Annotated in this window: 112 protein-coding genes, 4 tRNA genes, 2 rRNA genes, 1 pseudogene and 1 riboswitch; of the genes and pseudogenes, 92 read left to right on the top strand and 27 right to left on the bottom strand. The window is 60.9% G+C overall.

Translation table 11 applies throughout. From position 1 onward, the window contains the following. From BM116_RS15100 to BM116_RS15075, 6 genes are all read left to right on the top strand, one after another. Positions 1-75: ribosomal RNA gene (locus BM116_RS15100) — 23S ribosomal RNA — on the top strand; the annotation flags it as partial. Positions 76-212: 137 nt separating this feature from the next. Further along, positions 213-328 (top strand): 5S ribosomal RNA (gene rrf / locus BM116_RS15095). Positions 329-561: 233 nt separating this feature from the next. Next, positions 562-1,581 (top strand): thiosulfate ABC transporter substrate-binding protein CysP, encoded by a 1,020-nt coding sequence (cysP, locus tag BM116_RS15090; protein ID WP_083729356.1) that lies wholly within the window; start codon positions 562-564, stop codon positions 1,579-1,581. Positions 1,582-1,591: 10 nt separating this feature from the next. Next, positions 1,592-2,458: a sulfate/thiosulfate ABC transporter permease CysT gene (gene cysT, locus BM116_RS15085; RefSeq protein WP_083729354.1), complete on the top strand. Its 867-nt coding sequence runs from the start codon at positions 1,592-1,594 to the stop codon at positions 2,456-2,458. A gap of 9 nt (positions 2,459-2,467) precedes the next feature. Next, entirely contained in the window at positions 2,468-3,334 is an 867-nt protein-coding gene (cysW, locus tag BM116_RS15080) for a sulfate/thiosulfate ABC transporter permease CysW (RefSeq protein ID WP_083729352.1), read from the top strand. Continuing rightward, positions 3,331-4,425, top strand: coding sequence for a sulfate/molybdate ABC transporter ATP-binding protein (locus BM116_RS15075; RefSeq protein ID WP_083729350.1), 1,095 nt, complete (start codon positions 3,331-3,333; stop codon positions 4,423-4,425). Before cysW ends, BM116_RS15075 begins: the two co-directional genes overlap by 4 nt. A gap of 25 nt (positions 4,426-4,450) precedes the next feature. Here the strand turns inward: BM116_RS15075 and BM116_RS15070 are convergent, their stop codons facing one another. Beyond that, a complete protein-coding gene (locus BM116_RS15070) occupies positions 4,451-5,305 on the bottom strand; it encodes a LysR substrate-binding domain-containing protein (RefSeq protein WP_083729348.1) in 855 nt (284 codons plus the stop codon). 85 nt (positions 5,306-5,390) lie between these two features. On the opposite strand from BM116_RS15070, the gene BM116_RS19335 reads away from it, so the two are divergent. The 49 genes from BM116_RS19335 to rplQ all read left to right on the top strand — a co-directional run bounded on the left by BM116_RS19335 (position 5,391) and on the right by rplQ (position 39,931). Continuing rightward, the gene (locus BM116_RS19335; RefSeq protein ID WP_083729346.1) at positions 5,391-5,582 is read left to right on the top strand and encodes a DUF1127 domain-containing protein; all 192 of its coding nucleotides are present in this window, start codon (positions 5,391-5,393) and stop codon (positions 5,580-5,582) included. A gap of 57 nt (positions 5,583-5,639) precedes the next feature. Then, the gene (gene birA, locus BM116_RS15060) at positions 5,640-6,611 is read left to right on the top strand and encodes a bifunctional biotin--[acetyl-CoA-carboxylase] ligase/biotin operon repressor BirA (protein ID WP_083729344.1); all 972 of its coding nucleotides are present in this window, start codon (positions 5,640-5,642) and stop codon (positions 6,609-6,611) included. Continuing rightward, complete coding sequence (locus tag BM116_RS15055) at positions 6,601-7,350, top strand: type III pantothenate kinase (protein ID WP_083729342.1); 750 nt, start codon at positions 6,601-6,603, stop codon at positions 7,348-7,350. Before birA ends, BM116_RS15055 begins: the two co-directional genes overlap by 11 nt. Continuing rightward, a complete protein-coding gene (locus BM116_RS15050) occupies positions 7,350-8,051 on the top strand; it encodes an SPOR domain-containing protein (protein ID WP_083729340.1) in 702 nt (233 codons plus the stop codon). The genes BM116_RS15055 and BM116_RS15050 overlap by 1 nt, the downstream gene beginning before the upstream one ends. Before the next feature lie 134 nt (positions 8,052-8,185). Further along, positions 8,186-8,270: transfer RNA gene (locus BM116_RS15045), tRNA-Tyr, on the top strand. A 24-nt stretch (positions 8,271-8,294) separates the two neighbouring features. Beyond that, positions 8,295-8,368, top strand: a tRNA-Gly gene (locus BM116_RS15040). Positions 8,369-8,392: 24 nt separating this feature from the next. Then, positions 8,393-8,468 (top strand) — tRNA-Thr (locus BM116_RS15035). A gap of 85 nt (positions 8,469-8,553) precedes the next feature. After that, a complete protein-coding gene (tuf, locus tag BM116_RS15030) occupies positions 8,554-9,747 on the top strand; it encodes an elongation factor Tu (RefSeq protein WP_090475242.1) in 1,194 nt (397 codons plus the stop codon). Positions 9,748-9,801: 54 nt separating this feature from the next. After that, positions 9,802-9,877: transfer RNA gene (locus BM116_RS15025), tRNA-Trp, on the top strand. Between the two features lie 37 nt (positions 9,878-9,914). Continuing rightward, positions 9,915-10,283, top strand: a complete 369-nt coding sequence (gene secE / locus BM116_RS15020) for a preprotein translocase subunit SecE (RefSeq protein ID WP_083728999.1) — start codon at positions 9,915-9,917, stop codon at positions 10,281-10,283. 9 nt (positions 10,284-10,292) lie between these two features. Then, on the top strand, positions 10,293-10,826 hold the full coding sequence (nusG, locus tag BM116_RS15015) for a transcription termination/antitermination protein NusG (protein WP_083729001.1): 534 nt from the start codon (positions 10,293-10,295) through the stop codon (positions 10,824-10,826). Positions 10,827-10,941: 115 nt separating this feature from the next. Next, the gene (gene rplK / locus BM116_RS15010) at positions 10,942-11,373 is read left to right on the top strand and encodes a 50S ribosomal protein L11 (protein ID WP_083729004.1); all 432 of its coding nucleotides are present in this window, start codon (positions 10,942-10,944) and stop codon (positions 11,371-11,373) included. Further along, positions 11,373-12,068, top strand: a complete 696-nt coding sequence (rplA, locus tag BM116_RS15005) for a 50S ribosomal protein L1 (RefSeq protein WP_083729006.1) — start codon at positions 11,373-11,375, stop codon at positions 12,066-12,068. The genes rplK and rplA overlap by 1 nt, the downstream gene beginning before the upstream one ends. A 213-nt stretch (positions 12,069-12,281) precedes the next feature. Continuing rightward, a complete protein-coding gene (gene rplJ, locus BM116_RS15000; RefSeq protein ID WP_083729008.1) occupies positions 12,282-12,782 on the top strand; it encodes a 50S ribosomal protein L10 in 501 nt (166 codons plus the stop codon). A gap of 76 nt (positions 12,783-12,858) precedes the next feature. Next, positions 12,859-13,230 carry a 50S ribosomal protein L7/L12 gene (gene rplL / locus BM116_RS14995; RefSeq protein WP_083729010.1) on the top strand — a complete coding sequence of 124 codons (372 nt, stop codon included), beginning with the start codon at positions 12,859-12,861 and terminating at the stop codon, positions 13,228-13,230. Positions 13,231-13,446: 216 nt separating this feature from the next. Then, positions 13,447-17,517, top strand: a complete 4,071-nt coding sequence (rpoB, locus tag BM116_RS14990) for a DNA-directed RNA polymerase subunit beta (RefSeq protein WP_083729012.1) — start codon at positions 13,447-13,449, stop codon at positions 17,515-17,517. Between the two features lie 64 nt (positions 17,518-17,581). Further along, entirely contained in the window at positions 17,582-21,781 is a 4,200-nt protein-coding gene (gene rpoC, locus BM116_RS14985) for a DNA-directed RNA polymerase subunit beta' (RefSeq protein ID WP_083729014.1), read from the top strand. A gap of 145 nt (positions 21,782-21,926) precedes the next feature. Beyond that, positions 21,927-22,298, top strand: a complete 372-nt coding sequence (gene rpsL / locus BM116_RS14980; protein ID WP_080048726.1) for a 30S ribosomal protein S12 — start codon at positions 21,927-21,929, stop codon at positions 22,296-22,298. A gap of 97 nt (positions 22,299-22,395) precedes the next feature. Further along, a complete protein-coding gene (gene rpsG / locus BM116_RS14975) occupies positions 22,396-22,869 on the top strand; it encodes a 30S ribosomal protein S7 (RefSeq protein WP_083729016.1) in 474 nt (157 codons plus the stop codon). A gap of 18 nt (positions 22,870-22,887) precedes the next feature. Further along, the gene (fusA, locus tag BM116_RS14970) at positions 22,888-24,990 is read left to right on the top strand and encodes an elongation factor G (RefSeq protein WP_083729018.1); all 2,103 of its coding nucleotides are present in this window, start codon (positions 22,888-22,890) and stop codon (positions 24,988-24,990) included. A 34-nt stretch (positions 24,991-25,024) separates the two neighbouring features. After that, positions 25,025-26,218, top strand: a complete 1,194-nt coding sequence (gene tuf, locus BM116_RS14965; protein WP_090475240.1) for an elongation factor Tu — start codon at positions 25,025-25,027, stop codon at positions 26,216-26,218. A gap of 155 nt (positions 26,219-26,373) precedes the next feature. Further along, positions 26,374-26,685 (top strand): 30S ribosomal protein S10, encoded by a 312-nt coding sequence (rpsJ, locus tag BM116_RS14960; protein WP_044501102.1) that lies wholly within the window; start codon positions 26,374-26,376, stop codon positions 26,683-26,685. A gap of 91 nt (positions 26,686-26,776) precedes the next feature. Next, entirely contained in the window at positions 26,777-27,415 is a 639-nt protein-coding gene (gene rplC, locus BM116_RS14955; protein ID WP_083728642.1) for a 50S ribosomal protein L3, read from the top strand. A gap of 12 nt (positions 27,416-27,427) precedes the next feature. Continuing rightward, the gene (rplD, locus tag BM116_RS14950) at positions 27,428-28,030 is read left to right on the top strand and encodes a 50S ribosomal protein L4 (protein WP_083728641.1); all 603 of its coding nucleotides are present in this window, start codon (positions 27,428-27,430) and stop codon (positions 28,028-28,030) included. Continuing rightward, entirely contained in the window at positions 28,027-28,323 is a 297-nt protein-coding gene (rplW, locus tag BM116_RS14945) for a 50S ribosomal protein L23 (protein WP_083728640.1), read from the top strand. The genes rplD and rplW overlap by 4 nt, the downstream gene beginning before the upstream one ends. A gap of 14 nt (positions 28,324-28,337) precedes the next feature. Beyond that, positions 28,338-29,162, top strand: coding sequence for a 50S ribosomal protein L2 (gene rplB, locus BM116_RS14940; protein ID WP_083728639.1), 825 nt, complete (start codon positions 28,338-28,340; stop codon positions 29,160-29,162). Positions 29,163-29,179: 17 nt separating this feature from the next. Beyond that, entirely contained in the window at positions 29,180-29,455 is a 276-nt protein-coding gene (rpsS, locus tag BM116_RS14935) for a 30S ribosomal protein S19 (protein ID WP_083728638.1), read from the top strand. 11 nt (positions 29,456-29,466) lie between these two features. Beyond that, complete coding sequence (gene rplV, locus BM116_RS14930; RefSeq protein ID WP_065335991.1) at positions 29,467-29,799, top strand: 50S ribosomal protein L22; 333 nt, start codon at positions 29,467-29,469, stop codon at positions 29,797-29,799. Between the two features lie 11 nt (positions 29,800-29,810). Further along, positions 29,811-30,491 (top strand): 30S ribosomal protein S3, encoded by a 681-nt coding sequence (gene rpsC / locus BM116_RS14925; protein ID WP_083728637.1) that lies wholly within the window; start codon positions 29,811-29,813, stop codon positions 30,489-30,491. Between the two features lie 11 nt (positions 30,492-30,502). Further along, positions 30,503-30,916, top strand: a complete 414-nt coding sequence (gene rplP / locus BM116_RS14920) for a 50S ribosomal protein L16 (RefSeq protein WP_083728636.1) — start codon at positions 30,503-30,505, stop codon at positions 30,914-30,916. Beyond that, positions 30,916-31,107 (top strand): 50S ribosomal protein L29, encoded by a 192-nt coding sequence (rpmC, locus tag BM116_RS14915; protein ID WP_083728635.1) that lies wholly within the window; start codon positions 30,916-30,918, stop codon positions 31,105-31,107. Before rplP ends, rpmC begins: the two co-directional genes overlap by 1 nt. A gap of 2 nt (positions 31,108-31,109) precedes the next feature. Further along, positions 31,110-31,373 (top strand): 30S ribosomal protein S17, encoded by a 264-nt coding sequence (gene rpsQ, locus BM116_RS14910; RefSeq protein WP_083728634.1) that lies wholly within the window; start codon positions 31,110-31,112, stop codon positions 31,371-31,373. A gap of 42 nt (positions 31,374-31,415) precedes the next feature. Then, complete coding sequence (gene rplN, locus BM116_RS14905) at positions 31,416-31,784, top strand: 50S ribosomal protein L14 (RefSeq protein ID WP_083728633.1); 369 nt, start codon at positions 31,416-31,418, stop codon at positions 31,782-31,784. 11 nt (positions 31,785-31,795) lie between these two features. Further along, complete coding sequence (gene rplX, locus BM116_RS14900) at positions 31,796-32,110, top strand: 50S ribosomal protein L24 (protein ID WP_083728632.1); 315 nt, start codon at positions 31,796-31,798, stop codon at positions 32,108-32,110. 17 nt (positions 32,111-32,127) lie between these two features. Then, positions 32,128-32,667 (top strand): 50S ribosomal protein L5, encoded by a 540-nt coding sequence (gene rplE, locus BM116_RS14895; protein ID WP_083728631.1) that lies wholly within the window; start codon positions 32,128-32,130, stop codon positions 32,665-32,667. An 11-nt stretch (positions 32,668-32,678) separates the two neighbouring features. Then, positions 32,679-32,984, top strand: coding sequence for a 30S ribosomal protein S14 (gene rpsN, locus BM116_RS14890; RefSeq protein WP_083728630.1), 306 nt, complete (start codon positions 32,679-32,681; stop codon positions 32,982-32,984). A gap of 39 nt (positions 32,985-33,023) precedes the next feature. Further along, entirely contained in the window at positions 33,024-33,416 is a 393-nt protein-coding gene (rpsH, locus tag BM116_RS14885) for a 30S ribosomal protein S8 (RefSeq protein ID WP_083728629.1), read from the top strand. A 13-nt stretch (positions 33,417-33,429) separates the two neighbouring features. Beyond that, positions 33,430-33,960, top strand: coding sequence for a 50S ribosomal protein L6 (gene rplF / locus BM116_RS14880; protein WP_083728628.1), 531 nt, complete (start codon positions 33,430-33,432; stop codon positions 33,958-33,960). 10 nt (positions 33,961-33,970) lie between these two features. Continuing rightward, a complete protein-coding gene (rplR, locus tag BM116_RS14875; RefSeq protein ID WP_083728627.1) occupies positions 33,971-34,321 on the top strand; it encodes a 50S ribosomal protein L18 in 351 nt (116 codons plus the stop codon). Between the two features lie 10 nt (positions 34,322-34,331). Continuing rightward, positions 34,332-34,835, top strand: a complete 504-nt coding sequence (gene rpsE / locus BM116_RS14870) for a 30S ribosomal protein S5 (protein WP_083728626.1) — start codon at positions 34,332-34,334, stop codon at positions 34,833-34,835. Between the two features lie 6 nt (positions 34,836-34,841). Continuing rightward, the gene (gene rpmD, locus BM116_RS14865) at positions 34,842-35,024 is read left to right on the top strand and encodes a 50S ribosomal protein L30 (protein ID WP_065335992.1); all 183 of its coding nucleotides are present in this window, start codon (positions 34,842-34,844) and stop codon (positions 35,022-35,024) included. Positions 35,025-35,027: 3 nt separating this feature from the next. Continuing rightward, positions 35,028-35,462, top strand: a complete 435-nt coding sequence (gene rplO / locus BM116_RS14860) for a 50S ribosomal protein L15 (protein WP_083728625.1) — start codon at positions 35,028-35,030, stop codon at positions 35,460-35,462. After that, the gene (gene secY / locus BM116_RS14855; protein ID WP_083728624.1) at positions 35,463-36,791 is read left to right on the top strand and encodes a preprotein translocase subunit SecY; all 1,329 of its coding nucleotides are present in this window, start codon (positions 35,463-35,465) and stop codon (positions 36,789-36,791) included. It abuts the gene before it with no gap. Between the two features lie 24 nt (positions 36,792-36,815). Then, positions 36,816-36,932, top strand: a complete 117-nt coding sequence (gene rpmJ, locus BM116_RS14850) for a 50S ribosomal protein L36 (RefSeq protein ID WP_074781302.1) — start codon at positions 36,816-36,818, stop codon at positions 36,930-36,932. A 160-nt stretch (positions 36,933-37,092) separates the two neighbouring features. Beyond that, positions 37,093-37,449 (top strand): 30S ribosomal protein S13, encoded by a 357-nt coding sequence (rpsM, locus tag BM116_RS14845; RefSeq protein ID WP_083728623.1) that lies wholly within the window; start codon positions 37,093-37,095, stop codon positions 37,447-37,449. A 20-nt stretch (positions 37,450-37,469) separates the two neighbouring features. Continuing rightward, positions 37,470-37,859, top strand: coding sequence for a 30S ribosomal protein S11 (gene rpsK / locus BM116_RS14840; RefSeq protein ID WP_083728622.1), 390 nt, complete (start codon positions 37,470-37,472; stop codon positions 37,857-37,859). Positions 37,860-37,874: 15 nt separating this feature from the next. Beyond that, positions 37,875-38,495, top strand: a complete 621-nt coding sequence (gene rpsD / locus BM116_RS14835; protein WP_083728621.1) for a 30S ribosomal protein S4 — start codon at positions 37,875-37,877, stop codon at positions 38,493-38,495. Positions 38,496-38,522: 27 nt separating this feature from the next. After that, the gene (locus BM116_RS14830; protein ID WP_083728620.1) at positions 38,523-39,524 is read left to right on the top strand and encodes a DNA-directed RNA polymerase subunit alpha; all 1,002 of its coding nucleotides are present in this window, start codon (positions 38,523-38,525) and stop codon (positions 39,522-39,524) included. A 26-nt stretch (positions 39,525-39,550) separates the two neighbouring features. Next, the gene (gene rplQ, locus BM116_RS14825; protein WP_083728619.1) at positions 39,551-39,931 is read left to right on the top strand and encodes a 50S ribosomal protein L17; all 381 of its coding nucleotides are present in this window, start codon (positions 39,551-39,553) and stop codon (positions 39,929-39,931) included. 115 nt (positions 39,932-40,046) lie between these two features. Here rplQ and uvrA read toward each other — a convergent pair whose 3' ends face one another. Beyond that, complete coding sequence (gene uvrA, locus BM116_RS14820) at positions 40,047-42,881, bottom strand: excinuclease ABC subunit UvrA (RefSeq protein WP_083728618.1); 2,835 nt, start codon at positions 42,879-42,881, stop codon at positions 40,047-40,049. A 139-nt stretch (positions 42,882-43,020) separates the two neighbouring features. On the opposite strand from uvrA, the gene BM116_RS14815 reads away from it, so the two are divergent. The 4 genes from BM116_RS14815 to BM116_RS14800 all read left to right on the top strand — a co-directional run bounded on the left by BM116_RS14815 (position 43,021) and on the right by BM116_RS14800 (position 46,681). Next, entirely contained in the window at positions 43,021-44,391 is a 1,371-nt protein-coding gene (locus tag BM116_RS14815; protein WP_083728617.1) for an MFS transporter, read from the top strand. Between the two features lie 25 nt (positions 44,392-44,416). Next, a complete protein-coding gene (ssb, locus tag BM116_RS14810; RefSeq protein WP_083728616.1) occupies positions 44,417-44,905 on the top strand; it encodes a single-stranded DNA-binding protein in 489 nt (162 codons plus the stop codon). Between the two features lie 132 nt (positions 44,906-45,037). After that, entirely contained in the window at positions 45,038-45,715 is a 678-nt protein-coding gene (locus BM116_RS14805) for a histidine phosphatase family protein (protein WP_083728615.1), read from the top strand. A gap of 90 nt (positions 45,716-45,805) precedes the next feature. Next, the gene (locus BM116_RS14800) at positions 45,806-46,681 is read left to right on the top strand and encodes a sugar nucleotide-binding protein (protein ID WP_083728614.1); all 876 of its coding nucleotides are present in this window, start codon (positions 45,806-45,808) and stop codon (positions 46,679-46,681) included. 103 nt (positions 46,682-46,784) lie between these two features. On the opposite strand, the gene BM116_RS14795 is transcribed toward BM116_RS14800, so the two are convergent. Then, positions 46,785-47,477: an OmpW/AlkL family protein gene (locus BM116_RS14795; protein ID WP_083728645.1), complete on the bottom strand. Its 693-nt coding sequence runs from the start codon at positions 47,475-47,477 to the stop codon at positions 46,785-46,787. Positions 47,478-47,671: 194 nt separating this feature from the next. On the opposite strand from BM116_RS14795, the gene BM116_RS14790 reads away from it, so the two are divergent. The 6 genes from BM116_RS14790 to BM116_RS14765 are packed head-to-tail and all read left to right on the top strand — an operon-like array spanning position 47,672 to position 52,471. Continuing rightward, entirely contained in the window at positions 47,672-48,433 is a 762-nt protein-coding gene (locus BM116_RS14790) for a DUF3450 domain-containing protein (RefSeq protein WP_083728613.1), read from the top strand. After that, a complete protein-coding gene (locus BM116_RS14785) occupies positions 48,430-49,773 on the top strand; it encodes a MotA/TolQ/ExbB proton channel family protein (protein WP_083728612.1) in 1,344 nt (447 codons plus the stop codon). Before BM116_RS14790 ends, BM116_RS14785 begins: the two co-directional genes overlap by 4 nt. After that, on the top strand, positions 49,766-50,281 hold the full coding sequence (locus tag BM116_RS14780) for a MotA/TolQ/ExbB proton channel family protein (protein WP_235846773.1): 516 nt from the start codon (positions 49,766-49,768) through the stop codon (positions 50,279-50,281). The genes BM116_RS14785 and BM116_RS14780 overlap by 8 nt, the downstream gene beginning before the upstream one ends. Positions 50,282-50,292: 11 nt before the next feature. Next, positions 50,293-50,703 carry an ExbD/TolR family protein gene (locus BM116_RS14775; protein ID WP_083728611.1) on the top strand — a complete coding sequence of 137 codons (411 nt, stop codon included), beginning with the start codon at positions 50,293-50,295 and terminating at the stop codon, positions 50,701-50,703. After that, complete coding sequence (locus tag BM116_RS14770; protein WP_083728610.1) at positions 50,703-51,386, top strand: energy transducer TonB; 684 nt, start codon at positions 50,703-50,705, stop codon at positions 51,384-51,386. The genes BM116_RS14775 and BM116_RS14770 overlap by 1 nt, the downstream gene beginning before the upstream one ends. After that, a complete protein-coding gene (locus BM116_RS14765) occupies positions 51,386-52,471 on the top strand; it encodes a tetratricopeptide repeat protein (RefSeq protein ID WP_083728609.1) in 1,086 nt (361 codons plus the stop codon). Before BM116_RS14770 ends, BM116_RS14765 begins: the two co-directional genes overlap by 1 nt. On the opposite strand, the gene BM116_RS14760 is transcribed toward BM116_RS14765, so the two are convergent. The 7 genes from BM116_RS14760 to BM116_RS14730 form a co-directional block, all read right to left on the bottom strand. Then, on the bottom strand, positions 52,461-52,967 hold the full coding sequence (locus tag BM116_RS14760) for a DUF3299 domain-containing protein (protein WP_090475238.1): 507 nt from the start codon (positions 52,965-52,967) through the stop codon (positions 52,461-52,463). The two genes, BM116_RS14765 and BM116_RS14760, sit on opposite strands and share 11 nt — an antisense overlap. A 19-nt stretch (positions 52,968-52,986) precedes the next feature. Beyond that, on the bottom strand, positions 52,987-54,249 hold the full coding sequence (locus BM116_RS14755; protein WP_083728116.1) for an ABC transporter permease: 1,263 nt from the start codon (positions 54,247-54,249) through the stop codon (positions 52,987-52,989). Then, positions 54,249-54,959 (bottom strand): ABC transporter ATP-binding protein, encoded by a 711-nt coding sequence (locus BM116_RS14750; RefSeq protein ID WP_083728115.1) that lies wholly within the window; start codon positions 54,957-54,959, stop codon positions 54,249-54,251. The genes BM116_RS14755 and BM116_RS14750 overlap by 1 nt, the downstream gene beginning before the upstream one ends. Positions 54,960-54,967: 8 nt before the next feature. Then, on the bottom strand, positions 54,968-55,609 hold the full coding sequence (locus tag BM116_RS14745) for a DUF2796 domain-containing protein (protein ID WP_083728114.1): 642 nt from the start codon (positions 55,607-55,609) through the stop codon (positions 54,968-54,970). A gap of 112 nt (positions 55,610-55,721) precedes the next feature. Beyond that, complete coding sequence (gene trxA, locus BM116_RS14740; RefSeq protein WP_083728113.1) at positions 55,722-56,603, bottom strand: thioredoxin; 882 nt, start codon at positions 56,601-56,603, stop codon at positions 55,722-55,724. A 33-nt stretch (positions 56,604-56,636) separates the two neighbouring features. Then, the gene (locus tag BM116_RS14735) at positions 56,637-57,308 is read right to left on the bottom strand and encodes a class I SAM-dependent methyltransferase (protein ID WP_083728112.1); all 672 of its coding nucleotides are present in this window, start codon (positions 57,306-57,308) and stop codon (positions 56,637-56,639) included. A gap of 14 nt (positions 57,309-57,322) precedes the next feature. Further along, on the bottom strand, positions 57,323-58,261 hold the full coding sequence (locus BM116_RS14730) for a LysR family transcriptional regulator (protein WP_083728111.1): 939 nt from the start codon (positions 58,259-58,261) through the stop codon (positions 57,323-57,325). 104 nt (positions 58,262-58,365) lie between these two features. Here BM116_RS14730 and BM116_RS14725 point away from each other — a divergent pair, with 104 nt between their 5' ends. The 16 genes from BM116_RS14725 (at position 58,366) to BM116_RS14650 (ending at position 71,613) form a co-directional block, all read left to right on the top strand. Then, the gene (locus BM116_RS14725; protein ID WP_083728110.1) at positions 58,366-59,352 is read left to right on the top strand and encodes an NAD(P)H-dependent flavin oxidoreductase; all 987 of its coding nucleotides are present in this window, start codon (positions 58,366-58,368) and stop codon (positions 59,350-59,352) included. Next, positions 59,352-60,833 (top strand): AMP-binding protein, encoded by a 1,482-nt coding sequence (locus BM116_RS14720; protein ID WP_083728109.1) that lies wholly within the window; start codon positions 59,352-59,354, stop codon positions 60,831-60,833. The genes BM116_RS14725 and BM116_RS14720 overlap by 1 nt, the downstream gene beginning before the upstream one ends. Before the next feature lie 113 nt (positions 60,834-60,946). Further along, on the top strand, positions 60,947-61,420 hold the full coding sequence (gene nrdR, locus BM116_RS14715) for a transcriptional regulator NrdR (RefSeq protein ID WP_083728108.1): 474 nt from the start codon (positions 60,947-60,949) through the stop codon (positions 61,418-61,420). After that, positions 61,413-62,543, top strand: coding sequence for a bifunctional diaminohydroxyphosphoribosylaminopyrimidine deaminase/5-amino-6-(5-phosphoribosylamino)uracil reductase RibD (ribD, locus tag BM116_RS14710; RefSeq protein ID WP_083728107.1), 1,131 nt, complete (start codon positions 61,413-61,415; stop codon positions 62,541-62,543). Before nrdR ends, ribD begins: the two co-directional genes overlap by 8 nt. A gap of 12 nt (positions 62,544-62,555) precedes the next feature. Further along, positions 62,556-63,812, top strand: a complete 1,257-nt coding sequence (gene nhaD / locus BM116_RS14705; protein ID WP_083728106.1) for a sodium:proton antiporter NhaD — start codon at positions 62,556-62,558, stop codon at positions 63,810-63,812. 27 nt (positions 63,813-63,839) lie between these two features. Then, a complete protein-coding gene (locus tag BM116_RS14700; RefSeq protein ID WP_083728105.1) occupies positions 63,840-64,502 on the top strand; it encodes a riboflavin synthase in 663 nt (220 codons plus the stop codon). A gap of 23 nt (positions 64,503-64,525) precedes the next feature. After that, on the top strand, positions 64,526-65,620 hold the full coding sequence (ribBA, locus tag BM116_RS14695) for a bifunctional 3,4-dihydroxy-2-butanone-4-phosphate synthase/GTP cyclohydrolase II (RefSeq protein ID WP_083728104.1): 1,095 nt from the start codon (positions 64,526-64,528) through the stop codon (positions 65,618-65,620). Positions 65,621-65,681: 61 nt separating this feature from the next. Then, positions 65,682-66,158: a 6,7-dimethyl-8-ribityllumazine synthase gene (ribH, locus tag BM116_RS14690; RefSeq protein WP_083728103.1), complete on the top strand. Its 477-nt coding sequence runs from the start codon at positions 65,682-65,684 to the stop codon at positions 66,156-66,158. Then, positions 66,158-66,634, top strand: a complete 477-nt coding sequence (gene nusB, locus BM116_RS14685) for a transcription antitermination factor NusB (RefSeq protein WP_083728102.1) — start codon at positions 66,158-66,160, stop codon at positions 66,632-66,634. The genes ribH and nusB overlap by 1 nt, the downstream gene beginning before the upstream one ends. A 16-nt stretch (positions 66,635-66,650) precedes the next feature. Further along, positions 66,651-67,640 carry a thiamine-phosphate kinase gene (gene thiL / locus BM116_RS14680; RefSeq protein WP_083728117.1) on the top strand — a complete coding sequence of 330 codons (990 nt, stop codon included), beginning with the start codon at positions 66,651-66,653 and terminating at the stop codon, positions 67,638-67,640. After that, positions 67,633-68,127, top strand: a complete 495-nt coding sequence (locus BM116_RS14675; protein WP_083728101.1) for a phosphatidylglycerophosphatase A family protein — start codon at positions 67,633-67,635, stop codon at positions 68,125-68,127. Before thiL ends, BM116_RS14675 begins: the two co-directional genes overlap by 8 nt. Before the next feature lie 32 nt (positions 68,128-68,159). Next, a complete protein-coding gene (locus tag BM116_RS14670; protein ID WP_083728100.1) occupies positions 68,160-68,825 on the top strand; it encodes a retropepsin-like aspartic protease family protein in 666 nt (221 codons plus the stop codon). Between the two features lie 134 nt (positions 68,826-68,959). After that, on the top strand, positions 68,960-69,583 hold the full coding sequence (ribA, locus tag BM116_RS14665) for a GTP cyclohydrolase II (protein ID WP_083728099.1): 624 nt from the start codon (positions 68,960-68,962) through the stop codon (positions 69,581-69,583). After that, on the top strand, positions 69,576-70,001 hold the full coding sequence (locus tag BM116_RS14660; RefSeq protein WP_083728098.1) for a hypothetical protein: 426 nt from the start codon (positions 69,576-69,578) through the stop codon (positions 69,999-70,001). The genes ribA and BM116_RS14660 overlap by 8 nt, the downstream gene beginning before the upstream one ends. Continuing rightward, positions 70,002-70,811, top strand: a complete 810-nt coding sequence (locus BM116_RS14655; protein WP_083728097.1) for a helical backbone metal receptor — start codon at positions 70,002-70,004, stop codon at positions 70,809-70,811. 64 nt (positions 70,812-70,875) lie between these two features. Then, complete coding sequence (locus BM116_RS14650; RefSeq protein ID WP_083728096.1) at positions 70,876-71,613, top strand: NYN domain-containing protein; 738 nt, start codon at positions 70,876-70,878, stop codon at positions 71,611-71,613. Between the two features lie 6 nt (positions 71,614-71,619). On the opposite strand, the gene BM116_RS14645 is transcribed toward BM116_RS14650, so the two are convergent. The 9 genes from BM116_RS14645 to BM116_RS14605 form a co-directional block, all read right to left on the bottom strand. After that, a complete protein-coding gene (locus BM116_RS14645) occupies positions 71,620-72,294 on the bottom strand; it encodes a DUF2931 family protein (protein WP_083728095.1) in 675 nt (224 codons plus the stop codon). After that, on the bottom strand, positions 72,291-74,174 hold the full coding sequence (locus tag BM116_RS14640; protein ID WP_083728094.1) for a PAAR domain-containing protein: 1,884 nt from the start codon (positions 74,172-74,174) through the stop codon (positions 72,291-72,293). The genes BM116_RS14645 and BM116_RS14640 overlap by 4 nt, the downstream gene beginning before the upstream one ends. Before the next feature lie 146 nt (positions 74,175-74,320). Further along, positions 74,321-77,956, bottom strand: a complete 3,636-nt coding sequence (locus BM116_RS14635) for an ATP-binding protein (RefSeq protein ID WP_083728093.1) — start codon at positions 77,954-77,956, stop codon at positions 74,321-74,323. After that, positions 77,956-78,630 (bottom strand): DUF4194 domain-containing protein, encoded by a 675-nt coding sequence (locus BM116_RS14630; RefSeq protein ID WP_211276292.1) that lies wholly within the window; start codon positions 78,628-78,630, stop codon positions 77,956-77,958. Before BM116_RS14630 ends, BM116_RS14635 begins: the two co-directional genes overlap by 1 nt. Continuing rightward, positions 78,614-80,053 (bottom strand): Wadjet anti-phage system protein JetA family protein, encoded by a 1,440-nt coding sequence (locus BM116_RS14625; protein WP_083728091.1) that lies wholly within the window; start codon positions 80,051-80,053, stop codon positions 78,614-78,616. Before BM116_RS14625 ends, BM116_RS14630 begins: the two co-directional genes overlap by 17 nt. Before the next feature lie 180 nt (positions 80,054-80,233). Beyond that, entirely contained in the window at positions 80,234-82,087 is a 1,854-nt protein-coding gene (locus BM116_RS14620; RefSeq protein WP_083728090.1) for a TonB-dependent receptor domain-containing protein, read from the bottom strand. Positions 82,088-82,213: 126 nt separating this feature from the next. Further along, positions 82,214-82,410: riboswitch (cobalamin riboswitch) on the bottom strand. Between the two features lie 36 nt (positions 82,411-82,446). After that, positions 82,447-84,333: a 1-deoxy-D-xylulose-5-phosphate synthase gene (dxs, locus tag BM116_RS14615; RefSeq protein WP_083728089.1), complete on the bottom strand. Its 1,887-nt coding sequence runs from the start codon at positions 84,331-84,333 to the stop codon at positions 82,447-82,449. Positions 84,334-84,426: 93 nt separating this feature from the next. Next, on the bottom strand, positions 84,427-85,314 hold the full coding sequence (locus BM116_RS14610) for a polyprenyl synthetase family protein (protein ID WP_083728088.1): 888 nt from the start codon (positions 85,312-85,314) through the stop codon (positions 84,427-84,429). Then, positions 85,311-85,550, bottom strand: coding sequence for an exodeoxyribonuclease VII small subunit (locus tag BM116_RS14605; RefSeq protein ID WP_083728087.1), 240 nt, complete (start codon positions 85,548-85,550; stop codon positions 85,311-85,313). The genes BM116_RS14610 and BM116_RS14605 overlap by 4 nt, the downstream gene beginning before the upstream one ends. Positions 85,551-85,748: 198 nt before the next feature. On the opposite strand from BM116_RS14605, the gene BM116_RS14600 reads away from it, so the two are divergent. The 3 genes and pseudogenes from BM116_RS14600 to BM116_RS14590 form a co-directional block, all read left to right on the top strand. After that, positions 85,749-86,054, top strand: a complete 306-nt coding sequence (locus BM116_RS14600; RefSeq protein ID WP_083728086.1) for a hypothetical protein — start codon at positions 85,749-85,751, stop codon at positions 86,052-86,054. A gap of 186 nt (positions 86,055-86,240) precedes the next feature. After that, the gene (locus BM116_RS14595) at positions 86,241-88,427 is read left to right on the top strand and encodes a putative bifunctional diguanylate cyclase/phosphodiesterase (protein WP_083728085.1); all 2,187 of its coding nucleotides are present in this window, start codon (positions 86,241-86,243) and stop codon (positions 88,425-88,427) included. Positions 88,428-88,454: 27 nt separating this feature from the next. Further along, positions 88,455-89,900: pseudogene (locus tag BM116_RS14590) on the top strand (methyl-accepting chemotaxis protein); the annotation flags it as partial. A gap of 138 nt (positions 89,901-90,038) precedes the next feature. Here the strand turns inward: BM116_RS14590 and BM116_RS14585 are convergent. The 3 genes from BM116_RS14585 to crp form a co-directional block, all read right to left on the bottom strand. After that, positions 90,039-90,761, bottom strand: a complete 723-nt coding sequence (locus tag BM116_RS14585) for a 16S rRNA (uracil(1498)-N(3))-methyltransferase (RefSeq protein ID WP_083728084.1) — start codon at positions 90,759-90,761, stop codon at positions 90,039-90,041. Between the two features lie 4 nt (positions 90,762-90,765). Further along, the gene (locus BM116_RS14580) at positions 90,766-92,118 is read right to left on the bottom strand and encodes an adenosylmethionine--8-amino-7-oxononanoate transaminase (RefSeq protein ID WP_083728083.1); all 1,353 of its coding nucleotides are present in this window, start codon (positions 92,116-92,118) and stop codon (positions 90,766-90,768) included. 135 nt (positions 92,119-92,253) lie between these two features. After that, positions 92,254-92,898 carry a cAMP-activated global transcriptional regulator CRP gene (crp, locus tag BM116_RS14575; protein WP_083728082.1) on the bottom strand — a complete coding sequence of 215 codons (645 nt, stop codon included), beginning with the start codon at positions 92,896-92,898 and terminating at the stop codon, positions 92,254-92,256. A gap of 179 nt (positions 92,899-93,077) precedes the next feature. Between crp and BM116_RS14570 the strand changes: the two genes are divergently transcribed. Further along, entirely contained in the window at positions 93,078-93,500 is a 423-nt protein-coding gene (locus tag BM116_RS14570) for an OsmC family protein (RefSeq protein ID WP_083728081.1), read from the top strand. Between the two features lie 108 nt (positions 93,501-93,608). Continuing rightward, positions 93,609-93,884: a DUF1145 domain-containing protein gene (locus BM116_RS14565; protein ID WP_083728080.1), complete on the top strand. Its 276-nt coding sequence runs from the start codon at positions 93,609-93,611 to the stop codon at positions 93,882-93,884. Here the strand turns inward: BM116_RS14565 and coq7 are convergent. Both coq7 and BM116_RS14555 read right to left on the bottom strand, forming a co-directional pair. Then, positions 93,872-94,516, bottom strand: coding sequence for a 2-polyprenyl-3-methyl-6-methoxy-1,4-benzoquinone monooxygenase (gene coq7, locus BM116_RS14560; protein WP_083728079.1), 645 nt, complete (start codon positions 94,514-94,516; stop codon positions 93,872-93,874). The genes BM116_RS14565 and coq7 overlap by 13 nt on opposite strands. Positions 94,517-94,552: 36 nt before the next feature. After that, entirely contained in the window at positions 94,553-94,891 is a 339-nt protein-coding gene (locus BM116_RS14555; RefSeq protein WP_083728078.1) for a histidine triad nucleotide-binding protein, read from the bottom strand. Positions 94,892-95,019: 128 nt separating this feature from the next. Between BM116_RS14555 and BM116_RS14550 the strand changes: the two genes are divergently transcribed. Next, a complete protein-coding gene (locus BM116_RS14550) occupies positions 95,020-96,501 on the top strand; it encodes an AAA family ATPase (protein ID WP_083728077.1) in 1,482 nt (493 codons plus the stop codon). Here the strand turns inward: BM116_RS14550 and hemJ are convergent. Continuing rightward, positions 96,498-96,920: a protoporphyrinogen oxidase HemJ gene (gene hemJ / locus BM116_RS14545; protein ID WP_268874575.1), complete on the bottom strand. Its 423-nt coding sequence runs from the start codon at positions 96,918-96,920 to the stop codon at positions 96,498-96,500. The genes BM116_RS14550 and hemJ overlap by 4 nt on opposite strands. A 142-nt stretch (positions 96,921-97,062) precedes the next feature. Here hemJ and argC point away from each other — a divergent pair, with 142 nt between their 5' ends. The 4 genes from argC (at position 97,063) to erpA (ending at position 99,716) form a co-directional block, all read left to right on the top strand. Next, on the top strand, positions 97,063-98,097 hold the full coding sequence (gene argC / locus BM116_RS14540; protein WP_083728075.1) for an N-acetyl-gamma-glutamyl-phosphate reductase: 1,035 nt from the start codon (positions 97,063-97,065) through the stop codon (positions 98,095-98,097). Continuing rightward, complete coding sequence (locus tag BM116_RS14535; protein ID WP_083728074.1) at positions 98,097-98,867, top strand: DUF6776 family protein; 771 nt, start codon at positions 98,097-98,099, stop codon at positions 98,865-98,867. The genes argC and BM116_RS14535 overlap by 1 nt, the downstream gene beginning before the upstream one ends. Further along, a complete protein-coding gene (locus tag BM116_RS14530; protein ID WP_083728073.1) occupies positions 98,867-99,295 on the top strand; it encodes a bactofilin family protein in 429 nt (142 codons plus the stop codon). Before BM116_RS14535 ends, BM116_RS14530 begins: the two co-directional genes overlap by 1 nt. A gap of 67 nt (positions 99,296-99,362) precedes the next feature. Then, the gene (gene erpA / locus BM116_RS14525; RefSeq protein WP_083728072.1) at positions 99,363-99,716 is read left to right on the top strand and encodes an iron-sulfur cluster insertion protein ErpA; all 354 of its coding nucleotides are present in this window, start codon (positions 99,363-99,365) and stop codon (positions 99,714-99,716) included. Here the strand turns inward: erpA and BM116_RS14520 are convergent, their stop codons facing one another. Then, positions 99,717-100,817, bottom strand: coding sequence for an anhydro-N-acetylmuramic acid kinase (locus BM116_RS14520; RefSeq protein WP_083728071.1), 1,101 nt, complete (start codon positions 100,815-100,817; stop codon positions 99,717-99,719). It lies immediately after the preceding gene. Beyond that, complete coding sequence (locus tag BM116_RS14515; protein ID WP_083728070.1) at positions 100,817-102,247, bottom strand: peptidoglycan DD-metalloendopeptidase family protein; 1,431 nt, start codon at positions 102,245-102,247, stop codon at positions 100,817-100,819. Before BM116_RS14515 ends, BM116_RS14520 begins: the two co-directional genes overlap by 1 nt. Before the next feature lie 223 nt (positions 102,248-102,470). Between BM116_RS14515 and tyrS the strand changes: the two genes are divergently transcribed. After that, entirely contained in the window at positions 102,471-103,670 is a 1,200-nt protein-coding gene (tyrS, locus tag BM116_RS14510) for a tyrosine--tRNA ligase (RefSeq protein WP_083728069.1), read from the top strand. Positions 103,671-104,154 lie beyond the last annotated feature (484 nt).

Genomic DNA, 104,154 nt, shown 5'->3' with positions numbered 1-104,154 from the left:
CGTTGATAGGTTGGGTGTGTAAGCGCTGTGAGGCGTTGAGCTAACCAATACTAATTGCCCGTGTGGCTTGACCATATAACACCCAAGCAATCTGGTGTTATCGAGCCAACAGAATCAAACAACTTCGCGAACTTGCGAGATTGCAAATACCTTAGCTTCTGTCACACATCCAAGCTTTTTAAGCTGCACGCCTAGCGGGCAGCAACAAATTGCTTGACGACTATAGAGCATTGGAACCACCTGATCCCATCCCGAACTCAGAAGTGAAACGATGCATCGCCGATGGTAGTGTGGGGCTTCCCCATGTGAGAGTAGGTCATCGTCAAGCGCCTATACCGAACACCCTGATCAGAAATGGTCAGGGTGTTTTTCTTTGCGCGCGGGAAAAGTCCGATCAGGTGGACTGGTTTGCGTCTTTGCTTGCGCTCTTATGCTTTAGCGTTAGAAGTAATAAGCAAATCCGTCTAACCTGCTTGTTGTTCTAACTGATGGCGGGCGGTAATCTGGGCGCCCATTGAGAAAGGTGTTCGCCCAAGCGGCCCTGTGCAGTTGGAGTCAGACATGTTGCAATCCCCGCGTAAACTGATCAAACAGCTGGTCGTGGCCCTGACGGTCACCGGCAGCCTTGGCGTTGCTTCGGCACAAGCCGCTGACCAGGAGCTCTTGAATTCCTCCTACGATATCGCCCGTGAACTCTTTGCCTCGTATAACGAACTCTTTGCCGAGCATTGGCAGCAGGAGACCGGCAAGACCGTCGAGATCAACCAGTCTCACGGTGGTTCCTCCAAGCAGGCGCAGGCGATCATTCAGGGGTTGCGGGCGGACGTGGTCACCTACAACCAGGTGACCGACGTAGACATTCTGCATGAGCGTGGCAACCTGATCCCGGCCGACTGGCGTGAGCGTCTGCCTAATGCCAGCTCTCCTTACTATTCCACCATGGCTTTTTTGGTGCGAGAGGGTAACCCGAAGAATATCCAGAACTGGGACGACCTGGTCCGCGATGACGTGAGTTCTGTGCTGCCCAACCCGAAAACCTCGGGCAACGGCCGTTACACCTATCTGGCTGCACTGGGCTATGCACAGAAAACCTTTGGTGATGACCAGGAAGCCATCGACAACTACCTGCGTGAATTCCTTGGCAACGTTGCGGTGTTTGACACCGGCGGGCGTGGTGCCACCACCACCTTCGTTGAGCGTGGCATTGGTGATGTACTGCTGACCTTTGAGTCCGAGGTTAACAATATTGCGGCCCAGTACGACGGCGAGTATCAGGTTGTGGTGCCCAAGGTCAGCTTCCTGGCTGAGTTCCCGGTGACCTGGATTGATCGTAGCGTTGAGCGCAACGAAACAGCTGATCTGGCCAAGGCCTATCTGGAGTACCTGTATAGCGAGGACGCCCAGCGCTTGATCGCTGGATTCAACTATCGCGTGCACAACGATACCGTCAAAGCCGAATTCGCTGACCGTTTCCCTGAGCTGGAGCTGCTGCCGATTGAAGCCATTACCGGTGACTGGAAAACCGCGATGAGCGAACACTTTGGCAGTGGCGGCAAGCTGGATCAGCTGCAGCGTCGCTGAGAGGATCGGCATGAGTGAGCTGTCAGGCGGCCGTTGGTCGCCGTTTCAACGCAATCCCGGCAAACGCGTGTTGCCGGGATTTGCGTTGAGTATGGGTGTATCGCTTCTATTTATCAGTTTGATCCTGCTCTTGCCGGTGACCGGCCTGCTGGTGCAAACCGCGGGCATGAGTTGGGAGCAATACTGGGGTGTTATCACTGATGAGCGCGTGGTTGCCTCCTACAAGGTGACGCTGTGGGCGGCGGGTATTGCCTCGCTGTTCAACGGTCTTGCTGGTCTGCTGCTGGCATGGGTGCTCGTGCGCTACGAGTTTCCGGGCAAGCGTCTGATCGATGCCCTGATCGACTTGCCCTTCGCGCTGCCCACCGCCGTAGCTGGTATTACCCTGGCGGCGCTGTTTGCCGAGAATGGCTGGTATGGCCAACTGCTGGCTGAGCTGGGCATCAAGGTCGCCTTCACGCCGCTCGGCATTGTTGTGGCCATGTCCTTCACCAGTCTGCCCTTTGTTGTGCGGACCGTGCAGCCGGTGCTGGAAGATCTGCCGCCAGAAGATGAAGAGGCTGCTGTCAGTATGGGCGCATCCGACCTCACGGTGTTCCGGCGTATTTTATTCCCCAGCCTGTGGCCGGCTCTTATGACTGGCGTCGCGCTGTCGTTTACCCGCAGCCTGGGCGAGTTCGGCGCAGTGATCTTTATCGCCGGCAACATGCCTTATGTCAGCGAGATCACCAGTCTGATGATTTTTATTCGTTTGCAGGAGTTTGATTACGGTGCGGCGAGCGCTATCGCTTCTGTCGTGCTCATCGCCTCGCTGGTGTTGCTGCTGGCGATCAACCTCTGGCAGGCGCGCTATCTGCGTCGGCTGCACGGTCGCTGAGGAGGCTGTATGAAATCTCAAGGCCGTCTGCGTATTGGTGATCAGCCGTGGATCAAGTGGTCGCTGATCGGTTTTGCTCTGCTGCTGGTGCTGGTGTTGCTGGTGGTGCCTCTAGTGATGATCTTCAGCCAGGCGTTGTCGGCTGGTGCCGGCACCTTTTGGGATAACCTGACTGATGAGTACACGCTGCACGCGATCGGGCTGACGCTGTTTGTGGCGGCACTGACGGTGCCGATCAACCTGGTGTTTGGTATTTTCCTCGCCTGGCTGGTGACGCGGTTCGAGTTTCCCGGTCGCAAGGCGTTGATCACCCTGATCGATATTCCCTTTGCGGTGTCTCCGGTGGTGGCCGGTCTCCTCTATCTATTGTTGTATGGCAGCAATGGTTGGCTGGGTGGCTGGCTGATGGATCGCGACGTTCAGCTGATGTTCTCCTGGCCGGGCATCGTCATGGTGACGGTCTTTGTTACCTGCCCCTTTGTCGCCCGCGAGCTCATTCCGCTTATGCAGCAACAGGGTCGCGAGGAAGAGGAGGCCGGCGTTGTGCTCGGCGCCTCCGGCTGGCAGCTGTTTCGCAAGATCACGCTACCGAACATTCAGTGGGCCCTGCTCTACGGAGTGGTGCTGACCAACGCGCGCGCGGTCGGTGAGTTTGGTGCGGTGTCTGTTGTCTCGGGCAACATCCGTGGCCAGACCAATACCCTGCCGCTACACGTTGAACTGCTGTATCAGGATTACAACGCGGTTGGCGCTTTCGCCAGCGCGTCGCTGCTGGCTGGCATCGCCCTGCTGACCCTGTTGATCAAGAGCGCAGTGGAATGGCGGCAGGCTCGCCAGATGCAGGCGGCGAGCACTCAATCGGATCGAACGACATGAGCATTACCCTAGAACACATCGATAAGTCCTTTGGCGCCTTCCAGGCGTTGCATGGTATCGACCTGGATATCCCTGACGGTGAGTTGATTGGTCTGCTGGGCCCTTCTGGTTCAGGCAAAACGACCTTGCTACGGATCATCGCCGGGCTTGAAAGTGCCGACGGCGGCCGAATTTTGTTCCACGGTGAGGATGTGACCCGGCGTCATGTGCGCGAGCGTCGTGTGGGCTTTGTGTTTCAGCACTACGCTTTGTTCCGGCATATGACTGTGGCGCAGAACATCGCCTTCGGTCTGGATGTGCTGCCGCGCAAGCAGCGCCCCTCGGCTGCTGAGATTCGCAAGCGGGTAGGCAATCTGCTGGAGATGGTGCAGCTATCGCATTTGGCCGACCGCTTTCCGGCTCAGCTTTCCGGTGGTCAGAAGCAGCGCATCGCGCTGGCCCGCGCGCTGGCCATGCAGCCCCAGGTCCTGTTGCTGGATGAGCCCTTCGGTGCGCTGGATGCGCGCGTGCGCAAGGATCTGCGTCGCTGGCTGCGCAGCCTGCACGATGAGCTTAACTTCACCAGTGTGTTTGTTACCCATGATCAGGAAGAGGCGCTTGAGCTGTCGGATCGGGTGGTGGTGATGAGTGCGGGGCGCATCGAGCAGGTGGATACACCCGAGGCGCTGTATGCCAAACCGGGCTCACGCTTTGTGTTCGACTTTCTTGGCCACGTCAATGTGCTGCACGGCGAGCTGGCTGGTGATCGGCTGGCCAGCGGTGACGCCTGGGTTCGCTTGCCTGAGGCGGCGACCGCGTCGGGTGAGGCGCAACTGTACTTGCGCCCGCATGAGGTACGTCTGCAATTGAGTGCGGTGGACCATGCCCAGTTGCCGTTGCAGGTTGAGGCCATCAATCTGATTGGCGCCGAGGTGCGGCTGGAGCTGCGCCCCTGCGGCTGGCAGTGCGACACCCTCTGGGAGATCGGCATTACTCACGCTGAGTACCACAGCTGGCAACCGCGTCGCGGCGACCGCTGCTTTGCTGTGCCGGATGTCGGACACCTCTTTATTGCCGATCAGGCGCAGCCGCAGACCCTGTATTGGGGGTGATACCGGCCTGGCGCAAGCGATGCGCTCAGTGACGGAAACCTTCTATGACATGCGCCGCCAGTGATTCGCTGGCAGCCGAGCTGCGCCGGGTATCGCGCAGCAGCACAATGCTGGCCTGAGGCATCTCCGGCAAGCCGTGCTCCGGGCCCAGCACCTGCATGCTGTCCGGGATCAGGCTGCGCGGCTGGGCGGTGATGGCCAGACCGGCGCCCACCACGGCAAAGATCGCGGACAGGCTTGGGCTGGTGTAGGCCACGCGGTAGTTACGTTGCTGGGCTTCGAGAGCATTGCAGGCCCAGTGACGACAAAAGCAATCACCATTGAACATCGCCAGCGGCAGCTGCTCCAGGTGCTGCAGTTCTGCGCCACAGGCCTGGGCCCATACCAGCTGCTCCTGGCGCAGCAGTTCGCCGATCTCTTTGCCCGGCTCGCGGGTAACAATAGTCAAATCCAGGTCATGTCGTTGCAGTAGTTGCGCCGAGGGTTCGCAGTGCATCTCGACCTGCACCAGCGGAAAGCTGCGGGCGAAGCGTGCCAGAACACCCGGCAGAAAGCGTGCAACGTAGTCATCCGGCGTGCCAATGCGCACCAGTCCGACCATGTCGGGCGTGCGCAGGCTGTTCAGAGCTTCGCCCTGCAGGCGAAGAATGCGCCGTGCATAGCCCAGCAGCATCTCCCCCTCGGCAGTCAAGTGCACGTGCCGTCCTTCGCGGCTGAACAGCGGGCGCTGTATGACGTCCTCCTCCAGTCGTTTCATTTGCATGCTGACGGCGGACTGGGTCCGGTTGAGCTGATCGCCTGCACGGGTGAACCCGCCCTGGTCGGCGATCACGGTAAAGGTGCGCAGCAGCTCGCTGTCGATCGTAGGGAAGTGTGGCAATGATCAATTCTCCGGATGGTTTGCATAAGAAACATTCGTTGGATTGATATTAATCCGCCCGCCATGCTTTCGCCATGGTCTTTGGATGGGTGGAGGTGTGCAGATGAAAGGGTTGGCGTGGTTGATGAGGGTGTGGCGTGACTGGCGCAGGCGGCGTTACGAGCACGGGCTGCTGGCTGGTATGAGCGCCGCGCAGTTACAGGATGTCGGTATCACTCGAGCCGATGCCATGGAGGAGTTGGCGAAGCCCTGGTGGCGTCGCAACACGCGAGGATAGCCGCTCGCGCGCCCCGGCGTTATCATGTGCCGTTCATTTCAAAAGGTAACAGCATAGATGCTCGGCGCGATACTTACACGGCTGGCTGACGGGCGCTTTCATTCCGGCGAAGCGCTGGGCGAAGCGCTGGGCGTTAGTCGTGCAGCTATCTGGAAGGCGCTCAAGCGCCTCGAAGAGCAGGGTTATCCGCTGCAGCGGGTAAGAGGCAAGGGGTATCGTGTGCCGCGGGGCGCCTGCCTGCTTGATCCTGAGGCAATTCGCGCTCAGCTACCGGCCACGCTCGCCGCGCGCTGGGAGTGGCATCTGCATCAGCAGATTGATTCGACCAATGCCGAGGCCCAGCGCAGCCTGGTACCGGGCGCACCCAGGCCGCTGATCGTGCTGGCCGAGCAGCAAACGGCTGGTCGCGGTCGACGTGGTCGTCCGTGGAGCAGCCCCTACGCGCAGAACATCTACCTGTCTATTGTTGAGCCGGTCTCGGGCGGCGCCCATGGTCTGGAGGGGCTAAGCCTATTGGTTGGCTTGTGCCTGGTGCAGGCCCTGGAGGATCTGGGCTATCGCGGCAGCCAACTGAAGTGGCCCAACGACGTGCTGCTGGGTGGCGCCAAGCTGGCAGGTATTCTGCTGGAGATCAGTGGTGATCTCACCGGCGAAGCGCTGGTCGTGATCGGTGTCGGCATCAATGTCTTGATGGATTCGGCCGAGGCGGTCGATCAGGCCTGGACGTCGCTTTATCGCACTGGGCAGTCGGCGACGCTGGACCGCAACCTGCTGGTGGCTGCATTTTTGCAGCGCCTGGCGCCGGCCATGGAGGTGTTTCGCGCCGAGGGTTTTGCACCTTTCCGTGACGCCTGGCAGCAGCGTGATGCCTGGGCCGGGCAGCCGGTGCGCGTCGTTTCCGGTGATCAGCAGCAGCTGGGTCGCGCTGCCGGCGTCAGTGCGCGCGGCGCCCTGTTGCTGCAGCAAGAGCAGGGTGTGCAGGAGATCAGTGGTGGTGAGGTCAGTCTGAGGTTGAACGATGCTACTTGAGCTGGACTGTGGGAACACCTTGATCAAGTGGCGTTTGCTTGATCGGGAAGGGCGGGTACGCGATCGCGATATGGCGCCGGATCTGGTCGAGTTGCAGCGCCTGCTGGGCGGGCAGGAGCGAGAAATTCACGGTTGCCGCCTGGTCTCCGTTCGGTCTGCTGAAGAGAATCAGGTCGTGCTCGACCAGTTGACCAGTTGGCTCAAGCTGCACCCTGTTCTGGCGCGCAGCACCCCCGAGCTGGCGGGCGTGCGCAACGGTTATGCCGATTACACCAAGCTGGGTATGGATCGCTGGTTGGCTCTGGTGGCGGGTTACCACTTGTGCCGGCGTGCCTGCGTGGTCATCGATCTCGGTACGGCCGTCACGGTCGACTTCGTCAATGCCGGTGGGCAGCACCTGGGTGGCTATATTGCGCCTGGCAGCAAATTGCTGCGCGGCAGCCTCAAGCGCCATACGCGACTGATCCGCTATGAGCAATCGTTGCGTGGTGATCTGGCAACGCCTCGGCCTGGCGATAGCACCGCCGAGGCGGTTGAATTTGGCTGCGACCTCATGCTGGTTGGCTTCGTGCGGGAGCAGTTGCGAGTGGCGCGCCAGGCGCTGGGTGATGAGATGGTGGTGATTCTGACCGGGGGCGATGCCGAGCGCATGGCCGAGGCGTTACCCCAAAGCTGCCACATCATCAGCGACCTGGTGTTTGATGGTTTGGCTCTGGCGTGTCCCATGGAGATTGATTGATGCGTTCGCTGTTCCTGTTCCTGCTGCTGCTCAACATTCTTTACGCGCTGTGGCAGTTGCAGGCCGGTGATGTGCAGCCCGATAGTGTGCTGCCGGTCGCGGAGCGCAGTGATGGCGATCATGCACCGGTGTCTGCGGCGATAGAGGGCGAGGGTGCGAGCGAGCCTGAGCGGCCTGCTCGCAGCGAGGTGGCGGAAGAGGCTCCGCCGGCCGCGCTCTGTATCACGCTGGGCGCCTTTGCCGAGCGCCGGGAGGCGGAGCAGTTGCTGCAGCGCCTGCTGGCTCTTGATGTGCAGGCCGGATTGGTAGAAGACGATGTGGTGGGCAGCACCGATTACTGGCTGGTCATGCCGGTGTCGGGTGGTAGCGTCGATGCCGTGGCGCGGCTGTCGTTGCTGCAGGAGCAGGGTATAGAGAGCTTTGTTATCACGCGCGGCCCGCTGGCCGGCAATATCTCCCTTGGGGTGTTCTCTCGGCTCGACTATGCCGAGGCGCGGCAGGCGCAGTTGCTTGCAGACGGAAACGACGTTCGCGTCGAGTCGGTAGATAAATTACGCACTCAGTATCTGGTTCAGGTGCAGCCGGCCGCGCGCCGTCTGGTCGATCAGGCGCTGCTCGGCAGGCTGCGAAATGACTTTCCCAGCCTGCAACATCAATATCAGGCCTGTTCACCCGTTGCCAAGTTGGACTCATTGCCCTAGAATTGCGCCCGCTTCACGACGGCCTGTCCTGGTGACTAGGCCTGCGTTGACAGAAACACGGTTCAAGTAAGTGTTTTTGCTAACAAAAGTGTTGACAGAGGGTCGCCAAGTGATGAAAATGGCGCCTCTTTTACGGAGGGGTTCCCGAGCGGTCAAAGGGATCAGACTGTAAATCTGACGGCTTAGCCTTCGAAGGTTCGAATCCTTCCCCCTCCACCAGATTTCGCGTAGTCAGGCTACTTGGCGGGTATAGTTCAATGGTAGAACCTCAGCCTTCCAAGCTGATGGTGCGGGTTCGATTCCCGCTACCCGCTCCAGTCTGACAATGCAATGGTGTGTAAGCTCATGTAGCTCAGTTGGTAGAGCACACCCTTGGTAAGGGTGAGGTCAGCGGTTCAAATCCGCTCATGAGCTCCAATATCAAGGCAGATATGCGAATATCTGCCTTTTATTTAATGGTCGCGTGACACGCGCATTGCTCTCACGAATAGGGGATCTCTCGATGGCTAAAGAGAAGTTCGAACGTAGCAAACCGCACCTGAACGTAGGCACCATCGGTCACGTTGACCATGGTAAAACTACTCTGACCGCCGCACTGACCCGTGTGTGCGCAGAGGTTTATGGCGGTTCTGCCCGCGCTTTCGACCAGATCGACAACGCGCCGGAAGAAAAGGCTCGTGGTATCACCATCAACACCTCGCACGTAGAGTACGATTCTCCGACTCGTCACTACGCGCACGTTGACTGCCCTGGTCACGCCGACTATGTGAAAAACATGATCACCGGTGCGGCCCAGATGGACGGCGCTATCCTGGTTTGCTCCGCTGCTGACGGCCCGATGCCGCAGACTCGCGAGCACATCCTGCTGTCCCGTCAGGTTGGCGTTCCTTACATCGTCGTGTTTCTGAACAAGGCCGACATGGTTGATGATGAAGAGCTGCTGGAACTGGTCGAGATGGAAGTTCGCGACCTGCTGAGCACCTACGACTTCCCGGGCGACGACACTCCGATCGTTATCGGTTCCGCGCTGATGGCGCTGGAAGGTAAAGACGACAACGAAATCGGTACCACTGCTGTCAAGAAGCTGGTTGAGACTCTGGATGCCTACATCCCTGAGCCTGAGCGTGCGATCGACAAGCCGTTCCTGATGCCGATCGAAGACGTGTTCTCCATCTCCGGTCGCGGTACTGTAGTAACCGGTCGTGTTGAGCGCGGTATCGTCAAGGTTGGTGAAGAAGTCGAGATTGTTGGTATCAAGGCAACCACCAAGACTACCTGTACTGGCGTTGAAATGTTCCGCAAGCTGCTGGACGAAGGTCGTGCTGGTGAGAACGTTGGTGTTCTGCTGCGTGGTACCAAGCGTGAAGACGTTGAGCGTGGTCAGGTTCTGGCCAAGCCGGGCACCATCACTCCGCACACTCGCTTCGAAGCCGAAGTATACGTGCTGGGCAAAGACGAAGGCGGCCGTCACACTCCGTTCTTCAAGGGCTATCGTCCGCAGTTCTACTTCCGTACTACCGACGTAACCGGTTCCTGCGAACTGCCGGAAGGCGTGGAAATGGTTATGCCGGGCGACAACGTCAAGCTGGACGTTACTCTGATCGCTCCGATTGCGATGGAAGACGGTCTGCGCTTTGCGATCCGCGAAGGCGGTCGTACCGTTGGCGCCGGTGTCGTAGCCAAGATCATCGAATAATCGATTGATCTTGAATGGTCGGGCCGGTAGTATTGCCGGCTCGACTGCGATTACAGGCCAGTAGCTCAATTGGCAGAGCGGCGGTCTCCAAAACCGCAGGTTGGGGGTTCGATTCCCTCCTGGCCTGCCAGATTTTATCTGGCTTCCAAAACAGGACTTGAAGATTCATGAGCGCTAAGGCAGAGCTTAACGATAACCGCTTCGACGTAATCAAGTGGGTTGTTGTGGCTTTAATTGTCTCCGTCGGTGTGTTCGGAGATTCCTACTTCTCTGCCGAGCCTGTTTTGTATCGCGCGATCGCGCTAGTTGTTCTGGGTCTGGTGGCCGGCTTTGTCGCGCTGCAGACGTCCAAGGGCAAGGCGTTCTGGTCGCTGCTGAAAGAAGCGCGTATCGAAATACGCAAGGTCGTATGGCCTACTCGGCAGGAAACTGCACAAACCACGATGATCGTGGTGGCTGTGGTTCTGGTTATGGCTCTGGTTCTCTGGGGTCTGGATAGCCTGCTGGGCTGGATCGTTTCTCAGTTCATTGGTTAAAGGTGCTCCGTGGCTAAGCGTTGGTACGTCGTGCATGCCTATTCGGGCTTCGAAAAGCATGTAATGCGCTCTCTGCAGGAGCGTGTCAAGCTGGCCGGAATGGAAGACCAATTCGGCGAGATTCTGGTCCCCACCGAAGAAGTGGTGGAGATGCGTAACGGTCAGAAGCGCAAGAGCGAGCGCAAGTTCTTCCCGGGTTATGTCCTTGTTCAGATGGAAATGAACGAAGGTACATGGCACCTGGTTAAAGACACCGCGCGCGTGCTCGGCTTTATTGGCGGCACTGCTGACAAGCCTGCTCCCATTACAGATCGTGAAGCAGAAGCCATTCTGCGTCGTGTTGCCGATGGCACCGACAAACCCAAGCCCAAGACGCTGTTTGAGCCGGGTGAAGTGGTTCGTGTTACCGATGGCCCGTTTGCAGACTTTAACGGTGTTGTCGAAGAAGTTAATTATGAGAAAAGCCGAGTTCAGGTGGCCGTTCTCATTTTTGGTCGCCCCACCCCGGTGGAGCTCGAGTTCGGCCAGGTCGAAAAAGGCTGATCTCATCTGATTCCCTGAACCCTGCAGTGCTTAGGCATTGCGGGGTTTTGTTGTCAGTCGGGGAGTGTATTTAAACGGGAAGCCGCAAGGCGCTATTACCCTTCGGAGAAAGACAATGGCAAAGAAGATTCAGGCTTATATCAAGCTGCAAGTCAAGGCCGGTCAGGCCAACCCGAGTCCGCCGGTAGGTCCGGCTCTGGGTCAGCACGGTGTCAACATCATGGAATTCTGCAAGGCGTTCAACGCCAAGACTCAAGGCGTTGAGCCGGGTCTGCCGACTCCTGTGATCATCACGGTTTACAGCGACCGTAGCTTTACCTTTGAAACCAAGAGCACGCCCGCTGCCGTTCTGCTGAAGAAGGCCGCTGGCCTGAAGAGCGGCTCCCCGCGTCCGAACAGCCAGAAAGTGGGTACCGTTACCCGCGCTCAGCTGGAAGAGATCGTAAAAGCCAAAGAGGCTGATCTGACTGCAGCTGATCTGGATGCCGCTGTGCGTACCATTGCTGGTTCCGCGCGCAGCATGGGTCTGAATGTGGAGGGTGTGTAATGGCTAAGCTGACCAAGCGTCAAAAGGCAATCGCCGAAAAGGTACAGGCTAACAAGGCTTACACCTTCGAAGAAGCTGCTGCCGTTCTGGCTGAAGTGTCCAACGTCAAATTCGTTGAGTCCTTTGATGTTGCTGTCAATCTGGGTGTTGACCCGCGTAAATCCGACCAGGTCGTTCGTGGCGCTACTCTGCTGCCCAACGGTACTGGCAAGACTGTACGCGTTGCTGTCTTCACTCAAGGCGCGAATGCCGAAGCTGCTCTGGCAGCAGGCGCAGACAAAGTTGGTATGGACGATCTGGCCGCCGAAATGAAGGCTGGCGATCTGAACTACGACGTTGTTATTGCTTCTCCGGACGCCATGCGCGTTGTTGGCCAGCTGGGTCAGGTTCTGGGTCCGCGTGGCCTGATGCCGAACCCGAAGGTCGGCACCGTTGCTGCTGACGTTGCTACTGCTGTTAAAAATGCCAAGGCCGGTCAGGTTCGCTACCGCACCGACAAGAACGGCATCATCCATTGCTCCGTAGGCAAAGTTGGCTTTGATGCCACCAAGCTGAAAGAGAACGTTGAGGCGCTGCTGGCTGACCTGAAAAAGGCCAAGCCGTCCACCTCCAAAGGTGTTTACCTGAAGCGCGTGACCCTGAGCACTACTATGGGTCCGGGCGTACAGATCGATCAGGCTTCCCTGAACATCTGATGGTTCAGGCGCATCGCTCGCGCGATGCGCCTTTCTTATTGGGGTCCCTGCACTGTGGGGGCTATCCAAGACCGTAGGCGGCGCAAGCCTTAAACCCCGGGAGTGATCCCCCAGGCCTACGCAGATGGTGCTCCCGATTCAGTACAGGCTGGATCAGACACCAAAACATGCCGCTCGCAAGGGCGGTCAATGGTAAATCCAGGAGTAAAACCCGTGGCAATTAAGCTCGAAGACAAAAAAGCCATCGTCGCTGAAGTCAACGAAGCTGCCAAAGGTGCGCTGTCTGCCGTTGTGGCTGATGCCCGCGGTGTGACCGTTGCTGCTATGACTGGTCTCCGCAAGGATGCACGTGAAGCTGGCGTTTACGTACGCGTTGTACGTAACACCCTGCTGCGTCGTGCGATCGAAGGTACCGAGTACGAGTGCCTGAACGAAACCTTTGTGGGTCCGACTCTGATCGCGTTTTCCAACGAACACCCGGGCGCTGCTGCTCGTCTGTTCAAGGAATTTGCCAAGGGTCAGGACAAGTTCGAGATCAAAGCAGCTGCGTTCGAAGGCAACTTCCTTGCAGCAGGTGAAATCGACAAGCTGGCTTCTCTGCCGACTTACGACGAAGCAATCGCACAGCTGATGAGCGTTATTCAAGGCGCTACCAGCAAGTTCGTTCGTACTCTGGCTGCAGTCCGCGATCAGAAGGAAGCCGAAGCTGCCTGATAGGCACCTTGCTTGCTTTTAACGCTTTTAATGTTTTGACGGCTTCAGCCGTCCCCCAATACAGGAATTTAGAGTCATGGCTCTGACCAACGAAGATATCATCAACGCCGTATCCGAAATGTCCGTCATGCAGGTTGTCGAACTGATCTCCGCTATGGAAGAGAAGTTCGGTGTATCCGCTGCTGCTGCTGTTGCTGCTGGCCCGGCTGCTGGTGCCGCTGCTGCTGCTGAAGAGCAAACCGAGTTCGACATCGTTCTGACCGAAGCTGGCGACAAGAAAGTTAACGTCATTAAGGCAGTTCGCGAACTGACCGGCCTGGGCCTGAAAGAAGCCAAGGCACTGGTTGACGGCGCTCCGGGCACCATCAAGGAAGGCGCTTCCAAGGAAGAGGCCGAAGCTGCCAAGAAGACTCTGGAAGAAGCTGGCGCCAAGGTCGAGCTCAAGTAAGCTCGCCCGACCTTGCGTCGACAATCTGATTTTACCGGTCAGATTGATGGCTGGTGGCCTGTGTGCCACCGGCCTTTTTCCGTTGTGACGCGCCGATAGGCGCTTGCAGCGAGGCACTCCAGAGGAGTGAGCAAGACTCAGGGCTTGCACGCATTTTCAGGTTTTCCCGCGCCGCGGGAAGGCCAATCAAGCAGGTGACCAAGCTGGGGAACGCTGATGGCTTACTCATATACTGAGAAAAAACGTATCCGCAAGGACTTTGGCAAACTGCCGCATGTGATGGATGTGCCTTACCTGTTGGCCATTCAGCTGGACTCCTATCGTGAGTTCCTCCAGGCTGAATCTGCCCAGGGTGGCGTCCGTGATATCGGTCTGCACGCGGCCTTCAAATCTGTTTTCCCCATTATCAGCTATTCGGGTAATGCGGCTCTTGAATACGTCGGTTACCGCCTTGGCGACCCGGCTTTCGACGTCAAGGAATGCGTACTGCGGGGCGTGACGTTCGCCGTGCCGCTGCGCGTAAAAGTGCGCCTGATCATCTTTGATCGCGAGTCCTCCAATAAGGCGATCAAAGACATCAAGGAGCAGGAAGTCTACATGGGGGAAATCCCCCTGATGACCGAGAACGGTACCTTCGTCATCAACGGTACCGAGCGTGTCATCGTTTCCCAGCTGCATCGCAGCCCGGGTGTGTTCTTCGACCACGACCGTGGTAAGACCCACAGCTCCGGCAAGCTGCTGTACTCCGCTCGCGTGATTCCTTACCGCGGCTCCTGGCTGGACTTCGAGTTCGATCCCAAGGACTGTGTCTTCGTCCGTATCGACCGTCGCCGTAAGCTGCCGGCGAGCGTATTGCTGCGCGCCCTCGGTTACCAGACCGAAGAAATTCTCGACATGTTCTACGACACCAACGTGTTCGAAGTGCAGGGCGAAAGCCTCATGCTCGAGCTGGTTCCCCAGCGTCTGCGTGGTGAGATCGCTACCTTTGACATCAAAGATGGCAAGGGCAAGGTCATTGTCGAGAAAGGCCGCCGTATCACTGCGCGCCACATCAATCAGCTCGAGAAGGCTGGCATCAACAGCCTGGAAGTGCCGTTCGACTACCTGATTGGCCGTACCATCGCCAAGCCGATCGTGCACCCGGCTACCGGTGAGATCCTGGTTGACTGCAATACTGAAGTCACCGCTGACCTGGTCATCAAGCTGGCCAAGGCACAGATCACTCGCCTGGAAACCCTGTACACCAACGAGATCGACTGCGGTCCGTTCGTGTCCGATACCCTGCGTATCGACAACACCACCACTCAGCTCGAAGCGCTGGTAGAGATCTACCGCATGATGCGCCCCGGCGAGCCGCCGACCAAAGATGCCGCCGAAACGCTGTTCGCCAACCTGTTCTTCAGCAGCGAGCGTTACGACCTGTCCGCCGTTGGCCGCATGAAGTTCAACCGCCGCATCGGTCGTGAAGAGATCGAAGGCGCCGGCGTACTGAGCAAGGAAGACATCGTCGAAGTACTCAAGACCCTGGTCGACATCCGCAACGGCAAGGGGGTGGTGGACGACATCGACCACCTGGGTAACCGTCGTATCCGCTCCGTTGGTGAAATGGCCGAGAACCAGTTCCGTGTGGGTCTGGTGCGTGTTGAGCGTGCGGTCAAAGAGCGTCTGTCCATGGCTGAAAGCGAAGGCCTGATGCCGCAGGATCTGATCAACGCCAAGCCGGTGGCTGCTGCGGTCAAGGAATTCTTCGGCTCCAGCCAGCTGTCCCAGTTCATGGACCAGAACAACCCGCTGTCCGAGATTACCCACAAGCGCCGTGTATCGGCTCTTGGCCCGGGCGGTCTGACCCGTGAGCGTGCCGGCTTCGAAGTCCGTGACGTACACCCGACTCACTACGGTCGCGTATGTCCGATTGAGACCCCTGAAGGTCCGAACATTGGTCTGATCAACTCCCTGGCGACCTACGCGCGTACCAACCAGTACGGCTTCCTGGAAAGCCCGTACCGCCGCGTCAAAGACGCCGAAGTGACCGACGAGATCGTATTCCTGTCGGCCATTGAAGAAGCTGACCACGTCATCGCCCAGGCTAGCGCCAAGGTTGAAGACGGCAAGCTGGTGGACGATCTGGTGGCCGTGCGTCACATGAACGAATTCACCGTTAAGGCGCCGGAAGACGTCACCCTGATGGACGTATCGCCGCGTCAGGTTGTGTCTGTTGCTGCCTCGCTGATTCCGTTCCTTGAGCACGATGACGCCAACCGCGCACTCATGGGCTCGAACATGCAGCGTCAGGCGGTACCGACCCTGCGCGCCGAGAAGCCGCTGGTCGGCACTGGTATGGAGCGCAACGTAGCACGCGACTCCGGCGTTTGTGTGACTGCTCGCCGTGGCGGCGTGATCGACTCCGTCGACGCCAGCCGTATCGTTGTTCGTGTTAACGACGACGAAGTGGAAGCCGGCGAAGCGGGTGTCGATATCTACACCCTGATCAAGTACACCCGTTCCAACCAGAACACCTGCATCAACCAGCGTCCGCTGGTGAAAAAAGGTGACGTGGTTTCGCGTAAGGACATCCTGGCTGACGGTTCTTCCGTCGACATGGGTGAGCTGGCCCTGGGTCAGAACATGCGCGTCGCGTTCATGCCCTGGAACGGCTACAACTTCGAGGACTCCATCCTGGTGTCCGAGCGTGTTGTTCAGGAAGACCGTTTCACCACCATCCATATTCAGGAACTGACCTGTGTGTCTCGTGACACCAAGCTCGGGCCGGAGGAGATCACCTCCGACATCCCGAACGTGGGCGAGGCGGCGCTGGGCAAGCTGGATGAAGCCGGTATCGTCTACGTGGGTGCCGAAGTGGGCCCGGGCGACATTCTGGTCGGTAAGGTAACGCCCAAGGGCGAAACCCAGCTGACACCGGAAGAGAAACTGCTGCGCGCCATCTTCGGTGAGAAAGCCTCTGACGTGAAAGACACCTCCCTGCGCGTGCCCACCGGCACCAAGGGTACCGTCATCGACGTACAGGTCTTCACCCGTGATGGTGTCGAGCGTGACACGCGCGCCCTGGCCATCGAGAAAGAACAGCTCGACGAGATCCGTAAGGATCTGCAGGAAGAGTTCCGCATCGTTGAAACCGCAACCTTCGAGCGTCTGGCTTCTGCGCTGGACGGCCAGTCTGTCGAAGGCGGCGCCGGCCTGAAGAAAGGCACGGCACTGTCGGCCGACATTCTTGCCGGTATCGAGCGTGGCCAGTGGTTCAAGCTGCGCATGAGCGACGACGCGCTGAACGAGCAGCTCGAGCGCGCCCAGGCGTACCTGGTTGACCGTCGCAAACTGCTCGACGAGAAGTTTGAAGACAAGAAACGCAAGCTGCAGCAGGGCGATGACCTGGCACCGGGCGTACTGAAGATCGTCAAGGTTTACCTGGCAATCAAGCGCCGCATCCAGCCGGGCGACAAGATGGCCGGTCGTCACGGTAACAAGGGTGTTATCTCCGTGATCATGCCGATCGAAGACATGCCGCACGATGAGAACGGCACGCCGGTCGACATCGTTCTGAACCCGCTGGGTGTACCGTCGCGTATGAACGTCGGTCAGATCCTTGAAACCCACCTGGGCCTCGCGGCCAAAGGTCTGGGCGAGAAGATCAACCGCATGATGGAAGAGCAGCGCAAGATCGCCGAGCTGCGTAGCTTCCTTGACGAGGTCTACAACAAGGTAGGCGGTCGTCAGGAAAGCCTGGACGATCTCAGCGATGCTGAAATCATCGAGCTGGCGAAGAACCTGCGTGGCGGCGTACCGATGGCAACAGCGGTATTTGACGGCGCGGCAGAAACCGAGATCAAGCACATGCTGCGTCTCGCGGACCTGCCGGACAGCGGTCAGATGCGCCTGTACGACGGCCGTACCGGTAACACCTTTGATCGTCCGGTGACCGTCGGCTACATGTACATGCTCAAGCTGAACCACCTGGTAGACGACAAGATGCACGCGCGTTCCACCGGTTCCTACAGCCTGGTTACCCAGCAGCCGCTGGGCGGTAAGGCGCAGTTTGGTGGTCAGCGTTTCGGGGAGATGGAGGTCTGGGCTCTGGAAGCATACGGCGCCGCCTACACCCTGCAGGAAATGCTGACAGTGAAGTCGGACGACGTGAACGGCCGTACCAAGATGTACAAGAACATCGTGGACGGAGACCACCGCATGGAGGCCGGCATGCCCGAGTCCTTCAACGTACTGGTCAAGGAAATCCGTTCGCTCGGTATCGATATCGAACTGGAATCCGAATAATCACCAACTGCCCACGTCTCGGGCGGCGAGCGCCGCCCTTGAGACACTGCGAGGAGTATAGGCCTTGAAAGACTTATTGAACCTGCTCAAGTCCCAGGGACAGATTGAAGAGTTCGATTCCATTCGAATCGGCTTGGCATCCCCGGAGATGATCCGGTCCTGGTCCTACGGCGAAGTTAAAAAGCCGGAAACCATCAACTACCGTACCTTCAAGCCGGAGCGTGACGGCCTGTTCTGTGCCAAGATCTTTGGCCCGGTGAAGGACTACGAGTGCCTGTGCGGCAAGTACAAGCGCCTCAAGCACCGCGGTGTGATCTGTGAAAAGTGTGGCGTTGAAGTCGCGCTGGCCAAGGTCCGTCGTGAGCGCATGGGTCACATTGAACTGGCGTCGCCGGTTGCCCACATCTGGTTCCTGAAGTCCCTGCCGTCCCGTATCGGCCTGCTGCTGGACATGACCCTGCGTGATATCGAACGCGTACTCTATTTCGAGAGCTACGTTGTTATCGAGCCGGGTATGACCACCCTTGAAAAGGGTCAGCTGCTGAACGACGAGCAGTACTTTGAAGCGCTGGAAGAGTTCGGCGACGACTTTGACGCCCGCATGGGTGCCGAGGCTGTCTTTGAGCTGTTGACTGCTATGGATCTGTCTCACGAGATCGGCAAGCTGCGCGAAGAAATTCCGCAGACCACCTCGGAAACCAAGATCAAGAAGCTGTCCAAGCGTCTGAAGCTGATGGAAGCCTTTGACGGCTCCGGCAACAAGCCGGAGTGGATGGTCATGACCGTTCTGCCGGTCCTGCCGCCGGACCTGCGTCCGCTGGTACCGCTGGATGGCGGCCGCTTCGCGACCTCCGATCTGAACGATCTGTATCGCCGCGTGATCAACCGTAACAACCGTCTGAAGCGTCTGCTTGACCTGTCTGCGCCTGACATCATTGTGCGCAACGAAAAGCGCATGCTGCAGGAGTCGGTTGATGCGCTGCTGGATAACGGCCGCCGTGGCCGCGCCATCACCGGCACCAACAAGCGCCCGCTGAAATCCCTGGCTGACATGATCAAGGGTAAGCAGGGTCGTTTCCGTCAGAATCTGCTCGGTAAGCGCGTTGACTACTCCGGTCGTTCCGTGATCGTGGTAGGCCCGACCCTGCGTCTGCACCAGTGTGGTCTGCCCAAGAAGATGGCGCTGGAGCTGTTCAAGCCCTTCATCTTCGGCAAGCTGGAGCACCGTGGTCTGGCGACCACTATCAAGGCCGCCAAGAAGATGGTCGAGCGCGAGCTGCCTGAGGTTTGGGACATCCTGGCTGAAGTCATCCGCGAACACCCGGTATTGCTGAACCGTGCACCGACACTGCACCGTCTGGGTATCCAGGCGTTCGAGCCGGTGCTGATCGAAGGTAAGGCCATTCAGCTGCACCCGCTGGTCTGTGCGGCCTACAACGCCGACTTTGACGGTGACCAAATGGCTGTACACGTTCCGCTGACCCTTGAGGCCCAGCTGGAAGCCCGTGCACTGATGATGTCCACCAACAATATCCTGTCGCCGGCATCGGGCGAGCCGATCATCGTACCGTCCCAGGACGTGGTACTGGGTCTGTATTACATGACCCGTACTCGCATCAACGCCCGCGGTGAAGGCATGGCCTTCTCCAACGTCAACGAAGTTGAGATGGCGTACCGCAGCGGTCAGGTTGAGCTGCACGCGATGGTTAAGGTGCGTATCACCGAAACCGTCAAGCACAAGGACGACAGCTGGACCACCGAAACCCGTATCGTCGACACCACTGTCGGCCGTGCGCTGCTGTTCCAGGTCCTGCCCAAAGGTCTGCCCTATGAAATGGTCGACCAGCCGCTGAAGAAGAAAGCGATCTCCAAGCTGATCAACCAGTGCTACCGCGTGGTGGGTCTGAAGGAAACCGTGATCTTCGCTGACCAGTTGATGTACACCGGTTTTGCTTACTCCACCATCTCTGGTGCGTCCATTGGTGTGAACGACTTCGTCATCCCGGATGAGAAGGCGCGCATCATTGATGAGGCCACCGAGGAAGTGAAGGAGATCGAAGACCAGTACGCCTCCGGTCTGGTAACCCAGGGTGAGAAGTACAACAAGGTCATCGACTTGTGGTCCAAGGCCAACGATGAAATCTCCAAGGCCATGATGGACAACCTCAAGAGCACGCGTGTTATCGACCGCGAAGGCAACGAGGTGGACCAGGAGTCCTTCAACTCCATGTACATGATGGCTGACTCCGGTGCGCGGGGTTCTGCTGCCCAGATCCGTCAGCTGGCCGGTATGCGTGGTCTGATGGCCAAGCCGGATGGCTCCATCATCGAAACGCCGATCACCGCGAACTTCCGTGAAGGTCTGAACGTACTCCAGTACTTCATCTCCACCCACGGTGCTCGTAAGGGTCTGGCCGATACCGCACTGAAAACCGCCAACTCCGGTTACCTGACTCGTCGTCTGGTTGACGTCGCGCAGGATCTGGTTATTACCGAAACCGATTGCGGCACCGACAACGGCCTGCTGATGTCGCCGCACATTGAAGGTGGTGACATCGTTGAGCCGCTGGGTGAGCGCGTGCTGGGCCGTGTTGTTGCCCGCGACGTGCTGAAGCCGGGTGGCGATGAAACCATCGTTCCGGCCGGTACCCTGATCGACGAGAAGTGGGTCGAGTTCCTGGAAAAGAACAGCGTCGATGAAGTCATCGTGCGCTCGCCGATTACCTGTGACACCCACTACGGCGTTTGTGCTACCTGCTATGGTCGTGACCTGGCGCGGGGCCACCTGATCAACATCGGTGAAGCGGTTGGTGTTATCGCTGCGCAGTCGATTGGTGAGCCGGGTACCCAGCTGACCATGCGTACGTTCCACATCGGTGGTGCGGCGAGCCGGACGTCTGCGGCCGACAGCGTTCAGGTCAAGAACGGCGGTACCATTCGTCTGCACAACCTGAAGCACGTTGAGCGTGCGGATGGCGCACTGGTTGCGGTTTCCCGTTCCGGTGAGCTGGCGGTTGCTGATGAGTTCGGTCGTGAGCGTGAGCGCTACAAGCTGCCCTACGGTGCGGTCATCTCCATCAAGGAAGGTGACAAGGTTGATGCCGGCGCCATCGTGGCCAAGTGGGATCCGCACACTCACCCGATCGTGACCGAGATTTCCGGTACCGTTGCCTTCTTCGGTATGGACGAAGGTATCACCATCAAGCGTACTGCTGACGAGCTGACCGGTCTGACCAACATTGAGGTCATGGATCCGAAAGATCGTCCGGCTGCCGGTAAGGACATCCGTCCGGCGGTGAAACTGGTTGATGAGAACGGCAAAGAGCTGCTGCTGCCGGGTACTGACGTACCGGCCCAGTACTTCCTGCCGGCTAACGCACTGGTCAACCTGTCCGATGGCGCCAAGGTGAACGTGGGTGACGTTGTTGCACGTATCCCGCAGGAAACCTCGAAGACTCGCGACATCACCGGTGGTCTGCCGCGCGTTGCCGATCTGTTCGAAGCGCGTCGTCCGAAAGAGCCGTCCATCCTGGCGGAAATCAGCGGCACCATCTCCTTCGGTAAGGAGACCAAGGGCAAGCGTCGTCTGGTCATTACCCCGACTGACGGTAGCGATCCGTACGAAGAGCTGATTCCGAAGTGGCGTCACCTGAACGTGTTCGAGGGTGAGCAGGTTACCAAGGGTGAGGTTATCTCCGACGGTCCGAGCAACCCGCACGATATCCTGCGTCTGCTGGGTGTCAGCGCGCTGGCCAAGTACATCGTCAACGAGATTCAGGACGTTTATCGTCTGCAGGGCGTGAAGATCAACGACAAGCACATCGAGGTGACTATTCGCCAGATGCTGCGCAAGGTCGAGATCACCGAGTCCGGCGACTCCAGCTTCATCAAGGGTGATCAGGTAGAGCTGACCCAGGTGCTGGAAGAAAACGCCGAGCTGGTCGGTCAGGACAAGTTCCCGGCCAAGTACGATCGCGTCCTGCTGGGTATCACCAAGGCATCGCTGTCGACCGAGTCCTTCATTTCTGCGGCCTCCTTCCAGGAGACCACCCGCGTACTGACCGAGGCTGCCGTTACCGGCAAGCGCGACCAGCTGCGTGGTCTGAAGGAGAACGTAGTCGTCGGTCGTCTGATCCCGGCCGGTACTGGTCTGGCTTACCACGCCGAGCGCAAGCGTCAGCGTCAAGCCGACAAGCCGGTCAAAGTCAGCGCGAGTGAAGTTGAGCAGGCTCTGTCTGATGCACTGAACTCAAGCGAAGGCTGATAGGTGGCCCGGCCCGTAAGGGTCGGGTGCCTTGACGACAGGGTGCGGTCTCTATATGATCTCGTACCCCTAAAATTGGCGGGGCACTTCGTCCTGCCATTTTTTATTAACGTATGTCATTTTTGACATCAGTGGAGTTTGCTAGATGGCAACAATCAACCAGCTGGTTCGCAAGCCGCGCAAGCGCGTTGCTGAAAAGAGCGACGTGCCGGCCCTGCAGAACTGCCCGCAGCGTCGTGGTGTGTGCACTCGCGTGTATACCACTACGCCGAAGAAGCCGAACTCGGCTCTGCGTAAAGTCTGCCGTGTTCGTCTGACCAACGGCTACGAAGTTTCTTCCTACATCGGTGGTGAAGGCCACAACCTGCAAGAGCACAGCGTCGTTCTGATTCGCGGCGGCCGTGTAAAAGACTTGCCGGGTGTGCGTTACCACACTGTTCGCGGTTCTCTGGACACCTCCGGTGTTAAAGACCGTAAGCAGGGTCGTTCCAAGTACGGCGCCAAGCGTCCGAAGTAATACCGAATTCAATTTACCTGTGTCGATAAGAGTAAGGTCGGGCGTAACCAGATCGTTACAGTTCCGAGCTAACCTGAAGACCGTTTGAGGGCTTATCATGCCAAGACGTCGTGTAGCGGCAAAACGTGAGATCCTGCCAGAACCTAAGTACGGCAGCCTGATTCTCGCGAAATTCATGAACCACGTAATGGAAAGCGGCAAGAAGTCCACTGCCGAGCGCATTGTTTACGGCGCGCTGGACAAGCTGAAAGAGCGCACCAAGGCCGAAGATCCGGTTGAGCTGTTCGAAAAGGCTCTGGACGCGATCGCTCCGCTCGTGGAAGTTAAATCTCGCCGTGTAGGTGGTGCCACCTACCAGGTTCCGGTTGAAGTGCGTCCCTCCCGTCGCAACGCTCTGGCGATGCGCTGGCTGGTTGATGCTGCCCGTAAGCGTGGCGAGAAGTCCATGGCTCTGCGCCTGGCCGGTGAGCTGGCTGATGCCGCTGACGGCAAGGGTGCCGCTGTTAAGAAGCGTGAAGACGTCCACCGTATGGCTGAAGCCAACAAGGCGTTCTCTCACTACCGCTTCTAAACGGCTCAGGAGACTATTGTGGCTCGTACAACCCCGATCAATCTGTACCGTAATATTGGTATCTGCGCGCACGTTGATGCGGGCAAGACCACGACGACGGAGCGGATCCTGTTTTATACAGGCGTGAACCACAAGATGGGCGAAGTCCATGATGGCGCTGCCACCATGGACTGGATGGCTCAGGAGCAGGAGCGTGGTATTACCATTACTTCTGCTGCTACCACCGCCTTCTGGCAGGGTTCCGAGAAGCAGTACGACAAGCATCGCGTCAACATCATCGATACCCCCGGCCACGTTGACTTCACTATTGAAGTTGAGCGGTCGCTGCGGGTGCTTGACGGTGCTGTCGTGGTGTTCTGTGGTACGTCGGGTGTCGAGCCGCAATCCGAGACCGTTTGGCGTCAGGCCAACAAGTATGGCGTCCCGCGAATCGTCTATGTAAACAAGATGGATCGTCAGGGCGCCAACTTCCTGCGCGTGGTCGAGCAGATCAAGAAGCGTCTTGGTCATACGCCCGTGCCCGTGCAGTTGGCCATCGGTGCTGAAGAAAACTTCATGGGGCAGATTGATCTGCTGCGCATGAAGGCAATTCGTTGGAATGACGAAGATCAGGGTATGAGCTTTGTTGAGGAAGAGATTCCCGCCGAGCTGCTTGATCAGGCTAACGAATATCGTGAAAAGATGGTCGAGGCGGCTGCAGAAGCCAACGAAGACCTGATGAACAAATACCTTGAGGAGGGTGAGCTCTCCATCGAGGACATCAAGGCGGGGCTGCGTCAGCGTACCCTGGCTTGCGAAATCGTGCCGGCAGTCTGTGGGTCGTCTTTCAAGAACAAGGGCGTTCCGCTGGTGCTGGATGCGGTTATCGACTTCCTGCCTGCGCCGGATCAGGTCGTAGCGATCAAGGGTGTGCACCCGAATGACGAAGAGCGCGTGGATGAGCGTCATGCCGATGATGCTGAGCCCTTTGCTGCTCTTGCGTTCAAGATCGCAACCGATCCCTTTGTCGGTACGCTGACCTTCGCCCGTGTGTATTCCGGGGTCCTGTCGTCGGGTGATGCGGTGCTGAACTCGGTCAAGGGCAAGAAGGAGCGCGTCGGCCGCATGGTTCAGATGCACGCCAACTCCCGTGAAGAGATCAAGGAAGTGCGCGCGGGTGATATCGCCGCGCTGATCGGCATGAAAGACGTGACCACAGGCGATACTCTGTGCGCCATCGACAAGCCGATCATCCTTGAGCGTATGGAGTTTCCTGAGCCGGTTATCTCGGTGGCCGTTGAGCCGAGAACCAAGGCTGACCAGGAGAAGATGGGTATCGCGCTGGGCAAATTGGCGCAGGAGGATCCGTCCTTCCGCGTGCGTACTGACGAAGAGTCGGGTCAGACCATCATTTCCGGGATGGGTGAGCTGCACCTGGATATCATCGTCGATCGCATGAAGCGCGAGTTCAGCGTCGAGGCCAATATCGGTAAGCCGCAGGTGGCCTATCGTGAGGCGATCCGCAACAAGTGTGAGATCGAAGGCAAGTTTGTACGTCAGTCCGGCGGTCGTGGTCAGTACGGTCACGTCTGGGTTCGCTTTGAGCCGGCCGAGGGTAACGAAGAGAAGCTTGAATTCGTCAATGAAATTGTCGGTGGTGTGGTTCCGCGCGAATACATCCCGGCTATCCAGAAGGGTATCGAGGAGCAGATGCAGAACGGCGTGCTCGCCGGCTATCCGCTGCTTGGCCTTAAGGCAACCGTCTATGATGGTTCCTATCATGATGTCGACTCGAACGAAATGGCGTTCAAGATTGCTGCCTCTATGGCCACCAAGCAGTTGGCCCAGAAGGGCGGTGCCGTTTTGCTCGAGCCGATGATGAAAGTCGAAGTTGTCACCCCTGAAGATTACATGGGTGACGTAATGGGCGACTTGAACCGTCGTCGCGGCCTGGTCCAGGGTATGGAAGATTCTCCTTCCGGTAAGGTGATCCGCGCTGAGGTTCCGCTTGGTGAAATGTTCGGTTACGCCACGGACGTTCGCTCCATGTCCCAGGGACGTGCGAGCTACTCCATGGAGTTTTCGAAATACGCCGAGGCACCCATGAACATCGCCGAAGCAATCATCAAGAAGCAAGGCTAACTTGAACCTAGGCTAATTAAAGAGGTTATCAACCGTGGCTAAAGAAAAATTTGAACGTAGCAAACCGCACCTGAACGTAGGCACCATCGGTCACGTTGACCATGGTAAAACTACTCTGACCGCCGCACTGACCCGTGTATGCGCAGAGGTTTATGGCGGTTCTGCCCGCGCTTTCGACCAGATCGACAACGCGCCGGAAGAAAAGGCTCGTGGTATCACCATCAACACCTCGCACGTAGAGTACGATTCTCCGACTCGTCACTACGCGCACGTTGACTGCCCTGGTCACGCCGACTATGTGAAAAACATGATCACCGGTGCGGCCCAGATGGACGGCGCTATCCTGGTTTGCTCCGCTGCTGACGGCCCGATGCCGCAGACTCGCGAGCACATCCTGCTGTCCCGTCAGGTTGGCGTTCCTTACATTGTCGTGTTCCTGAACAAGGCCGACATGGTTGATGATGAAGAGCTGCTGGAGCTGGTCGAGATGGAGGTTCGCGACCTGCTGAGCACCTACGACTTCCCGGGCGACGACACTCCGATCGTTATCGGTTCCGCGCTGATGGCGCTGGAAGGTAAAGACGACAACGAAATCGGTACTACTGCTGTCAAGAAGCTGGTTGAGACTCTGGATGCCTACATCCCTGAGCCTGAGCGTGCGATCGACAAGCCGTTCCTGATGCCGATCGAAGACGTATTCTCCATCTCCGGTCGCGGTACTGTAGTAACCGGTCGTGTTGAGCGCGGTATCGTCAAGGTTGGTGAAGAAGTCGAGATCGTTGGTATCAAGGCAACCACCAAGACTACCTGTACTGGCGTTCAAATGTTCCGCAAGCTGCTGGACGAAGGTCGTGCTGGTGAGAACGTTGGTGTTCTGCTGCGTGGTACCAAGCGTGAAGACGTTGAGCGTGGTCAGGTTCTGGCCAAGCCGGGCACCATCACTCCGCACACTCGCTTCGAAGCCGAAGTGTACGTGCTGGGCAAGGACGAAGGCGGCCGTCACACTCCGTTCTTCAAAGGCTATCGTCCGCAGTTCTACTTCCGTACTACCGACGTAACCGGTTCCTGCGAACTGCCGGAAGGCGTGGAAATGGTTATGCCGGGCGACAACGTCAAGCTGGACGTCACTCTGATCGCTCCGATTGCGATGGAAGACGGCCTGCGCTTTGCGATCCGCGAAGGCGGTCGTACCGTTGGCGCCGGTGTGGTAGCCAAGATCATCGAGTGATGATCTGAGTTGTACAAGGGAAAAGCCCTCGCATTGCGGGGGCTTTTCTTTTGGTTGACAGTGATGGGGCGCATCAGTAGAATTGCGCCTCCCTTGGACGGGTGCATCCGGTAATCGGCTGCGCCTGAAATCAGTTGCTTGGAGTTTCTGGTCAAATGCAGAACCAACAGATCCGTATTCGGTTGAAAGCTTTTGACCATCGCCTGATCGATCAATCTACCCAGGAAATCGTGGATACCGCGAAGCGTACTGGGGCTCAGGTGCGTGGTCCGATCCCTTTGCCGACTCGTAAAGAGCGTTTTACTGTTCTGATTTCGCCGCACGTCAACAAGGACGCGCGCGATCAGTATGAAATCCGTACCCATAAGCGGGTGCTGGATATCGTTCAGCCCACCGACAAAACTGTTGATGCGCTGATGAAGCTGGACCTGGCTGCAGGTGTCGAGGTTCAGATCAGCCTCGGCTGATAGCCCCACAACGGGGGCTAAAGGTCGTGTAACGCCCTGTGTTGGGCGGCCATAGCGGGTAATAGCCCCGTGCACTCATGAGGTTTACAAAATGACTATTGGTTTAGTCGGCCGGAAATGCGGTATGACCCGCGTTTTCACTGAAGATGGTGTATCTATTCCGGTTACGGTTGTAGAAGTAGAACCGAACCGCGTTACTCAGGTTAAGACCCTGGAAGCCGATGGCTATCAAGCCATTCAGGTGACTGTGGGTGAGCGTCGTGCCAATCGCGTGACCAAGCCGATGGCTGGGCATTTTGCCAAAGCCAACGCTGCTGCCGGTCGCCAGGTGCTCGAGTTCCGCCTGGAAGACAGCTCCCAGTACGAAACTGGCTCCGAGCTGACTGTTGGCCTGTTCGAAGCAGGTCAAAAGGTGGATGTAACTGGTCAGTCCAAGGGTAAAGGCTTTGCCGGTACCATCAAGCGCTGGAACTTCCGCGGCCAGGACGCTACCCACGGTAACTCCATTTCCCACCGTGTACCCGGTTCCATCGGTCAGTGTCAGACCCCGGGCCGTGTATTCAAGGGCAAGAAGATGTCTGGTCACATGGGTGCCGAGCAGGTAACCGTGCAGACTCTTGAGGTCGTTCGCGTTGACGCCGAGCGTAACCTGCTGCTCATCAAGGGCTCCGTGCCTGGTGCTACCGGTAGCGACGTTATCGTTCGCCCGGCGGTGAAGGCCAAGGGTTAAGGGGGAGTTACCATGAATCTGAATGTAGCTGGTGCAAACGCGATCGAAGTTTCCGATCTGACCTTTGCAACCGAGTTTAACGAAACCCTGGTTCACCAAGCCGTTGTCGCGTACATGGCTGGTGCTCGTCAGGGTACCAAGCAGCAAAAGACCCGTTCCGACGTTTCCGGTGGTGGTAAGAAGCCCTGGCGTCAGAAAGGCACTGGCCGTGCCCGTGCCGGTACTATCCGTAGCCCGATCTGGCGCTCCGGTGGTACTACCTTTGCTGCCCGTCCGCAAAATCACGAGCAGAAGCTGAACCGCAAGATGTACCGCGGCGCACTGCGTTCCATTCTGTCCGAGCTGGTACGCCTGGATCGTCTGGTCGTTGTCGAGAGCTTCTCCGTTGACGCACCGAAAACCAAGGCTCTGGCCGGCAAGTTGAAGGAACTCGATCTGCAGAACGTGCTGATCGTTACCGAAGGCGTTGATGAGAACCTGTACCTGGCAGCGCGTAACCTGCCGCACGTCGACGTGCGCGACGTTCAAGGTTCTGACCCGGTTAGCCTGATCGCTTACGACAAGGTGCTGATCACAGTGCCTGCTGTTAAGAAGTTCGAGGAGATGCTGGGATGAACCAAGAGCGCATTTTCAAGGTACTGCTTGGCCCGCATGTGTCCGAAAAGGCAACCGTGCTGGCCGACGGCCAGAACCAGTTCGTGTTCAAAGTGGATACCACTGCGACCAAGCTGGAGATCAAAAAGGCCGTTGAGCAGCTGTTCAACGTCAAGGTCAAGGCAGTATCGACTTTGAATGTCAAAGGCAAGACCAAGCGCACCGTTCGCGGCCTGGGCAAGCGTAATGACTGGAAAAAGGCCTACGTTAGCCTGGAAGCCGGTCAAGACATCGACTTCGCCAGCGCTGAATAAGACAGGGGTACATCATGGCAATTGTTAAATGTAAACCTACTTCCGCTGGCCGCCGCTTCGTCGTCAAGGTCGTTAACGCTGACCTGCACAAAGGTGCTCCGCACGCACCGCTGCTTGAGAAGCAAGGCAAGTCTGGTGGTCGTAACAACAATGGCCGCATCACCACGCGTCATCGTGGGGGCGGACATAAGCAACACTACCGCATCGTGGACTTCCGTCGTAACAAGGACGGCATCCCCGCTGTTGTAGAGCGCGTCGAGTACGATCCGAATCGTACTGCTCATATTGCTCTGCTGAAGTATGCCGACGGTGAGCGTCGCTACATCATCGCCCCCAAAGGCGTTGCTGCTGGCGATCAACTGGTCTCTGGTGCTGATGCGCCGATCAAGGCCGGTAACTCTCTGCCGCTGCGCAACATCCCGGTAGGTAGCACTATCCACGCGATCGAACTGAAGCCTGGTAAAGGTGCTCAGGTAGCTCGCAGTGCTGGCGCTGCTGTCCAGCTGGTTGCTCGCGAAGGTGCCTACGTCACCGTTCGTCTGCGTTCCGGCGAAATGCGCAAAGTCCTTGGCGAATGCCGCGCGACTCTGGGTGAAGTGTCCAACGGTGAGCACAGCCTGCGCTCGCTGGGTAAGGCCGGTGCCAAACGCTGGCGCGGTGTTCGTCCGACTGTTCGTGGTGTTGCCATGAACCCGGTAGATCACCCGCATGGTGGTGGTGAAGGTCGTACCTCCGGTGGTCGTCATCCGGTTTCTCCGTGGGGCTTCCCGACTAAGGGTGCCAAGACTCGGTCCAACAAGCGCACTGACAAGATGATTGTCCGTCGTCGCAGCAAGTAATTAGAGGGGATACGACAGTGCCGCGTTCTCTGAAGAAAGGTCCTTTTATCGATCTTCACCTGTTGAAGAAGGTCGAAGTGGCAGTTGAAAAGAACGACCGTAAGCCGATCAAGACCTGGTCGCGCCGTTCCATGATTCTGCCGCAGATGGTCGGTCTGACCATCGCTGTACACAATGGTCGCCAGCATGTCCCGGTTATCGTTAGCGAAGACATGGTCGGCCACAAGTTGGGCGAATTCTCTGCTACGCGTACCTACCGTGGTCACGCTGCAGACAAGAAAGCCAAGCGCTAAGGGGTTAGAAGATGGAAGTAGCCGCTACTCATAAGGGCGCCCGACTCTCTGCCCAGAAAGCGCGTTTGGTCGCCGACCAGATCCGCGGTAAGAAGGTGGATGAGGCCCTGAACCTGCTGGCATTCAGCAACAAGAAGGCCGCTGCCGTCATCAAGAAAGTACTCGAGTCCGCTATTGCGAACGCTGAGCACAACGATGGCGCAGACGTGGATGACCTGAAGGTCTCCACCGTGTTTGTCAACGAAGGTCGCTCCCTGAAGCGCATCATGCCGCGTGCCAAAGGCCGCGCTGATCGCATCATCAAGCGGTCTTGCCACATCACGGTCAAGGTTGCTGACAAGTAGGAGTCGATCAAATGGGTCAGAAAGTACATCCGGTAGGCATTCGCCTCGGTATCGTTAAAGAACACACTTCGGTGTGGTACGCAGATGGTCGCAACTACGCTGACTATCTGAACACCGACCTGAAAGTACGTGCGTACATTCAGGACAAACTGAAAAGCGCCTCTGTCAGCCGCGTTGATATTCAGCGTCCGGCTCAGACAGCCCGCATCACCATTCACACTGCTCGTCCGGGCATCGTGATTGGCAAGAAGGGTGAGGACGTTGAGAAGCTGCGTCAGGATCTGACCAGCCAGATGGGCGTGCCGGTGCACATCAACATCGAAGAGATCCGCAAGCCGGAGCTCGACGGTGCCCTGGTTGCACAAAGCGTTGCTCAGCAGCTCGAGCGTCGTGTGATGTTCCGTCGTGCCATGAAGCGCGCCGTACAGAACGCCATGCGCATTGGTGCCAAGGGTATCAAGATCCAGGTTAGCGGCCGTCTTGGCGGCGCCGAGATCGCCCGTACCGAATGGTATCGTGAAGGCCGTGTGCCGCTGCACACCCTGCGTGCCGACATCGACTACGCGACAGCTGAAGCCCACACCACCTACGGTGTGATCGGTGTGAAGGTTTGGATCTTCAAAGGCGAGATCATTGGTGGTCTCCAGGAAGAAACCAAAGCCGTCGCGGCCAAGAAAAAAGCTGCTAAGTAAGGGGTACGCACATGTTACAACCTAAGCGTACGAAGTTCCGCAAGCAGATGACCGGCCACAACCGTGGTCTGGCGCATCGTGGTAGCAAGGTGAGCTTCGGTGAGTTCGCGCTCAAAGCCGTAGGTCGCGGTCGTCTGACTGCACGTCAGATCGAAGCGGCTCGTCGCGCCCTGACTCGTCACGTTAAGCGTGGCGGTAAAATCTGGATCCGCGTGTTTCCGGATAAGCCTATCTCCAAGAAGCCTCTCGAGGTGCGGATGGGTAAAGGTAAGGGTAACGTCGAGTACTGGGTAGCCCAGATTCGTCCGGGCAAGGTCCTTTACGAGATTGAAGGTGTTTCCGAAGAGCTGGCCCGCGAAGCATTCGCACTGGCCGCAGCCAAGCTGCCTCTCGCTACCACCTTTGTTAAGCGGACGGTGATGTAATGAAAGCGACAGAACTTCGTGAAAAATCTGCTGAGCAGCTGAACGAGCAGCTGCTCACCCTGCTGCGCGATCAGTTCAACCTGCGCATGCAGAAAGCAACCGGTCAGCTCGGTCAAACGCATCTGCTGAACCAGGTAAAGCGCGACATCGCTCGCGTCAAGACTGTGCTCAATCAGAAGGGTGGTAACTGATCATGGCCGAGAACAAAACAGTTCGTAGCGTTACTGGCCGTGTTGTCAGTGACAAGATGGATAAAACCATCACTGTGCTCGTTGAGCGTCAGGAAAAGCACCCTCTGTACGGTAAGTACGTGAAGCGCTCTACCAAGCTCAAGGCGCACGACGAGAACAACGAATGCCGCATCGGCGATCTGGTGACCATTCGTGAAACCCGTCCCTTGGCCAAGACCAAGAGCTGGGCACTGGTTCAGATCGAAGAGCGCGCGGCGCAAGTTTAAGCCCGCGCAACTTAGCGGATTATTTAAGGGTCGGAGAAAGTTATGATTCAGACTCAATCCATGCTGGATGTGGCTGACAACAGTGGTGCACGTCGCGTTATGTGTATCAAGGTTCTGGGCGGTTCTCACCGTCGCTACGCCGGCATTGGCGATATCATCAAAGTGACCGTGAAGGAAGCGATTCCGCGCGGCAAAGTAAAGAAAGGCCAGGTGCTCAACGCGGTCATCGTGCGTACCCGTCACGGCGTACGCCGTACCGACGGTTCGCTGATCCGTTTCGATGGCAACGCCGCCGTTCTGCTCAACACCAAGAATGAGCCGATCGGTACCCGCATCTTTGGGCCGGTGACTCGTGAGCTGCGTAATGAGCAGTTCATGAAGATCGTTTCCCTCGCGCCCGAAGTGCTGTAAGGAGCCAGGTCATGCAAAAGATCAAACGCGACGACGACGTAATCGTCATTGCCGGTAAAGACAAGGGCAAGCGCGGCAAAGTCCTGAAAGTTGGTGACGATGCCCGCGTGCTGGTTTCCGGTGTCAACATTATCAAGCGCCACACCAAGCCGAATCCGATGGCTGGTGCTCAGGGCGGTATTGTTGAGAAGGAGGCGCCGATCCACGTCTCCAACGTGGCAATCTTCAACCCCGAGACCAATAAAGCCGATCGCGTCGGCTTCAAGGTCGAAGACGGTAAGAAGGTTCGTATTTTCAAGTCGACCCAAAAAGCTGTCGACGCTTGAGAATCTAGGTGCTTACCATGGCGAGATTGAAAGAAACCTATCGCACTAACATCGTTCCCAAGCTCCAGGAAGAATTGGGCCTGAAGAACGTGATGGAAGTGCCGAAAATCACCAAGATCACCCTGAACATGGGTCTTGGCGAAGCAGTTGGTGACAAGAAAGTCATCGAAAACGCACTGGCTGACCTCGAGAAGATCACTGGCCGTAAAGGCATCGTGACCTACGCTCGCAAGTCGATCGCCGGCTTCAAGATTCGTGACGGCTGGCCGATCGGCGTAAAGGTTACCCTGCGCCGCGAGCAGATGTACGAATTCCTGGATCGCCTGCTGTCGATCTCTCTGCCGCGCGTCCGTGACTTCCGTGGTCTGAATGCCAAGTCCTTTGACGGTCGTGGCAACTACAGCATGGGCGTCAAGGAACAGATCATCTTCCCGGAAATCGATTACGACAAGATCGATGCCCTGCGTGGTCTGGACATCACCTTGACTACTACTGCGCGGACCGACGACGAAGGTCGTGCGCTGCTGCGCGCGTTCAACTTCCCGTTCCGTAACTAGGAGTCAGGACAATGGCAAAAGTCAGTATGAAAAACCGTGAGGCCAAGCGTGCTCGCCTGGTCGCCAAATTTGCTGCCAAGCGTGCAGCTCTGAAAGCGACCATCGGTGACGTTAACGCCTCCGTAGAAGACCGCTGGGCTGCTCAGGTAGCCCTGCAAAAACTGCCGCGCGACTCCAGCCCGGTCCGTCAGCGTAACCGCTGCCGCGTCACTGGTCGTCCGCACGGCGTATACCGCAAGTTTGGTCTGAGCCGCATCAAGCTGCGTGAAGCAGCCATGCGCGGTGACGTGCCTGGTCTGGTCAAGGCCAGCTGGTAATCCAGACTTTTATTACTCAGTTTCAGGAGCACATAGCCCATGAGTATGCAGGACCCGTTGGCAGATATGCTGACCCGTATCCGTAATGCCCAGATGGCTGAAAAGTCCAGCGTCAGCATGCCCTCGGCAAAGCTGAAGGTGGCTGTCGCCAAGGTACTTAAGGAAGAAGGTTACGTTGCCGGTTACGAAGTGGTTGGTGACGTTAAGCCGACCCTGTCTATCGAACTGAAGTACTTCGAAGGCAAGCCGGTTATCGAAGAGCTGAAGCGCGTGAGCCGTCCCGGTCTGCGCCAGTACAAGTCCGTTGAGCAACTGCCGAAAGTTAAAGGCGGTCTAGGCGTTTCCATCGTCTCCACCAACAAAGGTGTGATGACTGATCGCGCTGCTCGCGCTGCCGGTATCGGCGGCGAAGTTCTCTGCACCGTATTCTGATAGGGGGTTAACGATGTCTCGCGTCGCGAAGAACCCTGTCAAATTGCCGCAGGGTGTAGAAATCAAGCTGGACGGTCAGGCACTGTCGGTCAAGGGCGCCAAAGGTACCCTGGAACTGAACCTGCATCCGACTGTTGAAATTGTTCAGGAAGAAGGCGAGCTGCGTTTCGCAGCCCGTGCTGGCAGCCCGAACATGGCCATGGCCGGTACTACCCGCGCTCTGGTCAACAACATGGTCATCGGCGTCAGCCAAGGCTTCGAGCGCAAGCTCCAGCTGGTTGGCGTAGGTTACAAGGCTCAGGCTAAAGGTCAGGTTCTGAACCTGGCGCTGGGCTACTCCCACCCGATCGACTACCAGCTGCCTGAGGGTGTTTCTGCTGAAACCCCCAGCCAGACTGACATCATCATCAAAGGCATCGACAAGCAACTGGTCGGCCAGGTAGCCGCGGAAATTCGTGATTTCCGTCGTCCGGAGCCCTATAAGGGCAAGGGTGTACGCTACGCCGATGAGGTAGTGCGTCGTAAAGAAGCCAAGAAGAAGTAGGGCATAGCAAATGAGCGATAAAAAAGTTATTCGTCTCCGTCGAGCTCGCCGTACGCGCCTTAAGCTGCGCGATCTGGAAGCCGTTCGTCTGTGCGTGCACCGCTCTTCGCAGCACATGTACGCACAAGTCATCTCGGCAGATGGCGCCAAAGTGCTGGCTAGCGCCTCCACTCTGGACTCCGAGCTGCGCGCTGGTTCCACCAGCAACATCGAAGCAGCCAAGAAAGTTGGCCAGCTGGTCGCAGAGCGTGCCAAGGCCGCCGGTGTAACTCAGGTCGCCTTCGACCGTTCCGGCTTCAAGTACCATGGTCGCGTAAAAGCGCTGGCCGACGCCGCTCGTGAAGGCGGGCTGGAATTCTAAGGGTAGAGTTATGGCTAATTTCGATCAAAAGCGCGACGAAGGTTACATCGAGAAGCTGGTCCAGGTTAACCGCGTTGCCAAAGTAGTTAAGGGCGGCCGCATCTTCGCTTTCACCGCACTGACTGTTGTCGGTGATGGCAAAGGTCGTGTGGGCTTCGGTCGCGGCAAGGCACGTGAAGTGCCTGCTGCCATCCAGAAGGCCATGGAGGCTGCACGTCGTAACATGATTCAGGTTGACCTGGACGGAACCACTCTGCAGTACCCTGTTCGCGCCGCTCACGGTGCGTCCAAGGTGTTCATGCAGCCGGCCTCCGAAGGTACCGGTGTCATCGCAGGCGGTGCAATGCGCGCCGTTCTGGAAGCCGCTGGCGTACACAACGTACTGGCCAAATGTTACGGTTCCACCAATCCGGTTAACGTCGTTCAGGCTACCTACAAGGGTCTGAAGTCGATGCAGTCTCCCGAGTCTGTAGCGGCCAAACGCGGCAAGACCGTTGAAGACATCACGGGGTAAGCGGACATGGCAAACGAAAAAATCAAGGTGACTCTGTTCAAGAGTGTCGCTGGTCGTCTGCCGAAGCACCAGGCTTGTGTTAAAGGCCTGGGCTTGCGTCGCATCGGTCACACCGTTGAAGTCGAAGACACTCCGTCTGTGCGTGGGATGATCAACAAGGTCTCCTACATGGTTCGGGTAGAGGAATAAGACATGAAACTGAATGATCTGCGTTCCGCGCCGGGTGCACGCCGTGAAAAGCTGCGCGTCGGTCGTGGTATCGGTAGCGGTCTGGGTAAGACCGCTGGCCGCGGTCACAAAGGTTTGACCTCTCGTTCCGGTGGCACCGTTGCCCCCGGTTTCGAGGGTGGTCAGCAGCCACTGCACCGCCGTCTGCCGAAGTTTGGTTTTACCTCCAAACTGGCTATGGTCACTGCTGAAATTCGCACTAGCGAACTGAACGCAGTTGACGCTGAGGTCGTTGACCTGCAGGCGCTGAAAGATGCCAATATCATTGGCAACAAGTTTGTACGTGCGAAGATCGTCCTGTCTGGCGACGTAACCAAAGCGGTTACCGTCAAAGGCCTGGCCGTGACCAAAGGTGCACGTGCAGCGATCGAAGCAGCTGGTGGCAAGATCGAGGACTAAATGGCTAAGCAAGGCGCTCTTTCTGGAATGAATCAAGGTGGCTTGAGTGAACTCTGGGGGCGCCTGCGCTTTCTGTTCCTCGCGATCATCGTTTACCGCATCGGGGCGCATATTCCGGTTCCCGGGATAAACCCTGATCGTCTGGCCGATCTGTTCAATCAGAATTCAGAGACGATCCTTAGCTTGTTCAACATGTTCTCCGGCGGTGCCCTGGAGCGGATGAGTATCTTCGCTCTGGGCATCATGCCGTACATCTCTGCATCCATCATCATGCAGCTGATGACGGCCGTTACGCCGTCGCTGGAGCAGTTGAAGAAGGAAGGGGAGTCCGGTCGCCGGAAAATCAGTCAGTACACGCGTTACCTGACGTTGGTGCTGGCGTTTATTCAAGCCATCGGTATGTCCGTTGGTCTGGCTAGTCAGGGTGTGGCCTTCAGCACCGGGTTCAGCTTCTACTTTGTAGCGGTTACAACCTTTGTTGCCGGGGCGATGTTCATGATGTGGCTCGGTGAGCAGATCACCGAACGTGGTATCGGTAACGGTATCTCGATGCTGATCTTCGCCGGTATTGTTGCCGGTCTGCCGGCAGCCATTGGTCAGTCCTTCGAAGGTGCCCGTCTGGGTACCATCAATATTTTTGCGTTGATTGGTGTCGGCCTTGTGGCCATCGCCATGATCGCGTTCGTGGTGTTTGTCGAACGTGGCCAGCGCAGAATCACGGTCAACTATGCCAAGCGTCAACAAGGCCGCAAGGTGTTCGCCGCTCAAACTAGCCATTTGCCCCTCAAGGTCAACATGGCGGGTGTGATCCCGGCCATCTTCGCCAGCAGTATCCTGTTGTTCCCGGCCTCGCTGGGTACCTGGTTCGCCCAGGGTGACAACATGGAGTGGCTGCAAACCTTCGCGCAGGCAATTGGGCCGGGTAAGCCGCTGAATATCATTCTGTTTAGTGCAGGGATCATTTTCTTCTGCTTCTTCTATACAGCCTTGATGTTCAATCCGAAGGATGTTGCGGAAAACCTCAAGAAGTCCGGTGCGTTCATTCCGGGTATTCGTCCTGGTGAGCAATCGGCTCGCTACATTGATAGCGTGCTGACCCGTCTCACCCTGTTCGGTGCCCTGTACATGACCGCGGTCTGCTTGCTGCCGCAGTTCCTGGTGGTATCGGCGAATGTGCCCTTCTATCTGGGTGGGACTTCGCTGCTGATCGTCGTAGTGGTTGTTATGGACTTCATGTCGCAAGTACAATCGCACCTCGTTTCTCAGCAGTACGAGTCTCTTTTGAAGAAATCTAACCTGAAGGGTTACGGCAGCGGCATGCTCCGCTGAGTATTCGGGTTATAGGAGTCGGCTATGAAAGTTGCAGCATCAGTCAAGAAGCTTTGCCGTAACTGCAAGGTTATCCGTCGCAATGGTAGCGTACGTGTAATCTGCAGTGCTGAGCCCCGTCATAAGCAGCGCCAGGGTTAATCCCCGGTTCTGAATTACGACTACGTCTCAGGATAACCGCCACCTGGCCATTTTTTGGTCAGGTGGTTGAATTTTGTTTTTGTTAGCGCTACCCTACTGCACCCTTTTTCGAGCAACCTCTTTGGGTTGAGTCAGGTAGCTGTCAGACGGAGTAAATTGGATGGCCCGTATTGCAGGCGTCAACATCCCGGATAACAAGCACACTGTTATCTCTCTGACCTATATCTTTGGTATTGGTCAGACCAGGGCACAACAGATCTGTGCCGCCACTGGCATTGCGCCCAGTGTCAAAATCAAGGATCTGAGCGAAGAGCAGATTGATACCCTGCGCAATGAAGTCGCCAAGAGCACTACCGAAGGTGACCTGCGCCGCGCGATCAATATGAACGTCAAGCGCCTCATGGATCTCGGCTGCTATCGTGGCCTGCGTCACCGTCGTGGCCTTCCGGTCCACGGTCAGCGCACCAAGACCAATGCCCGCACCCGTAAGGGTCCGCGCAAGCCGATCCGTAAGTAATTGCGAGGGAATCTACAGATATGGCTAAGCCAGCTGCTCGTGTACGTAAAAAAGTAAAAAAGACAGTCGTTGATGGGGTTGCCCACATCCACGCGTCTTTCAACAACACCATCATCACCATTACAGACCGTCAGGGTAATGCCCTGAGCTGGGCTACCTCCGGTGGTTCCGGCTTCCGTGGTTCGCGCAAAAGCACCCCGTTCGCTGCTCAGGTAGCGGCCGAGCGTGCCGGTCAGGCTGCCCTCGAGTATGGCCTGAAGAACCTGGACGTGTGCGTCAAAGGCCCCGGCCCGGGTCGTGAGTCTGCTGTGCGTGCTCTGAACTCTTGTGGTTACAAGATCAGCAGCATCACCGACGTCACCCCCATTCCCCACAACGGCTGCCGCCCGCCCAAGAAGCGTCGCGTTTAATCAGGAGACGGTAAAATGGCTCGTTATATTGGTCCCAAGTGCAAGCTGTCTCGTCGCGAAGGTACTGACCTGTTCCTGAAAAGCGGCGTGCGCGCTCTCGACTCCAAGTGCAAACTGGAAACCCCTCCGGGTGTTCACGGCCAACGCCGTGGTCGTCTTTCAGAATACGGTACTCAGCTGCGTGAAAAGCAGAAGGTCCGTCGTATGTATGGCGTTCTCGAGCGTCAGTTCAGCAACTACTACAAGGAAGCTGCCCGCCTGAAGGGTGCTACCGGTGAGAACCTGCTGCAACTGCTCGAGCGTCGCCTGGACAACGTCGTTTATCGCATGGGTTTTGGCGCAACTCGCGCTGAAGCACGTCAGCTGGTGTCGCACAAGTCGATCAGCGTCAACGGCAAAACAGTCAACATCGCGTCTTACTCGGTTGCCCCGGGCGACGTGGTCGCTGTTCGCGAGAAAGCCAAGAACCAGCTGCGCATCAACAGCGCTCTGGAGCAGGCTGCTCAGCGCGGCGGTGCAGAGTGGGTTGAAGTAGACAGCGCCAAGAAAGAAGGCGTTTTCAAGAGCATCCCGGCCCGCAGCGATCTGTATGCCGACATCAACGAAAACCTGATCGTCGAGCTGTACTCCAAGTAAGCGACAGACAGCATAAAGGTGCCCCACATGCAGAGTTCGGTTACCGAGTTTCTAACTCCGCGTCATATCGACGTACAGGAAACTTCGCCCACGCGTGCCAAGATTACTCTTGAGCCGCTGGAGCGTGGTTTCGGTCATACCCTGGGCAATGCGCTGCGTCGCATTCTGCTCTCGTCCATGCCCGGCTGCGCCGTGGTAGAGGCCGAAATCGATGGCGTTTTGCATGAGTACAGCGCAATCGAAGGCGTCCAGGAAGATGTCATCGAGATCCTGCTCAACCTGAAAGGGTTGGCGATCAACATGCACGGTCGCGACCAGGTAACCCTGAACCTTTCCAAGAAAGGCCCGGGCGTTGTCACCGCTGCCGACATTCAGCTCGACCACGAAGTCGAAATCGTCAATCCGGATCACGTGATTGCCACGCTGTCCGACAACGGCGAGCTGACCATGAAGCTGACCGTGGCCCGTGGCCGTGGTTATGAGCCGGCCGACGCGCGTCAGTCCGATGAGGACGAGACCCGCTCCATTGGCCGTCTGCAGCTGGACGCCACATACACTCCCGTACGCCGTGTGGCCTACGTAGTGGAAAGTGCGCGTGTTGAGCAGCGTACCAACCTGGACAAACTGGTTATCGACCTGGAAACCAACGGTACCCTGGATCCGGAAGAAGCCATTCGCCGCGCTGCAACTATTCTGCAGCAGCAGCTGGCTGCCTTCGTTGATCTGAAGGGCGACCAGGAGCCGGTTGTCGAGCAGCAGGAAGACGAGATTGATCCGATTCTGCTGCGTCCGGTGGACGACCTTGAGCTGACTGTCCGTTCGGCCAACTGCTTGAAGGCTGAAAATATTTACTACATTGGCGATCTGATCCAGCGTACCGAAGTAGAGCTGCTGAAGACCCCGAACCTGGGTAAGAAGTCCCTGACCGAGATCAAGGACGTTCTGGCTTCGCGTGGTCTGTCTCTGGGTATGCGTCTGGACAACTGGCCGCCTGCAAGCTTGAAGAAGGACGACAAGGTTTCGGCCTGATCGTCTTGACACCGAGGAATTGAGAGATGCGTCATCGTAAAAGTGGTCGTCACCTGAGTCGCACCAGCGCACACCGCAAGGCCATGTTCCAGAACATGGCAGTGTCGCTGTTCGAGAACGAACTGATCAAAACTACTCTGCCGAAAGCCAAGGAACTGCGCCGCGTTGCCGAGCCGCTGATCACCCTGGCCAAGGAAGACACCGTAGCCAACCGTCGTCTGGCGTTTGACCGTACTCGCAGCAAAGCTGCTGTCGGCAAACTGTTCAACGACCTGGGCAAGCGCTATGCAACCCGTCCGGGTGGCTATGTGCGCATCCTGAAGTGCGGTTTCCGCGCTGGCGATGCTGCCCCGATGGCTTACGTTGAGCTGGTTGACCGCCCTGAAGCGGCTGCAGCTGACGAGTAAGTTAGTCAGGCACGACAAGAAAACCGGCTTAGGCCGGTTTTTTTGTGTCTGCGATTTGGCGCTGGGTGTGCTGAATGAAGTGCGGAGCCGCCGTTGGGCGGCTCCTCTATGGGGGTCAGGCGCGGTCGCGCTCCAGCAGCGGGCCAAGGAAGCGCCCGGTGTGCGAGGCTGCCTCGGCCGCGATCTGCTCCGGCGTACCGGCGGCGATGATCTGACCGCCACCAGAGCCGCCTTCCGGGCCCAGATCGACAATCCAGTCAGCGGTCTTGATCACATCCAGGTTGTGCTCGATGACGACGACGGTGTTGCCGTGGTCGCGCAGCCGATGCAGCACGTCGAGCAGCTGCTGAATGTCGGCAAAGTGCAGGCCCGTGGTCGGCTCATCGAGAATGTAGAGCGTCTTGCCGGTGTCGCGCTTGGAGAGCTCGCGAGCCAGTTTGACACGCTGAGCCTCACCGCCGGACAGCGTGGTTGCTGATTGCCCCAGGCGGATATAGGACAGGCCCACGTCCATCAGGGTTTGCAGCTTGCGGGCGAGCGCCGGGACCGCATCAAAGAACGCGCGGGCCTCTTCAATGGTCATCTCCAGCACTTCATGGATGTTCTTGCCCTTGTACTTGATCTCCAGCGTCTCGCGGTTGTAGCGCTTGCTCTTGCAGACGTCGCAGGGCACATAAATGTCGGGCAGGAAGTGCATCTCTACCTTGATCAGGCCGTCGCCCTGACAGGCCTCACAGCGCCCGCCCTTGACGTTGAAGGAGAAGCGTCCGGCCTTGTAACCGCGGGAGCGGGCTTCCTGGGTGCCGGCGAACAGCTCGCGGATCGGCGTAAACAGGCCGGTATAGGTCGCGGGGTTGGATCGCGGGGTGCGGCCAATCGGGCTCTGATCGATATCGACCACCTTATCCAGATGCTGCAGCCCGTCGAAGCTGCCGTAGGGGGCGGTTTCGAGCGTCGTGGCGCCGTTCAGGGCGGTAGCGGTGATCGGGAACAGGGTGTTGTTGATCAGCGTCGATTTGCCTGAGCCCGAAACGCCGGTAACGCAGGTCAGCAAGCCGACCGGAATCTCCAGATTGACCTTCTGCAGGTTATTGCCGCAGGCACCCTTGAGACGCAGCCACTCGTTTTTGCGCAGCGGTGTACGCTCGGCAGGCACAGCGATCTTTACCTTGCCGGAGAGGTACTTGCCCGTCAGCGAGGCCGGGTCGTCCATTACCTGCTGTGCGGTGCCGTGTGATACCACGCGGCCGCCGTGTACGCCCGCGCCGGGGCCGATATCCACCACGTAGTCCGCCAGGCGGATGGCGTCTTCATCGTGCTCGACGACAATCACGGTGTTACCCAGATCACGCAGGTGCACCAGTGTTGCCAGCAGACGTTCGTTGTCGCGCTGGTGCAAGCCGATGGAGGGTTCATCCAGGATATACATGACGCCGACCAGGCCGGCACCAATCTGGCTGGCAAGACGAATGCGCTGGGCTTCGCCGCCAGACAGTGTGTCCGCGCTGCGGTCCAGTGTCAGGTAGTCCAGGCCAACGTTGACCAGGAACATCAGGCGCGCGCGAATTTCCTTGAGGATCTTCTCTGCGATTTCGCCGCGGCTGCCCTCCAGCGTCAACTGCTCAAAGTAGTCGGCCGCGCTGCCTACGGGTAGGGTGGTCAGGCCCGGCAGGTTACGCCCATCAATCATGACGTGACGCGCTTCGCGGCGCAGGCGAGTGCCGTGGCAATCCGGGCAGGGCTGGGTGCTCAGGTACTTGGCCAGCTCCTCCCGTACGCTCTGGGATTCGGTCTCGCGGTAGCGCCGCTCCAGGTTGGGCATGATGCCCTCGAATGGGTGCTCGCGCTGGACCACATCGCCGCGGTCGTTGAGATAGCGGAAGGGCACCTTGTCATTGCCGGTGCCACTGAGGATCAGCTTGCGGTGTTCGTCCTGGATCTGATCAAAGGGCAGGTCCAGATCGATGCCAAAATGCTCGGCCAATGAGCTGAGCATCTGGAAGTAGTACACGTTGCGGCGATCCCAGCCGCGGATGGCACCTTCGGCCAGCGTCAACTCGCCGTTGACCAGACGCCGTGCATCAAAGAACTGCTTCACGCCCAGGCCGTCGCAGGTCGGGCAGGCGCCGGCGGGGTTGTTGAAGGAGAACAGGCGCGGTTCCAGCTCGCTGATCGAATGTCCGCATTCGGGGCAGGCGAAGCGTGCGCTGAAGGTGGTCTCTTCGCCTTCCTCACCGTCCATGGGGGCGATAATGGCGATGCCGTCGGCAAGGCCGATGGCGGTCTCGAAGGATTCGGCCAGCCGCTGCTGCAGATCCTCGCGCACCTTGAAGCGGTCAACCACTACTTCAATGCTGTGCTTACGCTTCTTGTCGAGCGCCGGCGCTTCGTCCAGTTCGTAGATGCGTCCATCGATGCGTGCGCGCACAAAACCCTGGGCGCGCAGCTCGTCGATCAATGCCAGGTGCTCGCCCTTGCGATCGCGCAGCACCGGGGCCAGCAACATCAGCTTGCTGCCTTCGGGCATGGCCAGTACCTGGTCGACCATCTGGCTGACGGTCTGGGCGGTCAGCGGCAGATCGTGGTCGGGGCACATGGGTGTGCCCACCCGGGCAAACAGCAGGCGCAGGTAGTCGTAAATTTCGGTGATGGTGCCGACGGTGGAGCGCGGGTTGTGTGACGTCGACTTCTGCTCGATCGAGATAGCCGGGGAGAGGCCCTCGATATGGTCGACATCGGGCTTTTCCATCATCGACAGGAACTGCCGCGCGTAGGCCGACAGCGACTCGACATAGCGGCGTTGACCCTCGGCGTAGAGGGTGTCGAAGGCCAATGATGACTTACCGGAGCCGGACAGCCCGGTGATCACGATCAGCTTGTCGCGGGGTAGGTCGAGGTCGACATTTTTCAGGTTGTGCGTGCGTGCACCCCGTATCTGGATGGTATCCACAGTACTCTTACCTCGTCGCCGGCAAAGCGTACAAGTATACGGGTTGCGCTGGCCCGGCGGCAAAGTGACGCGAGCGCGCAGTGCGCGTCCCGGGCCGCGGGCAGGCGTGGTAATATCCGCGCTTTTACCCGGAGCTGTCATGCATCAGGTTGACTCCATGAGCCCCCAGGAACGCCGCGCCTCGGTGTCGCTGGCACTGGTCTTTGCCTTTCGTATGCTGGGCCTGTTCATGGTGTTGCCGGTATTGGCGACCTGGGGCCAGCAATTGCAGGGCGCGACTCCCTTTCTGATCGGCATGGCGATTGGTGCCTACGGGCTGACTCAGGCGTTTTTGCAGATCCCCTTTGGCATGCTCTCGGACCGGGTTGGCCGCAAGCCGGTGATCGTATTCGGCCTGTTGCTGTTTGCTGCCGGCGGTCTGGTTGCGGCCGGCGCCGACAGTATCACCCAGGTGATCGCCGGGCGGGTGCTGCAGGGCGCCGGCGCGATTGCGGCGGCAGTGATGGCGCTGGTGGCTGACTCCACCCGCGAGCAGCATCGCACCAAGGCGATGGCGATGATCGGCATGAGCATTGGTCTGGCCTTTGCCGTGGCCATGGTGGCCGGCCCGGTTGTGGCTCGGATGGCGGGCCTTGGTGGCGTCTTTCTGTCGACCTCTGCCCTGGCACTGGTAGGTATCGTCTTGGTTCTGCTGGCGGTGCCGACACCGCAGCAGACGCAGCCTCACCGCGACGCCGGTGTCGTGCGCGGTGCCCTCTGGCCCTCGCTGGCCAACGGGCAGTTGCTGCGGCTCAACTACGGCATTGCCTGCCTGCACGCGATTCTGATGGCGACCTTTCTGGCGATTCCGCTGGCTCTGCAGCAGCAGGCCGGGCTGGCCAAGGAAGACCACTGGTGGGTCTACCTGGCGGCGTTGCTGCTGTCGTTCTTCGGCATGGTGCCCTTTATTATTTACGCCGAGCGTCAGCGCCAGATGAAACGCGTCATGCTGGGCGCAGTGGCGGTGCTCGCGCTGGTGCAGCCATTGTTCTGGTTGAGCCAGCACAGTCTGCCCTGGCTGGTTGCGGCGATCATTCTGTTCTTTGTCGGGTTCAACTTGCTGGAGGCAACGCTGCCTTCGCTGCTCAGCAAGATTGCGCCGGCCGGGGGCAAGGGCACGGCAATGGGCGTCTATTCCACCAGCCAGTTCGCCGGTGCGGCGCTGGGCGGCATGTTCGGCGGCTGGCTGTTCGCGCACTTCGGGCTGGGCGGGGTATTCGTCGGTTGCGCGCTGCTGGCGCTGTCGTGGCTGATCATTGGTGGTACCATGCGCGAACCGCCTTATGTGACCAGTTATCGCCTGGCGTTGTCCCCCGCCTGTCTTGACGATGCCGCGCTGGCCACCCGCCTGCAGGCCGTTGCAGGTGTGACAGACGTCGTGATTGTTGCCGAGGAGGCAGCAGCCTACTTGAAAGTGGACGCTAAGATATTGGATCGTGAGGCACTTAACCGGGTCGCAGCACCCGTTTGATCACCAGGTACAGCAGGAGAATGGCATGGCCAGAGGCGTAAACAAGGTAATTTTGATCGGTAATGTCGGTGGTGATCCGGAAGTGCGCTATCTGCCCAACGGCAACGCCGTGGCCAACGTGACACTGGCTACCAGCGACAGCTGGAAGGACAAGCAGACCGGCCAGATGCAGGAGCGCACCGAGTGGCACCGCGTGGTGTTTTTCGGCCGTATCGCAGAGGTCGTTGGCGAGTACGCGCGCAAGGGTTCCAAGCTGTATATCGAAGGCCGCCTGCAGACCCGTGAGTGGGAGAAGGACGGCGTCAAGCGTTACACCACTGAAGTGGTCGTGGATATGGGCGGCCAGATGCAGCTGCTCGACAGCCGTCAGGGCGGTGGTGGTGAGCAGGGCATGGGCCAGTCCCGCCCGCAGCGCCCCGCGCCGCAGTCGCAGCCGGCCGCTCAGCCGCAACAGCAGGCACCGCAGCAGTCGGCACCGGATTACGACAGCTTTGATGATGACATTCCGTTCTAAAATGTAGCTGTCGCCGCAACCCGGCATGACCTAGGATTTTGCCATCCCCGGTCTGCCGGGTTTTTTTATGGCTCGTAAAAGCTCCCGTCCCTGGGGCAGCGTGCCCAGTTACTTCAGTACGGGAAGGTTCAGATGTCAGAAGTGTATTTTGTGCGTCATGGTCAGGCGTCCTTTGGTAGCGACAACTACGATCAGCTGTCCGAGAAAGGGCACCTACAGGCACGCCTGTTGGGTGAGTACTTTGCCAGCCAGCAGATGCAGTTTGATCATATTCTGACCGGCGACATGGTGCGTCACCGTGAGACCGCCGAGGGCATCTGCGCCGGCATGGGGATCGAGCCGAGCGGTTTTCAGGTTTTTGCCGAACTCAACGAGTTCGACTTTCACTCCATCCTGCACGCTTTTCTGGCGCAGCACCCGGAGCAGGCGCTGCCGGAAAAACCCGCCGTCGCTGACTTTTTCAAGCGACTGAAGCAGGGCATCGTGCTCTGGTCCGAGGGGGAACTCGAAGGCGACCTGCCGGAAACCTGGGCCGAGTTTGAGCAACGCATCCTCACCGCGCGTGAGCACATCATGAGCAACTTCAAGGGCAGCCGAGTGCTGGCGGTCAGCTCCGGTGGTGCCATCGCCATGCTGGTGCGTCAGCTGCTGGAAGCGCCGAGCAAGACCATGGTTGAGCTGAACCTGCAAACGCGCAACACCGGGCTGATTCACTGCGTGTTCAATCAGCGGGCAATGCGCCTGGCCGGCTTCAATGCGGTGCCCCATCTGGACAGCCCGGAGCGCCGTGAGCTGATCACCTACACCTGAGTAACGCTCAAGTTCGCATGTGACAGGTGACGGCGGTGGCATAAAGGCTGCACAATATTTGCCTGTTTCAGATTCAAGGATCATCAAGGCATGCGAATGCGGGTGTTGCTGCTGGGCAAGACGTCCCTGCTGGGTCAGGCGTTGGTTGCTCAGGCGGCGCTGGAGGATATCGAGTTTCTGCTGGTGGAGGAGCCGCCGGGCAGCTGGGAGCCGGCGCAGGTAGCCGGCTGGCTCGATGCATTGCAGCCGGACGCAGTGCTGGACCTGAGTTTTTACCATCAGCAGTTTCAGGTGCTGGACCCGACCTCGGAAGGGCTTGCGGCCGAGCGCGTCTTTGCCCGCGAACTGGTGACCCAGTGCGCCGGGCGTGATCTGCTGCTGTATCGGTTGTCCAGTACGCGCGTGTTCGATGGCGTGAAAGAACAACCCTACACCGAGAAGGACCCGCTGACGCCCATCGGCGCCCACGGCGCGCTGCAGGCCGAGCTTGACCAGTTACTGGAGGCGCAGTGTCGGCGCCATCTGCTGCTGCGCTTCAGTTGGGTGCTGGATAGCTCGCCCGAGGGCATGCTGCAGCGGCTGGTCTCGCAGTTACTGGCTGGCGACAGCGTTTCTCTGGCGGAGGAATGGCGGGGCACCCCCACGCCGCTGGAGGATATGGCGCGCGTGGTGTTGGCCGGGCTCAAACAGCTGGACTGCGGTAGCGAACTGTACGGCTGCTACCACTACGCCAGTGCCGAGGTGGCCAGTTGGATCAGCTTTGCCCGCACCCTGGCGCAGGAGCTGGTGATGGATGGGCAGCTCGAGCGCGAGCCGGTTATCGAGCCGATTCCGTTTGACAGTCAGCCGGCAGCAGCGCTGGAGCCGCGCAATGCAGTGCTCAGTGGCCGTCGGCTGCTCTATGCCTTTGGGATCAAGCCGCGCACCTGGCGTGTCAGCCTGACGGGCTTGCTGGATTCGCACTGATTCGCCGCTGCAGAACTGTTCGCTGTTTGCCTTACCCTGAATAAAAAATCCCCTGAGACCACGAAGGCCCCAGGGGGAAGTGCAGCCGTGAGTGAGGGTCGGCTTAAAACTTGTAGCCCAGACCTACCATGTAAACCAGCGGGTCGATGTCGACATCAACGGAGACCTTGGTCGGGCCTGCGTAGGTTGTGCCAGTGGTTTCGATGTCGATGTAGCGGATTTGGGCGTTCAGCATTACCTTGTCGCTCAGCATGTAATCCATACCCAGCTGTGCTGCCAGACCCCATGAGTCATCCAGGTCCAGGCCGCTGAAACCGGCGGCCTCTGCTTCGCTGCTCAGCTTGTCGTCGAACATCCAGGTGTAGTTGATGCCCAGGCCCGCGTACGGTTGGAAGGCTGAGCTGCTGGCCATCGGGTAGTACAGCACGCTGATGGTCGGCGGCAGGTGTTTGGTGGAGCCCAGTTCCAGGCCGCCCAGACCTTTGGTGCCGATGTCGTGCTCGAACGGAGTGGCAGCCAGCACTTCAACAGCCCAGTTGTCGGACAGCATGTACGCCAGGTTCAGACCCAGTTGGGTGTCGCTGTTGAGGGTGGCGGCAGTGCCGGCCTGCGGTGCGCCGCCAACCTTGACGCGGCTGCTATCCTCTTTCGGGTCAACAGTAACGGCACCGGCGCGGACGATGATGTCGCCTGCCTGGTGGGCCTGAGCGGTGACCGAAACGGCCAGCAGGACGGGGGCGAAGAGCGCTGCGAGGCCGAGGCGGGATGCAAAAGCGGACATGTTCAGTCTCCTAATGTGTTGGACAGTTGCTACTCTACGGCCTGCTCTGGATCGGACTATTGATCTGGAGCAAGTGCCGGGCACGGGTGGGTGCGGCAGGCTGCCACACCCCCGTTCAAGAGCGCGGTTGCAGACACTCTAGTACAAAGATGATAATCATTCTCTTTTTGACGGGCTGGTAAGGCCAGCCTTCGCCGGGGGAACAGCGAATGAAAGCAGTTTGGCTGGTCGCACTGCTTGCCGCGCCGCTCAGCGTGCAGGCGCAGCAGGCGTTGCAGCAGGCGCAGCAGGAAAGTCGTGAACTCACCGCCGAGGCGGTTGCCACGCAGCAGCGTATCGACAACCTTGACGATGCTGCCCGCGCGGCGCTTGAGGAGTACACCCAGGCTCAGGATCAGGCGCTGGCGCTGAACGACTACAGCGAGCGGCTGCAGTCGATGGTGGAGGCGCAGGCACAGGAGCTGACCAGCCTGCAGCAGCAGATCGACAGCCTGGCCGATACCCAGCGCGAGATGCTGCCGCTCATTCGCCGCATGATTGAATCGCTGGAGGCCTTTGTTGCGCTGGACATGCCGTTTCTGCTGGATGAGCGCGAAGACCGTATTGCCCGCCTGCAGGATTTGCTGATTGACCCCGAGATCAGTGTGGCCGAACTGTATCGGCGCGTACTGGAGGCCTACCAGATCGAAAGCGACTATGGCCGCACCCTGGAGGCCTGGCGCGGCCAGTTGCCCGCTGGCGAGCAGGAGCGGGTGGTCGAGTTTTTGCGCATCGGCCGTCTGATGCTCTTTTATCAAAGCCTTGATGGCCAGGAGCAGGGCTACTGGGACACCGCCGCTGGTCGCTGGCAGGTATTGCCAGCCAGTTACCGGCGAGCCCTCAGCAACGGCATCGCCATCGCCCGCAACGAGCAGTCGCCGCAGTTGTTGCGTTTGCCCATGCCGGCTGTCAGCGCGGAGGTCGCCCAATGAAAAGACTTTCCTGGATGCTGATGCTTTGTTGTCTGGCGCCGTTGGTGCAGGCGCAGTCCCTTGATAAGCAGGCGCTACTGGAGCAGATCCGCGAAACCCGCAGCGCCGAGCAGGCCGCCATGCGTGAGCGCGAGCAAACCTTCCTGCGCGAGCGCAACCAGCAGCAAGCGCGCCTCTCCCAGGCGCGGGCCGAGCTGGCAAGTGCGCAGGCGCGTGCCGATGAGCTGGATGCGCGCTTCAAGGCGCAGAGCGAGCAACTGGCGCAGCTGCGTCAGGAGCTGACCGAGCGCAGCGGTAACCTTGGCGAGCTGTTCGGCGTGGTGCGTCAGGGCGCCGGCGACACCCTCAGTCAATGGCAGGACTCCCTGCTCAACGCCCGCTACCCGGAACGCCAGGGCGAATTGGAAGCCCTGTCGCAAAGCAGCCGTATTCCGAGTGTCGAGGTGCTGGAGCAATTCTGGTATCGGCTGCAGCAGGACATGAACGCCAGCGGTGAGGTGGCGCGCTTCCAAGCCGAAGTGATTGATCGTCAGGGTAGCCAGCAGGCGCAGCCGGTTGTTGCCGTTGGGCCTTTTGTTGCGGTTGCCGGCGATGAGTATCTGCTTTATCAGGCCGACAGCCAGGCGTTGCAGGTGGCGGCACGTCAGCCCGATGGCGTGGGCTTGCTGGCCGACTTTATGGCGCCACGCGATGCGGTGGCGGAAATCGCCATCGACCCGGCACGCGGCCAGGTAATCGAGCAGCTGCAGCGCACGCCGGACCTGCTGACGCGTTTGTCCCAGGGGGGCATCGTTGGCTATGTCATTGTTGCCTTGGGCGCGCTGGGTATCTTGCTGGCGCTGGTGCGACTGATTTGGCTGCAATTGGTACAGCGCCGCGTAGACCGGCAGATCGACAACCTCGACCAGTTGGCTGACAGCAATCCGCTGGGCCGCGTGCTGAGCGTTATTGGCAGCCGTCCGCGGCTGGAAGAGCTGGACACGCTGGAGCTCAAGCTGGACGAGGCCATCCTGCGCGAAACCCCTGCGCTGGAGCGCTGGCAGGGGCTGATCAAGCTGCTGGCCGCAGTGGCGCCGCTGCTCGGCCTGCTGGGTACCGTGACCGGCATGATCGCGACCTTCCAGGCGATTACCCAGTACGGCACCGGCGACCCGAAAATGATGGCCGATGGCATCTCGCAGGCACTGGTCACCACGGTGCTGGGGCTGGTCGCGGCTATTCCGCTGTTGTTCCTGCACAGCCTGGTCGCGGCGCGCAGCAAGGCGTTGATCCAGTTGCTGGAGCAGCAGAGCGCCGGGCTGATTGCCCTGCACCTTGGCGGGGAGCGGCGCAGTGACTGAGGTCCTGTGGCGGCTGCCGGACTTTCTCGATAGCGGCGGCTGGGTGCTGTGGACCATTCTTGGCGCCACCGTGCTGCTGTGGACGCTGATGCTGGAGCGGCTGTGGTACCTGTCGCTGGTGTTTCCGCGCCGCGCCGAAGGCTATTGCGACGGTTGGCAGGCGCGCGCTGAGCGACGCAGCGCTGCCGCCCGGGCCATCCGCACCGCGTGGCTGGCGCAGGCGCAGGCACAGCTCAACCGTTATCTGCCGATGGTGCGGGTGCTGATCGCCCTGTGCCCGCTGCTGGGGCTGCTGGGCACTGTCAGCGGCATGATCCAGGTATTTGATGTGATGGCCCTGAGCGGCAACGGCAATCCGCGCGCGATGGCGGCGGGCGTGTCCCGTGCCACGGTGCCGACCATGGCCGGCATGGTGATCGCCATCAGTGGCCTGTTTTGTCTGGCGCGACTCGATCAGCAGTCGCGGCGAGCGCTGCAGCGGTTGTCCGACCGCCTGCAGCACGATTAGGAGAAATTGCGATGCGCATGCGCAGGCATCACGCCAACGCCGATGACGAGGCCGGTATCGACCTTACGCCGATGCTGGATATCGTCTTCATCATGCTGATCTTCTTTATTGTCACCAGCTCTTTCGTCAAGGAAACCGGGATCGATATCGAGCGGCCGTCGGCCGACAGTGCCGTCGACAAGCCCAAGGGCACCATCCTGATTGCGGTCAGTGCTGACGGCGAGATCTGGATGGACCACAAGCCGGTGGATATTCGCGCCGTGCGGGCGGCGGTTGAGCGCATGCGCGTTGATCAGCCCGATAGCACGGTAGTGGTACAGGCTGATACCGATGCACGTACCGGTCTGGTGATCCGCGTGATGGATCAGGCGCGGCTGGCCGGGGTAGAGGATGTTGCCCTGGCTGCGACGGCGGGGCCCTGATGCGGCTGCTGGGCAGTTTCATCGGCGCGCTGCTGGTTGCGCTGCTGTTGTTCGGGTTGATGCTGGCGCTGATCATGCCGCCGAATGACCCGCCCCCGGAGCCGTCGGAGCTGCTGCGCGTGGGCGTCGCCCGCAGCGTGCAGGAGAGCAGCAGCGAGCCGGCAGACCCCTTGCAGCCGCCGGAGCGCCCGACTCCGCCGGAAAAGCCGCCCGAGGTTGCACCGCAGCCCCAGGTAAGCCCGCAGGTTCCGGCGCTGGATCTTAATATCGAGGTGCCGCAGCTCAATACCCGCATTGATATGGGCGCGGCGCCGGCGTTGCCACCCTTGCAGGCGGCAGCTCCGCCAGCGCCAGCGCCCGCTCCCAGTCCGCCGGCGCCGGCCAGCGCACCGCCGCCGGGGGATGCCGAGGAAGTCACCCCGCTCGTGGATATTCCGCCGGAATACCCACGCCGCGCGCTGGCAGCAGGCATAGAGGGGCAGGTGACCTTGCAGTTCACGGTCAACGCCGATGGGCGGGTGGAAAACATCCGCGTGCTCAGTGCCGAGCCGCCCGGCGTGTTCGATCGTGCGGCGCGTCGCGCGGTCAGCCGCTGGCGCTTTGCACCGCGCCGGGAGAATGGCGTGGCGGTATCGCGCGAGGTAAGCAAGACCATGAACTTCCGTCTGGAGGGCCGCCGCTGATGCTGCGCTGGTTAGTGTTGCTGTGCCTGCTGAGCGCCTCGGCGCTGGCCCAGGAGATCGACGCTGAAGTGTACGTTGCCATTCAGGGCGCCACCGAGGCAGAAGCTACAGGCGATCTGAGCAAGGCACGACAACTGCTGGAGGCGGCCCTGCCGCAGGCGGGCAACGGGAGCCTGGAGCGCGCGCTGGTTACCCAGCGGTTGGCCTACATTGCCATCGCCAACCAGCGTAATACCCAAGCGATCGACTGGCTGCGCGAGGCGCTGGCTCAGCAGCAGTTGGAAGATGCCGCCGCCTTGCAGGACCGGCAAAATCTGGCTCGCCTGCTGGTGCAGGAGCAGCGCTACCCCGAGGCGGTCAAGGAGCTGGAAGTCTTGCCGCGTTCCGATAACAACCGTCAGCTGCTGGTGCAGGCTTACCGCCAGTTGGGGCAATTCCGCAAGGCCATTCCGCTGGCCGAGCAGGTGGTGCGCGAGAAGCCGGCTGCCGATGACATCTGGTACCGCCTGCTGGTGGGCATGAACTACGAGTTGGAACGCTTCGATCAGGCGGTGCGCTGGCAGCAGGCGCTGTTGCAGCGTGCGCCGGAGAGCGCCGATAACTGGCGTCAGCTGGCGAGTATGCAGAGTCTGGCCGGCGAGCAGGTGGCAGCTGCGGCGACCCTGCGTCTGGCGCGCGAGGCCGGGATTGAGCTGGAAACGACTGATCTGGAAAACCTGATCGCCCTGCACGCGCACAGTGGCGCCCCCTGGCAGGCGGCGCGCCTGATGCAGGCGCTGCTGGATGAGGGGCTGCTGAGCAGTAGCGCTGATCGTCTGCGCCGTCTTGCCTATCTGTGGCAAAGCGCACGTGATTACGAGCCTGCCCTGGCTGCCTGGGAGCGGGTGGCACGCAGCGGCAACAGCACTGACCGCCTGCAGCTGGCGTGGCTGCAATACCAGCAGCGTCAGTGGCAGGCTGCGCTGGCCACCTTGCAGGCGGTGCAGCCGGCTAACGCCAGCCAGCGCCGCCAATTGCAAAGCCTGAAGCAGGCCGCCGAGGCGGCGCTTGCCCGGTCTGAATCAGGCTCAGCGTCTAGTAGCTGAACTCTTCGATTTCCTGTGCTTCCAGGCGGTAGCCGGCGCTGGCCAGCTCGCTGCTGCTTTGCTCCACATGCATGATCCCGCTGATCCAGTAGGGGACGTAGGTGGCTTCCAGCGCAACGCCAATCTCGCTGTTGACCAGCACGATCTGGTTGGATGGCGGCGGCGGTACATGGATGCAGGCGCCGAAGTAGGGCACCAGCAGGAACTCGGTAACCCGCTGGTTCGGGTCTACGCTCAGCGGCACGATGTAGCCGGGCAGCTTGACGTTCTCGCCATCAAGCTCGGCGACAGTCGGTGCGTTGGTCATGCTCTGCACCAGCGGGTTGCTGCTGGCCTGCCCTTCGGACGTCAGTCCGTCGTGCTGTGCAGGCGGCATGCCGTACAGGTGGCCGGTGCCCGCGGGCACCAGATCATCCCAGCTGAGTTCGCGGGCAGCCCAGGCCGGCAGGGTCAGCAGCAGGCCAAGGGTCAGGGGTAGCAGATGAGTCAGGCGCATTGATAGTCTCGACGGTCACTTACAGGCGAATGGACAGGCCGTCCAGCAGCGCCTGTCGATAGGCACGCCAAGCCGGGATGCAGCCCATCAGCAGGCTGGCTGCGAGTATGCCGCCCAGCAGCTTCAGCTCACTCGGCGTTGGCCAGGCAAGCGGCAGGAACAAGCCATACTGCTGCTCCAGCCAGGGCTTGGCGGCGGCTATGCCAGCGTACAGCAGGGCCAGACCCAGGGCGATGCCGGCCAGTGTCAGACTGACTGCTTCCAGCACCAGCAGGCTGAAAATATGCAGCGGCCGGGCACCCACCGAGCGCAACACGGCCATCTCTCGGCGGCGCTCATTCAGGCCGCTGAGAATCGCCGTCAGCATGCCGACCAGTCCGGTCAGTACCACGAAGACCGAGACCAGCAGCAGCGCCTTTTCGGCCACGCTTAACAGGCTCCACAGCTCCTGCAGGGCAACGCCGGGCAGGATGGCCAGCAGCGGCTCGCCACTGAATTCATTGATTTTCCGCTGCAGCGTAAAGGTGTCGATACGCCGCTCCAGCCCCAGCATGAAGGCGGTAATGGCGGTTGGTGTCAGGTCCAGCTGGCGCGCCTGCTCGGCGCTGACCTGACCGGCGCCCCGGGCCGGCATGCCCTGTTGCCAGTCCACATGCAGCGCCTCCATCCCTTCCAGGCTGATATGAATGGTGCGGTCTACCGGCGTGCCGGTTTTGGCGAGGATGCCAACCACGTGGAAGGGCTTGTCCGCATGTTTGACGAAGCTGACCGCGCCGGCGCCGTGGGCCAGCACTAGCTCGGTGCCCAGCTGGTAGCCCAGCTCGCGGGCAATATCGGCGCCGAGTACGGCATCGTAGAGGTCGCTGAAGCGCTTGCCCTGGCTCAGTGTCAGCGCTTGGTCACGGCCAAAGCGGTAGTGGTCGAAGTAGGCCTGATTGGTCCCCAGCACTCGAAAGCCGCGGTGCGAATCGCCCAGCGACAGCGGGATGGCCCATTTGACCTGGGGCTGACTGCTGATCTGCTCAAAGCTGTCCCAGCGGATATTGTTGGTGGCATTGCCGATGCGGAACACCGAATACAGCAGCAGCTGAACCGACCCGGAACGGGCGCCGACGATCAGGTCGGTGCCGCTGACCGTGCTGGCAAAGCTGGCGCGGGCCTCGGTGCGCACGCGCTCGACCGACAGCAGCAGGGTGACGCTCAGGGCGATGGCGATCACTGTCAGCAGGGCAGAAAAGCGGCGGTTGGCCAGGCTTTGCAAGGCGAGACGCATCAGGTACATCAGAGAATCTCCGGCTGGCTGGCGCGGTTGAGCCCGGCCAGTGACAGAGCGCGATCAAAGCGGGTTGCCAGGCTGGTGTCGTGACTGACAAACAGCAGGCTGCTGCCCATCTGCTCGCACTCTTCGAACAGCAGCTTGAGAAAGGCGTCGCGACTGTCGGCATCCAGCGCCGAGGTGGGCTCGTCGGCGATCACCAGCTCGGGGCTGCCGATCAGCGCACGGGCGGCTGCCACCCGCTGCTGCTGGCCTATCGACAGGGCACCGGCGCTGCGCTGATGCAGGGTGGCGTCGCTCAGGCCCAGCTCGCGCAGCAGGTGTTCGGCGGCGGTATCCAGAGTCGGCTGCTGGCGCAGGGCGCGTTCACGCCGCAGGGCGGAGAAGCGACAGGGCAGGGTGACGTTGTCCAGCACCGAGAGGTAGGGCAGCAGGTTGAACTGCTGGAACAGGTAGCCTGTGTGGTCGGCGCGAAAACGGTCTCGACGCAGCGAAGACAGCTGGCGCAGGGATTGACCGAGCAGGGTGATAGAACCCTGCTGCGGCTGGTGTACACCACCGAGCAGGCCCAGCAGAGTAGTCTTGCCGCTGCCGGACGGGCCCTTGAGAAACAGGCGCTCGCCTGCCTGAACGCTGAAGGCGGGGATATCCAGCAGTACGGGCTGGCCCGGCCAGGCGAACTGCAGGTCGGTGACCTGCAGCAGTGGTGTGGTCATCGCTTGATTCAGTCCAGTGGCAAGGTGGGTTGGTCGGCGGTCAGCACGGCGCCGTGCTGGCCGCTGGCGGTGATGGCCTGCACCTGAATGCGCTGCATCGCCGGGAAGTCATTGAACAACGGCAGGGTCAGGGCTTCAAGTTGCTCGGGGGCGGCACAGACATAATTAAAGCGGCCTTCGATGTCCGCATGCTCGCCGTGTTCGTGTTCGTGTTCGTGTTCGTGTTCGTGCTCGTCGTCGTGCGCGTGCTCATCTGCGTCATGGTGATCATGCTCGTCATGGTCATGGTCCTCGTGCTCTTCATGGTCATGCGCGGCAAACAGCGGGCTGTCCAGCTCAACCTGCTGCAGCTGGCAGTCGGCGGCGGCCGTCAGGGTGAACAGGCCATCGGCCTGCTCCAGTGCTGCTTTGACGCGGGCAACGGTCGCGCGGTCTTCGTCTGTGCTGGGCTGGTACTCAAAGCCAACCAGGTTGGCGGCCGGGCTATCCAGCTCCAGGCTGACCTGATTGCCGTCGACCACCAGATTCAGGCTGGCAACGCCATGCTCATGGGCATCCAGGCTGCCGTGCTGGTGGTGGTCGTGTTCTTCGGCAAGCAGGGGTTGGCTGAAAGGCAGGGCAAGGCTGAGGGCGAGCAGGGTGCGGCGCATGACAAGACTCCGGCTGAAATAAGAAAATGTTATCTTATTTCATTTTGCTGTTATGGCAACCCTGTATTCACTCGGGCGCCCCGTGCGGGGCGCTACATCAAGGAAGTACTGATCAGTAGAGTGCCTGGTACAGCTTGCGGCGGTACTGCACGGTGAGCGGGTGGTCGCCGCCCAACACGTCAAAAACCTGCAGCAGGGTTTTCTGCGCGGCGCCGTCACCCCAGCTGCGGTCGCGTTGCAGCAGGTCCAGCAGGGCGGCCAGTGCCGGCTCGCTGGCGCCGGCGGTCAGGTCCAGCAGGGCCAGTTGATAGCGGGCTTCGCTGTCGTTTGCATCGGCGTCCAGGCGGGCCTGCAGGTTGTCACGCGGCGCAAAGTCGGTGGTCTGACGGGCAAAGCTGAGCTGCGCCTTGAGTGCGTTCAGCGTCTGCTTGTGGCTGTCTTTCTGCTGTACGGCATTGATGACCTTGTCGGCGTCATCGAGTTGGCCGTCGGCCAGCAGGGCGCGGGCCAGCAGCAGGAGCAGGGCGTCGTCGGTCTCAGCCTGCAGCGCTGGTTGCAACAGGGCGATCGCCTCCTGTGGCTGGCCGGCGTCGATCAGGGTCTGGGCCTGGCTCGCCAGATCCGCTTCCGGCTCGGCTTCTTCCTCGGGCTGCGGTTCGGCAACGTGCGGGGCCAGCAGCTCGCGGATGGCGGTTTCCGGTTGCACGCCGGCAAAACCTTCCACCGGCTGGCCGTCTTTGAACAGCACCACGGTGGGCAGGCTGCGAATGCCAAAGCGTTCGGTCAGGCCCACCTCGGTATCGCAGTTGACCTTGGCCAGCAGCAGTTCGCCCTGGTAGCTGTCGACGATCTTTTCCAGCACCGGGAACAATGCCTTGCAGGGCGCGCACCAGTCGGCCCAGAAGTCCACCAGCACCGGCTTGTGGAAGGAGTTCTCGAGCACATAGCGGTCGAAGGTATCGGTGGTGGCGTCAAACAGGTAAGGCGAGGACATAAGGCGATTCCGCAGCGTGTGTGGGGGACTGTTTTATATGGGGGCGCTGGCGCCGGGGTCAAGCCTGTAGAGGCTGACGTCGCGAAACTCCAGTGGCTCACCCAGGTCCGGCCAGGTCTGCCCCGGTAGGATGGCGCTGCGCTGATAGCGTGGGTGCACCAGATCGCGCACCCGTGAATCGGCGATCAGCACCTGGCTGGCGCGGCCGGCAAAGTGATCCAGCAGCGGGCGATTGTCGACATCGTAGAGCACGTCGGCGGCGATCAGCAGGTCAATCTCGCCGCTGACGGCAAAGTAGTCGTCCGACAGGGTAATGCGCATGTCGTTGAGCCGCGCATTCAGCGCGCAGGCCTGCAGGGCCGGGGCGTCCAGATCGCAGGCGATGACCTCGCTGGCGCCGGCCATGCGGCAGGCCAGGGCAACCACGCCAGAGCCTGCGCCAAAGTCCAGCACACGCTTGCCGCGCACCTCGGCAGGGTTATCCAGCACCCAGCGGGCCAGGGCCAGCCCGCTGCCCCAGCAGAAGCCCCAGTAGGGAGGGTGTTCCAGCAGGCGCCGGGTTTCGTCGGCGGCAAAGGCGCGGTCCAGGTTGGCCGGGTCCAGCAGCCAGAGTTCCAGCTCGGGCAGGCCGGGCACCCGGGTGGGCGTCAACTCGGCATCGGGCAGGACCTGATGGAGGGCGTCGGTGAGTGTCTGCTGCGTCATGGCAAGGCTCCTAGTCAGGAGTGCATTGTAGCGGCAAGCGGCTGCCTGGGCGTCAGCGGAATGTCTGCCAGGCGGCTACGCAGAAACTCGATCAGCGCGCGGGTCGCCAGCGTGGGGTAGAGGTTGGGTGCGGTCAGCAGGTACAGGTGGTCGCCCCAGGCATCCACCCGGGCGCGGTACTGCGGCAGCACGGCCTGCAGCTTGCCGCTGTCCAGCTCTTCACGTACGGCGTAGTAGGGCAGCAGGGCGCAGCCCAGACCCTGCTCGGCCGCGCGGCGCAGAAACAGCATGTCTTCGGTCTGCAGGCGCGGGCGCAGGGTCAGCACCTGCTTGTGTTTACCGTCCGACAACTCCAGCGGCAGGCGCTGGTCGCTTACTTTGACGCTGACCATGGCGCAGCGCAGCAGGTCTTCCGGCTGCTGCGGCGCGCCGACCCGCTGCAGGTAGCCAGGGCTGGCGCACAGCACCCAATCGATGGGCCCCAGGTCGCGCGCGACTAGCGTGTCGGGCGGGGTATTGGTGACGCGGATAGCCAGGTCGATCTCTTCGGCCACCAGGTCAAAGATGCGGTTGCTGAAGGTCAGTTGCAGGCTGACGTCCGGGTAGGCCTCGGCAAACTCCAGCAGCAGCGGCCCCAGTACCTGCTGGCCAAGGGCCGAGGGCACGCTCAGGCGCAAGTGGCCACGCAGGTTGCGGCCCAGGTTGTCGACGGTGGATTGCAGCGCGCTCAGCTCCTGACTGATGCGCGCGGCGTGTTCGTACATGGCCCAGCCGATCTGGGTTGGCTCGATGCGGCGAGTGGTGCGCCGTAGCAGCTGAACCTCAAGGTCCTGCTCCAGTGCCTTCAGCCGCCGACTGACGTGGGAGCGTGATGTACCCAGGCGCCGCGCCGCACCACTCATGCTGCCGGCCTCGACGATGGCGCTGAAGTACTGCAGGGTCTTGATGTCCATATTGTTGCCTATCAGTAAACAGTTTGGGCTTGAGTGCGGACATTGTAGAGCAGCGTGCCGGCTTTTATAGTCCGGGAACAATCACAACACCAAGGAGCGCACGCATGAGTCTGCCCGCCGTTCTGCAAGGCAATCTGAGCCTGCCGGTCATCTGTTCCCCGCTGTTTATCATCTCCAACCCGGATCTGGTCATTGCCCAATGCAAGGCCGGGGTCGTCGGTTCCTTTCCGGCGCTCAATGCCCGCCCGGCCGAGGTGCTGGACGAATGGCTGCAGCGCATCACCACCGAGCTGGCCGACTACCAGGCGGCCAACCCCGAGGCCAAGGTGGCGCCCTTTGCGGTCAACCAGATCGTGCACGGCAGCAATGACCGCCTGCAACATGACGTTGAACTGTGCGTGAAGTATAAGGTGCCGATCGTCATCACCAGCCTGCGTGCGCCCAATGAAGTGGTTGGCCCGATCCACAGCTACGGCGGTCTGGTGTTCCACGACGTGATCAACGTCAAACACGCCAAAAAGGCCATCGAGGCCGGCGTTGATGGCTTGATTCTGGTCTGTGCTGGCGCTGGTGGTCACGCCGGTCAGCTCAGCCCCTTCGCGCTGGTATCGGAAATCCGCGCCTTTTATGACGGCCCGATCATCCTGTCTGGCTCCATTGCCAAGGGCGAGCAGATTCTCGCCGCGCAGGCCATGGGCGCCGACCTGGCCTATATGGGCACGCGCTTTATCGCCACCCACGAAGCCAACGCCGACCCGGCCTACAAGCAGATGCTGGTCGACACCACTGCCGACGATATCGTTTACAGCAACCTGTTTACCGGGGTGCACGGCAACTACCTCAAGCCCAGCATCGTCAACGCCGGCATGGACCCGAACGATCTGCCCGAGGGTGACAAGAGCAGCATGAAGTTCGGCTCCGGCGGCAGCAGCAAGAGCAAGGCCTGGCGCGACATCTGGGGCGCAGGGCAGGGCGTTGGCAGCATTGGCAAGGTGACCTCTGCCGCTGAGGCCGTGGCCCAGCTGGAGCGCGAATACCATGAAGCGCAGGAGCGCATGGCGCGCATCACCCAGCCCTTTGGAGCACGCTGATGACTGCTGAACTCATCTGCGGCGACCTGCGCCGCAGCGGTGATGAGGTGGCCGACCGCGCGCTGCGGCTGGCCGGTGGCCTGGCGCGTTTTGGCGTTGAAGATGGCGATGTGATCGCAGTGATGCTGCGCAACGGCCCGGCGTTTATCGATGCCATTCAGAGCTGCCAGATCGCCGGCTGCTTTTACTGCCCGATTAACTGGCACTTCAAGGCCGATGAGGTCGCGTACCTGCTGAACGACTCGTCGGCCAAGGTGTTGATCGTCGAGGGCGATCTGTTGGCCACCCTGGGTGACGCGGTGCCGGCAGGGGTTGAGGTGCTGGTAGTCGATGCTGGCGCTGATGACGCCCGTGACTACGAGCGCTGGCTGGCGCAGCAAGCGCCCTATGACGGCCCCGAACGCACGCCGCGCGCTCATATGGCCTACACCTCGGGTACCACCGGGCGGCCCAAGGGCGTTGTGCGTCTGGCGCCGCCGCCGGAGCTGCGTGCGCAGATGGCAGAGGGCATGCGCGAGCTGTGCCGCATCGCCTGGGGTATTACACCCGGTGTTCGGGCCATGGTGACCGCGCCGCTGTACCACAGCGCGCCAACCTCGTTCACCCAGCAGGCGATTCAGCAGGCCGAGATGCTGGTGCTGATGCCGCGCTTTGATGCCGAGCAGACGCTGGCGCTGATCGCCGAGCATCGCATCGAGGTGGTCTACCTGGTGCCGATCATGTACGTGCGTTTGCTGCGTCTCCCGGAAGAGGTTAGGGCCAAGTACGATATCTCGTCGGTGCGCTTTGTTGCCTCCACCGGCGCGCCCTGCGCCCCGGAAGTCAAACAGGCGATGCTCGACTGGTGGGGGGATGTGATCTTTGAAACCTACGCCTCAAGCGAGACCGGCATGGTCACCCTGCAGGACCCGCAGTCCGCACGCCGCAAGCCGGGGAGCGTGGGTCGGCCGATTGCCGATACGCGTATTCGTGTTGTCAGCGAAGACGGTCGCGAGTGCGGCGTGGGCGAGCCGGGCGTGATCTATGTGCGTCAGCCCATGGTGCCGGACTTCACCTACCTGAATAACGACGCTGCGCGCAGCAAAGCCGGGCTGGATGATCTGGCCACGGTGGGTGACATCGGCTATCTGGACGCCGACGGCTACCTGTATGTCTGTGACCGCCAATCGGACATGGTTATTTCCGGCGGCGTGAACATCTACCCGGCGGAGATCGAGCATGTACTCATCACCCTGCAGGGCGTAACCGACTGCGCGGTGTTCGGGGTGCCGGACGCCGAGTACGGCGAGTCGTTGATGGCCGTGGTAGCCAGTCCTGGAGGCAAGGTGTCAGCCGAGCAGGTGCAGGCGTTTATCCGCGAGCAGATGGCCGGCTACAAGGTGCCCAAGCGGGTTGAAGTGGTCGACAGCCTGCCGCGCGATGACAACGGCAAGGTGGCCAAGCGGCGGCTGCGTGACAGCTGGTTGCAGGCCTCCGCCTGACGCTGCCCGCGTCGCCATCCAACGGTGGCGCGGGTAACAAACTGATACATTTTATCCCCGGCCTACAAAGGAGTACTATGTAGGCCGTTTTTTATCCGCTCGGGAAATCCTGCATGCATTGTCCGTTCTGTGGTGCCCATGACACCAAGGTGATCGACTCGCGCCTGGTAGCCGAAGGTGATCAGGTGCGTCGGCGCCGCGAATGCCTGGCCTGCCAGGAACGCTTCACCACCTTTGAAACGGCCGAGCTGGTGCTGCCCCGGGTGATCAAGCAGGACGGCCGTCGCCAGCCCTTCGATGAAGACAAGCTGCGGGCCGGCTTTCAGCGCGCGCTGGAAAAGCGCCCGGTCAGCGTTGAGCAGATCGAAGCCGCCATCGGCCATATCAAGCACCGCCTGCGGGCCACGGGCGAGCGTGAGGTCAAGGCCATGACCGTCGGCGAGATGGTCATGCGTGAGCTCAAGCAGCTTGATGAAGTCGCCTACATCCGTTTTGCCTCCGTGTATCGCCGCTTCCAGGACCTGAATCAGTTCCGCGAAGAGATCGAGCGCCTGTCGCGCCGCGAGCAGGACGACAGTGATGCCTGAGTGGAGCGCTGCCGACCGCAGCTGGATGAGCCGGGCGCTGATGCTGGCCGAGCGTGGCCTGTACACCACTGAACCCAATCCGCGCGTGGGTTGTGTGCTGGTCGCCGATGGCGAAGTGGTCGGCGAGGGCTGGCACGTGCGGGCCGGTGAAGGCCACGCAGAGGTAAACGCCCTGGCACAGGCCGGCGAGCGTGCCCGTGGCGCCACCGCCTATGTCACCCTTGAGCCCTGCAGCCACTTTGGCAAGACCCCGCCCTGCGCCGATGCGCTGATCAAGGCCGGTGTGTCGCGCATGGTCGCGGCCATGCAGGACCCCAACCCCCAAGTGGCCGGCAACGGCCTGCAGCGGTTGCGCGAGGCCGGTATTGCGGTTGAGTGCGGGCTGCTCGAAGAGCAAGCGCGCGCGCTCAACCCGGGTTTTATCAAGCGCATGCAACAGGGCCTGCCCTGGGTACGCGTCAAGCTGGCCATGAGCTTGGACGGGCGCACTGCCATGGCCAGCGGTGAAAGCAAGTGGATTACCGGCCCAGCTGCCCGTGCCGACGTGCAGCGCCTGCGGGCGCGCAGCGGCGCAGTGGTCAGCGGTGCCGACAGCGTGCTGCTGGATGACTCGGCGCTGACCGTGCGTGCCAACGAACTTGGGCTGCCGAGCGAAGAAGCGGCGGCCGCCGCCGAAAGGCAGCCCCTGCGCGTGCTGGTCGACAGCTTGCGCCGGGTACCGCTGGAACAGCGTTTTTTCCGTGAGGCAGGCCCCTCGCTGGTGATCAGCACCAGCGCCGAGCAGGCCGCCGATGATTATCTGGCCGCTGGCAGCGAACTGCTGGCGGTCCCCGGTGCAGACGGCAAGGTCGATCTGCAGGCCGTGTTGCAGATCCTCGCCGAGCGCGGCTGCAACGAGGTGCTGGTGGAAGCCGGCGCCGGGCTGTCGGGCGCCTTCTGGCGTGCCGGCCTGGTCGATGAACTGATTGTGTATATGGCACCGCGCCTGCTTGGAAGCCAGGCGCGGCCCCTGATGCAGCTCCCCTTCGAGAGCATGAGCGAGGCGATGGACGTCGCCGTTACTGATATGCGAGCCATAGGCCAGGACTGGCGCATCACTGCACGCCCGATTTTTCCTTCCTGAGAGTGTTAGCAAATGCAAAGCAGCGTACAGATACTGCTCCTGGCGATGGCAGTGATCGCCTTTTTGGGCGTGGTGCTTGAAGAAGTCATTCATGTAAACAAGGCCAAGGTGGTGCTGCTGTTCGGCGCGCTGTCCTGGCTGGTGCTGTTTATTGCCGCGCCGAGCGACGCCGTTCGCGGCGAAGTGCAAAGGGCGCTGAACGAAAACATCACCGATATCGCCAGCCTCTGGCTGTTTCTGCTGGCCACCATGACGTTTGTGGCTTACCTGAACAAAAAGGGCCTGATCGAAAACGTCATCTACCGCATCCTTCCCGGGCGCATCACCGAGCGCAAACTGCTGTTCTTGACCGGCGGCTTCTGCTTTGTGTTCTCCTCGATTGCCGACAACATCACCGCCACTCTGGTGTCGGTGGCGCTGGTACTCAGCCTTAACCTTGAGCTTCGCAAGATGCTGCGCTTCGCCACGTTGGTGGTGTTTGCGGTCAACTCCGGCGGTGTGGCGATGATTACCGGCGACGTGACCACGCTGATGATCTTTATGGCCGACAAGGTCGAGATCACCAACCTGCTGCTGCTGAGCTTGCCGGCGCTGTTGGCCGTGCTGCTGCTGGCGGCGCTGCTGTCGATCGGCATGGGCGACGAGGTTGTCATCGAGCGCAATGAGCTGCACGAGCTGCGCGGCGTCGATCAGGTCATCGGCGGGCTGTTTCTGGTCACTATTCTGGCGACCATTCTGCTCAGCCTGTTCTTTGCCATTCCGCCGGTGCTGACCTTCCTGACCGGCCTGGCGTTGATGTTCCTGATTGCGCGCTTTTTCAACGAAGACATCGATAACGACCCGATTCTGGAATACATCCGGGTGATCGAGTTTGAGACGCTGCTGTTCTTCCTGGGCGTGTTGCTGCTGGTTGGCATGTTGCAGTATATCGGCACCCTGCAGAGCCTGACGTCGCTGTACGACCTGATGCCGCCGATGGCCGCCAACTTCCTGATGGGCATGCTCTCGGCGCTGATCGACAACGTGCCGCTGACCGCCGCCCTGCTCAAGGCCGACCTGCAGATGACCATCGCCGAGTGGATGGGGCTGACCTACGCTGTTGGTGTGGGTGGTTCCCTGCTTATAATTGGCTCCGCTGCCGGTATCGTTGCCATGAGCAAGATGCCCGGCCTGACATTCATGACCTACCTGCGCAGCTTTGGACTGTTGCTGATGGCCTTTGCCTTCGGCTTTGTCGCTGTTTATGGTCTGGGTCTGCTGGTCTCCTGACCGGCAACGGCAAAAACGAGGCAATTCATGTTTACCGGTATTATCGAAGCGGTTGGCCAGATTCAGAGCATGCAGCCCCAGGGCGGTGACGTGCGTCTTTACGTGCGCACCGGCAAACTGGATCTGGGCGACGTTAAACTGGGCGACAGCATCGCGGTCAACGGCGTCTGCCTGACGGCCATTGAATTGCCCGGTGACGGCTTCTGGGCCGATGTCAGCCAGGAGACCATTCGCCGTACTGCCCTGGCGTCGCTGAAGCCGGGCAGCCGGGTCAACCTGGAAAAGGCCCTGACGCCAACCACCCGGCTTGGTGGCCACCTGGTCAGCGGCCATGTCGACGGCGTCGGCAAGGTACTGTCGCTGCACCAGGATGCCCGCTCCTGGCACTTCCGCGTTGAAGCGCCGGCCGAACTGGCGAAGTACATCGCCGAAAAAGGCTCGATTACCGTGGACGGCACCAGCCTGACCGTCAACGCGGTGGAAGGCGCTGTCTTCCATCTGAACATTGTTCCGCACACCCTGCAGGAAACCGTCATGGGCGATTATCAGCCCGGCACCGTCGTCAATCTGGAAGTGGATCTGATTGCCCGCTATCTGGAGCGTCTGCTGCTCGGCGAGAAGGCCGCAGAGCCGACCGCTGGCGGCATCAGCATGGCCTTTCTGGCCGAGAACGGTTTCCTCAAATCCTGATTAACCTGCCCCCGGAGGGCCGGATGAAACTCAACAGCATCGAAGAACTGATCGAAGATATTCGCGCCGGCAAGATGGTCATCCTGATGGATGACGAAGACCGCGAGAACGAAGGCGATCTGATCATGGCCGGTGAGGCCTGTCAGGCTGAGCACATCAACTTCATGGCGCGTTACGGCCGTGGCCTGATCTGCATGCCGATGAGCCTGGAGCGCTGCGAGCGCCTGAAGCTGCCGCTGATGGTGCAGCGTAACGGCTCGGGTTTTGGTACCAAGTTCACCGTATCTATCGAGGCTGCAGTTGGCGTCAGCACCGGTATCTCCGCTGCTGATCGCGCGCGCACCGTCCAGGCTGCCGCAGCACCGGATGCAACCGCCGATGACATCGTAAGCCCCGGTCATATCTTCCCGCTGATGGCGCAGCCCGGTGGCGTGCTGGCGCGTGCCGGCCACACCGAAGCCTCCTGTGACCTGGCCCGTATGGCCGGCTTTGGCGAGTCTGCGGTGATCTGCGAGATCATGAACGACGATGGCAGCATGTCGCGTCGCCCGGAGCTGGAAGAGTTTGCCAAGCAGCACAACATCAAGATCGGCACCATTGCCGACCTGATTCACTACCGCCTGCTCAACGAGCGCACGGTTGAGCGCGCCGAAGAGAAGCTGCTGAGCAGCGAGCTGGGCGAGTTCAATCTGGTGGCTTATCGTGACCGCACCGACGATGTGGTGCACATGGCGCTGACCCTGGGCGACATCCAGCCCGAGGAACCGACGCTGGTGCGGGTACACAATGTCGACCCGCTGCGTGATCTGTTCCTGGTGCCGGAGCCGGGCCGCTGGAGTCTGCAGGAGGCCATGCGTCGTGTGGCTGCTGAAGGCCGCGGCGTAGTGCTGCTGCTGGGTAATCAGGTGGATTCGCAGGCGCTGCTTGACCACGTAGCCAACCTGGGCGAGGGCAAATCGGCGCCACGCCGTCCTTCGACCTACAATACGGTAGGGGCCGGTTCGCAGATTCTGCGTGATCTGGGCGTGCGCAAAATGCGCCTGCTGTCGGCGCCGATGAAGTTCAACGCCATATCCGGCTTTGACCTGGAAGTAGTAGAATACCTGCCCTGCGAATAAACGCATTGATTCACGACAGCGCCCAGCGCGCTGCCGGTTCTTTAATTGAGAGAGAGTGCCCATGACTGCTATCCGTACCATCGAAGGCGATTTTGTAACTGGCCAAGGCCGCTATGCACTGGTTGTTGGCCGGTTCAACAGCTTTGTCGTCGAGAGCCTGGTCGAGGGCGCTGTAGATTCACTCAAGCGCCACGGCGTGAAAGAGTCCGACATCACCATCATCCGCGTACCCGGCGCCTTTGAAATCCCGCTGATGGTCAAGAAAGTAGCCGACCTCAAGCAATACGATGCCATCGTTACCCTGGGCGCGGTTATCCGTGGCGGCACACCGCACTTTGAATACGTCGCCGGTGAGTGCGTGAAAGGCGTAGGCGCGGTGTCGCTGGAATACGGTATCCCGGTCGCCTTTGGCGTGCTGACCGTCGACAGCATCGAACAGGCCATCGAGCGCTCCGGCACCAAGGCCGGCAATAAGGGCGCAGAAGCGGCCATGTCTGCCTATGAAATGGTCAGCGTGATCAAGCAGCTGGAGGCCTGATGGACGATCAGCAGAGTTCTGGCGCCGCCGGTCGCCCCAAGGCATCGGCCCGCCGCAAGGCCCGCAGTCTGGCTCTGCAGGCGCTGTACGCCTGGCATATGGCTGATCTGCCGGTATCGGATATCGAGGCGCAGTTTCGCACCGATAACGACTTCAGCAAGGTGGACGGCGCTTACTTCCACGAGCTGCTGACCGGCGTGCCGCGCAACCTTGGCGACATCGACGGCGAGCTGGGCGTCGTGCTGGATCGCGACATCAAGGAGCTGGACCCGATCGAGCTGGCGGTCCTGCGTATCGGCGTTTATGAGCTGCTCAAGCGCATCGACGTGCCCTATCGCGTAGTCATCAACGAAGCCATCGAGATGGCCAAGTCTTTCGGCGCGACTGACGGTCACAAGTACGTCAACGGCATCCTCGACAAGCTGGCGCCGCGTCTGCGCAAGGCTGAGGTCACCGCTGCCCGCAAGGGACGCTGATCGCCCGGCCATGGCGCTGGATGAGTTTGACCTGATTGCCCGCTACTTTCGCACCGAGCGACTGCAGCGGGCCGCAGCCAGCGGGGCGGTCGCCCTGGGCATCGGTGACGATGCCGCGCTGCTGCAACCGGCTGCTGGTCAGCAGCTGGTCATTTCTACCGACACCCTGGTTGAGGGTGTTCACTTTCCCGTTAATTGCCCCCCCGCCGAACTGGGGTACCGCGCTCTTGCAGTGGCCGTCAGCGATCTCGCTGCCATGGCGGCCGAGCCGCTGGGCTTTACCCTGGCGCTGACCTTGCCGCAGGCCGAAGCGGGCTGGTTGCAGGCGTTCTCTGCCGGCCTGGGCGATGCGGCGCGTGATTGTCGTATCAACCTGATCGGCGGCGATACCACGCGTGGCCCCTTGAATATCGGTGTGACGGTGTTTGGTCAGGTGCCTGCTGCCCAGGCGCTGACCCGCAGCGGCGCGCGGCCCGGTGACCTGCTCTGTGTCGGCGGCTGCCTGGGGGACGGCGCGGCCGGCTTGGCTGTCGTACTGGGGCAGACCCTGCCCGCAGGCCTGCCCATGGCCGAGCAGAACTACCTGCACCAGCGCTTCTGGCGGCCGCTGCCGCAGTTGGCATTGGGCGTCCTGCTGCGCGGCCACGCCAGTGCCGGGCTGGACGTCTCCGACGGGCTGCTGGCCGATGCGGCGCATATCGCCAAGGCCAGCGGCGTGTGCCTGCAGATCAACGGCCCGCAGTTGCCCATGTCCGATGCGCTGCTCAGCTGGTCGGAACGTCAGCAGCTGGACTGGATGCTGCGCGGCGGGGATGATTACGTGCTGCTCTTCACCTTGCCGCGTGCTGCGCGCGGGCAAATCGAGCGCTGGCGCCAGGCCGGCCAGCGGGTCAGCATCATAGGCCAGGTACAGGTCGGGCAGGGTGTGCAGCTTGATCTGGGGCTCGGCATGCGGCCGGTAGACGGCCCCGGTGGCTATCAACATTTCAGGAGTCAGGATGACTGACACGCACGAATCCACACCCGCCTCGGTGTGGCGCAACCCTATTCACTTTCTCGCCTTCGGTTTTGGCAGCGGTGCCATCCGCCCCGCGCCCGGCACCTGGGGCACGCTGGCGGCGATGCCCTTTGTGCTGCTCTGGCAGCAGCTGCCGCCGGGCGGCTATGCGGCGGTTATTCTGCTCTCCACGCTGCTGGGTATCTGGCTGTGTCATCGCACGGCAGCGGATCTGGGAGTGCACGATCACGGCGGTATCGTCTGGGACGAGTTTGTCGGTGTGTGGATTGCGCTCTGGCTGGCGCCAACCGGCTGGGCCTGGCTGCTCGCCGGCTTTTTGCTGTTCCGCCTGTTCGATATCTGGAAGCCCTGGCCGATTGGCTGGGTTGATCGCCGGGTTGGCGGTGGTCTGGGTATCATGCTCGACGATGTGATTGCCGGCGTCATGGCGCTGCTGGTGCTGTTGCTGGGCGAATGGCTATTGGCTATGGTGTAGCCCTTATCTGGCATTGCGGAAAGGACATCTCAATGGCTCAACCACGCAGAACTTCTCCTCTGGCCACCCTGCTGGCCGGTACGCTGCTGCTGGGCGCCAGTGCGCTGCAGGCGGCGTCTGATGTGCGGGTCGTGGGCCTGTTTCCCAATGCTGCGGTGGTCAATATCGATGGCGCCCGTCACATGCTGCGCGTCGGCAAACCGGCCGTACAGGGCGTTGAGCTGGTCGCCGCCGACAGTAACACCGCCACCCTGCGTATCGACGGTCAGACCCGTCAGTTCGGGCTGCAACGCGAATACACCGAAGGCTTCGCCCAGGCCGAACGGCAGCAGGTGAGCATCCCTCGCGGTGAGGGCGGCCACTTTCGGGTGACCGGCTCCATCAACGGCCACCATACCGCCTTTATGGTCGACACCGGCGCCACCAGTGTTGCCATGAACGCCAACCAGGCGCGGCGCATGGGCATTGATTACCAACTGATCGGCACGCCGATTCGCGCCACCACCGCCAGCGGCGCGGTTGACGGCTATCGGGTCTCGCTGGCGCGGGTCAAGGTGGGCGAAATCGAGCTGACCAATGTGCAGGGCGTGGTGCTCGATGGCGCTTATCCACTGGATGTGCTGCTGGGCATGAGCTGGCTCAGCCGCGTGCGTATGGACGAGCGCGACAACCTGCTGCTGCTTGAGCGCAAGTTCTGAGCACGGAGCCGGCTCGGTTCAGCGCAGTCTTGAGCATTCACCGCAACTATCCAGGCAACGCACAGATCGCCCACGCGGCCTTCTCCTGCTAATATGGCAGCCCTTTTTTTGTAAAGGCTGTACAGGAGACCGGTGTGACAGTCACCTTTGTTGCTTCATCTCAGCTGCCCACTCAGTGGGGAACATTTACCATGCACGGCTTCCTGGAAGAAGCGACCGGCAAGGAGCATGTGGTGCTGACGATGGGTAATGTGTCTGATGGCCAGCCGGTCCTCGGGCGCCTGCACTCCGAATGCCTGACCGGCGATGCCCTGTTCAGCCTGCGCTGTGACTGCGGCTTTCAGCTGGAAGCCGCGCTCAAGGCCATCGCCGACGAAGGCCGTGGCGCGCTGCTGTACCTGCGCCAGGAAGGCCGCGGCATCGGTTTGATGAACAAGATCCGCGCCTACCACCTGCAGGACGGCGGCGCCGATACCGTAGAAGCCAACGAGCTGCTGGGCTTTGGCGCGGATCAGCGCGATTACGGCATCTGCAAGCCGATGCTCGACCATCTGGGCATCACCAGCCTCAAACTGCTCACCAACAACCCGCGCAAGGTCAAGGCGATTCAGGGCTTTGGCGTAGAGGTGGCCCAGCGCCTGCCGCTGCAGTTTGGCAAGAACCCGCATAACGCCAAGTACCTGGCGACCAAGGCCGGCAAGCTGGGCCACATGCTGGGTCAACTGCACCAAGCTGAAACCGAGCCCGACGATGTTTGATCCCAAGCCCCACTGGCGTACCCTGCGCAGCGTCTGGCGCATGCTCAGCGCTGCCGTGTTGCTGCTGCCGATTCTGCTGGTCATGGTGCTGGGCGACTGGAACGGCCTGTTCGACGCCGCTGCCGTACCGCTTTTTGCCTTTGGCATGGCCACGCTGTTGCTGACGCTGTGGCGCTTTCGCCTGTACAAGCGCGCGCTGATTCGCGTCGATGCCCTCGGCACCAGCGATGAAGCCGCTGGCGCCTGGGGCAGCCTGCATCGGCTGCAGAGTCTGGGCCTGAGTGCTGCGGCCCTGCCGGCGCTGGTCGCACTGGTGCACTACTTCTGTGTGGGCGAGATCATCCCGCTGGCGCTGCTGGTGATCGTCAGCCTCGGTGTCATGCTGCTGTACCGTCCGCCGGCCGCCTGGGTCGACTGAATGCGCCTGCTGGCCAGCCTTGGCCTGCTGTGCTGGCTGGCTGCGCCGCTGAGTGCCGCCGAACGGGTGGTTAGCATTGCCCCCTTTCTTACCGACATGGTGTTGCAGCTCGATGCCCGCAGCCAACTGGTGGGTGTGCTGGATGACGGTCAGTTGCACGGCGAACTCGACAACGTCGCGCGCGTCGGCAGCTACGGCACTCTGTCGGCAGAACGTATCGTCGCCACCAAACCTGATCTGGTTCTTGCCTGGAGCAGCGGCAGCCCTGCCGAACTACTGGCGCGCCTGCGCAGCTGGAACATTCAGGTAGCCGAGTTTGACCCCCAGCGGCTTGATGATATCGACGACATGACCCTGCAGCTGGGCGAGCTGCTCGACCGTAAAGCGCAAGCCGCTGCACTTGCCGGCAGCTTCAATAGCCAGCTTGATCAGCTGCGCGCGCAGCAGGGCGCAAACCCGCCACGCGTGTTCCTGCAGCTCTGGGATAACCCGCTGTACACCGTAGCCGGCGACCAACTGCTGTCCGACGCCCTCAGCCTCTGCGGCGCCGACAACGTTTTCGCCGATCTCACCGGCCTGGCCCCGCAGGTAGGCCGCGAAGGCGTGCTGGTCGCCAACCCCGACACCATCATCGCCCTGGCCGACGCCGGCATCACCGCCGAGCGCTGGCTCGACGAATGGCGCCGCTTCCCACAACTGGCCGCCGTTGAACAGCAACGCCTGTACGTGCTGGACAGCGACCTGCTGGTTCGTCCGACGCCGGCGATTATTGAGGGGGTGGGGCGGTTGTGTGAGTTGGTGAGGCGTTAACGGGCTTGTCCGTTAGCGGCTCCCCCTGCCAAGATGGCAGCTGCATACACAGGGGAGTGAGGCGATGGCTGCGCAGATTGAGCCGGCCCGGTTGGCCGTATTGATTGATGCGGACAACGCCAATCCGGCGATTGTTGAGGGCTTGCTGGCCGAGGTGGCGAAGCTGGGTGTCGCCAGCGTGAAGCGCATCTACGGTGACTGGACCACGCCGAGTCTGGGCAAGTGGAAAGCCTCGTTGCTGGAACACTCGATTCAGCCGATTCAGCAATTTGCCTACACCTCAGGCAAGAACGCGACCGACAGTGCGATGATCATTGACGCTATGGACTTGCTGTATTCGGCAGACCTTGGCGGCTTTTGCATCGTTTCCAGCGATAGCGATTTCACCCGGCTGGCGGCGCGTCTGCGTGAGTCGGGCAAGGTGGTGTACGAGTTTGGCGAGAAGAAAACGCCCAAACCTTTTGTTGCCGCCTGCGACCGCTTTATCTACACCGAAATCTTTACTCAGCACCCCGAGAACGCGGAGACGGTTATTCAGCGTCGTTCGGCACAGGAGCTGCGCCAGGACACCAAGCTGTGCAACCTGCTGCGTCAGGCTATTGAGGCGGCGTCTGACGACGAAGGCTGGGCCAACCTTGGCCCGGTAGGCAGCCAGCTGGCCAAGCAAATGCCCGAGTTTGACCCGCGCAACTATGGCTACAGCAAGTTCAGCGGCTTGGTGGAAGGGATAGGCCTGTTCACCTTGCGACGGGAAAACAACCTGCTGCTGGTCAAGGACCAGCGTCCGGGCAAGAAAGGCTGAGCGCGCTTACCAGCTGCCAAACGGGATGCCGTGGGTGTCGATGTAGTGTTGGGCGTTTGGGCTGGGTGGACGGTAGAACTCGCCGTTGGATGTGCCGTTGTAGGGGCCGACGGGGTTTATTTCGCCTTGGACGTGGGCGATTTCGATAGAGTCAAGACATGGGCCTATCAACCAGGCTTTGACTACCCCGCCGGGTGCTACTCCGATGGCAATGGTGTCGCGGTACTGGGTTTCGTACTCGTCTCTCCAGGCGCAATAGGCTAGTCTCGGCTGCAACATCTCCGCTCTTGTCTCTGCTGACACCTCGAAACTGGCGCGGTAAGCCTGCGGCTCGGCGAGTGATTGCCAGAGCACAGTGATCTTTTCAGGTAGGTCTATCCCCGTCATGGGAAAGCTAGAGCCAGGGCCGGGGTTTTCAGGCCAGCCGTGTGCGTCACCCCTATTGTTGGGCGGTGTGCTTGTTGAGGCAATTCCGCCAAACACATCTTCGTACATCAGATCGTTTACGTCAGTCAGGTCTACTTGCTCAACCCAGGCTTCCATATAGGTGGGGGTTCCCAAGCCTATGTACCATGCGTCGTAAGGCAGGTCCGGCTTCGGCGGGAAGGGTTTAATTTGTGTGCTGTTCTGGCAGCCGCTGAGGATAAGCGCTGTTAGCAGGATCAGGGTGCGAGCAATCATACGGGGTACCCGTTCTGTGGCTTATCTGGGTAGACGGCGCGAGTAAAGTCATGACGTGGTTTGTTGGCCATAAAGCCGTGTACTGGCACCCAGTTGGCTGAGCTGTGGATATAGCGGCTGTGTAGAAAGCGTTTCTCCTGTTCGCTCAGGGTTGGGCTGCATCCCATCATGCAGGCGGAAAACACCTTTTCAGCGATGGGCGCGAGGTCTGGCGGGATAGCGAAGCGTTTGTCGGCATCGTTTATTGCGCCGAACGGCACGCCCGCCATCGCCGCCTTCGCATGCATGACCTTGAGGGACACGCGGGACAGCTCGCCTCGGACGCTGCGGATGACAGAGAGAGTCAGCAACACCCGTGCGTTCGAGCTTTGTCCGACCACTTCTTCATGCCGCTCAAAGCGCCCGTCGCCCGGTAGGCCGCGGGCCCGAAAGCGCTCTTCCTCCTGCTGCCTGACCAACCACGCGCGGGAGCGAACCAGTTGCTGACGAGCTGGGCCGTCCAAGGGGTAGTGGTTGCTAAGGAAGAATACGGGCCTGCCAATCACCAACCGTTCGTAAGACAGTGTTGGATACCCGCCACCCAGGTTGGAATGCACGCCGGGAAGTTCCAGTTCTTCATGTGGAGCGCTTACCTGGTTCAAGCTGAAGTTGTGTCGGTGTTCATCTGCGGCGGTCAGATGCACTACCTTGCGGGCGCAGTCGGGTGGCAGGTGCAGATTAACGCCTGGGTTATAATCATCGCCGACGCTAAGGTGGCCCTGAGCCGGATCGCCGATGGCGGCCACGGTATCGAACACGCCGATAAAATTGATGCTCATGCCTTCTTCAATGGAGAAACTAGGAGCAAACGCAGGGCTTTTGGTATCCAAACTGGTGCCGAGAATTCCGCAACTACTCTTCAGCACCTCATTGGCAAAGTGGCGAGCGGCTGCGGCACCGCGACTGAAGCCGAAGATATCGAACTCGATTTTTTCAATTACAAGCTCTGGATTTCGACGGTTTAAGTTGTCGATTGCTCTCGTTAGAAGAGCAGGGCTCTGCTCAACCCGCTCAACAACCCCTGTTTCGCCTTGCCCAAACGCCATACCCATGGTGGCGTCATCTTCGCCTGCTTTGCTACCGGCGCCTTCAATGTAAACCTTCACCGCGGCTTCCTTGGCTTCAGCTTGTAACTGCTCCCGTGAGTCGTCGCGGTACAAGCGAAACAACAACGCCACATTGCTCAACTCATTCCCATAACTGTTATCAGGTCGCTGATCAAAAAAGGCATCGCCGTTGCTGTCGTTATAGCCGTGGGATTGGCAGAAGCGGGTGACGGCTTCGAGGCCGTCGGGGCCGAGTTGGGCCAGGTCTTCGCGGCGGCATTGGGCGGTGAGGGAGGCGTTGGGCAGGTTGTTGAGGGTGCCGTCGAAGAACATGCCGACGCGCAGGGTGATGCGCTGTTTTTGCGGCAGTTCGGTTTCTTCTTCCTCCTCTTCTTCCTCGCGCTCTAGCGGGGCGGCGCTGGCGATGTTGGCGCGGGTGGCCAGTGGCGCGCCGAACAGCGCTTGCAGGGTACGCACCAGGGCGCCGACGGCCTGTACTGCTGTGCTGGCGCTGCCGGTGGTGGTGCCGATGAAGATATTGCCGGAGCCGGCGATCACGGCGTCGCCGTGGCTGCCGGTGCTGCCGAGCACTGCTGCGGGGCGGCCGTTGATCAGGACGTTGGGGATGACCTGGCCGGCCAGTGAGCTGCCGCAGGTGGTGCTGTCACCCAGGCGTGCGGCGGGCTTACCGTTGAACAGCACAGTGGGGGCGCCGCTGGCGATGGCGCGGGCGCCGTGGCCGGTCTGTGGGCATTGTGTGGGGTCGCCGAGTCGTGCGGCGGGTTTGCCGGACATGCCAATTCCCTCTGGCTGCAGGTGTGCCTGCGCAGATCCTGCGGGGTGTTGGCGGGTCGGACAATCGACTATTCGGGTGAATGTGCGGTGTTTGGCATCTACCGCTGCAATGCGTTGCCGGGGTGTCCGGCAACGCACTCACAGGGTCAGATCACGTCTTCCATAAATTCCAGCGCGCCCTGCTGACGGATCACCCGGCGGTGCTGGGCCCACAGCTCGGCCACGCGCTCGCGGTTGAGCTGCTGGCGGTCGAGCAGCACGCGGGTGTTCAGCTCGCCGACCTGCTGGCTGCTGGGCACCTTGCTGAACACAAACTGGTTGCTGACCAGCTCCAGGAAGGGGCCGGCCTTGCTGGTCGGCATGATGAAGATCAGTTGCAGGCCGAGGGTCTCGGTCAGATAGGCGATGACTTGACGCGAGCGGATTTCATCCATGTGCATAAAGGCTTCGTCGACGATGACCATGCGCAGGTGGCTGTCGCCCTCGTTGAAGCGGAAGGCGCTGGTCACGGCGGCGGCGCGGATGATGTAGGCCGGGGTTTCCAGCTGGCCGCCGGAGCCGGTGCCGTATTCGCTCAGGCGGATGGCAGACTTGCCCTCCGGGTGCTTGAGGATGTCGTAGCGGCGGTAGCGGCGGTAGTCGCTGATGCGCTCCAGCTCGCGCAGGGCTTGCTGTTCGTCGCCGTCCAGCAGCAGGGCGAGCAGTTGGTCGCGTACCTCGGTCGAGCGCTCGGACAGGGTATCGTCGAACAGGCTGGTGCCGTCGCCCAGATTCGGCATCTGGATCAGTTCGCGGAAGAACTCCCAGTAGGCCTTGTACTCGGGCAGCCAGTCCCAGTCGAATTGGAAGCGCTCGCGGTCGGCGCCGAAGCGGTGGTGCTCCAGCTCCTTGTTCAGTTGTTCCAGCGTGCGACGGCCGTCGTTGATAGCTTGATGAATCTCGTGGCAGAGGTCGCTGACAAAGGTGGTGTTGAAGCTGTCGCGCAGGCTGGCGAGCTGCTCCTGCTTGGCCAGCAGCACGTTGTTGCGCAGGCGGTTGTGCAGGTTGTCGAGCTGCTGATGCAGTGCGCCAACGTGGCGGAAGAACGCCAGGCTGTGCAGCTCCGCCGGGGTATCAGCCAGCACCTGATCGGCGGGCTGGGCCTGCTCGTTGTAGTGCTCGATGGCGCGCTGCAGGTCGGCGACCTGACGGTGCAGGCTGCTGGTCAGTGCTTGCGCGTCGGCGATAAAGTCGAACTGGCCGCCGCGCTGCTCCAGCATGGCGTCGAGTTGCTCCAGGCGCGCCTGTGGGTCGAGGCCCGGCACCTGAGCAGCCGCATCCAACAGGTATTGTTCGGCGTTGTCGCGGGCATCGAGCAGGGCGTCGCTCTGGTCGGCAAAGTGGGTAATGCGCTGGCCGATGCTGACTTGTTTTTCCTGCAGGCGGCCGAGCTGTACGTCCAGGTCTTTGCCGTGCAGTTCCAGCTCGCGGTGGCGTAGGGTAACGCGCTGCTGCTCCGCTTCCAGATCGTGGTGGGCGCCCAGGTCGAGCGCTTCCAATTGTTGCTCTACCTCGCGCAGCTGGCGCTGGCTGTCGAGCAGCTCGCTGGCGCGGGCGGCGTAATCGAGCGGGGCAATTTGGCCTAACTGGCGGGCCAGCTCACGCAGGCCTTCCAGTTCGCGGCGCAGCTGGTGCTGCTGCAGATCCAGATCGTGCAGGCGCTGCTCCTGCGCGCGCAGGTTGCGCTCGCGGGCGGCGGCGCCGAATACCAGTTGGCTGTCGTCGATATCGCAGCGGAACAGCGCGTAGTTGCCAGAGCCCATGCCGTCGCGGGTGATGCCGCGGCGGGTCTGACGCAGCGCGCCGGCGTCGGCAACCCGGGCGACCGTGGCGTAGGACGCCTGCAGGTAGTACTCGGCAACGCGGTGACTGAAGCGCATGACCTGCAGGATCGAGTCCTTCGGCAGGTTGATGCGTTCGGCGTCCTGCTTGGCCTTGCTGCCCTGAATCACCCGCGCACGGTTGCGCTCGCGGCTGTTCATCTGGCGCACGATGCGGATGGCGTCGGCTTCGTATTCTGGCTCGACCAGAATGGCGTAGCGGCTGCCGCCGATATAGCCCTCAATAGCCATCTGCCAATCCGGGTCGAGCACTTCTACGTGGTCGCAGAGTACGCGTGGGTCGGCCTGCGGGCATTGCTTGCGGATCGCCAGCAGCGCTTCTTCGACGTACGCGGGGTAGGTAACGCGGCTGCTCTGCAGGGTGCTGATCTGGTGGCGAATCTGGCTGACCTGACGATCCAGGTTGTTCAGCGCGCTGGTGCGCTCCTGTACCAGGCGGTCGACGCGTTGCAGCAGGCTGGCGCCTTCGCTGTCCTGATCGCGCAGGCGCTCGGCCAGTTGGTTGTGGGCGCGTTGCTGGCTGCGAATGGCGTCCAGGCCGGCGTCCAGCGGAGTCAGGTCGATCCAGTCGCGGGCCAGCAGTTGGTTCAGGTCGGCGACCGGTTCGCGCTCGGCGGCCAGCACTGCCGCGCTGGCCTCGCGCCAGCCGCGGCTGGCCAGCTGCGGAAGCGCCTGACTCAGGCTGTGCTGGGCCAGCAGCGCACCGGCCGATTGCAGCGCCACCAGGTTGCGGTCGCGCTGATGGGCCTGGGTCAGCAGGCCGGGCACAGCGTTGCGCAGTTGTTCGCTCAGCTGGCGCTGGCGCTGCTCCAACTGATCTTTGTTCTGCAGCGCCGGAATGCCCTGACGGCGGGCTTCCAGTTGCACCAGTTCGTGGTGGGCCTGGCCGAGACGCTCGGTGGTCAGGCGCTGATCTTCCTGCAGGGCTTCGAGCTGGCTGGCGAGCTGCTGCTGTTCTTGCTTGGCGGCCAGATAGCCTTGCTGGTTGTTCTGCCAGGCTTGCGCAGCCGCGGCGTACTCCAGTCCGGTGCGCTCCAGCCAGCTGTCCAGATACTGAGTCGTCTGGCTGGTGGTCAACGACAGCAGCTCGACGGCCTGACGCACGCGCGCTGCTTCCTGCTCCATGCCGTGGACGGTGCGCAGCAACTCGCGGATACGCTTGATGGTGTCGCCAAACTCGCGCGGCTCCAGCACTTCCTCGGCGACAAACTGGTCGATGGATTTAACCGGTTTGTAGGCCATGAAGTTGGCAAAGGTACGCGCGGCGTTCTTGGCTTCGCGGGTCGACAGCGTATCGCGGCGGCCGCGCAGGGCGGCGTACAAACGGGCCAGATAGGCGCTCTTGCGGTCGTAGACTTCGATCTGCTGGGCGCTGAACTGCTTGCGCAGCAGGCCCGGCAGTTCGGTCACGGCGATCACGTGGCGGCCGTCGTCCTGTTCGCGCAGAAAGTGCGACAGCGACAGCATTTCACCGGGGATGATCATCAGCAGCAGCTCGTCCTGCCGCGCCTGCCGGCTGCTGCCGGCGGCGTCCAGATGGGCGCGCACGCCGATCACCGCAGTAAAGGGCTCGGCGGTCTCGCCACGGGTCGGGTGGAACACGCCGGCGATGTAGCCGTCGGTATCCCAGGGGCGGGCGTAGGCGCCGTCGTCACAGCCAAGCACGTAGGAGGCGAGGGTGCGCACCTGCTTGCCGCCGCGGCCGCGCTGGGTGGTTTCGTCCTGCCCGGGGTTGTAGTTGAACAGGTTGTCGTGGGCGGCAGTCATCAGCGTTTGCAGAGCATCCGCTGCGGTGGTCTTGCCGGATCCGTTGCCGCCGGAGAACAGGTTGACCGGGCCGTATTCCAGCTCTTCGACCGGCAGGTTGCCCCAGTTGACGGTAATCGAACGCTTCAGATACATCAGTTGCTCTCCTCGGCGGACGGCTGGTCTTCCGGGTTTTCAATCTCGGGGCTGGCGAGCTGGGCCAGTGCGCTGTCGGTCACCAGGCTGATGATGCCTGGGCGAATGGTCAGCCAGGCTTCGCCGCTGTCCAGTTCGGCGTCGCTGGGGCTGCGGATCAGCCTGAGCTGGCGCAGGCGACGCAGCAGGTTGCGGCGCTCGCTCTGCTGTTCCGGCAGTGAGCGGCCAAGCAGGTTGCGACTGCTCAGGTTGAGCGCTTCGAGCGACAGCATGACCTGCCCGAACTCGTCGACCTGACCTTCGCGCAGGGCCTTGTCGTACTCGGCGCGCAGCACGAGAATCAGCGCCACTTCCTGCTGGTTGAGGCGCTCGCGCAGGCCGCTGCCGAAGCTGTCGTCGGCATCGACCAGACCGGGCACTTCCGCACCCGGCGGGAACACCCGAACCAGATTGAAGCGCGGCTCGTGCAGCACTCGGATGCGCAGTACCGAGAGATAATCCTCGACCACTTCGGCGGCCTGCAGGTAACGGTCGTAGAGCTCGGCCTCGCGGTTGCTTTCGTCGCGGCAGAGGACGCCGCGGTCGAGCAGGCGGATCATCAGCTCGGAAAAGTCCTCGGCACTCAGGCCGCGTTCGTTGAGGTGGTGGTCCAGCGCGTCACGCATGTTCGTCATGTTCCAGATCGATGATGAAGCCGTCACGGCGATCAAAATAGGTTTCGTTGCTGATGGTTTCGCCGCTCGGCTCGATGCGCACGCGCAGCCCACTGGCGGCGTGCTCGGCGCTGGCCAGCGCGATCACGTGGCTGAGGGCAAGCAGGTCGGTGGCGCTGTTGATCGGCAGGTCGCGGGTATTCAGTTGGCTGCCGTTGCCCAAGGCGGCGCGCAGGTAATTGCGCAGGCCGCTGGCGTTAACGTTGAAGGCTTTGTCGAGCAACTGATTAACCGCCAGCGTGCGCAGGGTGTCGTCTTCCGGTGCGTCCAGACTTTCCATCAGGCTGTGTACGGGCGGGCGTTCGCGGCGCTCGCGCAGCTTCACCTGGCCCGGATCGACCAGCGCCAGATTGACTACCGCCATCTCGTCACCGGCAGCGCTCAGGCGTGCGGCCTGCTCCTCGGCGGGCAGGGCCGACAGCTCGCGACACAGGCCAACGATGTCGCTGTGCTTCTGGCTGTGCAGGTAGCTGAGCTGACGGATGATGATGTCGGCGCGCTGGGTGAAGCTCTGCAGCGTGCGGCGCAGCGCGGGCAGCATGATGTCGGCGGCGTTGCGCAGGCAGCCTTCGATGCCGTCCAGCAGCTGCCAGAGAATCGAGCTGCGCTCGTCAACGAGAAGGTCAGGCGCCAGGCGGCGCAGCTCGCGCTCGGCCTCGGCCTTCCATTCGCGCGGCTTGCGGCGAATGCGGGCAATCACATCCTGAATGCGTTCACGGTGCTTCTCGACGCTGTCGGCCGACAGGCGCACGGCCAGGTCTGGCTGGAAGCGGCGCTCCATAAAGTCGAAGAACTGATCGCTGGCCTGCTGCACCAGTTGCTGCGCTTCTACCTCACGCACCAGCTGGCGCTTGCGCTCTTCCAGCTCGGCGATAATGTCGGTGAAGTCGGCGATGATGCGTTCGGCGTATTCGTGGGCGTCGAGCAGGTCATACACCTCGCCGTGCTCGGCAAAAGCCGACAGCGCGTTGAGGGTGTTGCGCGTATTGCGGTGGCGGGTGCGGGTGTTGCGGCCATCAGCCTCGGCCAGTGACTGCGCAAAAAGCCGGCCCATGCGGCTGAACGGGTAGGTGGACTGGAAGGTGGCCTGATCCACCTGGCGCTCCAGCCAGCCGTTTTCGATCAGGCTGGTGAGAATCCAGCTGGCCTGCTCGCGGTTGCTTTTGAAGCGGCTGGCATCTTCGTCTTCGCTTTCCAGTAGCGGCGCGCGTTCCAGCGCTTCACTGAAGATATCCAGCACCTGCTCGCGCTTGAGCGATTCGCCGTAGTCGGCGCGGGCGCTGTACAGCCGTTCGTGCAGCAGGCGCAGGCACTCGACTATCTGTTCGCGGTATTTGCTGGTGAGCGGGCGGAAAAACTGCAGTCGCTCGTTGGTAAAAAACATCTGGCGTCGAATTCCGGTTCGGACAAAGACGCATTATGCCTGAACCCCGGTGCAGGGCGGCAAGTTGCAGCGACGGGCTGTGCTGGAGTTCATGCAGGGAGGAGGCCGTATACGACCCTCCCAAAAACAAACCCCGCACGGGGCGGGGTTTGGTGGTGCGGCTTGCGCTGCGGGTGATGCTTACAGCTGCGGGGTCCAGGTCACGCTCAGCAGGGCAGCGCGGCCTTGTTCCTTGTAGTTGTAGTCGATAGACGGTGCAGGCCAGGGGCCGGTGGCGCGCTGGTAGGTGCCAAGATGGTAGTCGCGGTCGAGCACGTTGCTGACTTTCAGATCCAGGCGGGTTGATGCTGTCGCTTGCCAGTTGGCGCGCAGGTCGAGAGTGCCGTATCCAGCCAAGGTGCTGCTGTTCGCTGCATTGGCAAAGCGCTCGCTGAACAGCGCCCAGGTTGCACCCACGCCGAAGTCACCAAACTGACGATCTAGGTCGCTGGTCAGAGTACGTTTTGCACGCAATTGCAGGGTTTTGCCGGTCTGGCGGTCACGTGGGTCGATAAAGCTGACGCTGGTACGCGAGGCCCAACCCATGAGGTCGGTGTTCACTGCCAGCTCCAGTCCGTTGATGCGCGCTTCGTCTACGTTGTTCATCTGGAACGTGCTGGAGTCCCAGACAATCAGGTCTTTGACGTCGGTGCGATAAAGAGAGGCTTCCCACTGGCTGTCCAGCAGGTCTGCACGCCATTGCAGCTCGAAGGTTCGGGAACGTTCGGGGTCCAGATCTGGGTTGCCACCCCAGCCGGGCGGCGCGTACAGGTCGTTGAACGTGGGAGCGCGGAATGCCGTGGCGTAGCTGACAATCCACTGCTGGCTATCGCCGCTGGGGATAGACAGTGCTGCGTTCCAGGTATCGTGCTCACCAAAATGCTGGTTGTCGTCGTGGCGTACGCCCAGCTCGGTGCTGATGCGCTCGCCGGTCCAGCTGTGCTGAGCGAAAAGCCCGATGTTTTCACGACGGTCCTTGGTGTAACCATTGGTGGCGTCCAGCTTGTCGCGTTGCCAATCTGCCCCAACGTTGAGCTGCTGGTCAGCAGACAGGTCGATGTAGTTCAACCAACTGGCGGAGTGGCGCTCGGTGGTGATCTGACCGTCATTAAAGCGAGAGCCGACCGTTTTATTGCGGTCTTCGCTGCTGCCCAGCTCCAGGCGACTGCGCCAGTTGCTGCTCAACTGGCCTTGCAGGTAGCCAGCATAGCCGCGTACGCGGAACTGGTTTTCCGGGTTGGCCGGGTTGAACTCGTAGGCATCGTCAAATTCGCTTTTGCCACTCTGGTCGTTGACGCTGAGACCGGCACTCCAATCCTCGTTGAAGGTGTGGTCAAAGCGGGCGAAGTAGCTCTTGGTACGTTGGCCGTCGTTGTCACGGTCGTTGCCAAGGTTATCTTCTGTGAGGTCAAAGCCCTCTGTTTCATTCAGGGTGGCGCCTAGGATAAAGCGGCTTTTTTCGTTGCCACCGCTGATATCAACGCTGCGGTCGAATGTGTTGTTGCTGCCGACGCCCAGCCGAATGGTTGGCTGCATACCTGCTTGGCCCTGGCGAGTGAAAATCTGGATTACGCCGCCGATGGCGTCGGCACCATAGACGGCCGAGCGTGGGCCGCGTACCACTTCAACGCGCTCAATGTTGTCGATGTTCAGGTAGTCCAGGCGAGCACCGCCGGTGGTGGCCGAGGCGATGCGTTGCCCGTCTACCAGCACCAGAGTTTGAGCGGTGTTGCCGCCGCGCACAAAGTAGGACAGGACGCCGCCGTTGCTGTTCAGCTGAACACCCGGGACGCGTCGAAGCAGTTCCGGCACGCTGCGTGCCTGCAGGCGCTCGATGTCATCGCGGTCAAAGACGGTGTTGGCTGCCAGCGCGGCTTCGCGTGGTTGTTCAATGCGTGAAGCGGTAACAATGGTATCAGGCAGAGTCAGTGCATCGTTGGCTTGAGCAACGGCGCAGGCGAGCAGGCCGGGTAGCAGGAGCAGGGCGTTCTTCATGGTGTGTCCTCGGGGCTGGATCAGTCTGAGCCGAGGACAAAAGCGGGCAGTGGTCGAGGCATGACACCGGCGACCGTGCTGACCGGTGGCGCCCTCCGCGTCACGTTGGCAGGCAGCACAGGGTGGTGTGCTGCAAGGCGGCAGGCCGGTCTCCGGACTTGAAGTCGGTCGCAATCGCCTTCCCGTGGATACAGTGGCGGTTGATTGCGGCTGCAGGGCTAGCCTGCGACTTCTTACCGTTGCGGGGGCAGTGTCGGACTTGAACCGACTTCCCGTTTCACCCGCCCCTTCAAAGGGCAGGCACCTGACGCGTTTTGATGGGGGCGGACTCTAGGCGTTTCGCCGGGAGCGGTCAAGCCTTAGCCGAGGCGGCCAAGGCGTTCGCGGATGGCGTTTTCGATGCCGGCGGCATCCAGTCCGCACTCGGCCAGCATCTGGGCCGGCTTGGCGTGCTCTACGTAAATGTCGGGCAGGCCGAGGTTGAGCACCGGCAAGCTGATGCCCTGTGCCAGCAGCCATTCGTTGACGGCGCTGCCGGCGCCGCCCATGACGGCGTTCTCTTCGACGGTAACCAGCAGATCGTGGCTGGCGCTCAATTCGGCGATCAGCGCGTGGTCCAGCGGTTTGACGAAGCGCATGTTGGCAACGGTGGCGTTCAGCGCGTCGGCGGCCTTCATGGCGTGCTGGTGCAGGGTGCCAAAGCAGAGAATGGCGACCTTCTCGCCCTGGCGGGTGACCAGGCCCTTGCCGATGGGCAGGGGCTCCAGCGCCGGGTCGATAGGTACGCCCGGGCCGGTGCCACGCGGGTAACGCACGGCCGCCGGGCCTTTGTGCAGGTAGCCGGTGGTCAGCATCTGCCGGGTTTCGTTTTCATCGGCCGGGGCCATGATCAGCATGTTCGGCAGGCAGCGCAGGTACGACAGGTCAAAACTGCCGGCGTGGGTTGGGCCGTCTTCGCCCACCAGGCCGGCGCGGTCGATGGCAAAGAGCACGTCCAGATTCTGCACGTCGACGTCATGGATCAGCTGATCATAGCCGCGCTGCAGGAAGGTCGAGTAGATGGCCACGACCGGCTTGGCGCCTTCGCAGGCCATGCCGGCAGCCAGGGTAACGGCGTGCTGCTCGGCAATCGCGACATCAAAGTAGCGCTTGGGAAAGCGCTCGCTGAAGGCGATCAAGTCGGAGCCTTCTTTCATGGCCGGGGTAATGCCGATCAGGCGCTCGTCCTGCTCGGCCATGTCGCACAGCCACTGGCCGAAGATGTTGGAGAACTTGGGCTTGCTGGCGCCGGTGGGCGCAGCCGGCTTGGGCTCCAGCTTGGTAATGGCGTGGTAGCCGATGGGGTCGGCCTCGGCCGGTGAGAAACCATGGCCTTTTTGCGTTACCACGTGCAGAAACTGCGGGCCCTTGAGCTCGCGCATATTGGCTAGCGTACGTACCAGCGTTGGCAGATCGTGGCCGTCGATGGGGCCAATGTAGTTCCAGCCCAGTTCTTCGAACAGGGTGCCGGGCACCAGCATGCCCTTGGCATGTTCTTCGGTCTTGCGCGCCAGCTCCCAGGCCGGCGGTATCTTCGACAGCATCTTCTTGCTGCCCTCACGCATGTGCGAGTAGGTGCGGCTGGAAAGGATCTTGGCCAGATAATTGGACAGCCCGCCCACGTTGCGCGAGATCGACATGTCGTTGTCGTTCAGCACTACCAGCATGTTGGCTTCTACGTCGGCGGCGTGGTTCAGCGCCTCGAAGGCCATGCCGGCGGTCAGCGCGCCGTCGCCAATAACGGCCACGGTGCGGCGGTCCAGGCCCTGCAGTCCGGCGGCGATGGCCATGCCCAGGCCGGCGCTGATGGACGTGCTGGAATGGCCGACGCCAAAGGTGTCGTAGGGGCTTTCACTACGGCGCGGAAAGGCTGCCAGGCCGCCCTTCTGGCGCAGGCTGGCCATCTGTTCGCGGCGCCCGGTAAGAATCTTGTGCGGGTAGGCCTGGTGGCCGACATCCCACAGCAGGCGATCGTCCGGGGTGTTGTAGACGTAATGCAGAGCAATGGTCAGCTCGATTACGCCCAGGCCGGCACCAAAATGGCCGCCGGTCTGGCCCACGCTCCACAGCAGGAAGGCCCGCAGCTCGTTGGCCAGCTCGCCCAACTGGCTCTCGTCCAGGGCGCGCAGCTGCGCGGTGTCCTCAAGACTGTCCAGCAAAGGCGTTGCGGGGCGTTGTGGCGGAATGTCGTGGAAAGTGGTGGGCATCAAACAAGGCTCTGATTGCCACCGTAGTGGCAGGAAAACAAGTGCGCAGTTTAACTGATGCCGTGCAATAGCCCAACTGCGCGTAGGGTTGTTTCAGAAGCGCCGCTGGACGATGTAGTCCGCCAGCTGGCGCAGGCGCTGGGCCGCAGGGCCGAAGCCGTCGACCGCGCTGATCGCCTGATCACGCAGCTGATCGGCCAGGCGGTGCGCGCCATCCAGCCCGAGCAACGCGGGGTAGGTAGGCTTGTCGCGCGCCACATCGGCGCCCTGCTGTTTGCCCAGCACGCTGGTGTCGCTTTCGATGTCGAGGATGTCGTCCTGCACCTGAAAGGCCAGGCCGATGCTCTCGGCGTACTGCCCGAGCGCGGCCAGCTGGGCGTCATCCACCTGTTCGCTGGCCAGCGCGCCCAGCTGCACGGCGGCGCGGATCAGGGCGCCGGTCTTGTGCCGGTGCATGGACTCCAGCGTTGCCAGGTCCAGTTGCTCCCCCACCGCGCCCAGGTCGATGGCCTGACCACCGACCATGCCCTGCGGGCCGGCGGCGCGCCCGAGCAGTTGCACCATCTGCAGGCGTGTGGCGCTCTGCCAGTGTGTGGCTCCAGCCAGTAGCTCAAAAGCCAGCGCCTGCAGGCCATCGCCAGCCAGAATGGCGGTCGCCTCGTCGAAGGCACGGTGACAGGTCGGCTGGCCGCGGCGCAGGTCATCATCGTCCATGGCCGGCAGATCGTCGTGGATCAGCGAGTAGGCGTGAATCAGCTCAACGGCGGCAGCGGCCGGGTCAGCCTGTTCTGCCTGACCACCCAGGGCCTCGCAACTGGCATAGGCCAACAGTGGACGCACCCGTTTGCCGCCGTTGACCACGCTGTAGCGCATGGCGCTGTACAGGCGTTCAAGGCGGGGCTGCGGGGTGTTCAGCTGGGTGCCAAGGTAGGCGTTGATGCGCTGCTGGCAAAGGCTCAGGTAATCGACAAACTCGCTCATTCGCTGGCGCCGTCGAACGGCTCGGTGCGCAGCTCACCGTTGTTTTCCATCAACTGCTGCACTTTCTGCTCGGCCTGGCTCAGCGCCTGCTGGCAGTCGCGGGTCAGGGCCACGCCCTGTTCGAAGGCAGCGAGTGATTCTTCCAGGCTGAGATCGCCGCTTTCGAGACGTTCCACCAGTGCCTGCAGCGAGCCAAGGGACTGTTCAAAGTCCACTGCGGTTTTCTTCCGGGCCATGGTTACCTCAGCTGGGGGTGAATTAAACGGCTGAACATTACCCAAGGGGCCGCGATGGGTCAATTGGCATGCGTGTGGGCAGGTGCGGCGCGATCATTGATGCAGGTCAGTCAAAGCCGAGATTGGGCTGCTCCGAGCTAGAGCTGCAGGCCCATGCGCGTAGAATGTGAGATCAATTTAACACTATTGGTGCGAGCCATGATTGACGCCCTCAAGGTAGTTGTTGCCGGCGCGAGCGAGCGGTGCGCCGAGATTGATCAGGCGCTGGAGCGGGCCGGGCTTGAGTATCAGCTGATCTGTGAGCCAGACAGCTGCCAGGACGCGCCCTTGTGCCGCTGGCTCAAGCCCGAGCGTATGAATCAGGCAGGGCGCGTACGGGCCGAGCTGGAGGAGGCGATTGCCACGCTAGAGCGCACGCGACATGCGTTTCGCTCACGGCAGCTGGCGGACTTGCGCTACCGCCTGCAGGGCCTGCTGCGCAGCTTGTCAGAGGAGCCGCGCTAGGGTAGCGTTTAGGAAACGACAGCAACGGCTTTGCCGGTCAGGACGTATGGGCCTGAAAGACAAGGTGCCTGGCGCCCGGGTGGAAACACGCGGGCGGCAGGCGCCTTTTTTGTTGCCTGAAAAACGCACAACAACCATTGGCAGCGGCCCGCCGGGCCGCGTTATCACCAACATGGATGCCATCCCGTGCTGAAACCGGTATTCGATAAACTGGGGCTGGATGCAGAGGGTCTGCAGCAGCGCCTTCATTTTCTGGACTGGACTGCCGCCGATGGTGACCGGCTGCGGCGCGTGGGGCCTTTTGGGCGGCGACTCAGCAACGACTTTGTTGATGCGCTCTATCAGCGGCTTGGGCAGTACCCGGAAACCCGCGCCATTCTGCGCGGCGACGGGCTGGTCGAGCGTCTCAAGCGCAGCCAGCAGGGCTACTACGACCGCCTGTTCAGCGGCACCCTTGATCAGAGCTATCTGGAAGAGCGGGTGCGCATCGGCCATATCCACGAGCAGGTTGGCGTTGAGCTGAAGTGGTATCTGGGCGCCTATCGGCTCTACCTCAGCCAGTTACTGAAGGGCTGGTTTGACGGCCTGAGTGTCGAGCAGCAGTCCCGGCTGACAGATTTTGACAGCCTGTTGAAGATCGTTTTCTTTGACATGAGCCTGGCTGCCGATGCGTACATTGATGCTGAGCATCGCGCACTGGAGGCCAGTGAGGCGCGCTACGCCCATGCTTTGCGTGGCGCCAACGACGGCATCTGGGACTGGGATCTGCAACAGGATCAGCTCTATGTGTCCGCGCGCTGGGCGAGCATGCTGGGGTTGGCGCAGGATCAGGTTGGAGCGCGCTCGATGCACTGGTTTGAGCGGGTGCATCCGGATGATCAGGCCGATCTGCAGGCCGCTATTGAGCAGCACCTGCAGGGGCGCTCGCCCTGGATTCGTCATGAATACCGCCTGCGTCGCAGTGACGGCAGCTACCTGTGGGTGCTGACCCGGGGCGTGGTTGAGGTCGACTTGTCCGGGCGCCGGCGGCTGGCCGGTTCGCAGACCGATATCAGCGAGCGCCAGCGCTTTCAGCGCGAACTGGAGCATGCCGCCCGGCATGACCCGTTGACCGGACTGATCAATCGGCACCAACTCAATATCCAGTTGCAGCGCACGGCCTCACAACTGAGCCGGCCCGGCGCGCGCCATGCGGCCTTGCTGTTCATCGATCTGGATCGTTTCAAACTGATCAATGACAGCCTCGGGCATGCCGCCGGTGATCGGGTTCTGCTGCTGGTTGCCGAGCGGCTGCGCAGCTGCCTGCGGCCCGGGGATCAACTGGCCCGTTTCGGCGGCGATGAGTTTGTCATGTTGCTGGATGATCTGGCCTGCGCCGAGGATGCAGAAACGGTCGCAACCCGGGCACTTGCCGCGTTGCGCGAACCGCTGTGTTTCGGCGAGCGTTGCCTGGTGGTCAGCGCCAGTATTGGTGTTGCGCCGCTGCTGCCCGGGCAGGGGCTGGAGGATGCCCTGCAGGCCGCCGACCTGGCGCTTTACAGTGCCAAGGAGTCGGGTAAGGCGCGCTTCGAGCGATTCGATCAGTCGATGCAGCAGCGGGCACGTCAGCGCCTCAAGCTGGAAAGCAACGTGCTGCAGGCGCTGCAGCGTGACGAGTTTACGCTTCATTACCAGCCGATTTTCGATCTGAACGCCCCAAACCAGCCGCCGGTGGCGGTCGAAGTGTTGTTGCGCTGGTCCCATGACGGTGAATCGGTCTCACCTGCCGCCTTTATTCCGGTGCTCGAGGAGTCGGGGGAGATTGTCTCGGTCGGCTACTGGGTGTTGGAGCAGGCGTGCAGACAGGCTCAACGCTGGCAGCAAGAAGGAGCCGGGCCATTGCGTTGCTCGGTCAACCTGTCGGGTCGGCAGCTGCAGGAAGCGGACTTCGTCCAGCGCCTGCGTGAGTTTCTCCAGGTCACGGGTTATGCGCCCGACAGTCTGGTACTGGAAATTACCGAAAGCCTGCTGATCGATCACGATCCACGGGTGCTGGCCAGCCTGCGCGAGCTTGCCGATATGGGCGTGCGTATTGCCCTGGATGACTTCGGGACCGGCTACTGCTCGCTTGGTTACCTCAATCGTTTTCCGCTTCACATCATCAAGCTGGACCGCAGCTTTCTGCACGAGACCCACGAAAACCCCCGGCAATTCACTATCTGCAGGGCGATCATCGCGCTTAGCCGCAGTCTTGGATTGGCGGTGGTTGCCGAGGGCATTGAGCACCTCAGCCAGGTTGATCTGATGCTGCAGGAAGGGTGCACCCTGGGGCAGGGTTTCAAGCTGGGCTTTCCCATGTGTGCCGATGACCTGAGAGGTCTGCTTTTTCCCTGATGTTCACCACTGCGCCGCGAGGAGTATATGAAGGTAAATTTACCGATCACCGACAGCGAGGTCTGTTTGCAGGATGGCGATAACCTGCTGACAACGACAGACCTCAAGGGTGCCGTCACCTACGCCAACGCAACATTCGAGCGCATTAGCGGCTATTCGCAAGCCGAGCTCGTGGGGCGAAACCACAACATCATCCGTCATCCGCATATGCCGCCCGAGGCATTCAAACAGCTGTGGGACTGCCTGAAGGCAGGTAAAAGCTGGATGGGGCTGGTAAAAAATCGCTGTAAAAATGGTGATTACTACTGGGTCAGTGCCTATGTGACACCGGTGCGTGAGAACGGCCGGGTGGTTGAGTATCAATCGGTTCGCACGCGTGCGTCGGATGAGCGAGTAGCCGCTGCCGAGCGCTGTTATGCCGCTTTGCTGCAGGGCAAGGTGCCGCGTGCGTTGCGGCGTCCGGCGCTTTCACTGTTTGCCCGATTGGCGTTGGGCAGTGCCGCAATGCTCTGTGCGGCGGGTGTCATCCTCGCCTCGTCTGGCGCGTCTCTGCCGGAACTGGCGCTGACCCTGTCCGGCGGCTATGCGCTGTTGTTGACCGGCCTCTGGCACCAGTTGGGGCCGCTGCGTGCGCTGACACGTCGGGCACGGGCGATCGCTGACAACCCCCTGGGTCAGCTGCTTTATACCGGGCGCCGGGACGAGCTGGGTCAGATTGCCTTTGCCTTTGACATGCAGGAGGCAGAGGCCTCTGCGCTGGTTGGGCGCATGAGCGATGCGGCGCAGCGACTGGCCCAGCAAAGCCGGGATATGGTCGGCGCGGTGAAACGCAGCAGTCAGGCCAGCAGCGAGTTGCAGGCGGAGACTGAGCAGGTTGCTGCTGCGGTCGAGCAGATGGCGGTCAGTGTTCAGGAGGTGGCACGTAACGCCCAGCAGGCGGCCGAGGATGCCAGAGGGGTAGAGCGCAGTGCCAGTGATGGTCATCGGGTAGCCAGCTCCACCAGTGAACGAATGGCGATGCTGACCGCCTCGATTACCGAATCCGGCGATCGGCTGAAGGCGCTGGCCAGCCAGAGCGAACAGATATCTGCCGTGCTGGAGGTCATCAACGGTATTGCCGAGCAAACCAACCTGCTGGCGCTGAACGCGGCAATCGAGGCGGCGCGGGCCGGTGAGCAGGGGCGCGGGTTTGCAGTGGTCGCCGATGAGGTGCGTGCGCTGGCGGCGCGTACCCAGCAATCGACCGCCACCATTCGGCAGTCGATTGAGGGGTTGCAGCAGGGTAGTCAGGCCGCGGTCAGTGCAATGCAGGAGAGTCTGCAGCAGGTTGATCTGTGCGCCGCGGGTGTCAGTGAAGCCACCGAGGCGCTGGATGGCATCGACGGGCTGGTCAGCGGTATCAGTCAGGCCAGCGCTCAGATTGCCGCGGCGGTGGAGCAGCAAAGCAGTGTCAGTGACGAAATCAGCCGCAGTTTGCAGCGTATCCGGCTAGGCAGCGTGACCAACCTGGAGGCAATGGCCGAAAACGACGAGCATGCTGCCGAGCTGATGACGCTGGTGCAGCGACTGGAAGGGCTGGCCGGCGAGTTCTGGCAGGCGCACCGCGCCCGCTCAGACATCTCCCCAGAGGTGCTGAAGCATGGTCAGCGCAACCACCGGCGCGGTCTCGGTTCGCAGCACCCGCGGGCCGAAACGGGCAGCGTGGAACCCCGCCTGCTCAGCCTGCGCGATCTCGCCAGCGCTGAGACCGCCCTCCGGGCCGATCAGCAGGGCGGCTGACTCTGGCGCCGGCAGGCTTTGCAGGTCCTGCTCGGTGCGGTGGTGCAGGACCAGCCTGACGTCGACCTGCAGCGCGGACAGCCAGTCATGCAATGCCATTGGCGGATGGATCACCGGAACGCTGCTGCGGCCGCACTGCTCGCAGGCACTGACGGCGATCTGCTGCCAATGAGCCTGGCGCTTGTCGGCGCGCTCGCCCTGCAGCTTGACTTCGCAGCGCTCGGTAAACAGCGGGGTGATTTCGCTGACGCCCAGCTCGACCGCCTTCTGAATGGCCCAGTCCATGCGCTCGCCACGGGACAACGCTTGCCCGAGGTGGGTGTGCAGCGGCGACTCGGGTGTACCGGCCACCGGTTGCTGCAGGGTTATGGTCACGTCGCGCTTGCTCACCGCGCTGACTTCGCCCGGCCATTCCTGACCGCTGCCGTTGAAGATCTGCACGGGCGCGCCGGGCGCCAGACGCAGCACTCGGCCGATATAGTGGGCAACGTCGCCGTCGAGAATGACCTCGCCTGCGCTCAGCGGGCGATCCAGATAAAAGCGCGATACCCGCATGGCGTCAGTCCCGGGTGGCCAGCTGGATGCCTTCCCAGGCGACACTGGCCAGATGGTCGATCTGCTCCGGCGTAATCACATAGGGCGGCATGAAGTACACCACGCTGCCGAGCGGGCGCAGCATGGCCTGGTTTTTCAGGGCGTGCTGATAGACGCGGATGCCGCGGCGCTCCTGCCAGGGGTAGGCCTCTTTTGTCGCTTTGTCTTTCACCATCTCGATGGCCAGTACCATGCCGGTCTGGCGGACTTCGGCTACGTGCGGGTGGTCGACAAAATGCGCGGTGGCCTTGGCCATGTGCGCCGACAGCGCTTTGTTGGCCTCGATCACGTTGTCGCGCTCCAGTAGGTCCAGCGTTGCCAGCGCAGCAGCGCAGGCCAGCGGGTTGCCGGTGTAGCTGTGCGAGTGCAGGAAGGCGCGCATGCTCTCGTAATCGTCGTAGAAGGCCTGGTAAATGGTGTCGTTGGTCATGCACACCGCCATCGGCAGGTAGCCGGCGGTCAGCGCCTTGGACAGGCAGAGAAAGTCCGGTGCAATGTCGGCCTGCTCACAGGCAAACAGGCTGCCGGTGCGGCCAAAGCCGACGGCAATCTCGTCGTGGATCAGGTGCACGCCATAGCGGTCGCAGGCTTCGCGCAGCAGCTTGAGGTACACCGGGTGATACATGCGCATTCCGCCAGCACACTGGATGAGCGGCTCGACGATCACGGCGGCCACTTCCTCATGGTTGTCGGCCAGCGCCTGTTCCATGTGCGCAAACATCTGCCGGCTGTGTTCCTCCCAGCTGACGCCGTTTTCGCGGTAGTAGCAGTCAGGGGAGGGGACGGTAATCACGTCCATCAGCAGCGGCTGATAGGTTTCCTTGTAGAGCGCGACATCTCCCACCGCCAGCGCTGCCAGGGTTTCGCCGTGGTAGCTGTTGGACAGGGTGATAAAGCGCTTTTTCTGCGGCTTGCCGGTGTTGAGCCAGTAATGAAAGCTCATTTTCAGCGCCACTTCGATACAGGAGGAGCCGTTGTCAGCGTAGAAGCAGCGGGTCAGTGGCGCTGGTGTCATCTGCACCAGACGCTCGGACAGCTCGACCACCGGCGGATGGCTGAAGCCGGCCAGAATCACGTGCTCCAGGGTGTCGAGTTGCTGTTTGACGCGTTCGTTGATGTAGGGGTTGGCGTGGCCGAGAATGTTGACCCACCAGGAGCTGACCGCGTCCATGTAGCGGTTGCCCTCAAAGTCGTGCAGCCAGATGCCCTCACCGCGCTGGATCGGGATGACCGGCATGTGCTCGTGGTCTTTCATCTGGGTGCAGGGATGCCAGAGCACGGAAATGTCGCGCTGCATCCAGTCGTTGTTTAAACCCATGTTTCAGCTCCTCCAGAAGTGGCCCGGTGAGCGATTGTACATGAGCGTCCGGCTGGCTGCAGAAACCGGCCGGCCTGCACCGCGCAGCGACGGGGCGTACTCTGTGCGTCAGTGCCTGCCGGCTGCGAGAGGCGGTCAGCGGGTGCCGTAGACCACCATGGTCTTGCCCTTGACCTCAATTAGACCCTGTTCTTCCAGGCTCTTCAGTACCCGGCCCACCATCTCCCGCGAGCAGCCAACGATACGGCCTATCTCCTGGCGGGTGATCTTGATCTGCATGCCGTCGGGGTGGGTCATGGCGTCGGGTTGCTTGCACAGTTCCAGCAGGGTGCCGGCAACGCGGCCAGTGACATCCAGAAACGCCAGGTCGCCCACCTTGCGGGTGGTCTTGCGCAGGCGCTCGGCCATTTGCCGGCCGACGGCGTAGAGCAGCTCGGGGTCGCGCTGGGTCAGTTCACGGAACTTGGCATAGCTGACTTCGGCGACTTCGCATTCAGTCTTGGCGCGCACCCAGGCGCTGCGGTCATGCTGGGCCGGTGTCAGGTCGAACAGACCCATTTCGCCAAAGAAGTCACCCTGATTGAGGTAGGCGATGATCATTTCGCGGCCCTGCTCGTCCTCGATCAGGATGGTGACCGAGCCCTTGACGATGTAGAACAGGCTGTCCGAGCTGTCGCCTGCGTGGATCAGCGTGCTGCGCGCCGCAAAACGGCGGCGATGGCAGTGGGCAAGAAATGCATCGATGTTTTTTATTTTAGGAGTCAGGTTGATTGAAACCATTAAAAGCGTGTCCTGGCCGTCAGTGCGCCTGCGGGTAATGCGGCGCTTCCGTATAAGCCTCAGCGTGAGACCAAACAGGATTATGTCCAGTTTTTACCATCCTGACCAGTGTGGGTAACTGTCGCATGTGCCTGTGGTATTCTCCCGGCCTTCGAGCGATTTTGCGGCGGGAGCAATAAATGAAAGCAACGATCAAGTGGGTCGATGGGGTCATGTTTCTGGGTGAGTCCGGTAGCGGCCATACCGTTGTCATGGATGGCCCGCCGGAGGCCGGCGGCCGCAACATGGGCATTCGCCCGATGGAAACCGTGCTGGTTGGCCTGGGTGGTTGCGCCAGCTTTGATGTGGTCAGCATCCTGAAAAAGGCCCGCCAGGACATTCGCGACGTGCACACCGAGCTGGCGGCCGAACGTGCTGATGTCGAGCCCAAGGTCTTCACCAAGATCCACCTGCACTTTGTTGTGACCGGCAAGAACCTGAAGGAAGCGCACGTCAAGCGGGCGGTTGAGCTGTCTGCCGAGAAGTATTGCTCGGCTTCCATTCTGATGGGCCGCGCTGGTGTTGAAGTAACCCACGATTACGAGATCGTCGAAATCGATTGAGACGCTGCCGTTGGCGTCCTCGGTCAGCCGTTTGGCTGGCCCGGCCCTTGGCAGCAGCAGACTGACCGCTACTATCCAGACTCCGATAACAAAATACAGGGAGTTGTCATGCGCGTGTTCATGTTGCTGGCCAAGCTGATGATGCTGGCGTTCTGGCTGACGGTGATCCTCAGCCTGCTGGGATTGGTCGAGGTGCCCAATCCGCAGCGTCTGCATCTGATTGCCCTGATCGTGCTGGGCGTGCACGTGGTGGAATGCCTGCTGATGTATCGCAAGCTGAAAAAGCTTGGCTCAACCGGTCTGCACCTGTTGCAGGTGATGGTGTTCGGGGTGTTGCACCTGCGCCACCCCGATACCGTGCGGGCAATCAATCAGGCCTTGTAGGTGGCCTTGGTCATCACCTTGGAGAGCAGCGCCATGGCCTGCATGACCGGCGGCGGAAAGACCGAACCGCCGGCCTCCAGCGCCGCGTGACCATGCTCGATCTCGTCTTCACGCATCTGCTCCAGAATCGCGCGTGACTTGATATCTTCCTCCGGCAGCTGGTTCAGGTGGTCATCGAGGTGACGCTCGACCAGTTGCTCGGTGGCGGCAACAAAGCCCAGGCTGATGCGATCGCTGATCAGCCCTGCCGCCGCACCCATCCCGAAAGACATGCCGTAGAACAGCGGGTTGAAGACACTGGTATGGCTGCCCAGCTCCCCCAGCCGCTGCTCGCACCAGGCCAGATGGTCGATCTCTTCGGCGGCGGCGTGCTCCATCTTTTCGCGTACCTCCGGCAGCTTGGCCGTCAGCGCCTGGCCCTGATACAAGGCCTGGGCGCAGACCTCACCGGTGTGATTGATGCGCATCAGGCCGGCGATATGACGGCGCTCCTCGGCATCCAGCGGGACGTTGGCCAGATGCTGCGCCGGGGACGGACGCTGCGCCTGGGCTGCGCCGGGCACCAGAGTGCGCAGCGACTGATCGGCCTGATTCAGCAGGCGGTCGATAAAGCTGTAGTGGCGTGTGCTCATATTTGCTCCGGCGTCAGAGTGGGGCGCTGCGTGGTCTCAGCCCGGCGGCCAGGTCAGCTGGCGCTGGCCGAGTACATGCAGGTGGATATGGTAGACCGTCTGGCCGCCCATTTCGTTGCAGTTGAATACGGTGCGAAAGCCCGTTTCACAACCCAGCTCATTGGCCAGTTTCTGCGCGACATAGACCATGTGGCCGACCACGGCGCGATCATCTTCGGTGACATCATTGAGGGTGGCGATGTGCTTTTTCGGGATCACCAGAAAGTGAACGGGCGCCTGCGGATTGATATCGTGAAAGGCGAATACTTGGTCATCTTCGTATATCTTCTTGGACGGAATCTTTCCGTCGATGATCTTGCAGAACAGACAATCCACGCTGCACTCCTTGGTTCGCTGGGTGGGCGGCAGGACACCGCGGTGTTTGCCAGTGTACCGCAGGCGATTGGATTGGCACTATCGGGACGTGGCGCAGCAGGATGGCTGCGCGGTAAAGGAGGCGTGGGTTGAAAAACGATATTCATGATCTGGGGCTGGTGCTGGACTCGCGGGTGCGCTTGGTCATCATCGAGTCCTGGCAGGAGCCGCGAGTACTGGAAACCATCGGCTCGTTGGCGGTGCAGCGGGCGCAGACCTGGTACACCTGGAATCATCTGGACGGGCTCAGCCGGCTTGGCTTTGGCACCGACGTGGACGATGAGCAGGACACCCGCGACCCGGAAATCGCACTGGAGACCGTGCGCCGCAGCAAGGAGGACGCGCTCTACGTCTTTTGCGACTTGCACCCCTTCCTCGACTCGCCGCGTATTGTCCGGCAGCTGAAAAGCCTGGCGATGAGCAATGATCTCAGTGCACCAACGCTGATTCTGGTCAGCCATGCCGTGACCCTGCCGCAGGAACTCACGCGGCTGTCGGCGCGCCTGCAGCTGAACATGCCCAGTGACGAAGAGCTGGGGGCTATCGTGCGTGAGGAGGCGGTGCGCTGGAGCGCTGCCAACAAGGGCGAGCGAGTACGAACCGACAACCGCACGCTGCAGCAGGTAGTACGCAACCTGCGCGGCACCACGCACGACGAAGCACGTCGTCTGGCGCGTAACCTGATCATTGATGACGGCGCCATCGACCAGAGCGATCTGCCGGCCCTGAACAAGGCCAAGTTCGAACTGCTGGGGATGGACGGCGTGCTGCATTTTGAGCAGCAGACCGCGCGTTTTGGTGATGTTGGCGGGCTGCAGCGCCTGAAAGACTGGCTGGCTGAGCGCCAGAGCGCCTTTACCGAGGCCGATCTGGCTCAGGACCGCCCCCGCGGGGTGCTGCTGGTCGGGGTGCAGGGCGCCGGCAAGAGCCTGGCGGCCAAGGCGGTGGCCGGCCTGTGGGGGCTGCCCTTGCTGCGCCTGGATATGGCCGGGCTCTATAACAAGTACATCGGCGAGACGGAAAAGAACCTGCGCGATGCGCTGCAAATGGCCGAGGCGCTGGAGCCCTGTGTGCTCTGGATTGACGAGATCGAAAAGGGCGTGGCGGCGGATCAGAGCGACAGCGGCGTATCCCGGCGCATGCTCGGCACGCTGCTGACCTGGATGGCCGAGCGACAGTCGCGGGTGTTTCTGGTGGCTACCGCCAATGACGTCAGCCAGCTGCCGCCGGAGCTGATTCGCAAGGGGCGTGTCGACGAGCTGTTCTTTGTCGACCTGCCGGATGAGGCCGTTCGCGCGGATATCTTCGGTATCCATCTGGCCAAGCGCGGGCTCGATGCCAGTCAGTTTGACCTGCAGCAGCTGGCGCAGGCCAGCGAGGGCTTTTCCGGGGCGGAGATCGAGCAGGCGGTGGTGTCGGCCGTGTACGCCAATGCTGCCGGTGACGGTCGTCTCAGCGGTGTGCACATTCTCAATGCCATCAGCCGCACGGCGCCGCTGTCGGTGGTCATGGCCGAGAAGCTGCAGGCCCTGCGCCTGTGGGCGCAGGACCGGGCGGTGCGGGCGGACTAGAAGGGTTTGACCACAACCAGAATCACGATGCCGACCAGCGCGAGCACCGGCGCTTCGTTGAACCAGCGGTAGTAGACGTGGGAGCGGGTGTTGGCGTCTTCGGCAAAGCGTTTGCGAATGCCCCCGCACATGTGGTGGTACACCACCAGCAGGGCGACGAGGGTCAGCTTGGCGTGCATCCAGCCCTGGCTGAGCCAGGCGGGTGAGAGGTAGAGCATCCAGCCGCCAAGCAGCAGAGCGACCACCATCGACGGGTTCATGATGCCGCGCAGCAGTTTGCGCTCCATGATCTTGAAGCGCTCGCGGCTGACATCGTCTTCGGCCTGGGCGTGGTAGACGAACAGACGCGGTAGATAGAACAGGCCGGCAAACCAGGTAATCACGGCCATGATGTGAAAGGCTTTTATCCAGAGGTACACACGAGTCTCCTGTTGGCGCGCTGGCGCCGGGCCAGTGCTGGTAATTTCTGTCAGCGCTTTTATCATAGGGGACCAAGCGGCGTCAGCTACGCTGCTGTCGCACCCATTGTTCAAACAAGACTCAGAGAATCAGGACGTAATGATGATCAAAGTAGGCATTGTAGGCGGAACCGGCTACACCGGTGTTGAGTTGCTGCGGCTGCTGGCCCAGCACCCCGAAGCGCATGTCGAGGTCATTACGTCGCGATCCGAGGAAGGGCTCTGTGTCGCCGATATGTATCCCAACCTGCGTGGTCACTATGACTACCTGCGCTTCAGCGTGCCGGATGTCGCCGCCCTGGGCGCCTGCGACGTGGTGTTCTTTGCCACGCCGCATGGTGTTGCCCATTCGCTGGCCGGTGAACTGCTGGCCACCGGGGTGAAAATTATCGATCTGTCGGCGGACTTCCGGCTGCGTGATGCCGAGGAGTGGAGCCGCTGGTATCACCAGCCGCACGGCGCGCCGGAGCTGTTGGGTGAAGCGGTATACGGTTTGCCTGAGGTCAACCGTGAAGCCATTCGCGGCGCTCGCCTGATTGCCGTGCCCGGCTGCTACCCGACCGCCACCCAGCTCGGTTTTATCCCGCTGCTCGAGGCGGGTCTGGCCGACCCGGCGCGCCTGGTTGCCGATTGTAAATCTGGCGTCAGCGGTGCCGGACGTGGCGCCAGCGTGCCCTCGCTGTTCTGTGAGGCGACCGAGAGCATGAAGGCCTACGGTGTGGCCGGTCACCGTCATCTGCCGGAAATTCGCCAGGGCTTGCAGCTCGCTGCGGGTCAGCCGGTCGGGCTTACCTTTGTACCGCATCTGACGCCGATGATTCGTGGCATTCATGCCTCGCTCTACGCGACTGTGGCCGACACCAGTGTGGATCTGCAGGCGCTGTTCGAGCAGCGCTACGCTGATGAGCCCTTTGTTGACGTAATGCCGGCCGGCAGCCATCCGGAAACGCGCAGCGTGCGTGGTGCCAATGTCTGTCGTATTGCGGTGCATCGTCCGCAGGGCGGCGATACCGTGGTGGTGCTGTCGGTCATCGATAACCTGACCAAGGGCGCGTCGGGTCAGGCGGTACAGAATATGAACATCCTGTTTGGTCTGGATGAACGCGCCGGTCTGGCGCAGCCGGCACTGATGCCCTGATGACCGAGTTGAAGCGGCCCCGACCCCAGTCGTATCGGGACCATCACGTCAGCATCACGCCGCGTGAGAGTCGCGCGCGTCAGCGCTGGCGGCGGGCAGTACTGATCATGCTGCTGACAGCCATACCGGTCAGCGCGTGGCTTGGTCGCGAGTCGGCCCTGCGCAGTCTGGCGCCGCTTAGCCAGGAGCGGGACCTGCTGGTTGAGCAGCAGCAACAGTTGATGCGAGAGCTGGAAGAGCAGCGCCAGCGCTATCACCAGATGGAGGTTGATCTGCTGGTAGCGCGCGAGTCGGTAACCGAGGGCCAGGAGGTCATCAGCGACCTGGAGGCGCAGTTGTTCCGCCAGCAGCAGAGCCTGGCGCAGTATCAGGGCGTGCTGGCGCCTAGCGCCATGACGCCCGGTTTGCGCGTGCAGGCATTTGAATTGCATGCGACAGACGATCCGCAGGTGTTTGCCTACAAGGTGATGGTCAGCCGGGTAGGCGATGAAAGCGAGATGCTGGAAGCCAGCCTTGACTTGGAGGTCAGTGGTGAGCGCGATGGCAAGGCCGAGACCCTGACGCTGGCCGACCTAGGGCCCGAGGTGGAGGCGGATGCTCTGGCACTGAACTTCCGCTATTTTCAGGTGGTGCCGGCACGCAGTGAGCAGGCCAGGTTGAGCCTGCCGGAAGGGTTCGTGCCGCAGCAGATCACACTGACTGCTCGCCATGGGGGGGAGACCCTGGTTGAGCAGTCTTTTGAATGGACAGTCACAGGAGCAGCGCCCTGATGTGGGGATCGGAAAAGCAGAAGAAGGCGGATATCGGCCGGTTTAGCGGCAAAACCACCATCATCGCCCAGGATGCCGAACTGATCGGGGATTTGCGCTTTATCGGCGCGGTGCAGGTCGATGGTCGCGTTGTTGGCAACATCGACGCGCAGGACGGCCTGGTGCGTATCAGCGAGCACGGCTGCGTCGAGGGTAGCATCAAGGCGCCCCACGTGGTGATCAATGGCCAGGTGTGTGGTGATGTGCAGGCGCTGGAACACCTGGAGCTGGACGCCAAGGCACGCATCAGCGGCGATCTGCACTACCGCTCCATGGAAATGGTCATGGGCGCGCAGATCAGTGGACAGCTCAACTGCATGACAGAAAACGCCGCGCTTTTGACCTTCACTGACACCGCCCAAGACAGCGTCGGCAGTCATAATAGTTGACCAAAAACCTCGGAGAAACGGATAATGGCCGCCCTGTTGTGCTGCGGCCCTGGCCGTCGGAGGTTGTATGTCGAGTCCTGAAGTCTATATTCCCACCCCGCTCATCTTCAGCGATAACGCTGTCAGTAAGGTGCGTTCGCTGATTGACGAAGAGGGTAATGATCAGTTGAGTCTGCGGGTGTTCGTCACCGGCGGCGGCTGCTCGGGCTTTCAGTACGGTTTTACCTTCGATGATGAACTGGCTGAAGACGATACCGTTGTCGAGCGCGATGGCGTGCGGCTGATCGTTGACCCGATGAGCTTCCAGTATCTGGCCGGTTCTGAGGTGGATTACCAGGAAGGTCTGGAAGGTTCGCGCTTCGTCATCAACAACCCCAACGCCAGCACCACCTGCGGCTGCGGGTCATCCTTCTCGATCTGATCAGGCTGGGTAGAGCGCGCCCAGAATGCGCTCGCCCTTCGCGCCGGTGACGCTGGGCAGATTGCCGGCCAGGCGTTGTTCAAAGCGCCATGCCAGCCAGGCAAAGGCCATCGCTTCCATCCAATCCGGGTCCACACCCAGCGCCTGCGTCGAGGCGACCTGCCGAGCAGGCAGTTGCTGCTGCAGCAACTCCATCAGGTGCGCGTTGCGCGCGCCGCCCCCACAGACATAAAGCTCACGTGTTTCCGCTGCCGCCTGCTGCAGGCTCTCGGCAATGGTGGTGGCCGTCAGCATAGCCAGCGTGGCCTGCACGTCAGCTGCCGCCACGCCCGGTACATGTTGAAGATGCACTGACAGCCAGGCTTCGTGGAAGTACTCCCGCCCCGTGCTCTTGGGTCCGGTGCGGGCAAAGTAGGGGTCGGCCAGCATGCGCTGCAGCAAGGCATCATGCACCTGCCCCTTTTGCGCCCAGCTGCCGTTCTCATCGTAGGGCGTGCCGATATGGCGCAGCGCCCAGTTATCCATCAGTGCATTCCCCGGCCCGGAGTCGAAACCCGATGGGCTTTGGCCCGGTTTCAGTACCGTCAGATTGGCAAAGCCGCCGATATTGACCAGCGTGCGGGTGTGTTCATCACTGCTCAGTAGCCAGTGATGAAAGGCTGGAACCAGAGGGGCGCCCTCGCCTCCGGCGGCCAGGTCGCGGCTGCGGAAGTCGGCTATCACATTGATGCCGGTCAGCTCTGCGAGCAGCGACGGGTTGCCAATCTGCAGGCTGAAACCCTGGTCTGGGTGATGCCTCACGGTCTGCCCATGGCTGCCGATGGCACTTACCTGCTCGGGGCTGACTTGATGCTGCTGGAGTAGCTGGTTGACTCCGCTTGCGGCCAGGTGGGCCCAGGCGTTACCGGCGATGCCGGCCAGGTACAGCTCATCGCTGCCAGGGCTGCACAGGTCCAGCAATTGCTGGCGCAGGTCGTGGGGAAAGGGGATGCAAAGCGCGCCCAGGCAGTCTGCCTGGTGCGCGTCGGTAAAGCGGGAGAGGGCGATGTCGATACCATCCAGGCTGGTGCCTGACATGATACCGACATGCAGTTGCTGCATCAGGGTTCCAGCGCTGCGAGCTGGGTGGCGCGGTTCTGATCCATGGCGGCCATCAGCTTCTGGCTGCTGGCCAGGAAGGCCGTGCGCTCGCTGGCCGGAATCGGGTCGGACGCGGGCAGCTGTACGCTGAGCGGATCAACATGGCGACCGTCTACGCGGAACTCGTAGTGCAAGTGCGGGCCGGTGGCCAGGCCGGTCATGCCGACATAGCCGATGATCTGGCCCTGGGTTACGTTGCTGCCAGCGCGAACGCCATTGGCAAAGCGGCTCATGTGGCCATACAGGGTCTGGTATTTGCGACCGTGCTGAATGACCACGGCATTGCCGTATCCACCCTTGCGGCCAGCGGAGACGACGCGGCCGTCACCGGTTGCCTTGATCGGCGTGCCGGTCGCAGCTGCGTAGTCGACACCTTTGTGTGCGCGAATGCGGTTGAGTACCGGATGCAGGCGGCCCGGATTGAAGCGGGAGCTGATGCGGGCGAAGTCAACCGGCGTGCGGATGAAGGCCTTGCGCATGCTGGTGCCGTCGGCGCGGTAGTAGCTGGCGTAGCCGTTGCTGTCGGTGTAGCGCACTGCGGTAAACGTCTTGCCGCGGTTGGTAAAGCGCGCAGCCAGAATGTTGTTGTTGCCAACACTCTTGTCGCCTACGTGCAGCTCTTCAAACAGTACCTCGAAGCTGTCGCCTTGGCGGATATCGCGGGCAAAGTCCACGTCGTAGCCAAAGATGTTGGCCATCTGCATGGTCAGGTTGTGATTGAGGCCAGCGTTTTGGGCGGCGAGAAACAGCGAGGAGTTGATGGTGCCATGGACATAGCGTTCACGAACGTCGGGTTCGATGACGTCCTTATTAAAAACGAAGCCGTCGCTCGTTCGCTCGACGCGAATGCTCTCCAGGTCGTTGAGCTTGGAGCGCATGGCCAGCAGCTGGCCGTCGGCATCGGTCTGGTACTCAAGGACCTGGCCCACATTCAGTCGGGTAAAGCGACGTGCCTGTTCACTGCTATTGAGGATTGCGTGCAGCGTGCTGGCGCCAAGGTCCGCTCGGTCGAACAGGGTAGAGAGCGTATCTCCGCTGGCTACGGTCAGTTGTTGCCATTGGGGTTCGGTCGGCGCTGCCGGTTCAACCGCGACAATCGGTTCGCCTTTCGCGGCATTGGTTGCCTGTCTGGCAATGTCCAGCGGCTTGGGCAGTGTGACTGCGTCGCTGACCAGTGCGTCTAGTTGTTCAGGCGATTGGGCCAGTGACGCGTCGGCGTCAGCGGCATCAGATTCTGGGGTTTGAAGCTCAAGCTGAACGAAGGTCTTCTTGGCTTCTACATCGGTAGTGGGGACAACGAGCAGGATGATGCTCAGCGCTGCGGCGATTCCACTGGCGGCCACGAGGTGGCTTTTGGGGTATCGCGGTGACTTTTTATCTGGAGATCCCATAAGCGCTCTTGTGTAGAAGTATTCTAGATAAAGTGGACTAACTTCCTAAATTATAATTGAAAAGCGCGCGTGGCAAGTTTTTGCTCGTCCCGTCCGTCAGATTTCCACCGTCAATTCTTGTTAAGCGCCTGCCGCCTGGCCCAGCTTGTAATTGATAGGCAATGTTGTATGGTTTGTTCCCCGGTTTACCCACCCACCTAAAATCTACAGGAATCCTGGACGTATGAAGTCGGTTGACGAGCAGTTGGCGCTGATCAAGCGCGGTGCGGATGAAATTCTGGTTGAGAGCGAATTGCGCGCCAAGCTTGAGCGCGGCACGCCCCTGCGCATCAAGGCTGGCTTCGATCCGACGGCACCTGATCTGCACCTCGGTCACACCGTGCTGATCAACAAGCTGCGTCAATTCCAGGATCTCGGTCACCAGGTGTTGTTCCTTATAGGGGACTTCACCGGCATGATCGGTGACCCCTCCGGCAAGAACGTCACGCGTCAGCCTCTGACGCGCGAGCAGGTACTGGCCAATGCCGAGACCTATAAAGAGCAGGTGTTCAAAATTCTTGATCCAACCAAGACGCAGGTGATGTTCAACTCCACCTGGATGGACAAGATGACGTCAGCCGACATGATCCAGTTGGCGGGCAAGTACACCGTGGCGCGTATGCTGGAGCGCGACGACTTTGACAAGCGCTATAAAGGTGGTCAGTCGATTGCTGTGCACGAGTTTCTTTATCCGCTGGTCCAGGGCTATGACTCGGTCGCCATGCAGGCGGATGTGGAGCTGGGTGGTACCGATCAGAAGTTCAACCTGCTGATGGGGCGAGAGCTGCAGCGTCAGTACGGGCAGGAGCCTCAGGTCATTCTGACCATGCCGATCCTGGAAGGGTTGGACGGTGTGAAGAAGATGTCCAAGTCGTTGAATAACTATATCGGTATCAACGACGCCCCGGGCGAGATGTACAACAAGCTGGTCTCCATGCCCGACAGCCTGATGTGGCGCTACTTCGAGCTGCTCAGCTTCTGCAGTATGGAAGAGATTGAGCAGTTCAAGCGTGATATCGAAGATGGCGCCAACCCGCGTGATATCAAGATCAAGCTCGCCGAGGAGCTGGTCGCACGCTTCCACGGTGAAGAAGCCGCCGCCAATGCTCACCGCTCTGCCGGTAACCGTCTGAAGGATGGCGAGCTGCCCGATGACCTGCCTGAAGTAGATATTGAGGCCGATGGTGAGCTGCCGGTATCCGCGGTGCTCAACCGTGCAGGCATGACAAAGAATGCGGCAGCTGCACGCGACCTGCTCAATGCAGGCTCGGTCAAGGTTGATGGCGTCGTGGTAGATCGTGATTTCGTGTTCCAGCCAGGCGTTGCCTACGTCTGCCAGGCGGGCAAAAAGAAATTTGCACGCATTGTGTTGAAAAAGGTTTGACGCGCCTGCTGAAGTCTCTATAATTCGCCTCCTTGTCGGGCGGGACGCCTCAGGTAAAGCGCTTATCAATCAATAAGTTAGCTTAATTCTGAGGCTTGACAGTCCGGCAAGATGGCGTAGAATGCGCCGCCTCGAAAGGGTTGTTCGAAAGACGCCATTTTGAGTGGGATGAGACGTTCTCATCAGGTTGTTTGGAAGGTGTTGACAGCGGGGTTTGATCCTGTAGAATGCGCCTCCCTGACCCGGAAAGCGAAAGCATCTTCGGGTCGCTCAAGCGGGTTTTGAAGCGGTTAAAAACTTCAAAAAAATGCTTGACGGAACATGAGGTTAGCGTAGAATGCTCGGCCTTGGTTAGGCGGAAACGCTGACCGAATCGCTCTTTAACAATTTGAATCAAGTAATTCGTGTGGGTGCTTGCTGAATGTGCTCGATGATCAAAAAGATTATCAGCCTAGCAAGTAACTTCGTGAATTCACGAGTTTTT

The sequence above is a fragment of the Halopseudomonas pachastrellae genome (assembly GCF_900114765.1).
GTDB classification, from domain to species: Bacteria; Pseudomonadota; Gammaproteobacteria; order Pseudomonadales; family Pseudomonadaceae; genus Halopseudomonas; species Halopseudomonas pachastrellae.
This window is presented reverse-complemented; position numbering and strand designations above follow the sequence as displayed.

Excerpts from the sequence above, each read along its gene's own strand:
- rplE (WP_083728631.1), top strand. The coding sequence starts at position 32,128 with ATGGCGAGATTGAAAGAAACCTATCGCACTAACATCGTTCCCAAGCTC.
- ssb (WP_083728616.1), top strand. The coding sequence starts at position 44,417 with ATGGCCAGAGGCGTAAACAAGGTAATTTTGATCGGTAATGTCGGTGGT.
- BM116_RS15050 (WP_083729340.1), top strand. The coding sequence starts at position 7,350 with ATGCGTTCGCTGTTCCTGTTCCTGCTGCTGCTCAACATTCTTTACGCG.
- rplR (WP_083728627.1), top strand. The coding sequence starts at position 33,971 with ATGAGCGATAAAAAAGTTATTCGTCTCCGTCGAGCTCGCCGTACGCGC.
- rpsG (WP_083729016.1), top strand. The coding sequence starts at position 22,396 with ATGCCAAGACGTCGTGTAGCGGCAAAACGTGAGATCCTGCCAGAACCT.
- rplK (WP_083729004.1), top strand. The coding sequence starts at position 10,942 with ATGGCAAAGAAGATTCAGGCTTATATCAAGCTGCAAGTCAAGGCCGGT.
- BM116_RS14805 (WP_083728615.1), top strand. The coding sequence starts at position 45,038 with ATGTCAGAAGTGTATTTTGTGCGTCATGGTCAGGCGTCCTTTGGTAGC.
- cysP (WP_083729356.1), top strand. The coding sequence starts at position 562 with ATGTTGCAATCCCCGCGTAAACTGATCAAACAGCTGGTCGTGGCCCTG.
- nhaD (WP_083728106.1), top strand. The coding sequence starts at position 62,556 with ATGCAAAGCAGCGTACAGATACTGCTCCTGGCGATGGCAGTGATCGCC.
- tyrS (WP_083728069.1), top strand. The coding sequence starts at position 102,471 with ATGAAGTCGGTTGACGAGCAGTTGGCGCTGATCAAGCGCGGTGCGGAT.
- BM116_RS14785 (WP_083728612.1), top strand. The coding sequence starts at position 48,430 with ATGAAAAGACTTTCCTGGATGCTGATGCTTTGTTGTCTGGCGCCGTTG.
- argC (WP_083728075.1), top strand. The coding sequence starts at position 97,063 with ATGATCAAAGTAGGCATTGTAGGCGGAACCGGCTACACCGGTGTTGAG.
- BM116_RS14640 (WP_083728094.1), bottom strand. The coding sequence starts at position 74,174 with ATGTCCGGCAAACCCGCCGCACGACTCGGCGACCCCACACAATGCCCA.
- rplA (WP_083729006.1), top strand. The coding sequence starts at position 11,373 with ATGGCTAAGCTGACCAAGCGTCAAAAGGCAATCGCCGAAAAGGTACAG.
- ribBA (WP_083728104.1), top strand. The coding sequence starts at position 64,526 with ATGAAACTCAACAGCATCGAAGAACTGATCGAAGATATTCGCGCCGGC.
- BM116_RS14815 (WP_083728617.1), top strand. The coding sequence starts at position 43,021 with ATGCATCAGGTTGACTCCATGAGCCCCCAGGAACGCCGCGCCTCGGTG.
- crp (WP_083728082.1), bottom strand. The coding sequence starts at position 92,898 with ATGGTTTCAATCAACCTGACTCCTAAAATAAAAAACATCGATGCATTT.
- rplV (WP_065335991.1), top strand. The coding sequence starts at position 29,467 with ATGGAAGTAGCCGCTACTCATAAGGGCGCCCGACTCTCTGCCCAGAAA.
- BM116_RS14635 (WP_083728093.1), bottom strand. The coding sequence starts at position 77,956 with ATGTATCTGAAGCGTTCGATTACCGTCAACTGGGGCAACCTGCCGGTC.
- BM116_RS14735 (WP_083728112.1), bottom strand. The coding sequence starts at position 57,308 with ATGACGCAGCAGACACTCACCGACGCCCTCCATCAGGTCCTGCCCGAT.
- BM116_RS14515 (WP_083728070.1), bottom strand. The coding sequence starts at position 102,247 with ATGGGATCTCCAGATAAAAAGTCACCGCGATACCCCAAAAGCCACCTC.
- cysT (WP_083729354.1), top strand. The coding sequence starts at position 1,592 with ATGAGTGAGCTGTCAGGCGGCCGTTGGTCGCCGTTTCAACGCAATCCC.
- BM116_RS14790 (WP_083728613.1), top strand. The coding sequence starts at position 47,672 with ATGAAAGCAGTTTGGCTGGTCGCACTGCTTGCCGCGCCGCTCAGCGTG.
- rpmJ (WP_074781302.1), top strand. The coding sequence starts at position 36,816 with ATGAAAGTTGCAGCATCAGTCAAGAAGCTTTGCCGTAACTGCAAGGTT.
- rpsK (WP_083728622.1), top strand. The coding sequence starts at position 37,470 with ATGGCTAAGCCAGCTGCTCGTGTACGTAAAAAAGTAAAAAAGACAGTC.
- tuf (WP_090475242.1), top strand. The coding sequence starts at position 8,554 with ATGGCTAAAGAGAAGTTCGAACGTAGCAAACCGCACCTGAACGTAGGC.
- rplX (WP_083728632.1), top strand. The coding sequence starts at position 31,796 with ATGCAAAAGATCAAACGCGACGACGACGTAATCGTCATTGCCGGTAAA.
- BM116_RS14625 (WP_083728091.1), bottom strand. The coding sequence starts at position 80,053 with ATGTTTTTTACCAACGAGCGACTGCAGTTTTTCCGCCCGCTCACCAGC.
- nrdR (WP_083728108.1), top strand. The coding sequence starts at position 60,947 with ATGCATTGTCCGTTCTGTGGTGCCCATGACACCAAGGTGATCGACTCG.
- rplO (WP_083728625.1), top strand. The coding sequence starts at position 35,028 with ATGAAACTGAATGATCTGCGTTCCGCGCCGGGTGCACGCCGTGAAAAG.
- BM116_RS14770 (WP_083728610.1), top strand. The coding sequence starts at position 50,703 with ATGCGGCTGCTGGGCAGTTTCATCGGCGCGCTGCTGGTTGCGCTGCTG.
- rplB (WP_083728639.1), top strand. The coding sequence starts at position 28,338 with ATGGCAATTGTTAAATGTAAACCTACTTCCGCTGGCCGCCGCTTCGTC.
- rplQ (WP_083728619.1), top strand. The coding sequence starts at position 39,551 with ATGCGTCATCGTAAAAGTGGTCGTCACCTGAGTCGCACCAGCGCACAC.
- BM116_RS14530 (WP_083728073.1), top strand. The coding sequence starts at position 98,867 with ATGTGGGGATCGGAAAAGCAGAAGAAGGCGGATATCGGCCGGTTTAGC.
- rpoB (WP_083729012.1), top strand. The coding sequence starts at position 13,447 with ATGGCTTACTCATATACTGAGAAAAAACGTATCCGCAAGGACTTTGGC.
- BM116_RS14675 (WP_083728101.1), top strand. The coding sequence starts at position 67,633 with ATGACTGACACGCACGAATCCACACCCGCCTCGGTGTGGCGCAACCCT.
- BM116_RS14725 (WP_083728110.1), top strand. The coding sequence starts at position 58,366 with ATGAGTCTGCCCGCCGTTCTGCAAGGCAATCTGAGCCTGCCGGTCATC.
- BM116_RS14830 (WP_083728620.1), top strand. The coding sequence starts at position 38,523 with ATGCAGAGTTCGGTTACCGAGTTTCTAACTCCGCGTCATATCGACGTA.
- rpsH (WP_083728629.1), top strand. The coding sequence starts at position 33,024 with ATGAGTATGCAGGACCCGTTGGCAGATATGCTGACCCGTATCCGTAAT.
- BM116_RS14610 (WP_083728088.1), bottom strand. The coding sequence starts at position 85,314 with ATGAGCGAGTTTGTCGATTACCTGAGCCTTTGCCAGCAGCGCATCAAC.
- BM116_RS14645 (WP_083728095.1), bottom strand. The coding sequence starts at position 72,294 with ATGATTGCTCGCACCCTGATCCTGCTAACAGCGCTTATCCTCAGCGGC.
- rplN (WP_083728633.1), top strand. The coding sequence starts at position 31,416 with ATGATTCAGACTCAATCCATGCTGGATGTGGCTGACAACAGTGGTGCA.
- BM116_RS19335 (WP_083729346.1), top strand. The coding sequence starts at position 5,391 with ATGGGTGGAGGTGTGCAGATGAAAGGGTTGGCGTGGTTGATGAGGGTG.
- rpsL (WP_080048726.1), top strand. The coding sequence starts at position 21,927 with ATGGCAACAATCAACCAGCTGGTTCGCAAGCCGCGCAAGCGCGTTGCT.
- dxs (WP_083728089.1), bottom strand. The coding sequence starts at position 84,333 with ATGCCCACCACTTTCCACGACATTCCGCCACAACGCCCCGCAACGCCT.
- rpmD (WP_065335992.1), top strand. The coding sequence starts at position 34,842 with ATGGCAAACGAAAAAATCAAGGTGACTCTGTTCAAGAGTGTCGCTGGT.
- BM116_RS14765 (WP_083728609.1), top strand. The coding sequence starts at position 51,386 with ATGCTGCGCTGGTTAGTGTTGCTGTGCCTGCTGAGCGCCTCGGCGCTG.
- coq7 (WP_083728079.1), bottom strand. The coding sequence starts at position 94,516 with ATGAGCACACGCCACTACAGCTTTATCGACCGCCTGCTGAATCAGGCC.
- BM116_RS14730 (WP_083728111.1), bottom strand. The coding sequence starts at position 58,261 with ATGGACATCAAGACCCTGCAGTACTTCAGCGCCATCGTCGAGGCCGGC.
- rplD (WP_083728641.1), top strand. The coding sequence starts at position 27,428 with ATGAATCTGAATGTAGCTGGTGCAAACGCGATCGAAGTTTCCGATCTG.
- rpsJ (WP_044501102.1), top strand. The coding sequence starts at position 26,374 with ATGCAGAACCAACAGATCCGTATTCGGTTGAAAGCTTTTGACCATCGC.
- BM116_RS15075 (WP_083729350.1), top strand. The coding sequence starts at position 3,331 with ATGAGCATTACCCTAGAACACATCGATAAGTCCTTTGGCGCCTTCCAG.
- ribD (WP_083728107.1), top strand. The coding sequence starts at position 61,413 with ATGCCTGAGTGGAGCGCTGCCGACCGCAGCTGGATGAGCCGGGCGCTG.
- cysW (WP_083729352.1), top strand. The coding sequence starts at position 2,468 with ATGAAATCTCAAGGCCGTCTGCGTATTGGTGATCAGCCGTGGATCAAG.
- rpsN (WP_083728630.1), top strand. The coding sequence starts at position 32,679 with ATGGCAAAAGTCAGTATGAAAAACCGTGAGGCCAAGCGTGCTCGCCTG.
- BM116_RS14750 (WP_083728115.1), bottom strand. The coding sequence starts at position 54,959 with ATGACCACACCACTGCTGCAGGTCACCGACCTGCAGTTCGCCTGGCCG.
- trxA (WP_083728113.1), bottom strand. The coding sequence starts at position 56,603 with ATGTCCTCGCCTTACCTGTTTGACGCCACCACCGATACCTTCGACCGC.
- birA (WP_083729344.1), top strand. The coding sequence starts at position 5,640 with ATGCTCGGCGCGATACTTACACGGCTGGCTGACGGGCGCTTTCATTCC.
- BM116_RS14605 (WP_083728087.1), bottom strand. The coding sequence starts at position 85,550 with ATGGCCCGGAAGAAAACCGCAGTGGACTTTGAACAGTCCCTTGGCTCG.
- erpA (WP_083728072.1), top strand. The coding sequence starts at position 99,363 with ATGTCGAGTCCTGAAGTCTATATTCCCACCCCGCTCATCTTCAGCGAT.
- BM116_RS14520 (WP_083728071.1), bottom strand. The coding sequence starts at position 100,817 with ATGCAGCAACTGCATGTCGGTATCATGTCAGGCACCAGCCTGGATGGT.
- rplL (WP_083729010.1), top strand. The coding sequence starts at position 12,859 with ATGGCTCTGACCAACGAAGATATCATCAACGCCGTATCCGAAATGTCC.
- BM116_RS15055 (WP_083729342.1), top strand. The coding sequence starts at position 6,601 with ATGCTACTTGAGCTGGACTGTGGGAACACCTTGATCAAGTGGCGTTTG.
- rplW (WP_083728640.1), top strand. The coding sequence starts at position 28,027 with ATGAACCAAGAGCGCATTTTCAAGGTACTGCTTGGCCCGCATGTGTCC.
- BM116_RS14585 (WP_083728084.1), bottom strand. The coding sequence starts at position 90,761 with ATGCGGGTATCGCGCTTTTATCTGGATCGCCCGCTGAGCGCAGGCGAG.
- BM116_RS14760 (WP_090475238.1), bottom strand. The coding sequence starts at position 52,967 with ATGCGCCTGACTCATCTGCTACCCCTGACCCTTGGCCTGCTGCTGACC.
- rplF (WP_083728628.1), top strand. The coding sequence starts at position 33,430 with ATGTCTCGCGTCGCGAAGAACCCTGTCAAATTGCCGCAGGGTGTAGAA.
- BM116_RS14620 (WP_083728090.1), bottom strand. The coding sequence starts at position 82,087 with ATGAAGAACGCCCTGCTCCTGCTACCCGGCCTGCTCGCCTGCGCCGTT.
- BM116_RS14660 (WP_083728098.1), top strand. The coding sequence starts at position 69,576 with ATGTTTGATCCCAAGCCCCACTGGCGTACCCTGCGCAGCGTCTGGCGC.
- rpsC (WP_083728637.1), top strand. The coding sequence starts at position 29,811 with ATGGGTCAGAAAGTACATCCGGTAGGCATTCGCCTCGGTATCGTTAAA.
- BM116_RS14580 (WP_083728083.1), bottom strand. The coding sequence starts at position 92,118 with ATGGGTTTAAACAACGACTGGATGCAGCGCGACATTTCCGTGCTCTGG.
- BM116_RS14720 (WP_083728109.1), top strand. The coding sequence starts at position 59,352 with ATGACTGCTGAACTCATCTGCGGCGACCTGCGCCGCAGCGGTGATGAG.
- ribH (WP_083728103.1), top strand. The coding sequence starts at position 65,682 with ATGACTGCTATCCGTACCATCGAAGGCGATTTTGTAACTGGCCAAGGC.
- secE (WP_083728999.1), top strand. The coding sequence starts at position 9,915 with ATGAGCGCTAAGGCAGAGCTTAACGATAACCGCTTCGACGTAATCAAG.
- rplC (WP_083728642.1), top strand. The coding sequence starts at position 26,777 with ATGACTATTGGTTTAGTCGGCCGGAAATGCGGTATGACCCGCGTTTTC.
- BM116_RS14745 (WP_083728114.1), bottom strand. The coding sequence starts at position 55,609 with ATGCGCCGCACCCTGCTCGCCCTCAGCCTTGCCCTGCCTTTCAGCCAA.
- BM116_RS14670 (WP_083728100.1), top strand. The coding sequence starts at position 68,160 with ATGGCTCAACCACGCAGAACTTCTCCTCTGGCCACCCTGCTGGCCGGT.
- rpsQ (WP_083728634.1), top strand. The coding sequence starts at position 31,110 with ATGGCCGAGAACAAAACAGTTCGTAGCGTTACTGGCCGTGTTGTCAGT.
- rpsE (WP_083728626.1), top strand. The coding sequence starts at position 34,332 with ATGGCTAATTTCGATCAAAAGCGCGACGAAGGTTACATCGAGAAGCTG.
- BM116_RS14775 (WP_083728611.1), top strand. The coding sequence starts at position 50,293 with ATGCGCATGCGCAGGCATCACGCCAACGCCGATGACGAGGCCGGTATC.
- rpmC (WP_083728635.1), top strand. The coding sequence starts at position 30,916 with ATGAAAGCGACAGAACTTCGTGAAAAATCTGCTGAGCAGCTGAACGAG.
- BM116_RS14655 (WP_083728097.1), top strand. The coding sequence starts at position 70,002 with ATGCGCCTGCTGGCCAGCCTTGGCCTGCTGTGCTGGCTGGCTGCGCCG.
- BM116_RS14600 (WP_083728086.1), top strand. The coding sequence starts at position 85,749 with ATGATTGACGCCCTCAAGGTAGTTGTTGCCGGCGCGAGCGAGCGGTGC.
- BM116_RS14630 (WP_211276292.1), bottom strand. The coding sequence starts at position 78,630 with ATGACGAACATGCGTGACGCGCTGGACCACCACCTCAACGAACGCGGC.
- BM116_RS14535 (WP_083728074.1), top strand. The coding sequence starts at position 98,097 with ATGACCGAGTTGAAGCGGCCCCGACCCCAGTCGTATCGGGACCATCAC.
- BM116_RS14565 (WP_083728080.1), top strand. The coding sequence starts at position 93,609 with ATGCGCGTGTTCATGTTGCTGGCCAAGCTGATGATGCTGGCGTTCTGG.
- BM116_RS14650 (WP_083728096.1), top strand. The coding sequence starts at position 70,876 with ATGGCTGCGCAGATTGAGCCGGCCCGGTTGGCCGTATTGATTGATGCG.
- BM116_RS14800 (WP_083728614.1), top strand. The coding sequence starts at position 45,806 with ATGCGAATGCGGGTGTTGCTGCTGGGCAAGACGTCCCTGCTGGGTCAG.
- BM116_RS14755 (WP_083728116.1), bottom strand. The coding sequence starts at position 54,249 with ATGTACCTGATGCGTCTCGCCTTGCAAAGCCTGGCCAACCGCCGCTTT.
- rpsD (WP_083728621.1), top strand. The coding sequence starts at position 37,875 with ATGGCTCGTTATATTGGTCCCAAGTGCAAGCTGTCTCGTCGCGAAGGT.
- BM116_RS14700 (WP_083728105.1), top strand. The coding sequence starts at position 63,840 with ATGTTTACCGGTATTATCGAAGCGGTTGGCCAGATTCAGAGCATGCAG.
- BM116_RS14570 (WP_083728081.1), top strand. The coding sequence starts at position 93,078 with ATGAAAGCAACGATCAAGTGGGTCGATGGGGTCATGTTTCTGGGTGAG.
- nusB (WP_083728102.1), top strand. The coding sequence starts at position 66,158 with ATGGACGATCAGCAGAGTTCTGGCGCCGCCGGTCGCCCCAAGGCATCG.
- rplP (WP_083728636.1), top strand. The coding sequence starts at position 30,503 with ATGTTACAACCTAAGCGTACGAAGTTCCGCAAGCAGATGACCGGCCAC.
- rpsM (WP_083728623.1), top strand. The coding sequence starts at position 37,093 with ATGGCCCGTATTGCAGGCGTCAACATCCCGGATAACAAGCACACTGTT.
- secY (WP_083728624.1), top strand. The coding sequence starts at position 35,463 with ATGGCTAAGCAAGGCGCTCTTTCTGGAATGAATCAAGGTGGCTTGAGT.